General features: G+C 68.2%; 101 protein-coding genes. 48 read left to right on the plus strand and 53 right to left on the minus strand.

Annotation, left to right across the window (positions count from 1 at the left end):
- Positions 1-7: 7 nt before the first annotated feature.
- Together ACWFRB_RS01070 and ACWFRB_RS01075 are read left to right on the plus strand one after the other, a co-directional pair.
- Positions 8-661: a serine protease gene (locus tag ACWFRB_RS01070; protein ID WP_452638172.1), complete on the plus strand. Its 654-nt coding sequence runs from the start codon at positions 8-10 to the stop codon at positions 659-661.
- 6 nt (positions 662-667) lie between these two features.
- Positions 668-1,477 (plus strand): translation initiation factor, encoded by an 810-nt coding sequence (locus tag ACWFRB_RS01075; RefSeq protein WP_452638173.1) that lies wholly within the window; start codon positions 668-670, stop codon positions 1,475-1,477.
- Positions 1,478-1,569: 92 nt separating this feature from the next.
- Here ACWFRB_RS01075 and ACWFRB_RS01080 read toward each other — a convergent pair whose 3' ends face one another.
- Positions 1,570-3,279, minus strand: a complete 1,710-nt coding sequence (locus ACWFRB_RS01080; protein ID WP_452638174.1) for an AIPR family protein — start codon at positions 3,277-3,279, stop codon at positions 1,570-1,572.
- Between the two features lie 302 nt (positions 3,280-3,581).
- On the opposite strand from ACWFRB_RS01080, the gene ACWFRB_RS01085 reads away from it, so the two are divergent.
- A complete protein-coding gene (locus ACWFRB_RS01085; RefSeq protein ID WP_452638175.1) occupies positions 3,582-4,754 on the plus strand; it encodes an acyl-CoA dehydrogenase family protein in 1,173 nt (390 codons plus the stop codon).
- Positions 4,755-4,829: 75 nt separating this feature from the next.
- Positions 4,830-5,564 carry an MBL fold metallo-hydrolase gene (locus tag ACWFRB_RS01090; RefSeq protein WP_452638176.1) on the plus strand — a complete coding sequence of 245 codons (735 nt, stop codon included), beginning with the start codon at positions 4,830-4,832 and terminating at the stop codon, positions 5,562-5,564.
- A 25-nt stretch (positions 5,565-5,589) separates the two neighbouring features.
- Here ACWFRB_RS01090 and ACWFRB_RS01095 read toward each other — a convergent pair whose 3' ends face one another.
- The 10 genes from ACWFRB_RS01095 to ACWFRB_RS01140 form a co-directional block, all read right to left on the minus strand.
- Complete coding sequence (locus tag ACWFRB_RS01095; RefSeq protein ID WP_452638177.1) at positions 5,590-6,246, minus strand: GNAT family N-acetyltransferase; 657 nt, start codon at positions 6,244-6,246, stop codon at positions 5,590-5,592.
- A 65-nt stretch (positions 6,247-6,311) separates the two neighbouring features.
- Positions 6,312-7,352 carry an adenylate/guanylate cyclase domain-containing protein gene (locus ACWFRB_RS01100; RefSeq protein WP_452638179.1) on the minus strand — a complete coding sequence of 347 codons (1,041 nt, stop codon included), beginning with the start codon at positions 7,350-7,352 and terminating at the stop codon, positions 6,312-6,314.
- Complete coding sequence (gene ilvD / locus ACWFRB_RS01105; protein ID WP_452638181.1) at positions 7,345-9,057, minus strand: dihydroxy-acid dehydratase; 1,713 nt, start codon at positions 9,055-9,057, stop codon at positions 7,345-7,347. The genes ACWFRB_RS01100 and ilvD overlap by 8 nt, the downstream gene beginning before the upstream one ends.
- The gene (locus ACWFRB_RS01110) at positions 9,041-9,646 is read right to left on the minus strand and encodes a TIGR03086 family metal-binding protein (protein WP_452638182.1); all 606 of its coding nucleotides are present in this window, start codon (positions 9,644-9,646) and stop codon (positions 9,041-9,043) included. The genes ilvD and ACWFRB_RS01110 overlap by 17 nt, the downstream gene beginning before the upstream one ends.
- Before the next feature lie 18 nt (positions 9,647-9,664).
- Positions 9,665-10,444: a VOC family protein gene (locus ACWFRB_RS01115; protein ID WP_452638184.1), complete on the minus strand. Its 780-nt coding sequence runs from the start codon at positions 10,442-10,444 to the stop codon at positions 9,665-9,667.
- 84 nt (positions 10,445-10,528) lie between these two features.
- Positions 10,529-10,936, minus strand: a complete 408-nt coding sequence (locus tag ACWFRB_RS01120) for a hypothetical protein (RefSeq protein ID WP_452638186.1) — start codon at positions 10,934-10,936, stop codon at positions 10,529-10,531.
- 110 nt (positions 10,937-11,046) lie between these two features.
- Complete coding sequence (locus ACWFRB_RS01125) at positions 11,047-12,504, minus strand: MFS transporter (protein WP_452638188.1); 1,458 nt, start codon at positions 12,502-12,504, stop codon at positions 11,047-11,049.
- A 182-nt stretch (positions 12,505-12,686) separates the two neighbouring features.
- Complete coding sequence (locus tag ACWFRB_RS01130; RefSeq protein ID WP_452638190.1) at positions 12,687-13,361, minus strand: hypothetical protein; 675 nt, start codon at positions 13,359-13,361, stop codon at positions 12,687-12,689.
- A gap of 85 nt (positions 13,362-13,446) precedes the next feature.
- Positions 13,447-14,295: a 3-hydroxybutyryl-CoA dehydrogenase gene (locus tag ACWFRB_RS01135; RefSeq protein ID WP_452638191.1), complete on the minus strand. Its 849-nt coding sequence runs from the start codon at positions 14,293-14,295 to the stop codon at positions 13,447-13,449.
- Positions 14,296-14,343: 48 nt separating this feature from the next.
- Entirely contained in the window at positions 14,344-15,963 is a 1,620-nt protein-coding gene (locus ACWFRB_RS01140; protein ID WP_452638192.1) for a long-chain-fatty-acid--CoA ligase, read from the minus strand.
- A gap of 95 nt (positions 15,964-16,058) precedes the next feature.
- On the opposite strand from ACWFRB_RS01140, the gene ACWFRB_RS01145 reads away from it, so the two are divergent.
- The 3 genes from ACWFRB_RS01145 to kstD all read left to right on the plus strand — a co-directional run bounded on the left by ACWFRB_RS01145 (position 16,059) and on the right by kstD (position 19,470).
- On the plus strand, positions 16,059-16,907 hold the full coding sequence (locus ACWFRB_RS01145) for a response regulator transcription factor (RefSeq protein ID WP_452638193.1): 849 nt from the start codon (positions 16,059-16,061) through the stop codon (positions 16,905-16,907).
- A 182-nt stretch (positions 16,908-17,089) separates the two neighbouring features.
- On the plus strand, positions 17,090-17,710 hold the full coding sequence (locus ACWFRB_RS01150; RefSeq protein ID WP_452638195.1) for a TetR/AcrR family transcriptional regulator: 621 nt from the start codon (positions 17,090-17,092) through the stop codon (positions 17,708-17,710).
- Positions 17,711-17,754: 44 nt separating this feature from the next.
- On the plus strand, positions 17,755-19,470 hold the full coding sequence (kstD, locus tag ACWFRB_RS01155) for a 3-oxosteroid 1-dehydrogenase (protein ID WP_452638196.1): 1,716 nt from the start codon (positions 17,755-17,757) through the stop codon (positions 19,468-19,470).
- Positions 19,471-19,506: 36 nt separating this feature from the next.
- Here kstD and ACWFRB_RS01160 read toward each other — a convergent pair whose 3' ends face one another.
- The 3 genes from ACWFRB_RS01160 to ACWFRB_RS01170 form a co-directional block, all read right to left on the minus strand.
- Positions 19,507-19,848: a YciI family protein gene (locus ACWFRB_RS01160; RefSeq protein WP_452638197.1), complete on the minus strand. Its 342-nt coding sequence runs from the start codon at positions 19,846-19,848 to the stop codon at positions 19,507-19,509.
- 103 nt (positions 19,849-19,951) lie between these two features.
- The gene (locus ACWFRB_RS01165; protein ID WP_452638199.1) at positions 19,952-20,632 is read right to left on the minus strand and encodes a sterol desaturase family protein; all 681 of its coding nucleotides are present in this window, start codon (positions 20,630-20,632) and stop codon (positions 19,952-19,954) included.
- Positions 20,629-21,351: a FadR/GntR family transcriptional regulator gene (locus ACWFRB_RS01170; RefSeq protein ID WP_452638201.1), complete on the minus strand. Its 723-nt coding sequence runs from the start codon at positions 21,349-21,351 to the stop codon at positions 20,629-20,631. The genes ACWFRB_RS01165 and ACWFRB_RS01170 overlap by 4 nt, the downstream gene beginning before the upstream one ends.
- Positions 21,352-21,494: 143 nt before the next feature.
- Between ACWFRB_RS01170 and ACWFRB_RS01175 the strand changes: the two genes are divergently transcribed.
- The gene (locus ACWFRB_RS01175) at positions 21,495-22,256 is read left to right on the plus strand and encodes an SDR family NAD(P)-dependent oxidoreductase (RefSeq protein WP_452638203.1); all 762 of its coding nucleotides are present in this window, start codon (positions 21,495-21,497) and stop codon (positions 22,254-22,256) included.
- Positions 22,257-22,290: 34 nt separating this feature from the next.
- Here ACWFRB_RS01175 and ACWFRB_RS01180 read toward each other — a convergent pair whose 3' ends face one another.
- The 6 genes from ACWFRB_RS01180 to ACWFRB_RS01205 form a co-directional block, all read right to left on the minus strand.
- Positions 22,291-23,379, minus strand: coding sequence for a hypothetical protein (locus tag ACWFRB_RS01180; RefSeq protein ID WP_452638205.1), 1,089 nt, complete (start codon positions 23,377-23,379; stop codon positions 22,291-22,293).
- Complete coding sequence (locus ACWFRB_RS01185; protein ID WP_452638206.1) at positions 23,364-24,542, minus strand: sensor histidine kinase; 1,179 nt, start codon at positions 24,540-24,542, stop codon at positions 23,364-23,366. The genes ACWFRB_RS01180 and ACWFRB_RS01185 overlap by 16 nt, the downstream gene beginning before the upstream one ends.
- A gap of 46 nt (positions 24,543-24,588) precedes the next feature.
- Positions 24,589-24,888 carry a LuxR C-terminal-related transcriptional regulator gene (locus ACWFRB_RS01190; protein WP_452638208.1) on the minus strand — a complete coding sequence of 100 codons (300 nt, stop codon included), beginning with the start codon at positions 24,886-24,888 and terminating at the stop codon, positions 24,589-24,591.
- 135 nt (positions 24,889-25,023) lie between these two features.
- Positions 25,024-26,067, minus strand: coding sequence for a hypothetical protein (locus ACWFRB_RS01195; protein ID WP_452638209.1), 1,044 nt, complete (start codon positions 26,065-26,067; stop codon positions 25,024-25,026).
- Positions 26,064-27,251 carry an ATP-binding protein gene (locus tag ACWFRB_RS01200; protein WP_452638211.1) on the minus strand — a complete coding sequence of 396 codons (1,188 nt, stop codon included), beginning with the start codon at positions 27,249-27,251 and terminating at the stop codon, positions 26,064-26,066. The genes ACWFRB_RS01195 and ACWFRB_RS01200 overlap by 4 nt, the downstream gene beginning before the upstream one ends.
- A complete protein-coding gene (locus ACWFRB_RS01205) occupies positions 27,248-27,856 on the minus strand; it encodes a response regulator transcription factor (protein WP_452638327.1) in 609 nt (202 codons plus the stop codon). The genes ACWFRB_RS01200 and ACWFRB_RS01205 overlap by 4 nt, the downstream gene beginning before the upstream one ends.
- Positions 27,857-28,468: 612 nt before the next feature.
- Between ACWFRB_RS01205 and ACWFRB_RS01210 the strand changes: the two genes are divergently transcribed.
- The 8 genes from ACWFRB_RS01210 (at position 28,469) to ACWFRB_RS01245 (ending at position 35,060) form a co-directional block, all read left to right on the plus strand.
- The gene (locus tag ACWFRB_RS01210) at positions 28,469-28,999 is read left to right on the plus strand and encodes an alternate-type signal peptide domain-containing protein (RefSeq protein ID WP_452638212.1); all 531 of its coding nucleotides are present in this window, start codon (positions 28,469-28,471) and stop codon (positions 28,997-28,999) included.
- Between the two features lie 273 nt (positions 29,000-29,272).
- Positions 29,273-29,794: a SipW-dependent-type signal peptide-containing protein gene (locus ACWFRB_RS01215; protein WP_452638214.1), complete on the plus strand. Its 522-nt coding sequence runs from the start codon at positions 29,273-29,275 to the stop codon at positions 29,792-29,794.
- A gap of 28 nt (positions 29,795-29,822) precedes the next feature.
- Positions 29,823-31,544: a signal peptidase I gene (locus ACWFRB_RS01220; RefSeq protein ID WP_452638216.1), complete on the plus strand. Its 1,722-nt coding sequence runs from the start codon at positions 29,823-29,825 to the stop codon at positions 31,542-31,544.
- A 63-nt stretch (positions 31,545-31,607) separates the two neighbouring features.
- Complete coding sequence (locus tag ACWFRB_RS01225; RefSeq protein ID WP_452638218.1) at positions 31,608-32,135, plus strand: alternate-type signal peptide domain-containing protein; 528 nt, start codon at positions 31,608-31,610, stop codon at positions 32,133-32,135.
- A 4-nt stretch (positions 32,136-32,139) separates the two neighbouring features.
- A complete protein-coding gene (locus ACWFRB_RS01230) occupies positions 32,140-32,691 on the plus strand; it encodes a hypothetical protein (protein WP_452638219.1) in 552 nt (183 codons plus the stop codon).
- Positions 32,688-33,281, plus strand: coding sequence for a signal peptidase I (locus ACWFRB_RS01235; protein ID WP_452638221.1), 594 nt, complete (start codon positions 32,688-32,690; stop codon positions 33,279-33,281). Before ACWFRB_RS01230 ends, ACWFRB_RS01235 begins: the two co-directional genes overlap by 4 nt.
- Positions 33,282-33,439: 158 nt before the next feature.
- Positions 33,440-33,961 carry a SipW-dependent-type signal peptide-containing protein gene (locus ACWFRB_RS01240; RefSeq protein ID WP_452638222.1) on the plus strand — a complete coding sequence of 174 codons (522 nt, stop codon included), beginning with the start codon at positions 33,440-33,442 and terminating at the stop codon, positions 33,959-33,961.
- Between the two features lie 28 nt (positions 33,962-33,989).
- Positions 33,990-35,060: a hypothetical protein gene (locus ACWFRB_RS01245; RefSeq protein WP_452638223.1), complete on the plus strand. Its 1,071-nt coding sequence runs from the start codon at positions 33,990-33,992 to the stop codon at positions 35,058-35,060.
- 289 nt (positions 35,061-35,349) lie between these two features.
- On the opposite strand, the gene ACWFRB_RS01250 is transcribed toward ACWFRB_RS01245, so the two are convergent.
- Positions 35,350-36,243 (minus strand): Ig-like domain-containing protein, encoded by an 894-nt coding sequence (locus ACWFRB_RS01250; RefSeq protein ID WP_452638224.1) that lies wholly within the window; start codon positions 36,241-36,243, stop codon positions 35,350-35,352.
- 343 nt (positions 36,244-36,586) lie between these two features.
- Between ACWFRB_RS01250 and ACWFRB_RS01255 the strand changes: the two genes are divergently transcribed.
- Complete coding sequence (locus ACWFRB_RS01255; protein ID WP_452638225.1) at positions 36,587-37,735, plus strand: magnesium and cobalt transport protein CorA; 1,149 nt, start codon at positions 36,587-36,589, stop codon at positions 37,733-37,735.
- 7 nt (positions 37,736-37,742) lie between these two features.
- Here the strand turns inward: ACWFRB_RS01255 and lppU are convergent, their stop codons facing one another.
- Positions 37,743-38,315 carry an LppU family putative lipoprotein gene (lppU, locus tag ACWFRB_RS01260; RefSeq protein ID WP_452638227.1) on the minus strand — a complete coding sequence of 191 codons (573 nt, stop codon included), beginning with the start codon at positions 38,313-38,315 and terminating at the stop codon, positions 37,743-37,745.
- A 132-nt stretch (positions 38,316-38,447) separates the two neighbouring features.
- Between lppU and ACWFRB_RS01265 the strand changes: the two genes are divergently transcribed.
- The 7 genes from ACWFRB_RS01265 (at position 38,448) to ACWFRB_RS01295 (ending at position 44,740) form a co-directional block, all read left to right on the plus strand.
- Complete coding sequence (locus ACWFRB_RS01265) at positions 38,448-38,660, plus strand: dodecin (protein WP_452638228.1); 213 nt, start codon at positions 38,448-38,450, stop codon at positions 38,658-38,660.
- A 94-nt stretch (positions 38,661-38,754) separates the two neighbouring features.
- Positions 38,755-39,522, plus strand: a complete 768-nt coding sequence (locus tag ACWFRB_RS01270; RefSeq protein WP_452638230.1) for an alpha/beta fold hydrolase — start codon at positions 38,755-38,757, stop codon at positions 39,520-39,522.
- A 77-nt stretch (positions 39,523-39,599) separates the two neighbouring features.
- Complete coding sequence (locus ACWFRB_RS01275; protein ID WP_452638329.1) at positions 39,600-40,646, plus strand: ATP-dependent DNA ligase; 1,047 nt, start codon at positions 39,600-39,602, stop codon at positions 40,644-40,646.
- Positions 40,646-41,692 carry a non-homologous end-joining DNA ligase gene (gene ligD / locus ACWFRB_RS01280; RefSeq protein ID WP_452638231.1) on the plus strand — a complete coding sequence of 349 codons (1,047 nt, stop codon included), beginning with the start codon at positions 40,646-40,648 and terminating at the stop codon, positions 41,690-41,692. The genes ACWFRB_RS01275 and ligD overlap by 1 nt, the downstream gene beginning before the upstream one ends.
- 93 nt (positions 41,693-41,785) lie before the next feature.
- Complete coding sequence (locus ACWFRB_RS01285; RefSeq protein ID WP_077040151.1) at positions 41,786-42,373, plus strand: HdeD family acid-resistance protein; 588 nt, start codon at positions 41,786-41,788, stop codon at positions 42,371-42,373.
- Between the two features lie 5 nt (positions 42,374-42,378).
- On the plus strand, positions 42,379-43,590 hold the full coding sequence (locus ACWFRB_RS01290) for a serine hydrolase domain-containing protein (protein ID WP_452638233.1): 1,212 nt from the start codon (positions 42,379-42,381) through the stop codon (positions 43,588-43,590).
- Between the two features lie 217 nt (positions 43,591-43,807).
- A complete protein-coding gene (locus ACWFRB_RS01295) occupies positions 43,808-44,740 on the plus strand; it encodes a L,D-transpeptidase (RefSeq protein WP_452638234.1) in 933 nt (310 codons plus the stop codon).
- Between the two features lie 4 nt (positions 44,741-44,744).
- Here the strand turns inward: ACWFRB_RS01295 and ACWFRB_RS01300 are convergent, their stop codons facing one another.
- The gene (locus ACWFRB_RS01300; RefSeq protein WP_452638236.1) at positions 44,745-45,323 is read right to left on the minus strand and encodes a TetR/AcrR family transcriptional regulator; all 579 of its coding nucleotides are present in this window, start codon (positions 45,321-45,323) and stop codon (positions 44,745-44,747) included.
- Between the two features lie 79 nt (positions 45,324-45,402).
- On the opposite strand from ACWFRB_RS01300, the gene ACWFRB_RS01305 reads away from it, so the two are divergent.
- Both ACWFRB_RS01305 and ACWFRB_RS01310 read left to right on the plus strand, forming a co-directional pair.
- Complete coding sequence (locus tag ACWFRB_RS01305) at positions 45,403-47,166, plus strand: ABC transporter ATP-binding protein (protein ID WP_452638237.1); 1,764 nt, start codon at positions 45,403-45,405, stop codon at positions 47,164-47,166.
- Between the two features lie 20 nt (positions 47,167-47,186).
- Positions 47,187-48,566 carry a DUF2252 domain-containing protein gene (locus ACWFRB_RS01310; RefSeq protein ID WP_452638238.1) on the plus strand — a complete coding sequence of 460 codons (1,380 nt, stop codon included), beginning with the start codon at positions 47,187-47,189 and terminating at the stop codon, positions 48,564-48,566.
- A gap of 34 nt (positions 48,567-48,600) precedes the next feature.
- Here the strand turns inward: ACWFRB_RS01310 and ACWFRB_RS01315 are convergent, their stop codons facing one another.
- The 9 genes from ACWFRB_RS01315 to ACWFRB_RS01355 all read right to left on the minus strand — a co-directional run bounded on the left by ACWFRB_RS01315 (position 48,601) and on the right by ACWFRB_RS01355 (position 57,096).
- The gene (locus tag ACWFRB_RS01315; RefSeq protein WP_452638240.1) at positions 48,601-50,565 is read right to left on the minus strand and encodes a M13 family metallopeptidase; all 1,965 of its coding nucleotides are present in this window, start codon (positions 50,563-50,565) and stop codon (positions 48,601-48,603) included.
- An 84-nt stretch (positions 50,566-50,649) separates the two neighbouring features.
- A complete protein-coding gene (locus ACWFRB_RS01320; protein WP_452638242.1) occupies positions 50,650-51,594 on the minus strand; it encodes a protocatechuate dioxygenase in 945 nt (314 codons plus the stop codon).
- 99 nt (positions 51,595-51,693) lie between these two features.
- Complete coding sequence (locus tag ACWFRB_RS01325; RefSeq protein ID WP_452638244.1) at positions 51,694-52,362, minus strand: DUF4190 domain-containing protein; 669 nt, start codon at positions 52,360-52,362, stop codon at positions 51,694-51,696.
- A 97-nt stretch (positions 52,363-52,459) separates the two neighbouring features.
- Positions 52,460-53,365, minus strand: coding sequence for a hotdog fold thioesterase (locus ACWFRB_RS01330; protein WP_452638246.1), 906 nt, complete (start codon positions 53,363-53,365; stop codon positions 52,460-52,462).
- A 73-nt stretch (positions 53,366-53,438) separates the two neighbouring features.
- Positions 53,439-54,212 (minus strand): pirin family protein, encoded by a 774-nt coding sequence (locus ACWFRB_RS01335; RefSeq protein WP_097213798.1) that lies wholly within the window; start codon positions 54,210-54,212, stop codon positions 53,439-53,441.
- Positions 54,213-54,406: 194 nt separating this feature from the next.
- On the minus strand, positions 54,407-54,907 hold the full coding sequence (locus ACWFRB_RS01340; RefSeq protein WP_452638248.1) for a hypothetical protein: 501 nt from the start codon (positions 54,905-54,907) through the stop codon (positions 54,407-54,409).
- A 2-nt stretch (positions 54,908-54,909) separates the two neighbouring features.
- Complete coding sequence (locus tag ACWFRB_RS01345; RefSeq protein ID WP_452638250.1) at positions 54,910-55,875, minus strand: pirin family protein; 966 nt, start codon at positions 55,873-55,875, stop codon at positions 54,910-54,912.
- Positions 55,876-55,912: 37 nt separating this feature from the next.
- The gene (locus tag ACWFRB_RS01350) at positions 55,913-56,347 is read right to left on the minus strand and encodes a Zn-ribbon domain-containing OB-fold protein (RefSeq protein ID WP_452638252.1); all 435 of its coding nucleotides are present in this window, start codon (positions 56,345-56,347) and stop codon (positions 55,913-55,915) included.
- On the minus strand, positions 56,344-57,096 hold the full coding sequence (locus tag ACWFRB_RS01355; RefSeq protein WP_452638254.1) for an alpha/beta fold hydrolase: 753 nt from the start codon (positions 57,094-57,096) through the stop codon (positions 56,344-56,346). The genes ACWFRB_RS01350 and ACWFRB_RS01355 overlap by 4 nt, the downstream gene beginning before the upstream one ends.
- A gap of 163 nt (positions 57,097-57,259) precedes the next feature.
- Here ACWFRB_RS01355 and ACWFRB_RS01360 point away from each other — a divergent pair, with 163 nt between their 5' ends.
- Together ACWFRB_RS01360 and ACWFRB_RS01365 are read left to right on the plus strand one after the other, a co-directional pair.
- Positions 57,260-57,979 carry an SIMPL domain-containing protein gene (locus ACWFRB_RS01360; protein WP_452638255.1) on the plus strand — a complete coding sequence of 240 codons (720 nt, stop codon included), beginning with the start codon at positions 57,260-57,262 and terminating at the stop codon, positions 57,977-57,979.
- A 73-nt stretch (positions 57,980-58,052) separates the two neighbouring features.
- Positions 58,053-59,390, plus strand: a complete 1,338-nt coding sequence (locus ACWFRB_RS01365; RefSeq protein WP_452638257.1) for a YhgE/Pip domain-containing protein — start codon at positions 58,053-58,055, stop codon at positions 59,388-59,390.
- Between the two features lie 26 nt (positions 59,391-59,416).
- Here ACWFRB_RS01365 and ACWFRB_RS01370 read toward each other — a convergent pair whose 3' ends face one another.
- Positions 59,417-60,277, minus strand: coding sequence for a DUF6929 family protein (locus tag ACWFRB_RS01370; RefSeq protein WP_452638259.1), 861 nt, complete (start codon positions 60,275-60,277; stop codon positions 59,417-59,419).
- Positions 60,278-60,302: 25 nt separating this feature from the next.
- Positions 60,303-61,241, minus strand: coding sequence for a DUF5996 family protein (locus tag ACWFRB_RS01375; protein ID WP_452638260.1), 939 nt, complete (start codon positions 61,239-61,241; stop codon positions 60,303-60,305).
- Between the two features lie 71 nt (positions 61,242-61,312).
- On the opposite strand from ACWFRB_RS01375, the gene ACWFRB_RS01380 reads away from it, so the two are divergent.
- Positions 61,313-62,152, plus strand: coding sequence for an alpha/beta hydrolase (locus tag ACWFRB_RS01380; protein WP_452638261.1), 840 nt, complete (start codon positions 61,313-61,315; stop codon positions 62,150-62,152).
- A gap of 9 nt (positions 62,153-62,161) precedes the next feature.
- Here the strand turns inward: ACWFRB_RS01380 and ACWFRB_RS01385 are convergent, their stop codons facing one another.
- From ACWFRB_RS01385 to ACWFRB_RS01400, 4 genes are read right to left on the minus strand one after another with little or no spacing between them, the layout of a single operon-like run.
- On the minus strand, positions 62,162-64,021 hold the full coding sequence (locus ACWFRB_RS01385) for a putative nucleotidyltransferase substrate binding domain-containing protein (RefSeq protein WP_452638262.1): 1,860 nt from the start codon (positions 64,019-64,021) through the stop codon (positions 62,162-62,164).
- A gap of 4 nt (positions 64,022-64,025) precedes the next feature.
- On the minus strand, positions 64,026-65,588 hold the full coding sequence (locus tag ACWFRB_RS01390; RefSeq protein ID WP_452638264.1) for a GMC family oxidoreductase: 1,563 nt from the start codon (positions 65,586-65,588) through the stop codon (positions 64,026-64,028).
- Positions 65,585-67,132 carry an APC family permease gene (locus ACWFRB_RS01395; RefSeq protein WP_452638265.1) on the minus strand — a complete coding sequence of 516 codons (1,548 nt, stop codon included), beginning with the start codon at positions 67,130-67,132 and terminating at the stop codon, positions 65,585-65,587. Before ACWFRB_RS01395 ends, ACWFRB_RS01390 begins: the two co-directional genes overlap by 4 nt.
- Before the next feature lie 25 nt (positions 67,133-67,157).
- Complete coding sequence (locus tag ACWFRB_RS01400) at positions 67,158-68,660, minus strand: aldehyde dehydrogenase family protein (RefSeq protein WP_452638330.1); 1,503 nt, start codon at positions 68,658-68,660, stop codon at positions 67,158-67,160.
- 400 nt (positions 68,661-69,060) lie between these two features.
- On the opposite strand from ACWFRB_RS01400, the gene ACWFRB_RS01405 reads away from it, so the two are divergent.
- The 4 genes from ACWFRB_RS01405 (at position 69,061) to ACWFRB_RS01420 (ending at position 74,612) form a co-directional block, all read left to right on the plus strand.
- The gene (locus tag ACWFRB_RS01405) at positions 69,061-71,259 is read left to right on the plus strand and encodes a phosphocholine-specific phospholipase C (RefSeq protein ID WP_452638267.1); all 2,199 of its coding nucleotides are present in this window, start codon (positions 69,061-69,063) and stop codon (positions 71,257-71,259) included.
- A gap of 43 nt (positions 71,260-71,302) precedes the next feature.
- Entirely contained in the window at positions 71,303-71,947 is a 645-nt protein-coding gene (locus tag ACWFRB_RS01410) for a TetR/AcrR family transcriptional regulator (protein ID WP_452638269.1), read from the plus strand.
- A gap of 156 nt (positions 71,948-72,103) precedes the next feature.
- Positions 72,104-73,549 (plus strand): lipase family protein, encoded by a 1,446-nt coding sequence (locus ACWFRB_RS01415; RefSeq protein ID WP_452638271.1) that lies wholly within the window; start codon positions 72,104-72,106, stop codon positions 73,547-73,549.
- Positions 73,550-73,643: 94 nt separating this feature from the next.
- Positions 73,644-74,612, plus strand: a complete 969-nt coding sequence (locus ACWFRB_RS01420) for an alpha/beta fold hydrolase (RefSeq protein ID WP_452638272.1) — start codon at positions 73,644-73,646, stop codon at positions 74,610-74,612.
- On the opposite strand, the gene ACWFRB_RS01425 is transcribed toward ACWFRB_RS01420, so the two are convergent.
- Positions 74,605-75,042 (minus strand): 6,7-dimethyl-8-ribityllumazine synthase, encoded by a 438-nt coding sequence (locus ACWFRB_RS01425; RefSeq protein WP_077040166.1) that lies wholly within the window; start codon positions 75,040-75,042, stop codon positions 74,605-74,607. The two genes, ACWFRB_RS01420 and ACWFRB_RS01425, sit on opposite strands and share 8 nt — an antisense overlap.
- A gap of 146 nt (positions 75,043-75,188) precedes the next feature.
- On the opposite strand from ACWFRB_RS01425, the gene ACWFRB_RS01430 reads away from it, so the two are divergent.
- Positions 75,189-75,926 carry a lysophospholipid acyltransferase family protein gene (locus ACWFRB_RS01430; protein ID WP_452638274.1) on the plus strand — a complete coding sequence of 246 codons (738 nt, stop codon included), beginning with the start codon at positions 75,189-75,191 and terminating at the stop codon, positions 75,924-75,926.
- 58 nt (positions 75,927-75,984) lie between these two features.
- The gene (locus ACWFRB_RS01435) at positions 75,985-76,293 is read left to right on the plus strand and encodes a rhodanese-like domain-containing protein (RefSeq protein ID WP_077043398.1); all 309 of its coding nucleotides are present in this window, start codon (positions 75,985-75,987) and stop codon (positions 76,291-76,293) included.
- 12 nt (positions 76,294-76,305) lie between these two features.
- On the opposite strand, the gene ACWFRB_RS01440 is transcribed toward ACWFRB_RS01435, so the two are convergent.
- The 7 genes from ACWFRB_RS01440 to ACWFRB_RS01470 all read right to left on the minus strand — a co-directional run bounded on the left by ACWFRB_RS01440 (position 76,306) and on the right by ACWFRB_RS01470 (position 80,604).
- Positions 76,306-76,680, minus strand: a complete 375-nt coding sequence (locus ACWFRB_RS01440; protein WP_452638276.1) for a DUF5313 family protein — start codon at positions 76,678-76,680, stop codon at positions 76,306-76,308.
- Positions 76,677-77,153, minus strand: coding sequence for a MarR family winged helix-turn-helix transcriptional regulator (locus tag ACWFRB_RS01445; protein WP_452638278.1), 477 nt, complete (start codon positions 77,151-77,153; stop codon positions 76,677-76,679). The genes ACWFRB_RS01440 and ACWFRB_RS01445 overlap by 4 nt, the downstream gene beginning before the upstream one ends.
- A 120-nt stretch (positions 77,154-77,273) precedes the next feature.
- Entirely contained in the window at positions 77,274-78,017 is a 744-nt protein-coding gene (locus tag ACWFRB_RS01450) for an energy-coupling factor ABC transporter ATP-binding protein (RefSeq protein ID WP_452638280.1), read from the minus strand.
- Complete coding sequence (cbiQ, locus tag ACWFRB_RS01455) at positions 78,014-78,781, minus strand: cobalt ECF transporter T component CbiQ (protein ID WP_452638282.1); 768 nt, start codon at positions 78,779-78,781, stop codon at positions 78,014-78,016. The genes ACWFRB_RS01450 and cbiQ overlap by 4 nt, the downstream gene beginning before the upstream one ends.
- A 2-nt stretch (positions 78,782-78,783) precedes the next feature.
- Positions 78,784-79,131 carry a PDGLE domain-containing protein gene (locus ACWFRB_RS01460; RefSeq protein WP_452638284.1) on the minus strand — a complete coding sequence of 116 codons (348 nt, stop codon included), beginning with the start codon at positions 79,129-79,131 and terminating at the stop codon, positions 78,784-78,786.
- Entirely contained in the window at positions 79,128-79,805 is a 678-nt protein-coding gene (locus tag ACWFRB_RS01465; RefSeq protein ID WP_452638331.1) for an energy-coupling factor ABC transporter permease, read from the minus strand. The genes ACWFRB_RS01460 and ACWFRB_RS01465 overlap by 4 nt, the downstream gene beginning before the upstream one ends.
- Before the next feature lie 103 nt (positions 79,806-79,908).
- Positions 79,909-80,604 carry a TetR/AcrR family transcriptional regulator gene (locus tag ACWFRB_RS01470; RefSeq protein ID WP_452638285.1) on the minus strand — a complete coding sequence of 232 codons (696 nt, stop codon included), beginning with the start codon at positions 80,602-80,604 and terminating at the stop codon, positions 79,909-79,911.
- A 105-nt stretch (positions 80,605-80,709) separates the two neighbouring features.
- Here ACWFRB_RS01470 and ACWFRB_RS01475 point away from each other — a divergent pair, with 105 nt between their 5' ends.
- From ACWFRB_RS01475 to ACWFRB_RS01495, 5 genes are read left to right on the plus strand one after another with little or no spacing between them, the layout of a single operon-like run.
- The gene (locus ACWFRB_RS01475; RefSeq protein WP_452638286.1) at positions 80,710-81,912 is read left to right on the plus strand and encodes a lipid-transfer protein; all 1,203 of its coding nucleotides are present in this window, start codon (positions 80,710-80,712) and stop codon (positions 81,910-81,912) included.
- Positions 81,913-81,966: 54 nt separating this feature from the next.
- Entirely contained in the window at positions 81,967-82,410 is a 444-nt protein-coding gene (locus tag ACWFRB_RS01480) for a type II toxin-antitoxin system Rv0910 family toxin (RefSeq protein ID WP_452638287.1), read from the plus strand.
- 7 nt (positions 82,411-82,417) lie between these two features.
- Positions 82,418-83,317, plus strand: a complete 900-nt coding sequence (locus ACWFRB_RS01485) for a MaoC/PaaZ C-terminal domain-containing protein (RefSeq protein ID WP_452638289.1) — start codon at positions 82,418-82,420, stop codon at positions 83,315-83,317.
- 56 nt (positions 83,318-83,373) lie between these two features.
- Entirely contained in the window at positions 83,374-84,243 is an 870-nt protein-coding gene (locus ACWFRB_RS01490; RefSeq protein WP_452638332.1) for an SDR family oxidoreductase, read from the plus strand.
- Between the two features lie 13 nt (positions 84,244-84,256).
- Positions 84,257-86,488, plus strand: coding sequence for an acyl-CoA dehydrogenase (locus tag ACWFRB_RS01495; RefSeq protein ID WP_452638290.1), 2,232 nt, complete (start codon positions 84,257-84,259; stop codon positions 86,486-86,488).
- A gap of 4 nt (positions 86,489-86,492) precedes the next feature.
- Here the strand turns inward: ACWFRB_RS01495 and ACWFRB_RS01500 are convergent, their stop codons facing one another.
- Positions 86,493-87,062: a TIGR03086 family metal-binding protein gene (locus tag ACWFRB_RS01500; RefSeq protein ID WP_452638291.1), complete on the minus strand. Its 570-nt coding sequence runs from the start codon at positions 87,060-87,062 to the stop codon at positions 86,493-86,495.
- A 119-nt stretch (positions 87,063-87,181) separates the two neighbouring features.
- On the opposite strand from ACWFRB_RS01500, the gene ACWFRB_RS01505 reads away from it, so the two are divergent.
- On the plus strand, positions 87,182-88,687 hold the full coding sequence (locus tag ACWFRB_RS01505) for a flavin-containing monooxygenase (protein ID WP_452638293.1): 1,506 nt from the start codon (positions 87,182-87,184) through the stop codon (positions 88,685-88,687).
- A gap of 85 nt (positions 88,688-88,772) precedes the next feature.
- Here the strand turns inward: ACWFRB_RS01505 and ACWFRB_RS01510 are convergent, their stop codons facing one another.
- Entirely contained in the window at positions 88,773-90,203 is a 1,431-nt protein-coding gene (locus tag ACWFRB_RS01510; RefSeq protein WP_452638294.1) for a DUF222 domain-containing protein, read from the minus strand.
- A 185-nt stretch (positions 90,204-90,388) separates the two neighbouring features.
- On the opposite strand from ACWFRB_RS01510, the gene ACWFRB_RS01515 reads away from it, so the two are divergent.
- The 3 genes from ACWFRB_RS01515 to ACWFRB_RS01525 are packed head-to-tail and all read left to right on the plus strand — an operon-like array spanning position 90,389 to position 93,941.
- Entirely contained in the window at positions 90,389-91,933 is a 1,545-nt protein-coding gene (locus ACWFRB_RS01515) for a type I restriction-modification system subunit M (protein WP_452638296.1), read from the plus strand.
- Positions 91,930-93,105 carry a restriction endonuclease subunit S gene (locus tag ACWFRB_RS01520; RefSeq protein ID WP_452638297.1) on the plus strand — a complete coding sequence of 392 codons (1,176 nt, stop codon included), beginning with the start codon at positions 91,930-91,932 and terminating at the stop codon, positions 93,103-93,105. The genes ACWFRB_RS01515 and ACWFRB_RS01520 overlap by 4 nt, the downstream gene beginning before the upstream one ends.
- A gap of 29 nt (positions 93,106-93,134) precedes the next feature.
- The gene (locus ACWFRB_RS01525) at positions 93,135-93,941 is read left to right on the plus strand and encodes a hypothetical protein (protein ID WP_452638299.1); all 807 of its coding nucleotides are present in this window, start codon (positions 93,135-93,137) and stop codon (positions 93,939-93,941) included.
- 533 nt (positions 93,942-94,474) lie between these two features.
- On the opposite strand, the gene ACWFRB_RS01530 is transcribed toward ACWFRB_RS01525, so the two are convergent.
- Entirely contained in the window at positions 94,475-95,131 is a 657-nt protein-coding gene (locus tag ACWFRB_RS01530) for a M50 family metallopeptidase (RefSeq protein WP_452638300.1), read from the minus strand.
- Between the two features lie 126 nt (positions 95,132-95,257).
- On the opposite strand from ACWFRB_RS01530, the gene ACWFRB_RS01535 reads away from it, so the two are divergent.
- A complete protein-coding gene (locus tag ACWFRB_RS01535; RefSeq protein ID WP_452638301.1) occupies positions 95,258-96,217 on the plus strand; it encodes a dimethylarginine dimethylaminohydrolase family protein in 960 nt (319 codons plus the stop codon).
- Positions 96,218-96,238: 21 nt separating this feature from the next.
- On the opposite strand, the gene ACWFRB_RS01540 is transcribed toward ACWFRB_RS01535, so the two are convergent.
- From ACWFRB_RS01540 to ACWFRB_RS01550, 3 genes are all read right to left on the minus strand, one after another.
- Positions 96,239-97,651: an amidase gene (locus ACWFRB_RS01540; RefSeq protein WP_452638302.1), complete on the minus strand. Its 1,413-nt coding sequence runs from the start codon at positions 97,649-97,651 to the stop codon at positions 96,239-96,241.
- Positions 97,652-97,714: 63 nt separating this feature from the next.
- Entirely contained in the window at positions 97,715-99,310 is a 1,596-nt protein-coding gene (locus ACWFRB_RS01545) for an ABC-F family ATP-binding cassette domain-containing protein (RefSeq protein ID WP_452638303.1), read from the minus strand.
- A 166-nt stretch (positions 99,311-99,476) separates the two neighbouring features.
- On the minus strand, positions 99,477-100,031 hold the full coding sequence (locus ACWFRB_RS01550) for a hypothetical protein (protein WP_452638305.1): 555 nt from the start codon (positions 100,029-100,031) through the stop codon (positions 99,477-99,479).
- 478 nt (positions 100,032-100,509) lie between these two features.
- Here ACWFRB_RS01550 and ACWFRB_RS01555 point away from each other — a divergent pair, with 478 nt between their 5' ends.
- Positions 100,510-101,403 carry a hypothetical protein gene (locus tag ACWFRB_RS01555; protein ID WP_452638306.1) on the plus strand — a complete coding sequence of 298 codons (894 nt, stop codon included), beginning with the start codon at positions 100,510-100,512 and terminating at the stop codon, positions 101,401-101,403.
- A gap of 106 nt (positions 101,404-101,509) precedes the next feature.
- On the opposite strand, the gene ACWFRB_RS01560 is transcribed toward ACWFRB_RS01555, so the two are convergent.
- Positions 101,510-101,818 (minus strand): hypothetical protein, encoded by a 309-nt coding sequence (locus ACWFRB_RS01560; RefSeq protein WP_452638307.1) that lies wholly within the window; start codon positions 101,816-101,818, stop codon positions 101,510-101,512.
- A gap of 209 nt (positions 101,819-102,027) precedes the next feature.
- On the opposite strand from ACWFRB_RS01560, the gene ACWFRB_RS01565 reads away from it, so the two are divergent.
- Together ACWFRB_RS01565 and ACWFRB_RS01570 are read left to right on the plus strand one after the other, a co-directional pair.
- On the plus strand, positions 102,028-103,896 hold the full coding sequence (locus ACWFRB_RS01565; protein WP_452638334.1) for a penicillin-binding transpeptidase domain-containing protein: 1,869 nt from the start codon (positions 102,028-102,030) through the stop codon (positions 103,894-103,896).
- A 146-nt stretch (positions 103,897-104,042) separates the two neighbouring features.
- Positions 104,043-105,344, plus strand: a complete 1,302-nt coding sequence (locus ACWFRB_RS01570; protein ID WP_452638309.1) for a trypsin-like serine peptidase — start codon at positions 104,043-104,045, stop codon at positions 105,342-105,344.
- Positions 105,345-105,382: the final 38 nt, after the last annotated feature.

Genomic DNA, 105,382 nt, shown 5'->3' on the forward strand with positions numbered 1-105,382 from the left:
ACAGACGATGTTGAAAAGACTCGCAGTGCTATTCGCCATGGCGGCGGCCATGCTCGCCCTCGTCGGCGTCGGTCCAGCGGCAGCCGCCGGTCCAGCGGTGCTGGGAGGTGGATCCGGGATCATCGTCGGGGGTGAGGCCTTGTGCACGCTGACCACCATCGGGCACGACGGAGCGGGTCGACTGGTCGGTATCACGGCAGGGCACTGCGGTGAGCCGGGCATGGCAATCGCGTCCTCGCACAACGAAGATGCCGGCATCGTCGGCCACATGGTCAGCAAGAGCACCCAATGGGACTACGCGGTGATCGAGTTCAATCCGGCCAAGGTGACCCCGGTCAACCGGGTCGGTGGCGTCACCATCACCGGCATCGGCGCACCGGCCAACTTCCCGGACATCGTGTGCAAGGAAGGCCTCCGCACCGGCAACACCTGCGGTGTCACGTGGGGTGACCTGGTCCAGACCCACGAGACGTGGACCCAGATGTGCGTTATCGAGGGTGACTCCGGAAGCCCGGTTGTGCGAGGCACTACCCTGGTCGGCATGGTCAACGCCTACGTGGGATTCGCATGCATCGGACCGGAACTCGGCACAAATATCGATGTGATCATGGCCGACATCAACGCCCAGGGTGGCGTTGGCGCTGGCTATCGCCCGATCTAACCCGGAATGCCACCACGTAAGCGAAGCGGCGACGGCCTCACCGCACAGAACCTGATCGAGCTGACCGAGGCACTCGCCGCGGGGAAGCGTGCCACCGTTTATCTGATCGAACCCACACCGAGCCTGAACCTGGCTGCGGGCTGTTCCGCGCGGGTCCTCTCCGTGCAGGGCACCACGCTGATGCTGCGGCCGAAGGGCGTCAACGACGAGTTGCCGTTCGAGGCCGACGAGCTCCGGCTCACCCGGAGCCCAGCGGTACAGGCAAAGGCGAAGGGCGCCAAGGCTGTACCCGCGAAGGCTGCTCCCGCCAAGGCCGCACCGGCGAAGGCGGTACCCGTGAAGGCCGCGGTCCCGGCGAAGGCCGCGCCGCCGGCGGCCGCACCCGCGGCACCCGCACCCGCAACCACCCCGACCCGACCGAAGGCGCCAGTGACCGCACCGAAGACCCCCGCATCGATGACGCTGGTGCCGAAGCCGGAGACGGCTCACCCGGACGGACCGGCCGCCGCGCAGGCGAAACGTGCACGCCGGCCGAAGGATCCGGCGAGCGTGAGCGTCACCCTGCACGCTGAGGCGGGCAACGAGTGGACGGTGACCGTGACCCACGGTGAGCGTCGCCCCGGCCGCGCGGCCCCCGTGTCGGCCGATGCGGTGGAGCGCGCGGTGCGCGAGCTCGGTGATCCCGCCGCGGAACAGGCGGTCGCGTCCGTGCTCAGCGCGGCCCGCGATGCCGCCGCAAAGCGGGTCGAGGAACTGAGCAGGCAGCTCGCCGAGGCGCAGAGCACGCTGGCCGCGCTCGGCGCCGACGGCGCCTGATAGATCGGCGATCGACGTAATCTGATTGGATCGTCGCTCGCACACTGCGGGGTCAACTGCGATTCAATTCATCGAATAGCGTTGCTAGGGACCTAGTTCCTTGAGCTGGAGAGCAAGTACTTGCGCCCGCGTTCAAGGATCGACGTCGTGACCGCTTCATGTTTCGCGATCCTATCGAGCATTACTTCGCCGGTTCGACTACCGTGACGCTGATACTCGTTTTGCACGATCTTGAGCAGTGTGAATTGCAGGCTTCGGTCCAGTTTAGCATTCTCTAGCTGCGCGACGTCCGAGCCGCTTGGTTTGTTTTTCCGGGTTAGGGCGATGGTTGTGAGCATTGTCAAATGGTATACAAAATCCTGACTCTGAAACCGCGTGTCTCGATTCGCTTTCAGAAAGCCCTCGTTGGCTCTCAGCATCTTGATTGTTGCCGAGTACATCCGGATTGGATGATTGGGGTCGAAAAGAAGATCATAGAAATCCTCTTCAAAGATTTTTGACAGACTTCCCCGGGCGACGTGGGGTGCTTGCCCCAGCGCGGACAGAAGCGCTTGACCCATTTGGTCTATCGATACCAATCGATCCAACGGAGTTCCCTGGTTTTGATAGTGCCGTCGCCTGCGTTCGTAGTACAGGCCCTGTGTCGATAGGTGTTCCTCGATCTGGCGCTGGACCTTGTCGGTGGCACGCAGCGCACTGGGGCCCAAGGACGTCTGACTGTTTGTCGCTCGAATGATTCTGTCGCGGACTCGATCGTCTTGAGCCTGAATTACCTTAATTAGGACACTGCGGAATTCATCTTCCGAACCTGGGCTCTTGCTCCGTTTGTAGATTTCGTTGGAAGTTTGAAGTCCGTTCACAATCTGCGGTGAGTCGAGTTCCAGTAACTTGTTCGCTGGTTGTACGCGGGAAGCTACGATCGTCACTCCATTGTTCAGCCACCAGAAGTCGACTTCTCGGTCCTGCTGTTCGAGAGTTGACTGAATGCTCCTGTTGACGGAAGTGTCGCCTTCATAGTCGCGCACGTTGGCGTCGAACAGGGAGGCATCTAGTTCACCATTGTCGCCGGTGATGAATTTCTCGTAGTCGTTTAGTTTGACGACTGCAATGTATCCGCCGGCTGTATCCGTCGAGATAGGATTCTCGGCGAGTGACAGAGACCGTGTCGTGGTCGGCCGATCCCTGGCCATGTCGGCGAGTGAAGCGGCATCGACAAAGTCGATCTGTGAAATGCACCCACTGAAGCATGACTTTATGGTTTCTGTGAGAATTCTTGATTTCTCGATGGTGCCCGGATGGACATGATCGGCCTTGAGTGCTGCGAAGCTCACAAATATGCGAAGTGAAGGCATCTCAAGGTTTCGGTATGCGTCAAGGAATCGCCTCGTGGTTTCGATGACCCGGGGATTCAGTGTGCGCGCGAGGATGCTTTCGTCGCGGTTGAAGTCAAGCAATCGGGGTAGTGTAACGATTAATTTGTCGATGGCATCTTCGCCAAATCCTGATGCGTTCTTTACCTGGAATAAAAATAGATCAAGTTGGGCATTTCTTCCCAGGGCAGATAGTGGGACATCATCGCGAATACACAGGGTGTTTGCGAAAATGTAGATTCCATCCAGGCCCCCATCATGATGACCATCGACTACTCCTTCTAGAAGGTCGTCGTGGGTAGGCTTGTAGTGGCGCAGGTAGTGCTTCGCAGTGAAATAAGTTTCGTATTCAGCTCGCGGGCGGTGGGGGTCGATCCGCTGATGGTCCTGATCAATCATGTTCTGAAGTAGAACTACATCGTTGGCGCTCATCGTCCTCCGAACCTGGTGCTGTGCTGTCAGCCGATCACTCTATGGCAGTTTGCTCAGCCGGTCAGTCGACCACGCGAACGCGGCATGGGTTGGTTCGCATGGATGCCGATTTCTGCAGTGGAGTGAGGGTTGACCCTTGCCCGAGTTTGATCGCTGCGGAAAGCAGTCGAGATGGCGCAGACAACCTTTCCTTCGGGGACTACCGTGCAAGATTTCTGCCAGAATCATGGACAGAAGGTCGTCCTGTTCAAGATTGGTGAAGCAAGGTGGCCGGCAGACATGCAGCAATCGGAGGTAACTCGATGCCCGTGCCCCAGAGCGTCTCCCAGCTGTTCTCGCTCGACTCGCTGCTCGCCGAGGAGGAGCTGGCGATCCGGGACACCACCCGCCGGTTCGCCTCGGAACGGATCCGCCCGCACGTCGCGGGATGGTTCGAGGCAGGCACGCTGCCCGCGCGCGAGCTCGCGGTCGAGCTCGGCGGGATGGGGCTGCTCGGCATGCACCTCGAGGGCTACGGCTGTGCCGGGATGAGTGCGACGGCCTATGGGCTGGCCTGCCTGGAGCTCGAGGCGGTCGATTCGGGGATCCGGAGCCTGGTGTCCGTGCAGGGGTCGCTGGCGATGTTCGCCATCCACCGCTTCGGCTCGGAGGAGCAGAAGCGGCAGTGGCTGCCCGCGATGGCCGCAGGCGAGGCCCTCGGCTGCTTCGGGCTGACCGAATCCGACTTCGGCTCCAACCCCGCGGGAATGCGTACTTCCGCCCGGCGGGACCGCGGCGACTGGGTGCTCAGCGGCACCAAGATGTGGATCACGAACGGATCGGTCGCCGACGTCGCCGTGGTGTGGGCACGCACCGACGACGGCATCCGCGGGTTCCTGGTCCCCACCGACAGCCCCGGCTTCTCCGCGCCCGAGATCAAACACAAGCTGTCGCTGCGGGCCTCGGTCACTGCGGAGCTGGTACTCGAGGACGTGCGGCTGCCCGAATCGGCGATGCTGCCCGAGGCACGCGGGCTGTCGGGACCGTTGAGCTGCCTCGGCGAGGCACGGTTCGGCATCGTCTTCGGTGCGCTCGGCGCCGCTCGCGACTGCCTGGAGACCGCGATCGACTACGCGGGCAGCCGCGAGGTCTTCGACAAGCCGCTGGCCGCGTTCCAGCTGACCCAGGCGAAGCTCGCCGACATGGCGCTCGAGCTCGGGAAGGGGCAGCTGCTGGCGCTGCACCTGGGGCGGCTCAAGGACCGCCACGAGTTGCGGGCGGAGCAGGTGAGCCTCGGCAAGCTCAACAGCGTCCGCGAGGCCATCGCCATCGCCCGCGAATGCCGGACCATCCTCGGCGCCAACGGCATCACCCTCGAGTACCCGGTGCTGCGGCACGCCAACAACCTGGAGTCGGTGCTCACCTACGAGGGCACCGCCGAGATGCACCAACTGGTGATCGGTCAGGCCCTGACGGGCGAGTCGGCCTTCCGGTAGCCGCGGCGGGCCTTGTGCTCGCTCTCGCGGACGCGCACGCTGATTCAGGGGGCCGTGAGGCGAGCGGAGCCGGGCATGGACACTGAGACGAGCGAGATCGCACCGGATGTCTACCGATTCTCGACCTACGTCAGCGACGCCAACCTGGTCATGAACCAGTACCTGATCGACGGCGACGAACCCCTGCTGTTCCACATGGGCCAGCGCGCACTGTTCCCGTTCACCTCCGCTGCGGTCGGCCGGGTGCTCCCACTCGACCGGCTGCGGTGGATCGCGTTCGGCCACGTCGAGGCCGACGAGTGCGGGTCGATGAACTCGTGGCTGGCGGCCGCGCCCCACGCGGAGGTGGCACACGGCGCGCTGAGCTGTTTCGTCCAGGTCGACGACCTGGCGGACCGGCGGCCCCGACCGCTGCAGGACGGCGAGGTGATCGAGGTGGGCGCTCGGCGCGTGCGCCACATCGACACCCCGCACGTGCCGCACGGGTGGGACGCCTGCCTGGTGTACGAGGAGACGACGTCGACGCTGCTGTGCGGAGACCTGTTCACGGCGTTCGGCCGGCATCCCGCCGTCACCGAGAGCGAGATCGTCGGCCCCGCACTGGCGGGGGAGGAGATGGGTCACGCGACGGCGCTGACCCCCGCCCTCGGCCCGACCATCAGGGGACTGGCCGACCTCGCGCCCCTGACCCTCGGGCTCATGCACGGACCCGCGTTCACAGGGGATTGCGCCTGCGCGCTGCGCGAGCTGGCGGCGGCCTACGAGGAGCGCTTCGAGGCGGAGGGGGAGCGAGTGCGCGGGCAGGGGTGAACGCGGCAGCTCGCGGCCGGGTCGGTCAGGCGGTGAGCGCTTCGTCGACGGTCCGGTACCCGATGGGTTCGCCCCCGAGCAGATCGAGCCGCGCGTGCAGTCCGGACCGCACGGCGGGCCATTCCGCGTGGAGCACCGAGTAGATGGCGGTGTCGCGCCACGCGCCGTCCGCTCTTCGCTTGTCCCGCCTGTGTACTCCCTCGAGCACGGCGCCGAGCCGCTCGATGGCCGAGCGCGAGCGGACGTTCGCGGCATCTGCCTGGATCTTGACCCGGCCGAAGCCGCTCCCGAAGGCGAGGCCGAACAGCAGGAGCTTCGCCTCGGGATTGACCGCGCTGCCCCAGACCCGGGGGTCGTAGGCGGTCCAGCCGATGTGGGCGGATTCGGTGGCCTCGTCGAAGTCGCCGAGGGAGGTGGTGCCGACGAGGGCGCCGTCGTGCGCGCCACCGCGGATCCGGACGCCGTAGACGTTGCAGCGGTCGAACTGCAGGTACTCCCTCGCCCAGGCCAGGAAGTCGTCCCGGTCGGCCCGGTAGCCCGCGCTGCCGCCGCCGAAGCCTCCGGCGAACACCCGGGGGTCTGCGATCGCCGTGCAGAGTTCGGGAAGGTCTGCGGGAGAAAGGGGTTCGAGACAGATGTACCGGCCGCGGAGGGGCGCAACCGGGGGTCGTACTGCTGGCATGGGCCGCAGTGTGCAGGCCTGAGGTGACGGGCCGGTGAATACAGATTTGACGCTCGGCGTCGGTTTCAGATGTCGCGCGCCCGCCGCAGCGCGTACGCCCTGAGGCGGCTGAACCCACGCACACGCAGCGACCGCAGCGACCTGAGTTGGAGGTCGTCGTCGCCCTCCAACGCGGTGGCGAGCGTGGCGTCGACGAGCACGGCGCCGGGCCGAGCCGAACTCGTCAGGCGCGCAGCGATGTTCACAACGGATCCGTACACATCACCGAACCTCAGCAGCACCGGGCCCATGGCCAGGCCCACCCGCAGGGCGGGCAGGTCCACGGTGGCGAGGGCGGCATCCTGCAGCGCGAGCGCGATCCGCGCGGCGTCGGCGGGGTCCTCGACCGCGAACATCACCTCGTCGCCGAGGTTCTTGATGACCCAACCGCGGCCCTGATTGATCACCGTCATCGCGGTCGACTCGAAGTCCTCGAGCAGGCGGGTCAGTTCGTCGATGTCGATGCGCCGGGTCAGGCTGGTGTAGCCGACCATGTCCGCGAACCCGATCACCAGGGTGCGGCTGTCGGTGCCGTCGCCCGCGCTGTCGAGGAACCGGGCGGCGTTCGAGGCGAGGTGCCTGCGCCACACGTACGACTGCAGCTTCTCCAGCGCGGGCAGCATCTGCTCGGCAACCAGGGTCGCCTGCGCCGCGACGGCGAGCACATCGGCCTGATCGGATCCGCCCGCCTGCTTCACCCGGTCCAGGATGTGGCTGTTGAGCAGCCCGAGCTGCCACTCCGCCAGCCGCGCGAAGGACTGACCCAGCGCTCGGGTCACCGGCACCTCCAGCTCGGCGTCGATGATTCCCATGTCGACAAGTGAGGTGATGGTGCGCAGGGCGTCGACGTCCACATCGGTGAACATCGGCGTGTCCGGGTTCGAGTCCACCGCGAAGCCCATCGCCACCCACAGCCGTTGCGCGCGTTCGAGGGGCACTCCTGCGGCCGCGGTCGCCTGCGCGCGCGTGTACTTGACGTCGCCGCCGAGCAGGTTCCGCTCCACCTCGGCCTGGATCAGTGCGAATTCGGGCGGGGTGGGGCGGCCGCCCGCCGTGTCCTCAGCCACACACGGCTCCGCGCGACGCCGAGCCGACCAGCTTCGAGTACTTGGCCAGCACGCCCCTGGTGTAGCGGGGCGGCAGGGGCGCCCAGCCCTCCGCCCGCCGCGTCAGCTCGGTCTCCTCGACCATCACGTCCAGCCTGCCGGACGCGACGTCGAGCCGGATCGGGTCGCCGTCGCGCACGAACGCGATCGGGCCGCCGTCGACGGCCTCGGGCGCCACGTGCCCGACGCACAGGCCGGTGGTGCCGCCGGAGAAGCGGCCGTCGGTGAGCAGCAGTACGTCCTTGCCGAGGCCCGCGCCCTTGATGGCCGCGGTGATCGCGAGCATCTCGCGCATGCCGGGCCCGCCCTTGGGGCCCTCGTACCTGATCACGACGGCGTCGCCCGCGGTGATGGTGCCGTCCTCGAGGGCGTCGAGGGCGGCCCGCTCACGATCGAAAACTCTTGCCGTGCCGGTGAACACGTCGGACTCGAAGCCGGCCGACTTGACCACCGCACCGCCTGGGGCCAGCGACCCGCTCAGGATCGTGATGCCGCCGGTCGGGTGGATCGGCGCGCTCATGGCCCGAACCACCTTGCCGTCGGGGTCGGGCGGGGCGATGTCGGCGAGGTTCTGCGCCACGGTGCGCCCGGTCACGGTCAGGCAGTCGCCGTTCAGCAGACCCGCGTCGAGGAGGGCCTTCATCATCACCGGCACGCCGCCGATGCGGTCGATGTCCGTCATCACGTGCTTGCCAAAGGGTTTCACGTCGGCCAAGTGCGGGACGCGGGCGCCGACGCGGGCGAAATCGTCCAGGCTCAGCTCGACGTTCGCCTCGTGTGCGATCGCGAGCAGGTGCAGCACCGCGTTTGTGGACCCGCCGAAGGCCATCACCACCGCGATCGCGTTCTCCAGCGACTCCTTCGTGATGATGTCCGAGGTGGTGATCCCACGTCGGAGCAGTTCGACCACGGCCTCGCCGCTGCGCCGGGCGTAGCCGTCGCGACGCCGATCGGTGGCGGGGGGCGCCGCGCTGCCGGGCAGCGACATGCCCATCGCCTCGGCCGCGCTGGCCATCGTGTTGGCCGTGTACATCCCGCCGCAGGCGCCCTCGCCGGGACAGATGGCCCGCTCGATGGCGTCCACGTCCTCGCGGCTCATCAGTCCGCGCGAGCACGCGCCGACCGCCTCGAACGCGTCGATGATCGTCACCTCGCGCTCGCTGCCGTCGGACAGCTTCGCGATGCCGGGCAGGATCGTGCCGGCGTAGAGGAACACGCTGGCCAGGTCGAGGCGGGCCGCCGCCATCAGCATCCCGGGCAGCGACTTGTCGCAGCCTGCGAGCAGGACCGAGCCGTCGAGCCGCTCGGCCTGCATCACCGTCTCCACGCTGTCGGCGATGACCTCGCGGGAGACCAGCGAGAAGTGCATGCCCTCGTGACCCATCGAGATGCCGTCCGAGACCGAGATGGTGCCGAACTCGAGGGGATACCCACCGCCCGCGAACACACCGTCCTTGCAGGCCTTGGCAAGCCGGTCGAGCGAGAGGTTGCACGGGGTGATCTCGTTCCAGGAGGACGCCACCCCGATCTGCGACTTGCCCCAGTCGGCGTCGCCCATGCCGACCGCCCGCAGCATGCCGCGCGCGGCGGTCTTCTCGAGGCCGTCGGTGACGTCGCGGCTGCGGGGCTTGATGTCGGGGGCGTTCGGATCAGTGGGCACGGTCATCATCATCCTCCGGTCGGTCCGGTGTCGCCGCGGAACGGGCGTTGCGCCCCGTCAGGGCCAGCAGGCGCTCCTGCAGCGGGGCGTCGTCGGGCACGGAGACGGGAGGTGCGAACAGTCCACTGGCACTCAGCATCTCGCGCTGCGCCTCGGCCTCCTCCCAGACCGCGGCAACCAATTCCGGGTCGAGGCTCTCGTCGAGGCCTGCTGCCCTGGCCAGGTCCCAGCTGTGCACGGTCACGTCGAAGACCTGCTCTCGCAGGTACCGTTCGATCGGTACGGTGCCGTACGAGAGGTGCACCTGGGTGGCCGGCGGCGCCACGGTCCATGCCGCGGTCGCCAGTCCCGAGTACCGCCGCCACTCCGCGACGAGATCGTCCCCGAGCGGGTGCACGTGCGCCTGCGCCTTCGCGACGGTGAGCCCGCCGACCAGTGGCAGCACCCACTGCTGCTCGGTGATCACGTGGCGCACCAATTGCTCGGTGTCCCAATCGGTGTCGGGAGTGGGGGCGGACCAGTCGGTGACCGCCTCGATGCGGGTCCCGAACTCGACGTGGGAGCGGCGTTGGAGCTCCAGCCATCCCAGCGCCATATCAGGCTCCTCGAGTTCTCACTGTCCGGCCTGCGGCTGGATCACGCTGAAGACGGCGCCCTGCGGGTCCGAGACCACGGCCATCCGGCCGACCTCGGGCACGTCGAACGGCTCGGCCAGTATCTTGCCGCCGGTCGCCTTGATCGCCGCGGCGGTGTCGTCGGCGTTCTCGGTGGCGAAGTACACGTGCCAGTGGGCGGGGATGCCGGGCACTCGGGGCAGGGCACAGCCGCCGACCTGATCCTCGCCGACCTGGAGGACCGTGTACTGCCCGCCCTCCATGTCCGTGGTGGTCCCGGTGAGGCCGAGCACGGCCTCGTAGAACGGGAGGGCGTCTTCCGGTGCGGCGGTGATCAGCTCGTTCCAGATCAACGTGCCCGCCTCGTTCACCAGTCCCGCGCCGATGTGGGTGCCTGCCTGCCACAGGCCGACCGCGGCGCCGACCGGGTCGACGACGTACGACATCCGGCCCGACGGGTCGATGTCGAAGGGGCCGGCCAGCACCGTGCCGCCTGCGGTGGTCACCCGCGCGGTCGCCGCGTCGACGTCGTCGACCGCGAGGTAGGTGTTCCAGACCGGCGGCAGGTCCTCGGGGACATCGGGCGGCATCGCGGAGGCCGCGGCGACATACTCGCCGCGCAGCTTCGCCATCGAGTAGATGCCGCCGTCGGCGGTCGGCATGTCCTCGAACTCCCAGCCGAAGAGCCCGGCGTAGAACGCCTTCGCGGCCTCGGGGTCGGTGGTGGACAGGTCGACCCAGCTCGGTGTTCCCTGCTTGTAGCTCGAACGAGTCGGCATGTCTGCTCCTCTGGTCTCACAGATGGTTCGAAGCTCACCGACCACGCTTCCAGTCGTGGTGTCGTTTGGGAAGACCGAACGGTGTCAGAGTGCGCGGCACGACTCCTGCAGCCGGGCCACCAGCGCCTGGTTCGCGTCGACCCCGCCGTCGACGACGAGGGCGATCGTCAGCTGCACGACCGACGCCACCACCGGGTCGGAGTCGGTCGTGTACCGCTCGAGCTGGTCGGTGACCACCGGGGCGAGCGCGGACCGCACGTCGGCGTTCATGCCCTCCCATCCGGCGTACAGCTCGCAGGCCGCGGCTGCGGCCGCCATGCCGTTCTCGGCGCTCAACACATCGCGGGCGGCGACGGAGTCATCGACGGCTTGCTGTGCGCGCGCCGACAGCTGTGACGCGGCGTCCGTCACGTCGGCGGTGCTGCAGGCGGACAACGCGACCACGCACCCGGTGGTGATGGCGAGGGTCGGGATTCGGCGGTGACGAAGCATCGGGCGGGGACTCTTTTCTGGTCGGACCGGACTGGGGCGCGATCGTGCTCGCGATCACGGCGTCGCGAATCCTCCACGATCGGCGACCGCCCGGACGAACCGGGCATGGGTCAGGGCCGTTGGACCGGCTGGACGGCGGGGGCGGCGATGTCGCAGTGCGGCCGGCAGGCCACGGATTGCTCGTCGACCACCCCTGGGACCCCGGCCGGGATCATCGCCGCGGCCAGCACAGCGCCGAGCGCCAGCAGGCCCGCGCAGATCAGCATCGCGACGTCGAACCCGTGCGAGAAGACCTCCGGATCGGCGAAGCCCGAGCCTGCGATCCCCGCCAGCCCCGGCAACGCGGCGACGGCGAGCAGCTGGCTGCTGCGGGCGACCGCGTTGTTCACTCCCGATGCGATCCCGGCCCGATCGGTCGACACCGAGGTGAGCACCGCGGCGGTCAGCGGCGCCACCAGTGCCGAGAGCCCGAGCCCGAACACGATGACCCCGGGCAGCACGTCGGTCAGGTAGGAGGAGCCCGGGCCGATGCGCAGCATCAGCAGCAGGCCCGTCGCCGCGAGCAGCGGTCCGACCGTCATCAGCAGGCGAGGCCCGTGGTGCTGGGCGAAGCGTCCCGCCCGCGACGAGAGCACCAGCATCAGGGCGGTGATCGGCAGGGTGGCGAGGCCGGAGGCCAGCGGCGAATAGCCGGCCACCAGCTGGAGCTGCAGCACGAGGAGGAAGAACACCCCGCCGAGCGCGGCGTACACGGTCAGGGTCACCAGGTTCGCGGCGACGAACACCCGCGAGCGGAAGAGCGCAGGTGGGACCAGGGGATTGTCGGAGCGCCGCTCGACCACGACGAACGCCGCGAACAGCAGCAGCCCGAGGACGACGGGTGCCCACCGGCCGCCGATCAGCCCGTACGTCAGCGCGCCGAGGGCGAGCGCGGCGAGCGCGGCGCCGAGCACGTCGAGCCGGCCGTGGGCGTGGGGGTCGCGGCTCTCCGGGACGTGCCGCGCGGCCACCCACACCACCGCGACCGCGAGCGGGAGGTTGATCAGGAACACCACTCGCCAGCTCGACACCTCGACGATCCAGCCACCGAGCAGCGGACCGATCGCGCCCGCGACCCCGCCGAGGCCGGACCACAGCCCGATCGCCGCGCCGCGGTCGTCGGGGTCGATGGCGGCGGACAGCAACGCCAGGCTGCCGGGGGTCAGCAGGGCGGCCCCGACGCCCTGCAGGATCCGGGCCAGCACCAGCAGTTCGATGCTCGGTGCCAGCCCGCACAGCAGCGAGGAGGCGGCGAACCAGACGGTGCCCCAGATGAACACCTTGCGCCTGCCGAGGCGGTCGCCGAGCGCACCCGCCAGCAGGATCAGGGAGGCCAGGGTGAGGGTGTACCCGCTCAGCACCCACTGCAGGCCCGCGACATCGGTGTCGAGGTCCTCGCCGATCCGCGGCAACGCGATGTTGACCACGGTCGCGTCGAGCATGGCCAGCGCGGAGCCGAGGACCGTAGCGAGCACCACCCAGCGGCCCTTGGTCGAGCGCAGGCGGACCGTCGCACCCAGCGCGTCCATGCGCCGAACGCTACGCCGCCAGTGCCCCGCGCCCGAAGTCTTCTCGAGGTTGCCGCGGCCAACGCGGCGCCTCGCTGCGTTGTCGAAGTCCCAGGTAGAACCCCGCTACCTGGGACTCCTCCGCCTTCCGATGCATCCACGTGGATCCCCGGCAACCATCAATGGACTTCGAGCACGAGGCACTAGATCGTGATCCAGGTGGCGTGTGCGCGGCCGAGTTCGCGGCCGTCCGACCCGTACGCGGTGGTTGCGGTCCACACCTTGCGACGTTCGGTGCCGAGGAACTGGCCGAGGACGACGCAGTCCTCGTCGGGCTCGGGCAGCGCCGAGACCAGTCCGGTGATCGAGCCGAGCACCATCGGCATCTTGTCGTGCGCGGTCCACGCGCCGGGGCAGTCGAGGGCGGCCCACACGAACTCCGCCTGCCCGGCGACGTCGGGCTCGACGTGCCAGACGCACGCGGAGCGTCCGTCGTCGAGCGGCCCCGCGAACAACCGAAGGCCGTCGCCGCGGTCGCGGTCGCTGCCGCACACGAAGCAGCGCGGGAACGGGTGACCGACGTGGCCGGGGAACCGCTCGGCCGCCGCCCGCGCGGCGGGCAGGTCGACCGCGGGCACCCGCGGGAGCTCCTCCTCGGCGGCGGCGAGCCTGGCCTCGACGATGGCACCGTCGGCGTCCTGCGCGACGGATCGACCGTCCGCGGTGGCCACATCCATCGGGGTGTCGAGCGGTGGCGGACGGCGCAGCGAGACGGTGACCGGTCCCGGGTCGAGGGTGGCGGCGAGCAGACCGGCGACGTAGCCGCCGTTGCCGGAGTTGTCCGGGCCGTTGAATCGGCCGGGGATCAGCAGAGCCATCGTTGCCTCCCTCGTGCGGCTGCGCCGCCTGTGCGTGGTTGATGAGTCCAGGGACTCGTCAACCACGCACAGGCAGCGGAGCTGCCTAGCTGTACTCGTAGAAGCCGCGGCCCGACTTCTTTCCGAGGCGCCCGGCCTCGACCATCCGGCGCAGCAGCGCAGGCGGGGCGTAGTGCGGCTCGGCGAACTCGGCGTACAGCGACTCCGCCGCGGCCAGCGTGACGTCGAGGCCGACGGTGTCGAGCAGCGTGAGCGGGCCCATCGGGTAGCCGCAGCCGCCCTTCATGGCCGCGTCGATGTCCTCGGCCGTGGCGTAGCCGGACTCGAGCATCCGGATCGCCGACGTGAGGTACGGGATGAGCAGCGCGTTGACGATGAAGCCCGAGCGGTCGCCCGCCTGCACGGTGGTCTTGCGCAGGGTGTTCTTGGCGTAGTCGGTGACGGCCTTGGCGGCCTCGGGGGAGGTCACCAGGGTGGAGATGATCTCCACCAGCGGCATCACCGGCACCGGGTTGAAGAAGTGCACGCCCACGACCTGCTCGGGGCGCTGGGTGGCGCCCGCGACCTTGATGACGGGGATCGAGGAGGTGTTGGTCGCCAGGATGCCGGACGGCTTGACGATCTTGTCGAGCTTGCCGAAGATCTCGTACTTCAGCGACTCGATCTCCGGGGCGGCCTCGATGACCAGGTCGCGGTCCGCGAACTCCTCGATATCGAGGGTCACGCGCACCCGCGCGATCGCGGCGTCCGCCTCCTCCTGGGTGATCTTGCCCTTGGCGACGCCGCGGCCGATCGAGGTCGCGATCCTGGCCTTGGCGGCGTCCGCGAACTCCTGCTTGGTCTCCAGGACGAGAACCGAGCTCCCGGCCTTGGCGCACACCTCTGCGATGCCGGCACCCATGGTGCCGCCACCGATCACTCCGACTAGCTCCACTGTCATCTCCAAACGCGTGTCGGTCGTCTTGTCTCGGGAGTCATTCTGCTACCCGCGGGTAGCGGCCTCGGCGCCGGACCGCAGCTGGTACTTGAGGATCTTGCCGGTGGGGGTGCGCGGCAGGTCCGTGGCGAAGGCGATGTCCCTTGGCACCTTGTAGCCGGCGAGCAGGCCGCGGGTGTGCGCGACCAGCTGGTCCACCGTCGCCTCCGCGCCCGGCCTGAGCAGCACGTATGCCTTCGGTCGTTCGCCCCACTTCTCGTCGGGCACGCCCACGACCGCGACGTCGGCGACCGCCGGGTGCGAGACGATGGCCTGCTCCACCTCGACGGTCGAGATGTTCTCGCCGCCGGAGATGATGATGTCCTTCGCTCGGTCCTTGAGCTGGATGTAGCCGTCCGGGTGCATGACGCCGAGGTCGCCGGTGTGGAACCAGCCGCCCGCGAAGGCCTCCGCGGTGGCCTCGGGATCCCGGTAGTAGCCGAGCATCACGTTGTTGCCGCGCAGCACGATCTCGCCCATCGTCTCGCCGTCGGCTGGCACGTCGCGCATCTGCGGATCGACGATGCGCGCCGTCTCTGCCTGCAGCATGCCGACGCCCTGCCGGGAGATCAGCACGGCGCGCTCCTCGGCCGAGCATGCGTCCCAGGACTCCTGGTACTCGCAGATCGTGTACGGCCCGTACACCTCGGTGAGGCCGTAGACGTGCACGACGGTCGCGCCGAGCGTCTCGAGCTGCCCGATGACCGTCGGGGACGGGGGAGCCCCCGCGGTGGTGATCCGCAGCGGGGTCGAGAGGGGGTGCGCCTGCGGCGCGTCCGCGATCGTCGAGCACACGGTGGGTGCGCCGCACAGGTTGGTGATGCCGAGCGTGTCGATGGCGTCCCAGATGGCGTCGGCCCGGACCGCGCGCAGGCACACGTGGGTGCCGCCCGCGGCGGTGACTGCCCAGGGCGTGCACCAGCCGTTGCAGTGGAACATCGGCAGCGTCCACAGGTACTTGGTGTCCCCCGTGAACCCGTTGTGGAAGGTCTCGCCGAAGGAGTTCAGGTACGCCCCGCGGTGGGAGTACATGACGCCCTTGGGCTTTCCGGTGGTTCCCGAGGTGTAGTTGATCGCGATGGTCCGCTGCTCGTCGTCGACTCCCCACACAAGGGGCTCCGCCTGCGCCGCATCGACGGTGCGCAGGAAGTCGTCGTAGACGGCGGTCGCGATACCGGTCACCGGGTCGGCGATGGCGAAGGTCGAGTCGGGGATCTCGACGATCTCGTGCACCGACGGGACCCGGTCGCGGACGGTCGTGACCGAGCCGAGGAACTCCGAGTCGACGAACAGGATGCGGGTGCCGGAGTGCTCGAGGATGTATTCGAGCTCGGGACCCGCCAGCCGCGAGTTCAGCGCGATCAGCACGCCCCCGGCCAGCGGCACCGCGAAATGCGCCATCAACAGCTCCGGGGTGTTCGGCGAGAGGTAGGCGACCCGGTCGCCGGGATCGATCCGCCCACGCAGCGCGTGCGCGAGCTGCTCGACCTCCGCCGCGAACTCCCGGTAGGTGTAGTGCCGATGGCCGTGGATGATCGCGGTGCGGTCGGGGAAGACCGCCGCCGAGCGTTCCAGGAAGCGCAGCGGGCTGAGCTCGGAGTGGTGGGCGGTCGGGGTGGTGGGCATGCGGCTACCTCGTGTGACGGGGCTTACAGACGGTTGCCGACGACGCTATGGCCCACTCGGAGGCGGCCGCTACCCTACAAAGTGGGTAGGTGCTGATGAACGACGTGATGAGACCGAGCGATGAGGACGCGCTGCGCGGTGAGCTGAGGCTCCTGCGCGGTCGCACGCCCTTCTCCGTCCTGTTCGCCGGCGCCGTCGAGAACGGCCGGATGCGACTGTCCGGGTTCGCCGGCACCCGCAGCGCGGTGCTGCGTGGCCTGGTGATCGACGCCCGGTGCGGGCTCGGCGGTCGCGCCATGGCAGAGCGGCGTCCCGAGGCCGCAGCGGACTACTTCAACTCCAGTCACATCACCCACGACTACGACGTCCAGGTCGCCAGGGAGGGCATCGAGTCCCTGCTCGCGGTCCCGGTCGTGGTGCGCGGCTCCACGCGGGCGGCGATCTACGGCGGGCTGCGGTCGAGACAACCGATCGGCGACGTGATGGCAGGCGAGGTGATGCGCTCCGCGGCCCGGCTGGCGAGGGAGATCGAGATCCGCGACGAGGTGGACCGCCGCGTCGCGATGCTCGCCGATGCCGGCGGGCCTGGGACGCCCCGACGCGGCGCGGCGGTGTCCGAGCGGATCATCGAGAGCTATCTCGCGCTGCGGGCCCTCGCGGATGAGGTCGACGACGAGGCGGTCGTCGCGCAGTTGCGCGCGGTCGAGGCGACGCTGCGGTCACTGACCGGCGGTGATGCGGGGCTGTCGGTGAGGTTGTCCGCGCGCGAGTTCGACGTGCTCTCGTATGTCGCGCTCGGCTGCCGCAACGCCGAGATCGCCGATCGGCTCTCGCTCAGCGTGGAGACGGTGAAGACCTACATGCGCAACCTGATGGCCAAGCTCGAGGTGAGCAGCCGCCACGAGGCCGTGGTCGAGGCCAGGCGCCGGGGGCTGCTGCCCTGACGCGTGCCTCCCGATTCGGGAGGCGCATTCCGACGAACCCGTTCGAGCCCGGGCACACGGCCATTCTCGATCTTGACAGAAGCTGTCATCTTTAGAGATGCTGTCAATTAGCGATCTCATCGCAGATGGCATCGCTGGTGAGCTCGGTACCCGGGTTTCTTCGTGAGAGGAAGGCATAGACGATGTCGCTACGTGAGAGGCAGCGCCTCCAGGTTCGTGCGGACCTGCAGCGCGCCGCGTTCGAGTTGTTCGCCAGGGACGGCTTCGACGCCGTGACGACCGAACAGATCGCGGCGGCCGCGGGGGTGTCGCCGAGTACGTACTTCCGCCACGTGCGCAGCAAGGAGGACCTGCTGCTGGAGCCGGTGCACGAAGGTGGAGCCGGCATCGTGGCGCTCATGGAAGAGCGCCCGGAATCCGAGCCGGCCGACGAGGCGCTCGTGCGGGCGATCCTGGCCCGCTCGACCACCCTCACCGCAGCGGAGATCGATCCGTGGCGCGCCGCCTTCCTGACGGCGCCCCACCTGATGGATCGCGTCACGCTGATCGCGCCCGAGCATCGGGCCCGGTTGGTCGAGCTGGTCGCACAGCGAATGGGACGCGATCCCGAGATCGACAGTCGCCCCGGTCTTCTCGTGCACCTGATGCTCGCCGCCGCGGAGTTCGGCTACCGCCAGTGGATACGCAGCCCACAGAACAGGGGGGCGTCGCTTCCCGTCTGCGTCGAGGGGGCGCTCACCGCTGTCCTCCACCCCCGATGGGCGGCGGCGGATGTCGCCGAGAGTGAAGGGGTCGAAAGCTGATGATTCGCAAGTTGATTCCGGTGAATGGACACGGAGGTTCTGACATGACCGAAGCGACTGCTGCCGCGCGGGACAGCGCGGACAGCATCGTGGATCTGGTCGTGGTGGGGTCTGGCGCGGCGGGGATGGCCGCGGCCATCACCGCCGCGAGGCACGGACTCAGCACGGTGATCGTGGAGAAGTCGCGGTTCTGGGGCGGCTCGTCCGCCCGATCGGGTGGCGGGGTGTGGATCCCGGGCAACTCGGTGTTGCGCAGCCAAGCGCCCGCAGACGATCGCGAGGCGGCGAGCGACTACCTCACCAGCATTGTCGGGGAGGACGCCGACGCGGATCGCATTGCCGCGTATGTGGATCGCGGTCCCGAGGCGCTCGACTTCCTGATCGACAACTCGGCGCTGGAGCTCGAATGGGTGCCGGGCTACTCCGACTATTTCCCGGAAGCACCCGGCGGCAGGGCCACCGGGCGTTCGTGTGAACCGGCTCCGTTCGATGCGCGCGCCCTGGCGGACGAGGATCTGGCCACGCTGCATCCGCCCTACATGAAGGCGCCACTCAACGTCGTGGTCCAGCAGTCCGACTACCGGTGGCTCAGTACCGGGCTGCGGAGCTGGCGCGGCCCTGCGCGCATGCTGAAGGTCGGTGCTCGGTCGATGCTGGCCAAGGTGCGTCGACAGAAGCTGCTCGGGCTGGGCCCGGCACTGATGTCGCAGTTGATGATCGGCGTGCGCGCCGCGGGCGTGCCCGTGCGGCTCGACACGGCGATGACGGACCTGATCATCGACGGAGCCCGGGTGGCCGGTGTGGTCATCGAGAACGGTGGAACCCGATCGCGCCTGCTCGCTCGCCGCGGGGTGGTGCTCGCGTGCGGCGGGTTCGACAACAACGATGCGATGCGGGAGAGGTATCACCGCGCGCCCAGCAGTGCCGAATGGACTCTGGGCGCCCCCACCAACACCGGCGACGGGATCAATGCCGCGCTGCAGTCGGGTGCGGCGATCTCCTACATGGACGACGCCTGGTGGGCCCCGTCGATCCCGCTGCCGAAGGGGCCGTGGTTCGCCCTCGCGGAGCGGTCGCTGCCCCGCAGCCTGATGGTCAACGACCGGGGGCAGCGGTTCATGAACGAGTCCCTGCCGTATGTCGAAGCGACCCATGCGATGTTCGGCGGGCCGTACGGGCAGGGCGACGGCCCGGCCGAGAACCTCCCGGCGTGGCTGATCTTCGACCAGACCTATCGGAATCGGTACCTGTTCGCGGGTGTCCCCGCCCGTAGGCCGCTGCCGCGGTCCTGGCTGCGATCGGGAGCGATCGTCACCGCCCGGACGATCGCGGAGTTGGCTCTCGAGATCGGTGTGCCCGAGCAGTCCTTGACGGAGACGATCGAGCGGTTCAACGCTCACGCGCGGACGGGCGCCGATCCCGACTTCCACCGCGGGGAAAGCAAATACGACCACTACTACGGCGACATCACCAACAAGCCCAACCCCAGCCTCGGCGAGCTGACCAAGGCGCCGTTCTACGCCGCGAAGATGGTGCCGGGCGATCTGGGGACCAAGGGCGGCGTCAACACCGACAGTGCAGGCCGGGCGCTGCGCGAGGATGGGTCGATCATCGAGGGGCTCTACGCCGCCGGTAACACCAGCTCGCCCGTCATGGGCCACACCTACGCCGGTCCCGGCGCGACCATCGGTCCCGCGATCGTGTTCGGCTACCTCGCGGCACTCGACGCGGCAGGCCACTCGTCGGGAGGTGGGCCCTAGGCGAGCGGTGGACCTGGCCGGGGGAGGTCGAACCCGTCAGCTGGCGGGATCGTAATGGAACTCGCGCACCTCCTGCGCGCACCGGCAGGCAACCGCGAACTTCGCGGCCCATTCCAGTGCCGCCTCGCGGGAGGGCAACTCCAGGATCGTGTAGCCGCCCTCGAGCTGCTTCGTCTGCGGGTACGTGCCCTCGGTCACCGTGCCATCCCCATCGACGAGGACGGGCGGAACGCTCTCGTCGATTCCACCGCCGAACACCCAGACGCCTGCGTCCTTCGCCTCCTCCACCACCGCGTGCGACGCATCCGACACTGCCTGCAGGCCCTCGTCGGGAATGACCATGGCGCCACTCGGGAACGAGATCAGGTACTTCGTCATCGCGTCGACTCCTTCTTCTCGTTTCAGGGATCGGACTCATCCTCTCGGACGCGGGCGCGCCGCGCACAAGACTCGCTCGCCCACCCCTACCGGCGGAACAGGCTCAGGCGCTGCGCGTCGCGCCCGCGTGCAGGTTCTTCGCCGTCGGCGAGGTCGGCACCTGCTTGGCATCCGGGTACGTGTGCAGGACCCGGTCGGCGGTCCCTGCGGTGGTGACGGTGAACCAGTAGTGCTCATTCTTGTAGTGGTGCTGGCGGTGATTGAGCCAGATCGCGTGGTAAATACGGGATTTCGGACGGTAGTCGCTGTGGATCAGGTAGTGCGTCCACTCGTACACGAGCCCGATCGCGCCGATGACGGTGAGGAAGGTCAGGGCGAGGCCCGGCCGGGGGAAGGCGAGCGCCGCGAGCACGGCCAGGGTCGGGATCAGCCAGACCAGGGTCTGCCAGGGGATGAAGATCAGCGGCACGTCGCGCGGGTCCGCGTGGTGTTCGCGATGGCTCCTGGCGAGCAGGGAGTCGAGCGTCACGCCCGCGACGGTCTTCGGTCGCCAGTGCAGGATGCAGACGTGGATGGTCCACTCGACGAACGGGAACGCGGCCAGCATGACGACCGGAAGCACGGCGTCGCTCAGCTGCCAGTCACCGACGACGAGGCGGCCGACCAGGGCGGTCGCCAGGATCGCCGAGATCATCCACGGGGAGGGGTGCCGCCAGAATTCCGTTGCGGCAGTGCGCAGATCGAGGGGCTTCCTGCCGCGCGCGGGTCGTGTGGCGGTACTCATCTCGTTCCCTCCAAGCTGTCGATGATGGTGCTGATCGCGGTGGTGCCCAGTTCCAGGAGTTCGACGGCCAGGCGCTCGGCGGCGTCCTCGTCCCGCGCGGCGATGGCGTCGGCGAGGCGGAGGTACGCGTCCGTTCGGCCCACTTCGGCCTTCATCACCTCGCCGAGGGCGGTCATCGTGGGTTCGTAGGCCTGGCGCAGGCTGTTGAAGATCAGGCGGAAGGCGATGGAGTCGGCGCCGTCGACGACGCACTCCCAGAAGGCCAGTGCGTGCCGCTGCAGGGCGACGGGGTCGTCGTCCGTGTCGAGCGCGTGCACCGCGTCCCGCAGTTGTGTGGCGAGTTCGGTCCCCGACCGGGCGGCCGCCAACCGGGCGACCTGGGACCCGATCATGGTGCGGGCCTCGAGGACGCTGCGCACCACGGCCCAGTCGGGCTGCCCGCCACGGATGAGGAGTCTCGGGAGCAGTTCGGGGCCCCCGTGGCGCCGGAAGTCCTTGACCGACGTCGAATCTCCCTGCCGCACCTCGACGAGGCCGGAGTGCGCCAGCTTCTGCAGCGCCTCCCGGACGGCGGGCCGCGAGACCCCGAGCGCTTCCGCCAGGTGGCGCTCGCTCGGGAGCGAATCGCCTGCGGCGAGCTCGCCGCCGAGGACGCGGGCGGTGATCTGCTCGAACACCGCGCCTGACGCGGACTGCCGCACGATCGGCTCAAAGGTCATGTGACCGACGCTAGGCCCCAGGTGGTCAGTGGTCAAGTGGTAAGACCAATTTGCCTGCACGGATTCGTGCCCCGAGCGCCGCGGCACGCCCGTCGATGCCCTAAACTAAGCGCTCGCTTAGAACTATCCAGAAGGAGAACGTGATGGGGATCCTGGACAGGTTCCGGCTGGACAACAAGGTGGTCGTCGTGACCGGCGCCTCCTCGGGTCTCGGGGTGGCCTTCGCGGTCGCCTGTGCGGAGGCGGGTGCCGACGTCGTGCTCGCGGCTCGTCGTGTCGACAAGCTCGAGAGGACGGCCGAACTGGTGCGCAACACCGGCCGGGAGGCGCTGTGCGTGTCGACCGACATCGCCGATCCCGATCAGGCCCAGCACATGATCGACGCCGCCATGGAGCGCTTCGGTCGGGTGGACGTGCTGGTGAACAACGCCGGGATCGGTACGGCGCACCCCGCGACGCGGGAGACCCCGGAGCAGTTCCGGCAGGTGATCGACATCAACCTCAACGGTGCCTACTGGGCCGCGCAGGCCTGTGGCCGGGTGATGGCGCCGGGTTCGGCGATCGTCAACATCTCCAGCGTCCTCGGCCTGACCACCGCGGGGTTGCCGCAGGCCGCCTATGCCGCCAGCAAGGCCGGGCTGATCGGACTGACCCGCGACCTGGCCCAGCAGTGGGGCACCAGAAGGGGCATTCGGGTGAACGCGATCGCGCCCGGCTTCTTCAAGTCGGAGATGACCGACTCCTACCAGGACGGCTACCTCGACAGCATGGCACCGCGATTGGTCCTGGGCCGGATCGGCGACCCGGAGGAACTCGCCGCCACCCTCGTCTGGCTCGCCTCGGACGCGGCCGCCTACGTCACCGGGCAGACCATTCCGGTCGACGGCGGACTCACGATCACCTGATCGGACCGGGGCGCGGTGCCAGGGACACGCCGCATCACAGCCGAGGAACGACTTCGCGCATGCCGCAGTGGCGTACCTCGACCTCTACCCGGCCGTCGTGACCGAGCTCGACGCGACCGACCCGCGCGCCGTTCTCGGACAGGATGGTGGCCACGGTCGCCCGCCCCGCGGGCAAGACGCGGGCGGTCAATGTCCCGCCCTCGATCTCGTGCAGGGCGTCGATCAGCGCGGAATGTAGTTGTGACACCAGGTCTTCCGGTCCGTCGCGCAGTCCGCCGTCGTCGAGGAGGATCACCTTTGCACCGCGCCTCCTGGCCGATTCCACGGCTCGGCTGACCCCCTCGTCGGACGCGAGCACGGGAGCGCGGAGGGTGTCGCGCAACCGCTCTTCCACGAGTCCGCATTCCACGCGGGATCCGGCACCGAACTCGTCCCCGGTGGCGGACCGTTCGAGGAGAGGCCGGGCCAGCAGGTCCAACCGGGTGAGCTGGGTGTCGCGTTCGCGCAGCACGGCCTGGGTCGCCGCCTCGTCCGCGGCTCGTTCGGACTCCTGCTCGCGCAGCCTGAACACCGCGGGGCCAACCGGCCGGATGCTGAACGCGAAGAACACCGACATCAGTACGGGTGCGAGATTGATTGAAGCCAAACGAATTCCGGTGCCCCATCCCTGGCCGGTCGCGTCGGACCAGGCTCCGCTGGTGAGGGCCATCAGCGCGGCGCCGGCAAAGGCGTACGGTGCACGGCCGCGCACCGAAATGTAGACCAGCACAGCGGTCACCGCGCGAATCTGCCAGGCGGAGTCCAGAGTCCAGCCCGGCACGGGCAGCTGCCACAGGACCAGTGCGCATGCGACCGGTCCGAGAGCGGTGAGTGCGAGCGTGTAGGCCATCGGCAGCGGGTCCCCGGGGACGGCGATGATCACCACCGCCGCGGCGGTGACCAGCACGGCTGCCAGGACGATCGGCCAGACATGCTGCACCCCGTCGAGATTGGCGAGTGCCGCCACGGTAAAGCTCAGGCAGAACAGTGCGGTGAGCACCTTCGCCGCCGGACGGTCCATGCCCAGCAGCACGCGCACGTCGCGCACGTCGCGCGGCGGGACCCCGCTCACGGTGCCGCCCATCGGAGCGTGACCTGGGTACCGCGGTCCGGGGCCGAGCGGATCTCCGAGGTGCAGCCGGCCGCTGTCATGCGCGCACTGATGCTCACGCTGATCCCCAAGCGGTACTGCGGGACCCGGGTTGGATCGAAGCCGCGGCCGTTGTCGGCGACAAGCATCCGCAGGCCCTCGGTGTCCACGTCGATGATCACCAGTCGGTCGGCCTCCGCCTCCGGGTGGTCGGCGTGCCGCAGGCTGTTCCGTAGCGCCTCGGCAGCGGCGGAGGCCATCGCGCGCGCGACCTCCCTGGGAACGGTCAGCGCCGCGTCCCGGACCTCTAGGTCGACGGACGCGTTCTCGTCGACCTCGACCAGGGCGGTGCGGATCAGCGCAACCGCGGCGTCCACGTCGAGGTCCTCGGTGGCGACGTCGCTGGCGCGTAGCCGATCGAGTTCGGCCAGCGCGACGGCAGACTGCCCGCTGAGATGATCGGTGTTGCCGTGCCGGGAGATGCCGAGCAGCGTCGACATGATGCGGTCGTGGATGAGCCCGTCGAACCGCTTGCGTTCCACGTTCCGCGCGGAGGCGGCGGCGGTCGCCGCGGACTGGCGCTTGGCTGCGGCGAGGGTGCGGTCGAGGGTGCGTCCGGACTGGACTGCGGCGATGGTCGCGACGACGAACAGGCTGTTGGTCATCACAACGTTGAAGGTCTCCGCCAGGAGTGGACTCTGTGAGTCACCGCGGGTGACGTGACGGATCACCTCTGCAGTGCTGGCGCTGACCACGAGGAACAGCACGCTCGGCGCCGGACGCCAGCCCAACGCCGCCGCCATCGCCACCAGACCAGGGATCGCGGACATCCACACCTCGCGGGTCGGCGAGATCTGTCCCTGTAGCGCGACCAGCCAGCCGGCTGCGGCGAGGAGGTAGGTCGCGGCGCAGAGCGAGCCGAGACCACGAACCCAACGGAGGTCCTTGGCGAAGCTTGCGGGCCACAGGGCCAGTAGGGGAACGAAGACGACAACCGCGGCAACAGGGGTGTACCACGGTGCGAGTTCACGGGACTGGATGATGAGGATGGGAATCAGCACCACGCAAAAGACCAGCGCTCCGGCGCCGATCACGCGGGCAAAGGTGCGGATGATCTTCTCTTCGGCGGTGCCGATCCTATTGACGCGTCTCGTCATCCGCGTCGGCGGTCCGCCATTCACGCGGGCACTGCTGAAGGCCGATTCACAGCTCGTCGAGCGAGATCAACTCGTCCTGCACGGCGCGGGCGACGAGCGCGGCCTTCGTCGGGGCCGAGCGGCCGACCTGGTTGTACTTGGCGCGGATGCGTGCGAGATGGGTGTTCACGGTGCCGACGGACAGGTACAGGTCGGTGGCGACGGTGTTCTTGGAATCGCAGCGCAGCCACTGGAGCAGCACCTCGACTTCGCGCGGCGACAGCGCCGGACGGCGCAGGCTGCGCGGTTCCTGTCGCGCCGCGGGGGCGTGCGCATGGTGGTGCTGTTCGTCGACTGCGGTTCTCATGTCACGACCCCCGGATGTACGCGGTTGGCCGAGGGCTCGACCCCTCGTCTCGGGCCCTCCTTGCGGATCGAGGCTATGGGGTGGGAGGCGATCTGCCGAGACGGCAGTTTCCTGCCCGTGAAACCAGGGGCAAGGTTAGCTGAGCGAAGCTTCGGCGTCTGCGGGGTGGCCGTCGTGGTCGAACTCGGTGCGTCGAACCCGGACCGCGCTGCTGGCGAGCACCGTTGCCATCGTGGCGCGGCCGGGAGGCAGGACGCGCACCGTGACCGCCCCGTCGGTGGCCGCGGCGAGCTCGGCCGCCACCGTGCCGAGGAATCGGTCGGGCGCCCCGTCCACCGCGTCATCCACGGCACGGTCGTCGAGCAGGACGACCTCGACGCCCCTGCCCCTTGCTGCGCGTGCGGCGGCGGCCACGACGGGTCCGGAAAGGCCAGGGGCACGCAGGATGTCGCGCAGGTGCGCCTCGAGCAGTCGACAGGCGATCCGCTCGTCCTCGTCGAGGTCGACCCCGGTGGCGATCCGGTCGAGCAGGGGCCTGGCCAGCTCGTCGAGGCGCCGCAGCTGCCGGTCGCGTTCCTCGAGCACCGCGGAGTCGGCGGCCTCGGCGGCGACGCGCCGCACGGTCTGCTCGCGGAGCTCGAAGATCTCCTTCGCGGACGGTCGGACGGTATACGCGACGAAGGTGGCCATCAGCAGCGGCGCCATGTTGATCGCCGACATGCCGAGGCCGTAGCCGGCGCCCTGCCCGGTACGCATCGCCCACAGCACGCAGCTGCCGAGCATCGCTGCCATGCCGAGCCAGCCGAGCGCGATCCGCCCACGCACGCACATGTACGCCAGGATCGCGGTGCCCGCGCCGAGCGGCCAGGTCTGCAGCAACCCGTCGACCGGAACCGGAACCACGGACAACACCAGGTTGAGCGCGATCGGACCGGCGAGGGCCAATGCCACCGCTGGACGGAACGGCAACGGGTCTCCCGGGATCCGGACGAGGGTGATCGCGCCTGCACTGACGACGAGCCAGGCAGCGAGCTCCGCCCACACCGCGCAGGGTCCCGGGCTCGAGCTGAGGGAGACCAGCAGGAAGGTCAGCACATAGGCGGCGACGAGTGCCTTCGCCCCGCGCGTGTGCAGCCCGAGCAGCTCGCGGACGTCCCGGGTTCCGCCCGCGTCGGTCACGACGAGCTCCACGCCAGGTGGACCCGGGCGCCTGCCCCCGGCGCGGTCTCGATCCGGGCTGACCCGCCGTCGAGCTGACGCATCCGCCCGTGGATGCTCACGGACACCCCGAGTCGGTGGGCGGGGATCGCGGTGGGGTCGAAACCCCGGCCGTCGTCCGCGACCAGGACGGCGATCCCGTCCGCTGCCACCGTGACCGCCACCGAGCGGGTGGCGGTCTCGCCCGCGTGGCGCCTGCTGTTGCGCAGCGCCTCGGACAGGGCCGCGGCCAGGGCGCGGGCCGTCTCGGCAGGGATGGTGAGAGCCAGTGCGCCATTGCGCCTTTCGACCCGCAGCGCGACCCCCTCATCCACGTCGGTCGCCGCGGACCGGAGGAGGGAGAGTGCCTCCTCGCAGCCGAAATGCTCCTGTGTGCCCTGGCCGTCGCGCAGGGCGTCGAGCTGACGGAGCGTCGTGGTCGCGAGGCGGCTGACAGCGGGCGTCGCGCCCTGCCGGGACGCGGCCAGCAGGGTGGACATCACGCCGTCGTGGATGAGTGCGTCGAACCGTTCCCGTTCGACGGTGCGGGCGCGACGCGCGGCTGCGGCGGCCGCCGCGGCGTGGGTGGCGTCCGTGGTGGCATCGAGGACCCGGCCGGTGCGCAGCGCCATCACCGCCGCGCCGACGAAGAGCGTGCAGAACATGATCGCGAACGTGATCTCCGGAAGCAACAGCTCCCTTGGGGCGTCGTCGTGTGCGGCGAAGTTGACGACCTGAACGGCGACGCACCCGATCACCAAGTGCGCGAACATCACCCAGGTCGGCCACGTCGACACGACCGCGAGGCTCGCCAGACCGGGGAAGGTGGCCAACCACAGGCTCTCGCCGCTCGGTAGGGCTGGGCCGTTCCAGGCGAGGGGCCAGCTGAACACCGCGAGCAGGAAGACCGACGCCGCCACCCCGGAGGCGATCCGCATCGGTCGGATGTCGCGGCGGAACGACAGCGCACCGGGCAGCAGCCCCGACCCGTACACGGCGGCCACGATCACCGGGGTCCACCAGGCGTCCATTCGCGTCGCCATGGATGTCACGGACGGCAACAGCAGGATCAGATAGACGGCGTAGCCGGCGCTGATCAGCCGCGCGACCATCCGCGAGATGTGATCGGTGGACTGGTGGCGCCGACTGTTCGCCGGTGTGGTCATCGGCGTCCGGGGTGCAGCAACGGTGGCGGCAGCCACCCGTCCTCGACCGCCCGCTTGTACAGATCGGTCTTGGTGCGGGCGGGCCTGCCTGCCTCGGCGTACTTGGCCCGGATCCTGGCCAGGTAGTCGTTGACGGTGTGCGGTGCGAGGCCGGTCAGGCTGGCGACGCGGGCGGCTTTCTCGCCAGAGGCATAGAGCGCGAGCACATCTCGTTGGCGTGGACTGAGTCCGACGTCCTGCAGGCCGGGATCTCCGTCGATGGCGGCTGCCCACTCGGTGGTCACCACCTGCTCGCCGTTCGCGGCCGCGGTGATCGCGGCGACAACGGTGGCGGTGGGCTCGGATTTGCGCAGCACGCCGAGAACACCGGCCTTGGCGGCGAGCCGCACCAGGTAGGGATTCTCCGCTCCTGTGAACACGAGCGTCTCGAGTCCGGCGGCCCGTAGTTGCTCGACGTTCGATTTGGGGGAGGAGCCGTCGGAGAGTCGGAGGTCGAGGATCACGAGATCCAGATCGGCGCCGAGTGCGAGCAGTTCGGGCACGGTGGGTGCCGAAGCCGCGATGACCAGGTCCGGCTGGTCGGCCAACATGGCCTCGAGGCCCATCACGACGGATTCGTGGTCCTCGACGATGCCGACGTGTCGTGGGCCCGGTTCGGCGACTGGGAGATGGTCTGCGTTCGACGAATTCTCGGTCAATCTGCTCCTCGCACCGGGGGTTCTCGGCACCGCGCCCATCGCGATATCGGGCGGGCCGCGGATGACGTTAACAGCCGGCCTCGATGCTCGGGGGCGCGACTGGCATTCACCATTCCATGCGAAGGGAAATTACGTTACGTATTCGATTTGAGATGCGGTATCCGTCGAATGAGGGACAACAGACTTGGGGGTCTGTGTAACGGATAGTCACTGGTAGGCGATGCATCTGTCTCGTTCATTGGGTTAATGGAATGGTATCTGGACAACTGTTCAAGATCATTTGGACAGATGACCTGAAAGCGCACAAATCCCGTGCGGCGTTGTGATAAACACGTTGAATCGTGAACCGGTTACCGGAGTCAGGCAGGCCTCACCGGCGACCCGATCACGATGTCGAGACCCTCTGAACGAGCACGGATGTCCGAAACCGAGCCCACTCGACTGGGCGCACGTAACCAAATCCGAACACCACTCTCCCTGACCCCCCCGACGGGGGTCCGACGAAAGCTGAGCTCTTACATGAACAAGCAGACCAAGGGCGCCATCGCCGCCGGCGCGGCCGCACTCCTCCTCGCTGGTGGCGCGGGCACCATGGCCGCCTGGAACTCCTCGCAGACCGTCGGTGGCGGCGCGGTCAACTCCGGTACCTTGTCGCTCTCGCAGGGCACCCCGGCCGGCTGGACGGATAGCACCGGCCCCATCGACATCACCACCTTCAAGGCCGTGCCCGGCGATGTCGTCACCTACAACGCGAGCTTCGTGGTGGGAGCCAAGGGCAAGAACCTGGCCGCGACCCTGAAGGCCGATCCCAGCTCGATCACCGGTGATGTCGACCTCAAGACGGCGCTCAACCCGACCGTCACCGCGACCGTCGATGGCGCCGCACTGCCCTCGAACGGTTCGGGTGCCGCCATCACCCAGGCGCAGGACGGCAAGACCGTTGCCGTCCAGGTGAAGTTCACCTTCGATTCGGCGACCGCCGGCACCACGGCTCAGGGACAGGCCGTCAACCTGGCCAACTTCAACGTCACCCTGACGCAGAACGCCTAGCCGGAATCGCCCACCCGGTTCCGGGTGGACAACCCCAGGCGTGTCGGTCGCCGGCCTCTTCCCGGCCGGCGACCGGCCTCCTGCTGGTCGCATCGTGCTGCACAGCTAAGCCGCAGCCGCACAAGGGTATTGATTCCGCCGCACCGGCGCCCCGATAAGCCGATCAAGAAAGGCACAGCAATGTCTCGTCATGAGGTTTCGAGTTCACCGTCAGGGTTCGGTGCCCGGGCGCGGTCGTTGATGTCGGGGAGTAAGCCGCGGGCGGTTGCGTCGTTGGGGATCGTGCTCGGTCTGGGTGCGATCGGGACGTTGGCGGCGTGGAGTGACACGGCGACGGCGACGTCGGGTGTGTTTTCGACGGGGTCGATCGATCTGCAGCTCAATGGGGAGCAGGGCAATCCGGGTGCGTATGCGTTTGCGACGTTGACGAAGACGGGGATGATGCCGGGTAACAGTGTGGCGGCGACGTTGCCGGTGCAGAACACGGGTTCGACGGCGTTCAGTTACACGATGTCGGCGGCGGCGACGTCGTCGGCGTTGGCGCCTCTCCTGAAGGTGACGGTGTCGACGGGCACATCGAATGGGACCGTGTGCAGTGGTGGCACGGTGATCGCGAACAACGTTGCTCTTGTGTCCGGTGGGAACGCGAACCTGATTACCGCTCCGCGTCCGTTGGCTGCGACGACGGGTGCGGAGACGTTGTGCTTCCAGGTGACGTTGGACCCGGCGGCGACGACGGCGGCGCAGAACCAGACGGTGAACACCTCGTTCAACTTCAACGCGACCACGGCCTGAGCGCGCCATGACCACTCAAGGAACTCCGATGAAATCGGATCGCGGACGGACCGGTCGTGAGATCGCACTGAATGTCGGCGCCATCGCCGGCCTGATCTGCGTACTCGCCGCCGCTGCGTCGTTCTTCTTCGGCATCAAGCCACTGATCTTCCGTTCCGGCTCGATGTCCCCGGACATCACCACCGGCTCGCTCGCCCTCTCGCACAACGTGCCTGCCTCGGACCTGGAGGTCGGCGACGTAGTCAGTGTCCTCAACGAGCAGGGCACTCGAATCACCCACCGCGTCAAGGAGATCGTCTCGTCCAACGCGGACACCTCCGTACTGATCCTGAAGGGCGACGCCAACCAGGATGCGGACATCTCGCCGTACACCGTCACCGAGGCCGATCGGGTGTTCTTCAGCCTCCCGGGCCTGGGATACGCGGTGGCATGGCTCTCCTCTCCGCTCGCGATCTTCCTCGGTGGGGCCTTCGTCGGAGGCCTGATGGTGATCGCGTTCCGGCCGGCCGGACGCACGGATGATGACGACCCCGGCAACGGCAGCGGCACCCCGAACTCGGCGGAGTCCATGAACTCCGAGCCGAACCCCGTGGCGCATGGCGACTTCGACGATGCCCCGACGCAGCAGTTCGAGATGCCCGCGCGGCACGGGACGGCGATCCGGGCGCTGCTGCCCGCGCGGACCCTGATGGTGCTCGGGGCGGCCGGGTTGACGGCGTTCGGTGGCACCGCGGTCGGGACGACGGCCGCCTTCAGCGACAGCGCCATCGCGACCAGCTCGTTCTCCTCAGCGGCGAACTTGATTCCGACCGTGGGATCGAGTGGCTGCGGAGACGTCACCGTATCCGGCATCCACTACGGCGCCAGAGTGAACTGGCCTCATATCGGCTCGCCCTACAGGTACCGGGTCCTCGTCCGGCAGGACAACGGCGTGGTCAGCCACACCTCGAACATCATCGATCCCGGTGCCATGGCTGCGGGTGGAAACCTGACCTACACGATCGGTGACGCTCAGGTCGGATCGCACACCGGCTGGGCATACACGGCTGAGATCCACACGGTGAATCTTGCCGGCGAGCAATCGACCGGATGGCGCGGCAGTAGGCTCTGGCAACCGACAATCTGGAATGTCAAGTGCGATGGCCAGACTCAATCATCGAGCCTTGCCGCTTCTGACTCGGGCACCATGGCCGCCCGGATGGCAGCGCCTGAGACCACGACAACCACAGTGACTGCGCCGCCGTCGACGACCCCGCCGTCGACCACCACGACGACCGCGCCGCCGACCACCACGGCCGAGCAGCCGAAGGCCACGACCACTGTGCCGTCGACGACCACGTCGACCACGTCGCCGACCACCACGACCGAGGTGCCGAAGCTCACGACCACCGCGCCGACGACAACCACAACGGTTCCGCCTGCCCCGACCACCAACGAGGCCGAGGCGGCAGAGGCCCCGGCCCCTGCACCGTCGGGCGGGTTGACCCTCGCCAACAGGTCGGACTCGGGAACCTATGCGGCACAGGTATCCCCGTCGCAGATCGTGATCACCGACAAGGCCGGATCGACGGTGTCCACCATCCAGGTCGGCACGACGGCGATCGTGAAATGGGCCGACGGCTCCGACGTGCTCTGGATCGCCGATGGTGGCGCGCTGTACCGCGTCGATTCTTCCGGGGGTTGGACGAAGACGAAGGTCGACCCCGAGACCGGTGACCTACCCGCAGAGATTGCGGCTCTCGTCAAGTAGCAGCCGCGCTCCGAGGCCGAATCTTCCTACCCCCGATGGGGTCCTACGAAAGCTGACCATGACATGAACAACAAGATGAAGGGCGCGATCGCGGCGGGTGCCGCGACCGTCCTGCTGGCCGGGGGCGCGGGCACCATGGCCGCATGGAATTCCGGCGTCAGCATCGGTGGCGGCGGGGTCGGCGCGGGCGCGCTGGCACTCACCCAGAGTGGAGCGCCGAGCTGGGTGGACCAGCACGGCGCCCTGACGATCACGGACTTCCGTGCAGTGCCGGGTGACACCGTCACCTACACAGCGAGTTTCGTGGTGACGGCTCAGGGAACCAACCTGCGGGCGAATCTGACGGTCGACAATGCCACCATCACCGGCGACCCGGCGCTGAAGGCCGCGATGGCCACCTCGGTGACCGCGACTTCCGGTGGGCTCTCGCTCCCGTCGAATGCCGGCGGTGTGGTGATCACGCCGGCGCAGAACGGCAAGGTCGTCGACGTGAAGGTGGTTCTCACCTTCAAGCCGGCAACCGCGGGCGCAACTGCACAGTCCGCCCGGATCGACCTGTCCAACTTCAACGTCACTCTGAAGCAGGTGTAGACCCATGTCGAACAAGACCCGTTGGCTGGCAATTGGCGGAGCGGCGATCGTCGGTGTGGCGCTGATGTCGGCTCAGCAGACCGGCGCGCTGTGGAGCCAGACCCAGACCGTGGACGGTGGGACCATCCACTCAGGCATCCTGGACCTCTCGGTGGGCGGCAGTGGAATGAGCAACTACCCGTTCTCCGCGCTGGCAAAGGCGAACGGGGGGCCGGGAGACTACGCACAGGCGCCGGTCACCATCTACAACTCCGGCAACGTGCTCATGAAATACCGGCTGCAGAACGCGGCTCAGTCCAATTCTGCTGTGCCGCTGAACTTGACGATCTCCGCGGTCGCGAACGAGGCGGCCTGCCCGGCGCAGGGCGCTCCGGTCGGGGCGACCCAGGTCTACGACGGTCCGATGATCGGCGCGCAGGCGCCGACCGCCCCCCAATGGCGCTCCGTCCAACCTGGCGCCAGTGAGGTGCTGTGCCTGCGCGGGACGGTCGGTGCGGCCGCGCAACCGAGCGCGAGTACCACCGCGACGTTCACGTTCGCGGCCGAATCTCGATGAGCCATGCGGTGCAGGTCGAGGAGCAGGACACCAGTGTGTGGGGGTGGGTCAAGAGCATCGTCTCGTGGCTGCTGCTCCTGGTGCTGGTAGCGATCCTCGCGCTGACGATCGTCATCCCCCGGCTCACCGGGTCGACGCCATACACCGTGCTCACCGGCTCGATGGTGCCGACTTATCCCCCCGGAACCCTGATCGTGGTGAAGCCGCAGGACCCGGCGGCGCTGACGGCAGGCGACGCGATCACCTTCCAGAAGGAATCGGGGAACCCCGAGGTGGTCACCCACCGCATCACCATGGTGCGGCAGAACTCGCAGGGCGAGATCACCTACGTCACCCAGGGCGATGCCAATCCCTCGCCAGATACCAATCCCGTTGTCCCGGAGCAGGTCAGGGGCAAGGTCTGGTACAGCGTGCCCTACATGGGCTACGTCAACAGCCTGATCACCGGTAAGCAGCGTGCGCTGATGATCGCCGTCGTCGTCGGCGGCCTCTTCGTCTACGCCGGATTCATGTTCATCGGGGCGATCCGGGACCGCTCGCGCAAGAACGGCCGGCCGGACGAGGGCGCCAACACCGGTACGGACTCTTAAAGCCAACTACACCGCAACATCGGGCGCCGCGGCGCCTAGTGCGACCAAGCAAGAAGGGCACAGCAATGTCTCGTCATGAGGTTTCGAGTTCACCGTCAGGGTTCGGTGCCCGGGCGCGGTCGTTGATGTCGGGGAGTAAGCCGCGGGCGGTTGCGTCGTTGGGGATCGTGCTCGGTCTGGGTGCGATCGGGACGTTGGCGGCGTGGAGTGACACGGCGACGGCGACGTCGGGTGTGTTTTCGACGGGGTCGATCGATCTGCAGCTCAATGGGGAGCAGGGCAATCCGGGTGCGTATGCGTTTGCGACGTTGACGAAGACGGGGATGATGCCGGGTAACAGTGTGGCGGCGACGTTGCCGGTGCAGAACACGGGTTCGACGGCGTTCAGTTACACGATGTCGGCGGCGGCGACGTCGTCGGCATTGGCGCCTCTCCTGAAGGTGACGGTGTCGACGGGCACATCGAACGGGACCGTGTGCAGTGGTGGCACGGTGATCGCGAACAACGTTGGTCTTGTGTCCGGTGGGAACGCGAATCTGATTGCCACTCCGCGTCCGTTGGCTGCGACGACGGGTGCGGAGACGTTGTGCTTCCAGGTGACGTTGGATCCGGCGGCGACGACGGCGGCGCAGAACCAGACGGTGAACACTTCGTTCAACTTCAACGCGACCACCGCGTGATCCGGGAATGACGGTTAGGGAAAATCTAATGCAGTTCAAGGGTTTTCGTCCCGATGTCCGGCGGTCGATGATCGTGCTCGGCGCGGTGGGGTTGACGGCACTCGGTGCGACCGCGGTGGGGACATCTGCCGCATTCACCGATACGGCGGTCGCCGCGAGTTCATTCGGTTCGTCGGCGGACTTTTTGCCCGCTCCCAAGTATTTGGGCTGCAGCGGCGGCGGTGGCTCGGTCACATTGAGGTGGGAGCACCTCGGGCCGGGCTATACGTATGACATCAAACTGTTCAATGCATGGGGCGGCACCTGGAACCCCACGATTCCCCCAAACAAGGGTGACGTGATTTCCATTGATGTGAGTGCCTACAACAACATCTATGAGACAGCCTCATCGTCCCGTATCGAGGTACATTCAGTGCGGAACGGGCAGGTCGGCACCAGTTGGGTCGGCGAGAACCTGTGGGCCTTCACGCTCTGGAACATCAAATGCGACGGTAAGGTCTCCAGCGGTACGCAGTCCCTGATGGCTCCTGCACCCGGTGATGCACTGTCGCGCAATGCTGCACGGCAAGATGCGCCGAGTACGTCAGCCGCGCCCACGTCGGTGACCGGCACAGCGGCGGCGGCCTCCACGTCGACTGCGGCGTCGTCGACCCCGTCAGCGGCGTCGTCGAGTACCACCACGACCACCACGTCGGCTCCGTCCAGCACTACGACGACTGCGCCGTCGTCGACCACCACGACTGCGCCGTCGACCACGACAGCCGCGCAGACGACCACGACGACGGCGGCTCCCGCAGCCGAGGAGGCAGTGGTTGCCCCGTCCGGAGACCTGGCCATCGCGAACAAGTCATCCTCGGGAACCTATGCGGCGCAAGTGAGTTCCGGCCAGGCCGTGGTGTCCGACGCCTCCGGGGCGACTGTGTTCAGCACCCCGGTCGGCAAGAAGGCCATGGTGCAGTGGGCATCCGGTTCGGACGAGCTGTGGATCATCGAGTCCGACGCGCTGTACCGCGCAGGCGGGGCAGTGGGCTGGACGAAGACCACGGTCGACCCGAAGTCGGCGGAGGTTCCCGCTGAGATCGCGGCACTGATCGGCTAGCACGCACACACGAAGGCCGTCGACGGGAACATCCCGTCGGCGGCCTTCTGCGTTCCCTGGCCGGTGTGGGCGAACCGCGCGAGCCGGGTCTGGCACACACTCTTTGATGCCATCACACAGCCGTTGGGCTCCGAATGGGTGTGTGACGGTGGGAGAAGGTGTGTGCTGCAGGGTTTGGACGAGGCCCCGCGCGGCCGACGACGTCGAGGCGCCGTACCCCCGGGGTAGCGCGCGCACGAAAAGGCCCCCCACCGTTGCGGTGGGGGGCCTTTCGGTGGTGCTCCGGGTATTACGAGCCGAAGATGCTGCCCAGGTCGCCGAGCGAGCCGGAGGAGGATCCGGCGGAGCCGGTGCCCGGCTCGACCGGGGTGGTGGTGACGGTGACCGTGAGGACCTCGGAGGTGGAGGCGATGAAGCCGTCGGCGCCGTTGTAGACGGCGGTGATGCTGTGCGCGCCTGCGGTGGTGAGGATCTGCGTACGCTTCGCGACACCGTTGGTCAGCGGCACCGGGTTACCGATGATGGCGCCGTTGTCCTTGAACTGGACGGTGCCCGTGGCGCCGGCCGGGGCCACGGTCGCGGTCAGCTCGAACGCGGTGGTGGTGTTGGCAGTTGCCGGTCCGGTCAGCGTGGTGGTGGTCGCGACCGCGGCGGCGTCGAGCTCGAAGTCGAGGGCGAAGTCCGGGTTGACCGACTGGTTCTGGGACTCGTTGCCTGCGTTGGCGGGCATGCCGACCACCAGCATCACCTTGGCGGTCTGCCCGGCGCCGAGGTGGGTCGACTGGAGTTCGGTGCCCGGCGCGGCCAGGTTGTTGGTGAGGTCCACGATGGCGCCGGTGGCGTCGTTGACCTCCACGCGCACGTACGCCTGCATGTCCGGGGAGGTCTTCGTCCAGTTCCCGAGGTACACCTGCAGGGTGCCGCCCTGGCTGGTCGGGTTCTTGGCGTAGAACGTGGTGGTGAGTTCCCCGCCGGGGATCAGCTCGCCCTGGAAGTCGGGGATCTGGGACATGTCGCCCCATGTCGAGTTGTCCGCGGAGTACTGAAGGGAAGCGGGGTCGGCGTGCGAGGCGGCGGGCATCACCAGTGCACCGAACGCTGCCAAGAACAGTGCAAGAATCGCGCCGCCAAAGGCAGTGGTCAGCCGCTTGAGGCCGCCGGGTGCGCTGATGGTTGTCGTCATGGCGCGGAGCCTAATAGGGCGAGTGACCCAAGCGTTCAGTTTCGGTTAAACAATCTTGTCCGCCGAACGCAGGACATTATGCACGCTGTGCCGCCTCCGTCCGGGTGAAATGCGCACGTGTGCCGAGGGTGTATTCGGGGGAGTAAGGTATCGGGGTCCGAAAGAGTCGAGGGAAGAGGAGGTGTGGCTTGCCGTGAAGAGCCAACCTCCGAGTACCTACCGAAGTCGCCGCTAGCCCCGTCGGGCACCCCTGCCCCACGCCAGGCGACTTCTCCGATCACACCCGCGCCGCTCCCGTCCGCGGCACGCGCCAGTGCATCCGACTCATGCGAAAGCCGCCCTCATGCGTGAAAAGCGACCCTTCCGTCCGCTGCTTCCCAGCCGATCCGCCAACCCCTCGAGCGATCTGATCGTCCCCGAGCATTCGATGGCTCCGCACCCGACGCCGCCCACCCCCGCGGTGATGCCGGTGGAGGCGAGCGTGGTCAACAGCGCGGTATACCGCGACGGCGCCCGGATCGAGACGCCCGCCAGCCTGGCCGAGGCACTGCGCAGCCTGCCGGACGAGTCGTCGATGGCGTGGATCGGGATGTACCGGCCGGACGAGGAGCAGCTGCAGGCCGCCGCCAAGCAGTTCGGGCTGCACGAGCTGGCGGTCGAGGACGCCATTGTCGCGCATCAGCGACCCAAGCTCGAGCGCTACGGTGACACCCTGTTCGTGGTGCTGCGCGCCGCCCGCTACCTGGACGAGACCGAGCGGGTCGACTTCGGTGAGCTGCATGTCTTCTGCGGTCCGACCTTCGTGATCACGGTGCGGCACAGCGAATCACCGGATCTGTCCGCGGTGCGCAGGCGAATGGAGAACGACCCGGAGCTGCTCAAGCTCGGTCCGGAGGCGGTGCTCTACGCGATCCTGGACGCAGTGGTCGACGGGTACGCCCCGGTCGTCGCCGGACTGCAGAACGACATCGACGAGATCGAGACCGAGGTCTTCAGCGGCGACCCGAAGGTGTCGCGGCGCATCTACGAGCTCTCCCGCGAGGTCATCGAGTTCCAGCGTGCCACCAAGCCTTTGCTCGACATGCTGCGTGGGCTGTCCGCGGGCTTCGAGAAGTACAACACCGACGAGGAACTGCAGAAGTACCTGCGCGACGTCACCGACCACGCCACCACGGTGGTCGAGCGAGCGGACGGGTTCCGCCAGCTGCTCGGCAACATCCTCACAGTGAACGCAACCCTGGTGTCGCAGACCCAGAACGAGGAGATGTCGGCGCTCACCCAGGCCAGTTACGCGCAGAACGAGGAGATCAAGAAGGTCTCCGCCTGGGCGGCAATCCTGTTCGCTCCCACCCTGATCGGCACCGTCTACGGCATGAACTTCGACAGCATGCCGGAACTGCACTGGGTGGGCGGTTACCCGATGGCGCTGCTGATGATGGCGCTCACCTGTATCACCCTGTACACGATCTTCAAACGCCGCGGCTGGCTGTAGGGAGCGGCTACAGGTCGTCCGTGCAGACCGCGAACCTGCGCTCGTCGTAAACGAATCCGCTAGGGGTGGAGCACTTCTCGACGTCGGTGACGTCGGTGACGATCTCCGCCACCCGGACACCCTCACGGGCGCGGGTCGAGCAGTCGATGTGGCTGGGCTGATCGTCGGCCAGTTCCATGCACCCGCCGACCACCCAGTCGATGTCGAGGCAGAGCGCGCCCTGCTCGTCGCCCATCAGGGTCTCGTAGTAGTAGGAGTCGGCGTCGCTCACGCACTGTGCGTTGGTCGGTGCCTTCCCGATCACCTTGTAATTCGCCGGGGCGCTCCCGCAGGGGGCCTTCACCACGTTCGCGTCGGCGACCGTGCCGGTCAGCTCGACGCACTCGCCGATCTCGACGTCGATGTCGACGGTCCCCCCGGCGTCCGCCTCGGGTACCTCCGGCAACAGGGTGTCGGACGCGGCGCCGCGTGCCTCGGGCACCGCCCGGCCGGTGATCTCGCCACCGCAGGCGCCGAGCGCGAGGGCGGCGAGCATCAGGCTCGCGGCGGCGAGTCCACGCTGGAGGCGGTTGAGCGTCATAGAGCAATTAGAGCACCCGGCGCCGGTCCGGCCGAAGGTCGTCCCGCCGGGCACCGGGAAACCCTCCCGCCGCCGGTGGGGCCGCCATACGCTGGTCGGGGAGTTTCCGTCACCGACGAGTGAGGAAGACCGATGAGCGATCACGTCTACAGCGTCACCGAGGTAGTGGGTTCCTCGAGCAAGGGGATCGACGACGCCATCGCGCAGGCCGTGGGCCGAGCGAGTTCGACCGTCCGCAATCTCGAGTGGTTCGAAGTGGTGGGTACCAGGGGGCACATCGTGGACGGCGCCATCGGGCACGTCCAGGTGACCCTCAAACTCGGGTTCCGGCTCGACGCCGAATGAGCGGGTGCCCGCGCGCCGACCGATGAGTTCCGGCTCCCCGCGGGGTCCATAGTTACGGCAATGCCGTTGACGAGGACGCAGAGGGAGGCCGGCGGTGGCGGGCTATGTGCGACTGGGGGACCTGAACACCTGGTACGACGAGCACGGCGAGGGCGAGCCGCTCGTGCTGCTCCACCCGGGTGGCGTCGATGCGCGCGCCTTCGGGCCGAACATCGACGGGTTGGCCGGCCGGTTCCGGCTGTTCACGCCCGAGCGTCGCGGCCACGGACACACGCCCGACGCGCCCGGCCCCATCACGTACGACCTGATGGCCGAGGACACCATCGCGTTCCTCGAATCGGTCCCGCGCGCGCCTGTCCGGCTGCTCGGCTGCAGTGACGGCGCCACCGTGGCCCTGCTGGTCGCCCTGCGCAGGCCCGACCTGGTCAGGCGGCTGGTCTGCGTCGCGGGCGTCTTTCACCGGGACGGCTGGGAACCGGGGGTGGTGGGCGCGGACCAGCCGTCGCCGACCTTCCTCGCGGACATGTACGCGGAGGTGTCGCCGGACGGCGCCGGGCACCACCCGGTCGTGGCCGGGAAGCTGAACCGGATGCACGTCGAGGAACCGACGCTGACCTCGCACGACCTGCGGCGGGCCACCTGCCGGACGCTGGTGATGGTCGGTGACGACGACGAGGTGAGCCTCGAGCATGCGCTCGCGCTGTACCGCGGCCTGCCCGATGCCGAGCTGGCGGTGGTGCCGGGCACCTCGCACGGACTGCTGGTGGAGAAGCCCGAGCTCTGCAACCGGATCATCCTGGACTTCCTGACCACCGAACCGGTGCCGACGATGGCGCCGATCCGACGGGCGCTCGGCGCGTGACCTCGGCTCAGGGAGGTTCGGCGGCGGCCGTGGCGCGTTCCCTCGCCAATGCCGGCCCGGTGCGCAAGTATGGGTGCGTGGAGCTGCCGCTGACCCCGCCCCTGCAACCGATGCTGGCGAAGGCCGCGCCTGCGGTCCCGGCCCAGCCCGACGGCGAGGAGCCGATGTGGTCGTATGAGCCGAAATGGGACGGATTCCGCGCCATCGTCTTTCGTGACGGTGACGAGGTGGTCCTGAGCTCCAGGAGCGGAAAGGACCTGGGCCGCTACTTTCCCGAGATGATCGCGGCGGTGCGGGCCGAGCTGCCCGTCCGGTGTGTGCTCGACGGTGAGCTGGTGGTGCCGCGCGAGATCGATGGCCGCACCCGGCTGGACTGGGAGGCGTTGTCGGAGCGGATCCACCCGGCCGAGAGTCGGATCACCCTGCTGGCCGAGCAGACTCCGTCGCAGCTGATCGGATTCGACATGCTCGCGTTGGGGGACGAGGACCTGATGAAGCGACCGTTCGGCGAGCGTCGCGACATCCTGCTGGACCAGGTCGGCGGCGGCCCGTCCTGTCACGTCACCACCGCCACCACCGACGCCGGGCTCGCCCAGGAGTGGTTCCACGCCTTCGAGGGTGCCGGGCTCGACGGTGTCGTCGCGAAGAAGCTTGCGGGGCACTATCTTCCGAACAAGCGCGAGATGATCAAGGTCAAGCACGCGCGGACCGCGGACTGCGTGGTGATCGGATACCGGCCGCACAAGAGCCAGCCGGGTATCGGCTCCATGCTGCTGGGCCTCTACGAGGGCGACGAGCTGCACATGATCGGTGGGGCCTCCGCGTTCACCGCGGCCAAGCGGATCGAGATGCTCGAGCTGCTGCAGCCCTACCGCGAGGGTGAGGACGTGGTCCACGACGGCGAGGCCAGCCGGTGGTCGGCGGGCAAGGATCGCCAGTGGGTGCCGCTGCGTCCCGAGCTGGTGGTGGAGGTGGCCTACGACCAGATGGAGGGCGACCGCCTGCGGCACGCCGCGCGGTTCCTGCGCTGGCGCCCCGACCGTGAGGCGGGTGAATGCACCTACGAGCAACTGGAGGTCCCGGTGCGCTACGACCTGAGCGATGTGCTGGCGGGGGAGGACTGATGGCGGCGAAGGCTCCGGCCATGGAACTGGACGTGGACGGTATCGCGGTCCGGCTCTCGAGTCCCGACAAGATCTACTTCCCGCAGCTCGGCGCCGAGGGCGGCAGCAAGCGTGATCTGGTCGAGTACTACCGGACCATCGCCCTCTTCGACGGTGGGAAGTCCGGGATCATGACCGCCCTCCGGGACCGGCCCACCCACCTGCAGCGCTTCCCGGACGGCATCGAGGGCGAGGAGATCTACCAGAAGCGACTGCCCGCCAAGCGGCCCGAATACCTGGACACCTGCACGGTCACCAACCCCAACGGCCGCACGGCGGACGCGCTGCGGGTGCGGCACGCCGCCGACATCGTCTGGGCGGCACAGATGGGCAACGTCACCTTCCATCCGTGGCCGGTGCGGTGCACCGACCCGGACCGGCCCGACGAGCTGCGTATCGACCTGGATCCGCAGCCGGGCACCGGGTTCGAGGAGGCCAGGGCGGTCGCGGTGGACATCGTGGCCCCGCTGCTCGACGAACTGGGGCTGGTCGGGTTCCCGAAGACCTCCGGCGGCCGCGGGATCCACGTCTATGTCCGGATCGAACCGCGCTGGGACTTCATCGAGGTGCGCCGCGCGGCCATCGCGGTGGCCAGGGAGATCGAGCGCCGCGACCCGACGCGGGTGACCACCGCGTGGTGGAAAGAGGAACGCGGCGAACGGATCTTCATCGATTTCAACCAGACGGCCAGGGACAAGACGGTGGCGTCGGCATACTCGGTCCGCAAGACCCCGCGGGCGACGGTGTCGACACCGGTCACCTGGGCGGAACTGCCGGACGTCGAGCCGGACGACTTCACCATCGCGACCGTGCCCGAGCTGGTGGCCAGGCGCGGCGACCCGGCCGCCCGGATCGACGACGCCGCGTACTCGCTGGACGCGCTGCTGGAGATGGCGGAGCGGGACGCGGCGAACGGGTTGGGCGACATGCCGTATCCGCCGCAGTACCCGAAGATGCCCGGCGAACCGAAGCGAGTGCAGCCGAGCAAGGACAGGGACCGGAAGTAGCGTCACACCTGCGTGAATCGACGAGAGACTTCGCGCTCGAGGTACTAGGCTCCGAATCAGCTGTTCAGGCAATCACGAGCGTCGGAGGATGCGATGACGGAGAACCCTATCGTTGACAGCAACGAGGCAATGCTGCAGATCGGCAAGGACATCTGGTGGCTGCTGCTGATCCGCGGCATATTCGCCGTCATCTTCGGCATCGTTGCGCTTGTCTGGCCGGGCGTCACCGTGTGGGCCATGGTGGTCGTGTTCGGCGTGTACGCGATCGTCGACGGCCTCGTCGAGGTGGTCCGATCGATCCAGGCGCGCAAGATCGTCACCGGCTGGGTGTGGTGGTTGATCGGCGGCATCGTGTCCGTTCTCGCCGGTATCGTGGCTTTCGCGTGGCCCGAGGTCACGGTGCTGGTGGCCGTGTACGTGATCGGATTCTGGGCGATCCTGGTCGGCATCCTCGAGATCATGGGCTCGTTCAAGGTGAAATCCGTGGGCGGACAGTGGGTGTGGCTCCTGATCGCGGGCATCCTCGCGGTCCTGTTCGGGCTGCTGCTGGTCATCTTCCCGGTCGAAGGCGTCAGTAGCCTCGTCTGGCTGGTCGGCTTCTTCGCCATCATCTTCGGAATCGTGTTCGTGGCCGGGGCATTCCAGCTCCGCTCCGCCGCCAAGCGCGCGGGAGTGGTCTGACCGGCATGAGTAGGCGTGGCGGTCGCTCCCGCCTGCCGGCGGGCGGCGGGAGCGCACCGACCGAGATGCACGTCGACCCACAATTTCTGCCGTTGGCCGATCGGTTCTTCACGATGTACCGCCAGCCGAACAACGGTGGCGGAGCCCTGACCGCCTACGTGAACGGCGAACTGGTGCTCGACATCTGGGCGGGGTGGGCGGACCGCGACCGACGCTGGCGGCGCGACACCGTCGCCTTGTCCTTCTCCACGGGCAAGGGCGTGGCCAGCACGGTGCTGCACCGGCTGGCCGACCGAGGTGTCGTCGACTACGACGAACCGGTGGCAACCTACTGGCCGGAGTTCGCCTCGGCGGGTAAGGAGCGGATCACGATCCGGGACATGCTCATCCACCGAGCGGGTCTGCACCGGATCCGGGGGCTGGTCCCTGGCAAGACCGGGCTCCTCGACTACGACCGTGTGGTCGCCGCCCTCGCCGCGGCGCGGCCGGACCCCCGCCGGCTCAGCGGTCCCGGGTACCACGCGGTCACGTTCGGATGGATCGTCGCGGAGACTGTGGCGCGGGCGACCGGACGCAGCTTCACCGATGTGGTGCGCACCGAGATCGCGGAGCCGCTCGGCGTCGAGGAGTTCTGGTACCGGGTACCGCCAGAGCATCGGCATCGGATAGCAAAGCTGTTCCCGCACCTCAGCCCCGGCGCCGTGTCCTGGGGTGTGGCCTCCTCGGTGATGACGCGGCTGCGCCCGTTCAACGGTCTCGCGGAGGCCGGCATGCCGGACGGCTTCGACGAGCTGGTCCGCGACCCGAGAGTGCACGACGCGGTGATGCCGGGCTGGAACGGCGTGTTCACCTCGCGTGCACTGGCGAAGATGTACGCGGCGATCGCGAACGACGGTGTCATCGACGGCAGGCGCTTCCTCTCCTCCGACACCATCGAGAGGATGGGCGAGGTGCAGACCTTCGGACGCGACTATGTCCTCGGGGCGCGGGTGAACTGGCGGCTCGGCTATCACCCCGTGTTCGTCGCGAACCGGTCCCAGCCCAGGGCCGCGTTCGGTCATTACGGGGTCGGGGGGTCGGGGGCGTACGCGGACCCGGAGACCGGCCTCGCCCTCGGTTTCGTCACCAATCGGATGGGCAACGCGCTGACCGCGCTTGGCGACCTGCGCTTGGCCCGGCTCGGCGCGGTGGCGCAGAAAACGGTGCGTGGGCGCTAGCGCCCCGCCGCGGCCGCAGGTGCGGTGATCCGCAGGCTGAGAGGCGGATCACCTACCGGGGTCGGCACCCGCGCGACCTGGGCCGGAGCCGTTCGACCAGGGCGTCTGGGCGGAGTGTCTCCTGGCCAACGGCGAACCTGTTGTGTCTACTGGAATCGGCGACGCCCACGAATGCGGGAGTCGCCGGGCTCTTCTGTAGTCGGATGATGGGACTTGAATGCGCAAGATCGAGACCGGGACCACAAGTCGTCGGCGCTGGACGAATCGGGTCGCGACGGCCCTGATCGGTGCCGCGGCCGCAGGCACGGCGCTGGTCGTTCCCGCGCAGGCGGTGCCGTTGTTTCCCGGTGGTCCCGACATCGCGCTGCCCACCCTGCCTGGCCTGCCTGCTCCCTCGGCGCCCCTCGCGCCGCCGCCGCCCCCGGTGGAGCCGCAGGTCGGGCCTGCCAATTTCTCCGCGCCGAGCCTGAACCCGTCCGAGGGTGAGGTGGTCGGCGTCGCGCAGCCCGTCATCATCCGGTTCGACGAGGCCATCGACGACCGCGCCACCGCGGAGCGGGCCATCAAGGTCAGCAGCAACCCGAAGGTCGACGGTTCCTTCTATTGGATCAACGACAGCCAGGTGCGCTGGCGACCGACCGAGTTCTGGCCTGCGGGTACCGACGTCGTGGTCGAGGCGGGTGGGGCGCGTTCCGCCTTCCACATCGGCGATGCGCTGGTGGCCACCGCCGACGACAACACCAAGGAGATCACCATCACCCGCAACGGTGAGGTGGTCAAGACCATGCCGACCTCGATGGGCAAGACCGGCCACGAGACCCCGAACGGCACCTACATCGTCGGCGAGCAGCTGCGTGACATGTACATGGACTCGTCGACCTACGGTGTCCCGATCGACGCGCCGGAGGGCTACCGCACCTACGTCGAATACGCGACCCGCATCTCCAACAGCGGCATCTTCGTACACGCCGCGCCGTGGTCGGTGAACCAGCAGGGCAGCACCAACACGAGCCACGGCTGCCTGAACGTGAGCACCGAGGACGGCAAGTGGTTCTTCGAGAACGCGAAGAAGGGCGACCCGGTGATCGTGACGAACACCAGTGGCGGAACGCTCAATGGCTCCGACGGACTCGGGGACTGGAACCGCTGACCGGCTAGCGGTCGGGATCGGTGATACGGGCGACCGTCATGTCGATGGACTCGATCGCGTCGGTACGCGAGTAGCCCTCGCTGTTGAAGCTCTCCCACCCGGTCAGCAGGCACCACCACAGCATCCGGCGGATCCACCGGACCTTGAGCTCCGACGAGAAGGTGCCGTCGGCCTGGCCGCGTTCGATTACGGCGAGCAGCGGCGCGTCGACCGCGCCGAGTCCCTCCCAGAATGCCGCGTTGGACAGCGCCTGCGGGTCGCCGAAGATGAGCGAGAGCAGCGGCCCGAGGTCGAAGCACTCGTGGCTCATCCTGCGCAGCGCTGCGTCCGCGGGGCCCTCGGTGGGCCGGGACCGTTCGAGCGCCGCGCCGAGCTTGTCGAGGGCGTCCTCGCCGAGGGCGCGGACCAGGTCGATGCGCTCCGGGTAGTAACGGTGCAGGGTGCTGCGACCCACCTCCGCCTCCGCCGCGATCTCGCTGAGGGGGGCGGCCGCATTCTTGCCGAGCACGTCGACTGCCGCGTCGAGGATGGCGCGGCGGGTGCGTGCTTTGGTGCCCGATTCGGGGACTGTCACGGTCGACATGTCCTCACGGTAGCAGTGGATTGTTCCCAAATGGAACTTCCATTGACAGAAATGGGACGCGAATGTTCCACTGGTGGACATGAGTGATTCCCCGGCGTCTGTGAGCTGGCCGAACGTGCGGCTGTTGTGGTCCTTCATTCGCCCGCACCGGAAGGTGCTCGGCTTCGGTTTGGTCCTGGGGCTGATCGTCACCGGCTCTGGGCTGGCGACGCCGATGATCATCAAGCAGATCCTGGACACGCTCAGTAGTGGTGGCTCGATGCTCACGCCCGTTCTCACGCTCCTCGGCGTGCTCGTGGTCACCGGTATCGTCGGATACTTCCAGTGGATCCTGCTCGGCACGCTGGCCGCGCGCGTGGTCTACGACGCTCGGGAATCCATCGTGCGCAGGTACTTCCGGTCCACGGTGGGCAGCTTGACGGCGCGGCCGTCGGGCGAGCTCGTCACCCGGGTCACCTCGGACACCGTTCTGCTCCGTGAGGCGACCTCCTCGAGCCTGGTCGAACTGTTCAACGGCGCCGTCAGCGTCATCGGCACCCTCGTCCTGATGGCGATGCTCGACCTCGTCTTGTTCGGGGCGACCGTGGCCTCGCTCCTGATCGTCGGTGTCCTCGCACTCCTTCTCATGCCGCAGGTCGCGAAGTCGCAGCGGCAGGCGCAGGAATCGGTTGGGCGGCTCGGCGGTGTGCTCGAGGGGGCGCTGCGCGCGATCCGGACGGTGAAGTCCAGCCGCGCGGAGGCCCGTGAGGCGGAGCGGATCATCATCGACGCGAAGGACTCACAGCTGCACAGCGTCCGAGCGGTTCGGGTCACCGCACTCGTCTGGATCATCGCGGGCGGCGGAATGCAGCTCGCGATCATCGGGATCCTCGCCTTCGGTGCGTACCGGGTGAGCACGGGTGCGCTGGCGGTCTCCGGGCTCGTCGCGTTCCTGCTGTACGCGTTCCTGCTGACCGCCCCGGTCACCGCGATGGCGCAGAACGTCTCGCTCGTCCAGTCCGGCATCGCCGCGGCGAGCCGGATTCGCGAGGTGCAGGACATGGAGATCGAGGAGCACGCCGCGGTCGACGTTCAGCCGCTGCGGCCGGCCGCCGACGTGCCGGTCCTCGAGTTGGTCGATGTCGTAGCCCGGTATGCCCCCGGTACCGAGCCGTCCGTGCGCGGGGTCAGCGCCCAGATCCCGGCACGCGGACACACCGCGATCGTCGGGCCGTCCGGGGCGGGCAAGACCACCCTGTTCTCGCTGTTGCTGCGGTTCCTGCACCCGGAGAGCGGCGAGATTCTGCTCGACGGCGTGCCCTACTCGGAGCTGCCGTTCGACCAGGTTCGCTCCCGGCTGGCGTATGTGGAGCAGGAGACGCCCATCGTGCCGGGCACGATTCGGTCGAACCTGCTGTTCACCCACCCCGAGGCGACCGAGGAGGAGGTGTGGGACGCGCTGCGTGCGGTGCACCTCGACGAGACCGTCCGTGCGCTCGAGGACGGACTCGACAGCGACCTGTCCGCCACCAACGTCTCGGGTGGGCAGCGTCAGCGAATCGCTCTGGCCCGGGCCATCGTTCACCGCCCGGACGTGTTGCTCCTCGACGAGGCCACGGCGCAGGTGGACGGCCGGACCGAGGCCGCGATCCACGACATGATCCGGGAGCTGTCGCAGACGGGTTCCGTGGTGACCATCGCGCACCGGCTCTCGACCGTGATCGACGCGGACACCATTCTGGTGATGGAGCACGGTCGGGTGCGGGCACGCGGCACCCACGACGAGCTGATGGAGTCGGACCAGCTCTACCGGGAACTGGTCACCGCGTTGCGAATCGGGGTCGACCTCCGGGTCGCCGTGTAGGGCGGCGGTAGGCTCGGACGGTGGCCGTCGCAGCCTTCGATACGTCTGAGCCCGCCGCCGAACGCCGGCGGCGAGGCAAGCATCTGCGTGCCCGGATCCCGCGCGGGGCGCATGGTTCGTGGGAGCCGTCCTCGCGTCGGCCCGATCCGGTGTCGATCCTCGACCGGCAGAACGCGAATCGGATTCCCGAACTGGTTCCGCTCAGGTTCGAGCGAATGTTGCTCTCGCCGTTCACCTTCCTGCGTGGATCGGCCGCCATCATGGCGTGGGATCTGGCGCACAGCGCGCGAACGGATCTGACGGTGATGGCGAGCGGGGATGCCCACCTCGCGAACTTCGGGCTGTTCGCCGGCCCGGACCGGCGGCTCGTGTTCGACCTCAACGATTTCGACGAGGTGCATCGCGGGCCCTTCGAATGGGACCTCAAGCGGCTCGCGACCTCGGTGCTGGTGGCGGCGACCACGAACGGTCACAGTGCGTCGGACGCGCGTGCCGCGGCGCTGATCGTGGGCGCCGCATATCGGGAGACGATCCGTCACGCGGCGGAGATGCCCGCGCTGGACGTCTGGTATCTCCGGATCGAGGCGGACGCGATGCTGGCCGGGCTGCGGGATCAGATCACCGCTCGACAGGTCGGGGTGACCGAGGCGGTGATGGCCAAGGCGGAGAGGCGAACTCAGCTCGGCTCGCTCAAGCGATTCGCCAGGTACGAGAACGGCCGGTTTCTCATCAAGGACGAACCGCCCCTGATCACCCGGCTCCCGCACGAGCGGCATGCGGAGGTGACGGATCTGCTCCGGGCCTCCTTCGAGCGCTATCTCGGGACCCTGGCGGGGGACCGGCGGGAACTGGTGGAGCGCTACCGATTCCAGGACATCGCCAGCAAGGTCGTCGGCGTCGGATCAGTGGGCATGCTCGGCTTCATGGCGCTGTTCGTGGGAGAGAGCGCCCAGGACCCGCTGTTCCTGCAGATCAAGGAGGCGCAGCCGTCCGTGCTTGCGCCGTACGTTGCCGGTTCGCCGCATCGTGACCAGGGCAGGCGGGTGGTCGAGGGGCAGCGGCTGATCCAGAGCGCGAGTGATCCGTTCCTCGGATGGTTCAGCGGCCCCGGTCCGTTCGGCCGCGACTTCTATGTCCGGCAGTTGCGGGACAAGAAGGGCTCCTTCAGCATCTCCGCGATGGACCCGTCCGGGTTGCGGGCATACGCGCGGCTGTGTGCGATCGCGCTGGCCAGAGCCCACGCCCGCACCGGTGATCCGGCCGCGATTGCCGGATACCTGGGCAACGGAACCGTTTTCGATGAAGCCATCGCGGAGTTCGCGGTGGTCTACGGCGAGCAGAACCGGCTGGATTACGAGGAAGTGCGGCGTTGCCGCAGTGGCGCGGTCACGGAGTCATGAGGCTCCGTCACCGCACCACTGCGCCGCAGGCGCATCACCAGATGCGAACGCGCTGCTCGGGTTCGAGGTAGAGCGCGTCGCCGGGCGTGACGTCGAACGCCTCGTGGAAGCTGTCGAGGTTACGCACCACACCGTTGCAACGGAACTCCGGCGGCGAATGCGGGTCGACGGCGAGGCGGCGGATGGCCTCTTCGTTCCTGGCCTTGGTCCGCCACACCTGCGCCCAGCCGAAGAAGACGCGCTGTAGGCCGGTCAGCCCATCGAGGGTGGGAGAGTCCTTGCCGTCCATCGCGATCCGGTACGCCTCGACCGCGATTGACAGGCCGCCGAGGTCGCCGATGTTCTCGCCGATGGTGAATTCGCCGTTGACCTTGTGGCCCGGCAACGCCTTCGGCTCGAACTCGTTGTACTGCTCGATCAGTGCCTTGGTGCGCTTGCCGAACTCGGTGCGGTCGCTGTCCGTCCACCAATCGATCATGTTGCCGTCGCCGTCGTACTTGGCACCCTGGTCGTCGAAACCGTGCCCGATCTCGTGTCCGATGACCGCGCCGATTCCGCCGTAGTTCGCCGCGTCGTCCGCAGCGGCGTCGAAGAAGGGCGGTTGCAGAATCGCTGCGGGGAAGACGATCTCGTTCATCCCCGGGTTGTAGTAGGCGTTGACGGTCTGCGGGGTCATGAACCACTCGTCCCGATCCACCGGACCGCCGAGCTTCGCCAGGTCGCGGTCGTGATCGGCGGCATAGCCGCGACGGTAGTTGCCGACCAGATCGTCCGCGGTGATGACCAACCCGGTGTAGTCCCGCCACTTGTCGGGGTAGCCGATCTTCGGGGTGAACTTCTCCAGCTTGGCCAGCGCCGCGCTCCTGGTGTCGGGGCTCATCCACTCCAGGTCGGAGATGTTGCGGCGGTACGCCTCCTGCAGGTTCGCGACCAGCTCCTGCATCCGGGCCTTGGCCTCGGCGGGGAAATGCCGCTCGACGTAGAGCTTGCCGACGGACTCGCCGAGCAGGTCCTGCACCAGGGAGACGCCGCGCTTCCAGCGTTCACGGTTCTCCTCGGTGCCCGACAGAGTGGTGCCGTAGAACGCGAAGTCCTCCGCGACCAGGTCGGCGGTCAGGTGCTCGGCCCGCGAGTGGATCACCTTCCAGGCCGCCCACGCCTTCCAGTCGGAGAGGGGGCGCTGCGTCCAGAGTGAGGTCAGCGCGGTCAGGAAACTGGGCTGGCGGACCACCAGTTCCGCGAAGGTCTCCGCCGTGCCGCCGAGGCCGGACACCCAAGCGGCCCAATCGAACCCGTCATTCTCGGTGGACAGGTCGGCCAGTGTGACCAGGTTGTAGCTGAGTTCGGCGTCGCGCCTGCGCACCACGTCCCAGTGGCCTGCGGCGATCTGGGTCTCCAGGTCGAGGACCGTCTGCGCGTCGGTTGCCGGGTCGGGCCTGCCTGCGAGGGTGAGCATCTTTTGCACGTGCTCGAGGTAGGCCGCGCGGGTCTCGGCGTAGGAATCCTCGCGGTAGTAGGACTCATCGGGCAGCCCGATCCCGGACTGGGTCAGGTGCACGAGGTAGCGCGAGGAGTCCTTGGCGTCGGTGTCGACGTAGTTTCCGATCGCCCCGGAGACGCCGGTGCGCTGCAGCTCACCGAGCAGCCCCGCCAGCGCGGACAGATCGCTCACCGCGTCGACCGCGGCGAGCTCGCCCGCGATCGGCTCCAGCCCGGCCCGCTCGACGGCGTCGGCGTCCATGAACGAGCTGTAGAGGTCGCCGATCCGCTGCGAGTCGGTGCCGTCCTCGCCGCGGGCCTCCGCGGACTCGGTGATGATCGCCTGCACGTCGAGCTCGGCCTGGTCGTAAAGCGTGCGGAAAGCGCCGTCCACCGCTCGGTCGGCGGGGATCACGTAGTCGTCCAGCCATTTGCCGTTGACGTGGAAGAACAGGTCGTCCTGCGCGCGGATGCCCTGGTCGAGGTGGGTGAGGTCGATTCCGGAAGCAGGCGTCGTCATGCCTCTATTTCTACCGCGACGCGGTCGACCGTGCGTGAGTTGTACCCCGGTGGGGGTGAAACGCGCACGGGCGGCGAAGCCGCGTCACACCCCGATGTTGATGGCGCCGAGGTATCCGTCGCCGGCCCGGACGGCCGTCACCATCCCGGACGCGTCGAAGATGCCGTCGGCGGCGTTGTCGACGTTGTTCTCCCGCCCGGTGTGCTCGTCGTAGGGCGCCGACGCGTACACCTCGTCGATGAGCGCCTCCTCGAAGTAGAGCTGCGAGGTGAGCACGGTGGCCTTGTCCATGTGCACCTTGAGGTGGATGTGCGTGGTGCGGCCCTGGTACCAGCCGGGGAAGATCGTGGTGAACCTCGCGATGCCGTCGGCGTCGGTGGTCTGCGCCCCGCGCAGGTAGGTGCCGTCGTCGGTGGTGGCCGACTCGCTGTCGCCCTTGCTGTACGAGCCGTCGGAGTAGTCGGTCGTGTTGCCGCCGGGGCCGCCGGGAACACGACCGCCCGCACCGCCGGGGCCGCCCTCGGGAGGCCTGCCCTGACCACCTTCGGGAGGCCCGCCGGGGCCGCCCTCGGGGGGAGTGCCGTTTGCGCCCTGCGAACCGGACTCGAAGCCGGAGTAGACGCCGCCCGCGTCGCAGTGCCAGATCTCGACGACGGCGTTGGCGACCCCGCCGCCCGAGCCGTCGAGGGTGCATTTCTGCAGTTCCTGCACCCGGATGGCCAGGTCGAGGGTGGCGCCGGGCCGGTCCTCACGCAGGTCGTTGCGGATCGAGTCGACGTCGAACCAGTACGGGCCCTGCGTCTCCTCGGTCGTCATGACGCACTGTGGGGCCCGGGCGAGCAGGGCGGTCACATCGCTGCTCGCGGCGACCGCGGTGCCGGTGGCGGACGCGGAGGCGCTCGTCGCGGTCCCGCCGGAGCCGTTGCCCGCGCAGGCCGCGATCAGCCCGCTGAGTCCGACTGTCCCGCCAAGGGCCAGCGCTCGCCGTCGGCTGACGCGGGCGCGGCTGCGCTCGATGTCCTCGTTCACGTTGATCTCCGCTCGGTGTAGATGGTGTTCACCATCGTCGACCGGGCGGCTGTGAGCATCCTGGCAACGGGCTGCGAGGTGCCTGGGCGCCGGGTGCGGTCAGCGCGTCGGGACCGCGGGCGGGGCCTCGAACGTCACCGAGAACTGGTCCTCGATGTTGCTCTCGAACTCGTCCTCGCACCGCTGCTGGGCGGCCCGGTTGTTGCCCGCCTCCCGGAGGCAGTCGACGAAGTCCTGGCCGCCGACCTTGTGGAACAGGCCGATCCCGACCACGACGAGCACGATCGAGATGATCAGCCCGGCGAGGCCGAGCAGGATGCCCGCGAGGGACACCCCACCGTTGGTGGCCTGTCTCTTCTTGTACAGCGATCGGCCAACGAGGCCGACGATGATCGCGACGGCCCCGAGCAGGATGCCGCCGACGATGGTCCACACGGTCAGCACCGACAAGATGCCGAGGATGAGCGCGGTGATCCCCGCGCCGTTGCGGGGCTGCGCGGGCGGCTGTGGATATGGCTGTGCCGCATACGGCTGGCCGGGATAGGGCTGACCGGGATAGGGCTGACCTGGGTACTGGGGGCCGCCGCCCTGCGGCTGACCGGGGTAGGGCTGACCGGGGTAGGGCTGACCCGGGTACTGGGGGCTGCCGCCCTGCGGCTGACCCGGGTACGGGGGCTGCTGGCCTTCCGGCGGCGGGGTTCCCTCCGGGGGGTTCGGCGGCTGCTGGCCTTCCGGCGGCGGAGTTCCGTTCGGCGGCTGATTCGTCATCGTCTCTCCTCGGATTCACCCATGGGCACCGGAAAGCCAAGTCACCCGCAGACTAGTCGCGTTGGAGGTCCGATAGACCGTATTGGCGCGACCCCGCTCAGCGCAGCTGGACGCTGGCTGCCGCCCGCGCGAGCAGGCGCCCGGCGGGATCGACGAGCCGCGACTCGATCAGGGCCAGTCGCCGCCCGGCGCGCAGCACCTCGGCTTCGGCGCGGATCGGGGGCCCGTCGGCCGCGGGGGAACGGACGAAGTCGATCCTCAGGTCGAGTGCCTCGTAGCCCTGACCGGGGGCGGTGAGGGTCTGTGCGGCCAGACCCGTGATCAGGTCGGCCGCGGAGATCAGCACCCCGCCCTGGATGGATCCGAGCGGGTTGCTCATCCAGCCCCGCGGCGCGAACTCGCCGATCACCCGCCCGCGGGCGACCTCGGTCAGCCCCATGCCCAGCAGCCCGGCGAGCGGGCCCCGTGCCAGCGCGCCGCGCTCGATGCTCTCCACGATCTCCAGCCCGGGGCGGTCGGCGAGCTCGGCGGCATCCGCGACCGGTTCGGCGGCCTCGACGGGCAGGCGTGCGCCCCAGAGCACCGCCTCGGCGTTGGCGGCCTCCCGGGTGACCACCATCCCGCGGGTCTGCAATGCGACGAGCACCTCGCCGTCCGGTCCGCGCATGTCGCCGGTGGCCAGTCCGGTGCCCGCCGCACCATCGATCCGGACCGCGTTGCCCTGCGCCTCGATGGTGCCGGTCGCGGGCAGTGGGCCGGCGAGCGCGGCCACCACCTGCGACAACACGACCTGGGTCCCCTCGGGGACCGAGTTACCGATCGCGCGGCCGGGCACGTTGTCGGCCAGCACCCCGATCGATCCGAGGACCGTCCGCCCGCGATGGTCGTGGAACCGAGGGCCGACCTCCTGACGGAGCCGGATCACGCCGGGGGCTTGTTCGACGGCCTCCACGCCCATCAGCTCGTTGAGCCGGTCGATCCGCTGGTTCTCCGTGGTGGTCATCGCTCTTCTCTATCACCGGGACCGCGACGGTCGGTCGCGCGGTCCCGGTGATCGGCCGAGACCCCGGGTCCGATCAGCCGCCGAGGCGGCCGTGCATCTCCCAGACCAGCACCTCGGCCGGGGCGTCGGCGGACAATCGCTGTCCCCCGGACGCGGTGAGCCGGACGGCGTCACCCTCGGACAGGATTCCGGCGCCCTCCAGCGACACCTCGCCCTGGGCGACGAAAAGATGCAGGTAGGGGGCCTCGGGGAGCTGTACCGAGCCGCCCGGCTGCAGTCGCGCGACATGCAGTGCCGCGCCCCGGTTCGCGATCGTGATGGCCGACTGGTTCCGGTGTGCGGGCATGCCGGAGGCGACCGGCACGAGCCCGCCGCGCATCAGCTCGTCGTCGATCTCGAGCTGCTCGTAGCCGGGGCTGATGCCCGGCTCGTCGGGCAGCACCCACATCTGGATGAATCGAACCGGCTCGGCATGCTCGTCGTGCTGGGATCCGGCCAGCCGCCACGAGTCGTTCTTCTCCGAGTGCAGGATGCCGGTGCCCGCGCTCATCCGCTGGGCCAGGCCCGGGTAGATGACGCCGGAATGCCCGATCGAGTCCTGATGCACCAGCGATCCCCGCAGCACCCAGGTGACGATCTCCATGTCCCGGTGTGGATGGGTGTCGAAGCCCTGGCCCGGCATCACGATGTCGTCGTTGTTGACCATCAGTACGCCGTGATGGGTGTTGTCCGGGTCGTAGTGCTGCCCGAACGAGAAGGAGTGCTTCGAATCGAGCCAGGAGATCCGGGTCTTCATCCGATCGCCCGCGCGGTGGATGTCGACGTGCGGTGTGGTGGGTGCCGTCATGGGCGTCCTCCTTTGTGGTGCTTAGAGATTCCAGAGTACGAGGGCGTCAAGAACTCGGTGCACAGTTGTCGGCTCCGATGCGGGACCGTTGCACGTCGGACCCGGTTCGGTGGGGGTGCCCCAGGTCGTCGATCATGCGCTGCCTCCTCGAAAAGGGTTGCTGTCAAACCGGATCCGCGCGATTCATCGCGGACTCATCCGAGCGCGGCATGCATCTCCCAGATCAGCAGCTCCGTGGGTTCGGCCGCCGTGTACTGCTGGCCGCCGATCCCGGTGAGCCGCAATGAATCCCCCTGGTCGAGGCGTCCGAACCCCTCGATCTCGCCGGATCCGCGCGCGACGAACACGTGGACGTAGGGCGCGTCCGGGATTGTTACCGACTGTCCAGTTTGCAATCTGGCGGGGTGCAGCCCCGCGTGCCGGTTGTTCAGGCCGATCGCGGCGTGATCGCGGTGCCGGGGCAGTCCCGACGCCACCGTGACCAACCGGCCGCTGTCGAGCTCCGCGTCCCGGTGCTGGTGCATGTCGAATCCGGATCCGGCGTCGACGATGTCCTCGTTGTTGACCACCAGCAGCCCGTGCGCGTTCGCCGCCAGGTCGAAGTTTCCCGCGAACGGGAAGCTCTGCCAGGACTCGAGCCAGCCGTAGCGCTGGTGCGCGCGGTCGCCCGCGCGCTGGACCGCCATCGACGGCATCGCTACGCCATCGTCTCGTGGGCGGCGGGGATCGAGCCGAGCCGCCCGGCCTGGAAGTCCTCGAACGCCTGGATGACCTCCGCCTTGGTGTTCATCACGAACGGCCCGGCCATCGCGACGGGTTCGCGGATCGGCTTGCCGCCGAGGATGAAGACCTCGAGGGACTCGGTCCGGGAGTCCTGGGTGTCCGCGGCGGCGACGGTCAGCGTGTCGCCGCGTCCGAACACTGTGGTCTGGCCCATCCGGACCGGCCTGCGCTCGGCGCCGACCGTGCCCTCGCCCGCGAGGACGTACGCGAGCGCGTTGAACTCGGGGTTCCATGGCAGGGTCAGGCGGGCCCCCGGTGCGATGGTCGCGTGCACCAGGCTGATCGGGGTGTACGTGGAGCCGGGGCCGTCGTGGCCGTCGACCTCGCCCGCGATGACGCGGACCAGGGCGCCGCCGTCCGGCGAGGACAGCAGCGCGACCTTGTTGCCGGTGATGTCCTGGTAGCGGGGCGCCGCCATCTTGTTGTCGCGGGGCAGGTTCACCCACAGCTGCACGCCGTGGAACAGGCCCCCGCTGACCACGAGGTGTTCGGGTGGGGTCTCGATGTGCAGGATGCCGCCGCCCGCGGTCATCCACTGGGTGTCGCCGCCGCCGATCGTGCCGCCGCCACCGTTGGAGTCCTGGTGTTCCATGATCCCGTCGATCATGTAGGTGACGGTCTCGAAGCCGCGGTGCGGATGCCACGGGGTGCCCTTGGGCTCGCCCGGCGCGTAGTTCACCTCGCCCATCTGGTCCATGTGGATGAACGGGTCGAGGTGCTTCATGTCGACGCCCGCGAACGCCCGGCGCACCGGGAAGCCCTCGCCCTCGTAGCCAACGGGGGCTGTGGTCACGGCCAGGACCGGCCGCGGCGAGGATTCGGGCGCGGTCTCGGTGATGCGCGGCAGGGCGAGGATGTTGTCGACGGTCACGGCAGGCATTGGGGCGCTCCTCCGACTCAGTTAGTTGATTGTTCAACTAGTGCATCTGACTCAACACCGGCGGGGCGGAGGTATTCCCGGCGCGACGGTCCGCCACCGCGAGCCGGTCACGAGGCCTGGCGAACACCGGGAACCGGCCGTCCTCCGCGGTGGGCAGGAACTCGACGCGGACGTCGCGGTCGGTCTCCACCGGGACCTCGCCGTCGATCCACGTGTAGATCCGCGGGCCGTCGTCGAGCTCGACGATCCCGACGGCCGAGGGCGCGGAGTCCCCGCACGGCTCGTCCGGCCGATGATCGGCCACCTTCCAAGACACGATCGACCCGGCGCCGGTGGACGGCACCGAGCGGAGTTCGGAGCCCTGGCAGGAGGGGCAGGATGCCGTCAGCGGCGCGAGGAGTGCGGCGCAGCGCACGCAGCGATTGATCATCAGCGACGACGGGTGGACCCGCGTCGCGTCCCGCGCGGTCATGCGGCGACCCTCGACGGCCACCCGAGCACGGTCCTCATGGCGTGCCCGAAGCCGTGTGGGTCGCCGACCGGCCATTCATGCGAGCCCGCGACCGTGAACACCGGCGGACGACGAAGCGCTGTGCGCAGCGACTCGAGGCCTGCTCTCGGGATCACCTGGTCGCCGCGAGCCCAGAGCAGCGTCACCGGGAGACCGCGGTCCGCCAGGCGGTTCAGTTGGCGTGTCTGGTCGCCGCCGCCGGTCGTGGCACGCCATTCGTGCGGCAGTCCCGCCCGGACCGGGTGCCCGTTCTCCGCGGCGCGAGGGCCGATGCCGCCGCCGATCGAGTTGACGAGGACGAGCCGGGCTACGTGGTCGGGGAGGTCGTGGGCGGTCTGGATGGCGACGCCCCCGCCGAAGGAGTGTCCGACCAGGGTGACCGGTTCGGTCACGCCGACGGAGTCGATGAATCGCCCCAACCACCGTGCGTAGCCTGCTGGATGCCGCTCGCCGCGAGGTAGCTCGGCCGTCCCGCCGAACCCGGGGAGCGAGGGCGCGAGCACCCGCGCGCCGTTGCGGGCGAGCCGCACCAGCGATCGTCGATACGTGCGATGGCTCGAGCCCCACCCGTGCAGGAAGACCAGCGGCGGACCCTCGCCCGCGATGCCGTAGGCGATGGAACGCCCGTCGAGCTCGGACTCCAGCGAGGTCAGCGCGGGGCGCGGATCGGGATGGAGGAGGCGCGGGGGCGGGGGCTGGTGGTGCGTCATCGGAACCTCGACATGCTCGGCAGTGGTGTGGATCACACTGTTCTCTCGGGCGGCCCGTGGGACCACGGTGGAAACACGGGGGCACGTACCTGCTTTCGTGCACGGCACGGCGCGGCGGCGCGAAAACCGACGGCGCCCCGCGGTGATCGGCCATAGTGGGAACGTGGCCGCCAACCGAACACGCACCGCCGCCGCAGCACTGGCGGTGTCCGCCGTCGGACTGCTCGCCGCGGGCTGCACCGACGGGTCTGACGCGCAGGCGGGGACCGGTGCTCCCCCCGGGATCAGCACCCAGGCCACCGGGAAGGTCAGCGCGACGCCGGACACCCTGACGGTGGTGCTCGGCGTGCAGACGCAGGCGCCGGCCGCGGCAGGCGCCCTCGAGGACAACGCGAACAAGGCGAACGCCCTCATCGACACCCTCAAGGAGAAGGGGGTGCGGGCGGAGGACATCCAGACCAGCGGGTTGTCCGTGCAGCCGACGTATGACCCGAACTCCTCGGCGATCACCGGCTATCAGGTGACGAACCAGGTCACGGCGACCGTGCACGATGTCGGCGCGGCGGGCGCGCTGATCGACGCCGCCGCGGCAGCGGCGGGCGATGCCGTCCGGGTCCAGCAGACGTCCTTCTCCATCGCCGACGACAGCGACCTGCGCGCGCAGGCCAGGGCGGACGCGGTGCGGCAGGCGCAGGCCCAGGCGAGGCAGATCGCGGAGGCCGCCGGGGTCGGTCTCGGCGAGGTCCGCTCGATCACCGAGGTACCCGTCACCGGGCCGACCCCGTACCCCGGCGGCGCGCTCGACCGGGCTCCCTCGACGCCGATCGAGCCGGGCAGCCAGGAGCTGACCGTGTCGGTCGCGGTCGTCTACGACATCGACTGAGCGCGTCCTTTCCTCACAGTCTTCTCATACTCGCGCCACCCGGGTGCCAGAGATTTCCCGTACGGTCCGCCCTATGGTTGCCGCACATGCGAGTTGGAGACGTGGGCCGTGGGTGATCGCCGCGGTGACGGCGCTCCTCGCCGCCGCCGTCGGGGTCTATTTCCTGGTCTCACCGGAGGGGGAGTCGACGAGAACCGTCGCGATCGTCAACGAGGACGCGGGCGCGGTGGTCGACGGCAAGCCGATGAATGCGGGGGACCAGGTCGTCGCGGCATTGCAGGAATCGGGTGACTTCGAGTGGGCGACCGTCTCGGCCGACGAGGGGTCGGCCGATGCGTACCTGGCGTCCGTCACTATTCCGGCGGACTTCTCCGATTCGGTGAACTCGCTCTCCACCAACGCGCCGCGGCAGGCGGAACTCGCGGTGCACTACAACGGTGACGGCTCGCCAACGGATACCGAGTTGATGTCGGCGTTGATGGCGACCGTCTCGGATCAGACCGGGGCGCAGGGCATCAAGGACGTCCTGGCCGGGATCGCCTCGGCGAGGGCGCAGCTGCAGCAGACGCTCTTGCCGTCCCAGCTGCTGACGGCCGCGACGACCGCCGCGGACAAGCAGGTCCAGGAGCTGCTCGGTCAGGCCGACCAGGTGTTGCCGCTCCTGGCCACGGCGAACGACGGCGCCAACCAGCTCGTCGACGTCGCCGGACAGGTCTCGTCGATGGTGGACGGCGCGGTTGGCCCCGCGACCGAGGTGTCCGGTCGGTTGACCGAGCTCGGCGTCACCCTCGGCGACGTCACCCGCTCCACCGAGCAGCTGCAAGGCGGTCTCGACGCCGCGGCCGCGGCCCTTCGCGCCACCGGGCTCCAGCCCGAGATGGTGCGGACGCTGGAGCAGACCAAGACCGATCTCACGCTGGTGTCCGGTCAGCTCGCGGCGATCACCGGGCTGCTGAGCGCCGACGCGGGGCCCGACACCGACCTGGGCGGCGCGCTGCGCAGCGGGCTCGGCCAGCTGCAGGACGTGTCCGCGCAGCTCACCGATGCCGGCAACCAGCTCCAGGCCGGGATCGGCCCCATCGCGGAGCAGGCGCCCGCGCTGCTCGGCACCACCAAGGACCAGATACTCACCGGCGTCAGCCAGCTCAAGTCCGTTTCGACGCAGATCGGGGAGCAGCTGACGAAGGGGGTCAACGCGATTCCCGCCCGCAATGCCGCGCAGCAGGATCGGATCTCGACCGTGCTCAGCGCGCCGGTCGCAGTGGTGCAGACCGGCGGATCCGACGGCGGGGTCGAGCTGTTCACCGCCAGGAACCTCGCGATCGTGTTCGCCGCGACCACCGCTGCGCTCGCGGGCGCGCTGGTCTGGTCGCTGCGGCGGCGCCCGTCGGGTCCCCCGGCGACCCCCTGACGCCGGAGGCGGGATCGTGTCGACCTTCAGGCGATCCCGCCGAGCTCCACTCGGCACAGCTCGGCGGACCGGGTCGGATCATCCGGGTCGGTGATCAGCCAGCCGCCGCGCAGGTCGTCGTCCACGGTCAGGCCCTCCACCTTGCGCACGCTTGGCCTGCCATCGGACTCGAGCAGCCGGGTCCAGCGCACCGAGAGCGAGTCCGCAGGACCGTCGATCAGGCCGACCGCCGCACCCGCGACCGGGCCGTCGGCGATGGCATCGTCCGTTTGCTCGGCAGCGGCGAGGAACACCGTGCGGTGGGGGGAGAGGACGGCTGCGTCGGTGACGCCGAGGCCGACCCCGTCCAGCGTGCCGAGCCGGAACCAGTTGACCCCGATCACCTCAGGACCGTCGCCGTCGAGGACGCCCAGCGGCAGATCCACGCTCGCGCTCGGCGCGGAACCGGCGCCGCGATGGAACACCCGGAGCCGTGACCCGTCCACCGCGGCCCCCTCGATGTTGGGCCGATCGTCGAGACCGAGCGCGAGTCGGACGCTGTCGTAGATGGCCGGGGACTCGCGCAGGGTGACGGAGCCGTTGTCGGGGTCGATGCGCGCGAGCGTGCAGCGGTTCTGCAGCGATCCGGAGCCCAGCAGGTGGACGCTGCCGTCCGGGGCGCGCAGCGCCGACTCGAAGTCGGGCTTGTCCCTCTTGGCGAGTTCCGCGCCGTCACCCTTGAGAGGTAGCGGGGTGACGCCGAGCCCGGGCAGGTCGATCCAGGCGGCGCAGAAGGCATCGTCCTGAACCGCCAGCAAGCGGTCACCGACACGCACCAGCGCCGAGCCCGCGCGCACACCGGGCAGGGGATGCACCGCGACGAGGCGGGCGCTGAGTTCCGATCGCACCGTCAACACAGTAGGGGGACGCGGTTCAGCCGTTCCGATCCCAGCGGGCCGGGTCGGATTCGAGGGCGGACCGGTCCCAGCTCCCCAGCGAGGCGGCGGCGTCGTAGGTGCTCTGCAGGAACTCCATCAGCGCGGCGTCCGGGTCGGCGGCGGTACGCACGGCCTCGTACGGCAGCACGAATTCGCCGAGCTCGGCGCTGTAGTGCGCCTGAGCGGGGCCGACCGGGTGGTCGGCGAAGCCGTCCGGCGCCGGGTAGGCGTAGGAGTAGAAGCCGCCCTCCTCGCCGCCGCCTGGCCAGAACCCGCAGCTGCTCAGCTCGCGGGAATAGCCCTCGACCATCACCCAGTCCGCGCAGTTCGGGGCCCCGCCAGGGTGGACGGGCGCGCCCCGCCCGGAGAACCGGGTGCAGGCCAGGTCCATCGCGCCCCAGAAGAAATGCACCGGCGAGCACTTGCCGACGAAGTGCGAACGGAACCGGGTCAGCACCCGGTCGGCCTGGACCAGCTGACGCCAGAACAGGTTCGCGGCCGCGGCGTCGTAGGAGGCGTGGACCTCGTCCTCCGCGAAGGGGATCGCCGTCACGACTTCGTTGGGGGCTGCCTGGATCCGCACCTCGACGCCCAGTTCCCGGAGCGCCGCCACGGTCTGGGCGTAGAACTCGGCCACCGACTTCGGCTCGAGGGCGATCCGGCGCGCGCCACCGTCACTGGTGCGCATGCGCAGCTCGTGGTCGCAGAAGTCGAACTCGATCTCGAGGAGCCGCGAGCCGACCGGGATGGCCGAGGTGGTCAGCCCCCTGGCGGTGACGTACAGCGTCACCTGCCACCAGTGGTTGAGCAGTGGCGCGTGCTGTAGCCGGATCTTCCCGACGATCTGCATCCACATGTGCAGGGTTTCGCGGGTGTCGGTCCAGTCGTCGAGGCGCAGCGCGGGCCACGCGTCGGTCGCCGTCGTCTCGGTCATCGTGGCTCCCTCGGTGAATGCTCCCCGGAATCGTCGATGCCCATCCGAGTCTGCCACCTAGACTCGGAAACGTGGCACACACCGAGTCCTCGTTCACCGGCAAATACGGCACCCGGATCGACTACGACGTCTGGACGCCGGACGGCGAGCCGAGCGCGGTCCTGGTTCTCGCGCACGGCTTCGGCGAGCACGCCCGCCGCTACGACCATGTCATCGAGCGCCTGCTGGGACTGGGTCTGGTGGTGTACGCGCCCGACCATCGCGGTCACGGTCGCTCGGGTGGCAAGCGCGTCGAGCTCAAGGACTGGTCGGATTTCACCGACGACCTGCGGCGGCTGTTCGGGATCGCGGCCGCCGAGCATCCCGGACTCGACCGGTACCTTCTCGGCCACAGCATGGGTGGCGCCATTGCGCTGTCCTACGCACTCGATCACCCCGGAGACCTGTCCGGGCTGATCCTGTCCGCCCCGGCGGTGGACGTGACGACCGGGGTGCCCCGGGTGGTGGTCGAGGTCGGCAAGGTCCTCGGCCGATTCGCGCCGCGGGTGCCCGTCGAGTCGTTGGACGCCAATCTGGTCTCCCGCGATCCGGCGGTGGTCGCCGCCTACAACTCCGACCCGCTGGTGCACCACGGCAAGGTTCCCGCCGGTATCGCCCGCGGGATGATCGTCAACGCCGAGTCCCTGCCCAACCGGCTACCGACGCTGCAGGTTCCGTTGCTGTTGCTGCACGGCAGCGAGGACGGGCTGGCGAACGTGAACGGCAGCCGGATGATCGCCGACATCGCGGGTTCCCAGGATCTGACGTACACCGAGTACGACGGTCTCTTCCACGAGGTGTTCAACGAGCCGGAGCGCGAGCAGGTGCTCGACGACGTGGTCGAGTGGCTGGAGCCGCGCCTCAAGGGATGAGAGCCGTGGTCACCGGCGCAGGGGCACTCCCGAGTCGGATGCCAGGTACCCGACCCTGCGCTGCACGGCCGCGATCTCGCGTACGCCGTCGCCCAGCAGGCTGCGGTTCAGGGGCGACAGCTCCGGCATGGTGACGACGTCGCCAGGTGCGACACCTGCGGTGATCTGATCCACCTGGTGGGTCAACCGCAGCCGCTGGAGCAGCGTGAACACCTCGGTGAGGATCGTCGTATCCCGTTCTGTGAGTAGGCCGTTCCCCGCCGCCGCCCGCAACCGAGCCGGCGTCGAGGCGACGGTGGCCCCCACCGTCATGCCACCCCACCTGGCGAGGTTGACGATCGGCGTCAGCGCGTGTGTCTTGAGGTCGAAGGTGCCCCCGCGTCGCGAGAGCACGTCCCGTAGCGAGCGGGTGCGTGCGCGCCCGGCCAACGCATCACGCAGCTGCAGTCGCAGGGCGTCGGGATGGTCGGTCCGCATGTTCCGGTAGGCCGTCGGGATGGTGTGCAGCGACCGTTCACCCCACACCACGCGCCCGTCCAGGAGCAGCGACGACATGACGAGCCCGCGGTCCTGCAACGGATCGTCCAACCACTGTGCCGCGGTGCGGCGCCAGCCCGCGACCGACCGCGCGAACCTCGGTGTGCTCGCGACCGCGCCGTTCGTGTCGGCGGGAAGCCCGCAGTCGTCGAGGGTGGCGTGCACGGTCGCCGCCATCCTCATGAGACGTCCCGACTCGGGGGACAACTCGGGCACCCAGGACAGTGCGCTCTCGATATCGGATGACGGCATCGCCTCGCGGCGCGCGATGCTGCCGAGCGAGAGCCAGGCGAATCCCGTGCGCGGTAGGTCGTCGTCCTCCGCCAACGCGAACTCCACGGCGCGACGGACGACGCTGTCGATGACCACCGAGAGGATCCCGCTTGTCGCCGATGCCTCCGTGCCGCCGCGGAACAGGTCCACCACCAGATCGGGGATTCCGGAGCAGACTTCCTGCAGCGCAGCGGGGGTCGGTGAAAGCGCGATCGATCGGCGCAGCACAAAACTCTTGCGGGTGGCGGCGGCGAGCAGATCCGCCTCCTCGAGGACACCCAACACCGCGCCACGGATGGTGAGTACGGGCATGTGCCGCAGGCCGCTCTCGAGCATGTCCATCAACACGGTGGCGGCCAACCTGTCCTCCGTGACGGTCTGGGCAGGCGCACTCATCACCTCCGCCACCGGGGTGCTCAGGTCCACCCCGGCCGCCACCACCCTGGTTCTCAGGTCCCGGTCCGTGAAGATCCCGAGCTCGCCACCTGGCAACGGGATCAGGATGTAGGAACTGTGGCGTTCGCTCATGTGCCCGACGGCGTCGCGCACGGAGGTCCCCGGCGTGGTGAGGACCGGTTCGCCCCGCACCAGGTCGCCGACGGCGCGCCGGGACGGGATCTGTTCGACCGGTACGGGAGTCGCGCCGGTGGCCCTCGCCGCGGCCTCCGCGAGAAAGGCAAGGCCGGCGGGCCTGGCGAACAGCGGCCGCACGAGTTCCCCTGGCAAGCGGTACACCGTGGTGGGTTGGCTCGCCCTGGCGGTGAAGCCGACGTCGGAGCCGGTCAGCAGCGCCGAGTAGCCGAACACGCCACCCGGATAGACCGTGTCCACGGGGACGCCGGTGATCCCGTCGTCGTGCGGGTGTAGGAGCGTGACCTGCCCGCTCCGCACCACCCAGATCACATCGGCGGTCCGCTGCATGGAATCGAGAATTACAGCGCCCGTCGGGTATTCATCCACGCCCGCCGCGCCTGCCAACTCGGTGAGCTCACCCGGCGTCAGGTACTGGAACGGTGGGTGCTTCGAGAGGAAGGCCGCGGTGTCGAGCTCGAGGTCCACGCCGTCACCTTGGGGGGTTGCGAATGAGATCCGCGCACTTCTCCGCCATGGTCATGACCGTGATGTTCGGGTTGACGGCAGGGAGTTTCGGCATCGCCGACGCGTCGACCACCCGCAGGCGCTGTGTTCCCTTCACCCGTAGCTGCGGATCCAGCACGGCGAGCGGGTCCTCGATCGACCCCATCCGCGCGGTTCCCGCGGGGTGGTAGACGGTGTTGTGCGTCTTGTGGACGTAGTCGAGCAGTTCCTCGTCACTCACCGCCGTCGGCCCGGGCGCCAGTTCCCGTGCCACCCAGCTTTGCAAGGGATCCTGCTCGGCGATCTTGCGCGCCAACCGGATACCCGCCAGCATCACGGTCTCGTCGTGGCCCTCGGGATCGGTGAAGTACCGCGGATCCACCCTCGGCCGGTCCCGGAAGTCGCGTGAACGGAGGCGCACCGTGCCGCGGGATCGTCCTTGCGTCACGTTCGGCGTGAGACAGAATCCGTTGTCGGTGGTGGGATATCCCCACCGCAGGGTGTTCATGTCGAAGGGCACGCTGCCGTAGTGCATCATCAGGTCCGGCTGCCTCAGTCCGGGGGCCGTGGTGGCGAAGAGGCCGATCTCCCACCACTGCGACGACGTCGTCACCATGGGCCTCGACGCCTCCCAGAACACCAGGCCCTCGACGTGGTCATCGAGGTTGCCGCCCACTCCGGGCGAGTCGACCCGCACGTCGATCCCTATCTCCCGTAGATGCACGGAGGGCCCGATTCCCGAGAGCATCAGCAGCTTCGGCGTGTCGATCGCACCGGCGGTGACGATCACCTCGCGGCGCGCGGTGGCGGTGTCATAGCCCGTGAGGTCCGGACGTTGGTAGCGCACCCCGGTGGCCGTCAGGGTGTCGTCGATCAGCAGTTCACTGACCCAGCAGTTGGTTCTGACCTCGAGATTGTTCCGCGTCCCCAGGATGGGATGGAGATAGGCATGCGAGCTCGACATGCGATTGCCGTTCTCGGCGGCGTTGATCTGGAACCAGCCAGCGCCATTGAGGACCGTTGCACCCCTGTTGAATTGGACGGTTGGCAGACCAGCCTTGGCCGCCGACTCCAGCACGGCGGCACCGCACGGATCGTTCGGCGGGACATCGCGTAGCCGCACCGGGCCGCTGTGACCGTGCTGCCCACCGGGGACATCGCTGTTCTCCACCCGGGCCACGAACGGCAACGTGCTCTCGGCGCCCCATCCGGTGGCACCCATCGCCTCCCATTCGTCGAGACCCTCTGCAGGCGGCCAGAACGCGATGCACGAATTGTGTGACGAACATCCGCCGAGGACACGAGCCCTGGCGTGCCGCATGAAGCTGTTGCCCTTCTCCTGCGGCTCGACCGGGTAGTCCCAGTCGTACCCGGAGTCGAGGAGGTGCATCCACTGCGAGAGTTCGAGGATGTTGCGGTCGTCCACGTCCGAGGGGCCTGCCTCGAGAAGGCAGACCGTCACGGACGGGTCCTCGCTGAGCCTGGCGGCGAGCACGCATCCCGCGGTGCCGCCACCCGCGATCACATAGTCGAAGACGGTGTCCGTCATGATGGTTCGCCCTCCGGTGCCGCGGTGCGCGAGGTTGCCGCGTGTGAGGCAAGGGTGCCGAGGTGGTGTCGTCCCTTGATGGCGTACCAGAGCAGTCCGAGACACAGGATTGCGCCGATGTAGACGAAGGCGCCCCAGGTGTTGTACCAGGGCGTCCCGTACACCTCGGGGCGCGGCCAGGCGAGGTTCAGCGCCATTCCCACGCCCCAGACCACGGCGAGGATGTTCACGGGCAGGCCCCACCTGCCCATGGTGAAGTAGCCGCCCTCCTGCAGATCCGGCGGCGGCCACTCGCCCTTCAGCCGCTTCTTCAGCAGCGGTCCGGTGACCATCAGATAGGCGAGGTAGATCATGATGATGGCGATCGAGGTCAGCACGGTGAAGATCTGTGGTTGACCGATGTTCACCACGAGGATCAGGGCCGCGAGCACGCCGATCGCGATCGCGGGGACCACGGGCGTCTGGTGCTTGGGATGCACCCGGGCCAGCTTCTCCCCGAACGGCAGCGCGTTGTCGCGGGCCATGGCGAAGGTGAGGCGGATCGCGGCGGCGTGCACGGCGAGGGAGCACACGGTTATCGCGATCACGATGCAGATGAGGAATATCGTGCCGAGCGGCCCCCACATCACCTGCTCGACGATGTACTGGAGGCTGCCCTCGGGGCTGCCGAGCAGCGGATCGTCGAGATCGGGCGCCGCCATGACGGCGAACACCAGGATCGCTCCACCGATCACGAACGAAGCGAGGATCGCGCGGAAGATCGCCTTTGGCGCGGTCCGGCGCGGTTCGACGGTCTCCTCGCCGAGGGAACTCGCGGTGTCGAAGCCGTACATCACGTAGCCGGACGCCAGGGAGGCGACGAGGAAGGCCCCGAGATATCCGCCGCTCTCGCCCGCGCCGTACCCGTGGGTGGAGAAGAACACCTCCGGGCCCCTGGTGATGTTCGCCGCCAGGATCACTGCGATGAGGACGGCGGCGATCAGCTCGATGAAGACGCCCGCGCTGTTGATCATCGCCATCAACCTGACGCCGTATGCGTTCACGAAGGTGGTGAACGCGATCATGACGGTGCCGAGAATGACCGCGTTCGTGGCGAAGTCGTATTCACCGGTGCCGTCGCCGACGATCTGGAAGCCGCTCCAAATCCTCGGCAGGTTGAGCTGCAACGCGAGGACCACGGCCGAGAGCGTCACGATCGAGGCGGTGAGCATCAGCCAGCCGGACGTCCATCCCACGATCCGGCTGCCCAAGATCTTCGCCCAGTTGTACACGGAACCAGCCACCGGGTACTTGGCCGCCAGTTCCATGAAGCACAGTGCGACGGCCAGCTGGCCGATGAAGACCATCGGCCACGACCAGAGATAAGCGGGTCCCGCGTTTCCGAACCCGAAATAGAACAGCTGGAAGGTGCCGGTGAGGATGGAGATGTAGCTGACCCCGGCGGCGAAGCTGGCGAACTTGCCGAGGCTTCGGTCCAGGGACTCCTTGTATCCGAAGTCGCCGAGGCCGCTGTCTCCTGCCGCGATGTCGCGCTGAGTGGTCATGTCCGTGCGCCCTCCCCGGGTTCGGTCAGTCGTTGTCGAACCAACCCGCAGCAGTCGGCGCGGTGTTGTGCCAGATGTGTTTGATCTCCTGGTACTCGGACAGTCCGGCGGGGCCCAGTTCGCGCCCGTTTCCCGATCTCTTGTAGCCGCCCCATTCGGCGGCGGCGGTGTAGTAGCCGAAGTCGTTGAGCCACACCGTGCCGTGGCGCAGGCCGCGAACCATGCGTTCGCCCCGTGCGCTGTCGGCGGTCCTGACCCCCGCGGCCAGTCCGTACTCGGTGTCGTTGCCGAGCCGGAGGGCCTCCTCCTCCGTGGTGAACCGCTCGACGGTGAGGATGGGGCCGAAGGTCTCCTCCCGCACGATGCGCATGTTCCGGTCGCAGCGGTCGAAGATGGTGGGCAGGTAGAAGCTGCCGCTCTCCAGGTCCGGGTTCGGAGGGCGGGATCCGCCGGTCACCAGCTCGGCGCCTTCGGAGATGCCGAGGGCCACATAGCCTTCGATCTTCTCCCGATGCGCCATGGACACCAGCGGCCCGGTTCGGCTGGCGGGATCGAGGCCGTCGCCCATCCGGATCTTCTCGGCGCGCGCGGCGAGAGCGGCTACGAAGCGGTCGGCAATCGAGTCCTCGATGATGAGGCGGGTACCCGCGGAGCAGACCTGTCCGGAGTGCAGGAAGACCCCGGTGAGCACCTGGTCGACGGAGTCGTCACCATCGGCGTCGGCGAAGACGATGTGCGGGTTCTTTCCGCCGAGTTCCACCGCGACCTTGGTGACATGCTTGGCGGCCGTCTCGAGGATGACGCGTCCGGTGACCAGCCCGCCCGTGAACGAGATGAAATCGACGTCCGGGGTGTCGGTGAGCGCGCTGCCGAGGACGGCGCCGCTGCCCTGCACCAGGTTCACCACGCCCCTTGGCACCCCGGCCTCCTCGATGAGTTTTACGAAGGCAATGGTGCTGAGCGGGGTGACCTCGCTCGGTTTGACGACCATCGTGCAGCCGGCCGCCAGCGCGGGCGCGATCTTCCACGAGATCTGCAGCAGCGGGTAGTTCCACGGTGCGATCAGGACACAGACGCCGATCGGCTCGTGTACCACCCGGCTGATCACATCGGGCCGGCCGACATCTACCAACCGATCCGATTCGATTGCGGCGAGTCGCGCGTAGTACCGGCAGACCGACACCACGTCGTCGATGTCGATCCTGCTCTCCGCCAGTGTCTTCCCGGTGTCGAGGGTTTCGATCCGTGCCAGCTTCTCCTTGTCGCGCTCGAGCAGGTCGGCGATGGCGGCGAGCAACGCGGTGCGCTCGGCGACGGGCGTCCGGGGCCAGGTTCCCTCGTCGAAGGCCCCGCGCGCCGCCGCGATGGCGCGGGTGGCGTCTTCTGGGGCGGCCTCGTCGACCGTGGCCACCACCGAACCGTCCGCCGGATTGAGGCAGTCGCGGGTGTCGCCCGAACTGGAGCGGACCCAGGTCCCGTCGATGAACAAGCCCGTATCGAACAGGTCGCCGATCGACTCGTCCTGCAACTTCAGGCTCAACTCTGGGCCTCGCTTCCTCTCCCGGTTGCGGAGCAACCGGTCATGGAACTCATCGATGTGACGCTCTGCCGGGCCTAGCACGCCCTTCTACCGTAGGCCGGTGGACGCGGTGTTGGCCGAGTTCACGGGATTTCTTTCTCTGGACGCCCCGCGTACGAGCAACGTTACGGAAGAAGTTATGGACAACTGTCCAGCTGGATGGCACGCTACGGGTGGCCCGGGCACCGCACGCGGTCGGGTGCGCAGGATCGGATTCCGCGTGCGATTTCGGGTGTCGAGGCAGTATCCGTGTCGGACATGCGGATTGGTGTGCGATAGCAGCCGATCCGGATGCTCGGCGGCACGTTGTCCGAACCTCTGTACGGAAAGGCGTTCCTTGACTCGCGACATGCCCCGGCGGCGCTTCCTGACTCTCGGCGCGGGGGCATTCGGTGCCGCGGCCGCGGGCTCGCTGCTTCCCCCGTCGCTGCAGGCTGCCCTCGCCAGCCCGGTCCCGCCCGGCGGGCTCGACTCCGTCGAACACGTGGTGCTCCTGATGCAGGAGAACCGTTCTTTCGACCACTACTTCGGCGCACTCCGCGGTGTCAGGGGGTTCGGCGACCCCAGTGCGTTGACGCTGAAGACCGGCCGCACCGTGTTCGAACAGCCCGCTGCCGGGGGAGTGGTGGTGCCGTACCCGATCCGCGCGTCCGCGGAGGCGCAGCGGATGGACACCCAGAACATCACCGGCCTCGATCACTCATGGGAGGGCGGCCACGAGTCGCTTGCGGGCGGCTGGCACGACGGGTGGATCCCCGCCAAGACCCCCGCGACGATGGCGCACTACGACCGCCAGGACATCCCGTTCCACTACGAGCTGGCGGATGTGTTCACGATCTGCGACGCGTACCACTGCTCGGTGCCGACCTCGACCAGTCCCAACCGCAACTACTGGGTCAGCGCGTACACCGGATTCGAGGCCGATGGGACTCGCGCGGTGACCAATGCGGCCTACGACCCCTGGCACGAGGGGTACCACTGGAGGACGGTGGCGGAGCGGTTGGAGGCGGCCGGGGTCTCCTGGAAGACGTATCAGGAGTGGGATAACTTCTCCGACAACAATTTCGACTATTTCGCCAGCTTCAAGAAGGTGGTCGCGCAGCTCTTCGGTCACCCCGGACTGGTCCCGTATCAGCTCGCGACCCTGTCGGGGTTCTACCTCGCGCTGGAAAAGATGCCGCCGCCCGCCCAGGACGCACTGCTCCGCATCCTCGATGATGCGGTGAGTCGGCTCTCGCCCGCGGACCGGCGGTTGTTCGACCGGGGCCTGCGTCGTGGGCGGCCCGGCACCCTGGCGTCGGCCTTCCGTGCGGATGTCGAGGCGGGGACGCTGCCGCAGGTTTCGTACCTGGTGCCGAACACCATCGATTCGGAGCATCCCTCGGGATCCTCGCCCGCCGCGAGCGCGACGCTGCTCTACCAGGTGCTCGACGCGATCGCCTCCGATCCCGAAACCTGGTCGAAGACTGCGGTGTTCGTCAACTTCGACGAGAACGACGGCTACTTTGACCACGTGCCGCCGCCGATGCCGCCGCGGGAGGTGGGTGACGAGTACGTCGGTGACCTGCCGCTCGGGCTCGGGCCGCGGGTCCCGATGACCATCGTCTCCCCGTGGACCGTCGGCGGGTTCGTGTGCTCGCAGGTGTTCGATCACACGTCGATCACCCAGTTCCTCGAGAAGCGCTTCGGGTTCACGCAGCCCGAGATCAGCGCCTGGCGCCGGACCGTCAGCGGCGATCTGACCTCCGCCTTCGACTTCGGGACGCCGCGGACGCGACCCACGCTCACCCGGCCCCCTGCCACCCCGCCGCTGGACCCCCGGTGGACACCCGCGCCGCCGCCGACCCAGCGGATGCCGGTCCAGGAGCCGGGCGCCAGGCCGGCCCGGGCGTTGCCGTACCAGCCCGACGCGAACGCCGTCCTTGATCCGGGTGCGCGGACGCTGACCGTCGACTTCGCCAACAAGGGAGCGGAGAGCGCGCACTTCGCGCTGTATCCCTACGCGGAGGAGTTCGCGCTTCCGCGGCACTTCGACGTCGCCGAGTCGGCCTCCGTCAACGTCGCCCTGCCCGGCGACCGCTACTCGCTGATCGCGCTCGGCCCCAACGGGTTCCGCCGCGAGTTCGGAGGTAGCCTGGCGGGAGCCGCCGCGGCACTCGCGGTGCGCACCAGCATCGATTCCGGTGCTCGCGGCCTGCGCGTGACCGTACGCAACCCCGGCTCCTCGGCGGTGACCGTGCGGTTGTCGACGGGTGGCGGCGATCGCGGCGGCGTGGTCGCCGTCGGCGCCGAGTCCTCCTGGTCGGTGCCGTCGAGTGAGGGGTGGTACGAGGCGGAACTGACCGTCGTCGAGGACGGCTCCTTCCGCAGGCGGTGGCTCGGACACATCGAGAACGGCAAGGCGAGCGTCAGCCAGGGTGCGGTCGTCGTGGCCGCGACAGGGGACCTCACCTGGACGCCCCCGCCCCCGCCCCCGCCTGCGGCGCCGGAGGCGGGGTCAGGGTCGCTCGCCGGGGTGTCCTCGATGCTCGGCACCGGTTCCGCGTAGTTCGGGAATCGGGACCGGCGCCTACTGGTCCTAGGCTGGTGGGGTGGAAGCGGTGAGTGACGTGGAGCGACAGTACGGCGGGAGACCGGTGACGGCCCGCAGGGCGGAACGGCGATCTCAGTTCATCGCTGCGGCGCTCGCCGTGTTCACCGAAAAGGGCTACGCGCGAAGCTCAGTCGCCGATGTCTGCGCCGCCGCGGGGCTCGCCCGGAGCCAGTTCTACGCGGAGTTCGCCAGCCGCGAGGATCTCCTTCTCGCGCTCTACGACCAGATCCAGTCCGACGCAAGGGAGGCGATGGTCGCGGCGCTCGCCGAGGTGGCCTCCTCGGAGCTGCGTGATCTCGTCGCGGCCGCGATGGAGGCCTTCGTCGAGTCGATCGGCGCTGACCCGCGGCGGGCGCAGATCTCGTACGTCGACATCGTCGGTGTCAGCCCCCGCGTCGAGCAGCATCGACTCGACCAGCGGGTGGTCTGGGCCGGATTCTTCGAGTCGACGCTGAGGGGGGTCGTCGGCGAGGGTTTCGAACCGCCGGGCGGGTACCCGTTGGCCGCGACGGCCTTCATCGGCGCGCTCACTGCGCTGGTGCACCAGTGGAGCACCACCGACCCGCGGCCCCCCGTCGCCGGCCTCGTCGAGGTGATGACGACGTTGCTGAGCGCGCTGGCGCGCGACGCCGCTGAGACCTAGGTCATTTCACTCCGACCGTTGTCATCCGGCACACAGCGCTCTACAGTCGTGCGGACAAAGTTAGACACAGGTATCTAACTTTCGGTGGTTTGCTCGCGAGACCCGGGCCGGGGCGCTGACCACGATCACGGACACCGGCACGGGGAGGGCGCGGTCATGGCAGGGGACAGGATGTTCGGGCGAGGGCTGCGCCGGGTGTGCGTGGTGGCCGCGGTGGCGGCGATGGGGCAGGTCGCGTTCTCCGGGCCGGCGCTCGGTGCGCCCGCGGGCGCAGATGCGCCCGGGGCATCGGCGGAGGTGGCCGTGCAGCCGCCCCTGCCCTTTCCGGTCCCGCCGAAGATCCCCGAGTTCGACGCGGAGTTCTACAGCCCGCCCGCCGAGGTGGTGGCGTCGAAGGCGCCCGGCGAGATCATCGCCGCCCGGCAGGTCCATCTGGCGAACTTCAGTGTGATTCCGCTGAACGTCGATGCATGGCAGGTCTCGTACCGGTCGAACAACGGCCGGGACGAGGCGATCCCCGCGGTGGCCACGGTGATCAAGCCCCGCGGCGGAACCAAGGACGGCGCGCCGCGCCCGCTGCTGTCGTTCCAGATGGCGGAGGACTCGCTCGGGCGTTACTGCGCTCCGTCGTATGTCATGCAGCAGGCGTCGGTGCCGTGGATGCTCACCGGTGCCGTCACCTCGGGCGCGCAGTTCCTCGAGGTGCAGGCCGCGCTGGCGCAGGGCTGGGCCGTGGTGGTCCCGGACCATCAGGGACCGAACTCGTCCTTCGCCGCCGGTCCCGTGGCGGGGCGGATCACGCTCGACGGCATCCGGGCCGCGGAGAACTTCGCGCCGATGCAGCTGAACGGCCGGTCGACGAAGGTGGGGATGGTCGGCTACTCCGGCGGATCGATCCCGACCGGGCACGCGGCCGAGCTCCGCAGGTCCTATGCACCCGAACTCGACATCGTCGGCGCCGCCGCCGGTGGCGTCGCCGCGGACCTCGGCGCGCTGGTCGAGAACGCGAACAACGCGCTCGGCGCGGGCATCGTGGCCTCGGGCGTGATCGGTGTCAGCCGCGAGGATCCCGAGCTCGCGGCGTTCGTCGACGAGCGCATCAACCCGGTCGGCCGCGCGCTCTTCGCGGCGAAGGACAACCTCTGCGTGGCGTGGAACTCGTCGCTGGCGCCGTTCCTGAACCTGAAGGGATTCTTCGACGGCGGCGATCCGTTGCAGGATCCGGTCGCGAAGAAGGCCCTCGCGCGGACGGCGATGGGGACGTCGGTGCCCGACATGCCCATGTACATCTATCAGTCGAACCCGGATTGGCTCGTTCCGGTCGGCCCGGTGAACAAGCTGGTCGGGACCTACTGCCAGGACCCGTCGGCGAGCGTGACCTACACACGCGATCATTTCAGCGAGCACCTGAGCCTGGAGGTGGCCGCCGTCCCGAGCGTCATCCTGTGGATGCGGGACCGGTTCGCCGGAGTGCAGGCCCAGAAGGGGTGCAGCACCACCGACGTCGGATCGATCGCGCTGGACTCGAAGACGTGGCCGGTGTGGGTGCAGGTCGTCGGTGAGGAGGTCGCCGGCCTGTTCGGAAAGCCGATCGGGGCCTGAGGAGTTCGGCCCGCTAGTAGGGTGCGAACTGCCGAGAACGGCGACGGCCCGACGCAGCGGCCCGCTGCCCGTCGCCTGCTGGGGAGGAACGAGAATGGGGCAGCTGACGCACCGGACCGTCGCGGTCAACGGGATCGACCTGCATTTCGCCGAGCAGGGCGAGGGCGAGCCGGTGGTGCTCTGCCACGGATTCCCTGGACTCTGGTTCAGCTGGCGTCACCAGCTCGAGGCGCTGTCCGCTGCGGGCTACCGCGTCATCGCCCCGGACATGCGCGGGTACGGACGGACGAGCGCGCCCGCCCAGGTTTCCGAGTACGACCGGCCGCACACGGTCGGTGACCTGGTCGGCCTTCTGGACGCGCTCGGCATCGAGCGCGCGGTGTTCGCAGGCCACGATTTCGGCGCCCACCTGACCTGGGATCTGCCGGCCTGGGCGCCCGACCGGGTGTCCGCGCTGATGCAGCTGAGCGTCCCCCGTGCGCCTCGACTGCCGGTGCAGCCGAGTGTCGGGTTCGAGTACCTCGCGTCCAAGCACTTTGCGCACGTGCACTACTTCCAGGCGCCGGGCGTCGCGGACCGGGAGCTCGGCGACAACACAAGGGCGTTCCTGGCCAAGATCTTCCACGCGCTCAGCGGTGCGAACCGCTACCTCGACTGCTGGGAGTTCCCGTCCGAGGGCAACGGCTACCTCGATGTGCTCCCGGAGCCGCCCGCCTTGCCGTGGAGCTGGCTCGATGAGGGCGAATTCGACTATTACGTAACGGAATTCGAGCGGACCGGATTCACCGGCGGCCTCAACTGGTACCGCGCCGAGGACGCCGTCTGGGTGCAGAACGAGTCGCTGCACGCGAAGCCGGTGGAGGTGCCGGTCACCTTCATCGCCGGCGCCAAGGACCCGGTGCTCGAGATGATGGGCAGCGACCCGTTCGCGACCATGGGTCGGTTGGTGCCGGGGCTGGTCTCCACCCACGTGATCCCGGACGCCGGGCACTTCGTGCAGATGGAAAAGCCCGCCGAGGTGAACTCGGCGATGCTCGAGTTCCTCGGCGGACTGACTACTTGATCGTGTCCAGCGAGGCGAGGGTGAGGGAGCAGGCCTGAGCGACCTCCGCGCCCTTCTTGTCGAAGTGGTTGGCGAAGAAGACGGCGTGATCCTCGTGCTCGTGGAAGTGGTGCGGGGTGAGCACGGCGGAGAAGACCGGGACATCGGTGTCGAGCTGGACCCGCATCAGTCCGTCGATGACCGCGGAGGCCACGAACTCGTGCCGGTAGATGCCGCCGTCGACGACCAGCCCGGCGGCGACGATGGCCTGGAACCGGCCCGTACGGGCGAGCCGCAGCGCGTGCAGGGGGATCTCGAAGGCGCCGGGGGTCTCGAAGAACTCGATCTCGCCGGAGGTGTGGCCCAGTGTCCGCCACTGCGCGACGAAGGCGTCTCGTGCTCGGTCGACGATGGGTCGGTGCCACGTGGACTGAACGAAGGCGATGCTCATTCCATGATGCTAGTTCGGCGCACCCCGGCGTGGCCATCCGGACATGCGTTCAGTTCGATTCTCCTCAAGTCATCGCTGAATTCTCTTGTCATGCAAGGGAATCGCTGTAGTGGGCGCGGTACGCGTTATCTCCGTACAGTGTGGACATGGACAAGCCCGAGGTTGCCCTGGACAACTGCGACGAGGTCTACGACTTCTACCTGCGTCACCAGCAGAACCGCCTGGCCGCGCAGGCCGCCTACGGGTTCCTCGCGCTGAAGTTCCGGCCGAGGGTGACCTACGCGGATGGGGCGAAGGAGCAGGTCCGGGCGCTGGTGCGGTCGGATTCCCGGCTGGTTCTCGCCGTCAACCACCTGAGCCAGCGCGACCCGTACACGGTGGCCGCGGCGGCGTCGGCCAGCGCGCTGCGCCCGGCGATCGGCCGGACCCGGGTGCTGGCGAAGGACGAGCTGTTCCTCGAGCCGAAGCGGCGCGAGCGGGTGGACCTGATGGGCGGGATCCCCGTCTTCCGTGGCAAGAACCACGGGATGCGCGCGGTCAACGCGGCCGGGCAGCGGATGATGGACGTCTGCGCCGAGCGGATGCGGCGGGGCGATGACCTGGCCATCTTCCCGGAGGGGACCTGCAACCTGGAGGATCCGACCCGGCTGCAGAAGATCGGCAGCGGGATCGGCCACATCATGAGCAGGGCGGTGAAGCTCGGGGTCCGGCCGGTCCTGGTCTACATGGGGATCAGCTACGGTCCGGTGCCAGGCAAGGAGGCGCGGGCGAGCGTGTACCTCGACACCCCGGTCACCGAGATCCCGGAGAAGCCGGCCGACATCGCGCGGCTGGTGGCGGCAGGCCTGCAGCGCGCGGTGGACGGGGCGGTCGCGCGTTACTGAGCCCTCCCTCGATACCCCCTTGGGTATGATCTGGGTATTCGACGAGGAGAGGAACCTCATGCAGGAAGTGGATCTGGTGGCGCTCGACGCCGCACTGGCCGCAGGCGCGCCGGTGATCGACGTGCGCGAAGCCGATGAGTACGCCCGCGGGCACGTGCCTGGCGTCCGGCTGATCCCGCTCGGCGAGCTGGTGTCCCGCATCGACGAGGTGCCCGCTGCGCCGACCGTCTACGTGATCTGCGCGATGGGTGGCCGCAGCGCGCACGGCGCCTCCCTGCTGGGCGCCGCGGGCATCAACGCGGTGAACGTCGCGGGTGGCACGGACGCGTGGATCAGCTCCGGTCGATCGGTGGAGTCGGGCGCGTAACCCGTCGGGCGCCTACCGAGCCCACAGGCGGCGGTAGGCGTCTTCCTCCGCCTCGCGGGCGGCCTTGCGTCGGGGGTTGTCCAGGTCCATGGGCAGGCCGTTCTTCTGCAAACGTCGCGCGCGGTTCTGGTGGATGTAGACCACCGAGTAGAACAGGGCCAGCAGGATCCCGAGCAGGACCATCGACCCCCGCAGCCACAGCGGCCCCGGGAAGAGCATGAAGATCACGAACAGCGGGATGAACGGCACCATCGCGCGGACGAGGTGCCGGGCGACGTAGTGATCGCCAGTGATGTCGTTGAGCACCCACTCGTTCATGGATGCGGGCAGCTTCGCGCCGCAGGCATAGGCGATCCACTGAATCGGGTTCGGTCGGGTGGTGCTCATTGATTCAGTGCTCCTGCCGTGAGTGCGGCCCGGTTGATCCGGGTGAGAACGTCGTGCAGTTCCTCGAGCTCGGGTAGCCCGACGCCGAGGCGCTCGACCACCGCGGGCGGAATCAGCTCGGCCTTGGCGCGCATGGCCCGCCCGGTCTCGGTCAGGTCGACGACCAGCTGCCGCTCGTCCTCGCTGCTGCGGGACCTGGTGATCAGGCCCGACGCCTCGAGCCGCTTGAGCAGCGGCGAGAGGGTCGGGGAATCGAGCTGCAGGGCGCTGCCGATCGCCTTCACCGACATCGGCGCCTCGCCCCAGAGCGCGAGCATCACCAGGTACTGCGGGTGCGTCAGGCCCATCGGCTCGAGCAGTGGGCGGTACACAGAGAGCACCGCGCGATTGGCGACGGCCAGCGCGAAGCAGACCTGGCGGTCGAGGGCGAGCGGGTCGACCCCGGTCTCCGGTGACTGTTCGACGGTGGACATGCAGTAGAGCGTACACGAATAGATCGCGCACTAACTAACTTCGCCGAGTGTGCACTTGCCGGCACGCCCTCTCGGGCGATGCCCCGGCAGGTGCACAATCGGCAATCCGGGGGCGGGCCGTCAGCCGCGTGGGACCGCGAACCCCCATGGCAGTTCCAACCGGTGCCGGCCCAGCAGCTCCGCGTCCGCGAGCAGTTCGAGCACCGGGCCGTCCGCGACCAGCCTGCCGCCGTCGATGATCACCGCGCGGTCGCACAGTTGCGCGGCGTAGGGCAGGTCGTGGGTGACCAGCATCAGGGTGGTGTCCAGCCCGAGCAGCACCTCGGCCAGCTCGCGGCGGGCCACCGGGTCGAGGTTCGCGGACGGCTCGTCGAGGACCAGCACGTCCGGCCTGCACGCCAGCACCGTGGCCAGCGCGACCCGCCGACGCTGCCCGCCGGACAGGTGCGACGGCGACCGTTCGGCGTGCTCGCTCATGCCGACCGCCGCCAGCGCATCGGACACCCGTGCGCGTAGCTCGTCGCCGGTGACGCCGAAGTTCGCCGGGCCGAACGCGACGTCCTGGGCGACGGTCGGCATGAACAGCTGATCGTCCGGGTCCTGGAAGACGATCCCGACCCGGCGCCTGGCCTCGCGCAGCGTGTCCCGCTCGACCCGGGTGCCGCCGATCTCGACGTGGCCCGCGGTGGGGGAGAGCACCCCGTTCAGCTGCAGCATGAGGGTGGTCTTGCCGGCACCGTTGGGGCCGAGCAGCGCAATCCGCTCACCGACACCGACTTCCAGGTCGATTCCGCGCAGCGCAACCCGGCCGTCGGGGTAGGTGAAGCCCAGGTCGTGCACCCGCACCGCGGCGGCCGGGCTCATCCGGCCACCGCCAGCGCCGTCAGGCAGACGGCCACCGCGCCGAGGGTCGGGGTGAGGCCGAGCAGCCAGCCGCGCGCAGTGGCCACAGGCGCGCCGAGATCGGGCATGGCGCCGGTGAACCCGCGCGATGCCATGGCCAGGTGGACCCGCTCGCCGCGCTCGTAGGTCCGGAGGAACAGTCCGCCGACCCCGCGTGCGGTGGCGCCGATCTGGCGCAGGGTGCGGGCGTCGTCTCCGCGGGATATCCGCGCGATCCGCATCCGGTTCGCTTCCGCGGCAAGCAGATCCACGTAACGCAGCATCAGGACTACGACGGTGGTGACGAGGGCGGGCATCCGCAGTCGGGTCAGCCCGAGCGGCAGGTCCGCGGTCCGGGTGGTGGCCGCGAGCGTCAGCGAGATGAGGACCCCGAGGGTGCCCTTGGCCAGGATGCCCCAGGCGGCGTACAGGCCGGCGACGGACAGCGAAAGCCCAGCCCACCGCACGCGCTCGCCGCCCTCGCCGAACGGGAGCAGCGCCGCGAGCACGACGAACGGCGCCTCGATCAGCATCCGTGGCGCGATCCAGTGCAGCGGTATCCGGGCCATCTGCCACACCGCCAGCAGGACAATGGCATACAGGCCGAAGGCCCACATCTGTTCGCGCGGCGTCGCGACCACCGCGAAGACCCCCGCCGTCGCCGCGACGATCTTCACCTCCACCGGCAACCGGTGCACAGGGGAGTCGTCCTCGCGGTACAGAGGGTGGGCGTGACCGGCGCCCACCGTCAGGTCCTGCGGGTGCGGCCCGAGCGGGCGATCAGCCAGAACAGGCCGCCCGCAACTGCGAACGTCGCTGTAACGCCAAGGATCCCGGCGATTCCGGACAGGTTGTCGTTGCCCGCGACGGTGTAGTCCGCGAGCGGGCCACCGGCGAGGTGGTGCTCCCCGGCGCTCTGCGCGATGCAGTTGCCGGTCAACTCCTCGCCCGCCGCCGTCTCGATGACGGTGCAGCCGCGCAGGGTGGTGGAGTCGAGGCCGTCGGGACTCGAGCTGGCGAGGTAGCTGACGACGCCGGCGACGAACAGGGCGACGACGGCGAAACCTAGGAGGAACCAAGACCTTCGGGATGTCATGCCGGTACCTCCGTGGCCGGTCGGGGCGCGGTACGCAGCAGGTAGACCAGGTCGGGCCGGGCCCTGGCCACGGCGACCACGGTGAGCGCGGTGATCAGCCCTTCGCCGATCCCGATCAGGGTGTGGGTGCCGAGCATGTACCAGGCGACGGTGTTGAGCGACGTCTCTCCGGCGCCGCCGAGCGCAAACTCGAGCAGGAATCCGGACGCGGCCGCCAGCGTGTTCGCCAGCGCGGCAACGAAAGCCAGCGCGGCGAGGCCCGCATCGCCGAACCGGCGGCGCAGCGGTCGCAGGGCGACGGCCACCGCGTAGCCGACCCCGACCCCGATCAGCGCCATGTTCGTGATGTTGGTGCCGAGCGCGGTGATGCCGCCGTCCGCGAAGAGCAGCGCCTGCACCACGAGCACGATGGCCACGCACAACGCACCGCTGTAGGGGCCGACCAGGATGGCCGCGAGGGCGCCGCCGAGCAGGTGGCCGCTGGCGCCGGGCAGGATCGGGAAGTTCACCATCTGCACCGCGAAGATGAACGCGGCCACCAGGCCGGCCATCGGCGCGGTCCGCTCGTCGAGTTCGGTTCGGGCCTTCCATGCGGCCACGGCGATGCCCGCGACCGCGACGACCCCGAACAGCAGCGAGGTCGTCGCGTCCACCAGGCCATCGCTCATGTGCATCGCGAGGACGGCGTCGTTCGGGCTGTTCACGAGCGGAGCATATCCAGTCATCTCAACAATTGCTCAGTTGTTCAAATGAACGTAACAAGAGCTCGAGGCCTGCTCACTGCAGGTCGACCACCGGCGTGGAGGGCTCGATCTCGATGCCGAGCCGACGGAGATTGCCATCGAGCACCTGCCAGATGGACACCTCGAGGAAGTCGGCGAGTTGCTCCGCGGTCAACGCGTGTTGCGGGTTGCTCAGCCACCGGTTGACGCTGACATCGACCAGGCCGATCAGGCCGAAGGCGAGTGTCTCGGACAACTCCGTCCCCTTGCCCAGCTTGGTGAGGATCGCCTCGAGCAGCGCGGTGAGCCGCAGGGCGATGGCGGTCTTGGTGCCGGTGACCACCCGGGAGCCGGTGGTGCGGTGGCTGGGGGACCCGGTGCCGAGGAACTGGTGCAGCCGCGGGAAGTCGACGATCCAGCGGAGGTAGGTCTCGACGGCGTGCGAGATGGTCTCGCCGACGGTGCCCTCGGGCAGCAGCGCGGGTGCCACGTACTGCATGAGTCGCTCGATGATCCGCGCCCGCAGCTGTTCGTCGAGGTCGCCGCGGTCCTTGAAGATCCGGTACACCACCGAGCGCGGTACCCCGGCTCGCTCGGCGATCTGCTTGACCCCGATGTCGGTGCCGCCCTCGTTGATGGCGTCCATGGCGGCCTCGAGGATCCGATCGCGGCGATCCGCCTTGTGGTCGTCCCACCGGGTGGCGCGACCATCCGGCCCTTGGCGCGTGACGGCGTCGACTCGTTCTGGCATCGGCCTCACGATACCCACCGAGTGATTGACGGGACAGCATGTCTCACTTACTTTAGTGAGACATCGTGTCGCAGACAGATTTGTCACTCTCACTCAGGAGTTCAGATGGGCAGCAGGGTTTTCGTCGTCGGAGTCGGCATGACGAAGTTCGAGAAGCCGGGCGCGCGCGAGTGGGACTACCCCGACATGGCGCGCGAGGCCGGGACCAAGGCGCTCGAGGACGCGGGCATCGACTACCGCCACGTCGAGCAGGCCTACGTCGGTTACGTCTACGGAGAGTCCACCTCCGGCCAACGCGCCGTGTACGAGCTGGGCCTGACCGGCATCCCGATCGTCAACGTCAACAACAACTGTTCGACGGGCTCGACGGCGCTGTACCTGGCGACCCAGGCCGTCAGGAGTGGGCAGGCCGACTGCACCCTCGCGCTCGGCTTCGAGAAGATGCAGGCAGGCTCGCTCGGCACCACCTACGACGACCGCGAGCAGCCGATGATGCGGCACCTGCTCGCGCTGGCCGAGCTGCAGGAGTTTGCGATGCCGCCCGCGCCGTACATGTTCGGGGCCGCGGGCAAGGAGCACATGGAGCGCTACGGCACCACCGAGGAGCACTTCGCCAAGATCGGCGTCAAGAATCACAGGCACTCGATGAACAACCCGTACGCCCAGTTCCAGGACGAGTACACGCTCGAGGAGATCCTCGCCTCGAAGCGGATCTACGGCCCGCTGACCAAGCTGCAGTGCTCGCCGACCTCGGACGGCTCCGGCGCGGTGATCGTGGCCAGTGAGGCGTTCGTGGACGAGCACGGTCTCGCGGGCCAGGCCGTCGAGATCGTCGGCCAGGCGATGGTGACCGACATGGAGTCCACCTTCGCGGACAGGAGCGCGATCAGTCTCGTCGGCGCGGACATGACCCGGGTCGCAGCCCGAAAGGTGTACGAGCAGGCCGGCATCGACGCAACGGATGTGGATGTCATCGAGCTGCACGACTGCTTCTCGGCCAACGAACTGCTCACCTACGAGGCGCTCGGTCTGTGCCAAGAGGGCGACGGCGGCAAGCTCGTCGATGCAGGCGCCACGACCTACGGCGGCCAGTGGGTCGTGAACCCTTCCGGCGGTCTGATCTCCAAGGGTCACCCGCTCGGCGCCACCGGCCTTGCCCAGTGCAGCGAGCTCACCTGGCAGCTGCGTGGCACCGCGGACAAGCGTCAGGTATCGGCCGCTGCCACCAAGTCCGGGGTCGCGCTGCAGCACAACATCGGTCTCGGCGGTGCTGTCGTCGTCACCGCGTACAGGCCTGCCGACCGCTGACGCCTTCGTTTCCCCCCTCAGGAACAAACCCACTCACCCGCAAGGAGTTTCACCATGGCTTCCGTTTCCGTCTCCGCCGATCTGCCAGCAGCGCCCGAGAAGACCTGGGTGGCGCTCTCCGACCTGTCCCGCTGGGAAGAGTGGCTCACCATCCACCAGGGCTGGAAGAGTGAGCTGCCCACCGAGGTCGAGCTCGGCGCCACCTTCACCGAGGTCGTTTCCGTGATGGGCATGGCCAACAAGATCGAGTGGACCGTCACCGAGGTCGACGCGCCGAACCTGGTCAGGATCGCAGGCACCGGCATGGCCGGCGTGACCGTCGAGTTCACTCTCAAGGTCGAGGACACCTCGGACGCGGGTGTGGTGTCCTCCAAGGCCATTGTCGACGCGAGCTTCAAGGGGGCCATGATCGTCGGCCCGATCGGCAAGGCCGTCGCCAAGAACGCCGCAGCGGACCTCGAGGCCTCCCTGGCGAAGTTCGCCGAGCTGGTCGGGTGAGACGCCGATGACGAAGCCGGTCGACAGAGACAACGCAGTCCGATTCGACAGGTCGGGCCTCGGCGTCTGGACCGACGAGGAGCGGTTCGAGGTGACCGCCGAGCGGATCGCCGAGTACGCGGCGGCCACCAACGACCCGATCGAGCGGCACCTGCGCGGCGAGATCGCCCCACCGGTGTTCGCGGTGGTGCCCGCCTTCTTCTCGATGGCCCCTGCGGCGCTGTCGGTGGCACCGGTGGAGCTGCTGATGAAGCTGGTGCACGGCGAGCAGGACTTCCATTTCCACCGCCCGATCTACCCCGGCGACACCCTTGCGGTCCGCGCCAAGCCGATCGGGTTCGAGGGCATGGAGAACGGATCGACCGTGGTCGTGTACGTCGAGACCCGCACGGAAACCGGCGAATTGGTGAACGAGCAGTGGATGACCGCTTTCTTCCGGAAGGTCGATGCTGGGCCCGGACTCGGAGACAAGGCGCCCGGCCACCGATTCGACGAGTCGCTGCGCGAGCGGACCCCGGCGGCCCAGGTGTTCCAGCACGTCGACAAGGACCAGACGTTCCGGTACTCGCCTGCCTCGGGCGACCCGATGCCGATCCACCTGGACGACGAGATCGCCAAGATGTCCGGTCTGCCCGGGATCATCAACCACGGCCTGTGCACGATGGCCTTCACCTCGTGGGGCGCGCTGACGGGGCTGGCGGACGGCAGGACCGAGCGGCTCAAGCGGCTCGCGGTCCGGTTTGCCAAGCCGGTGCTGCCCGAGCAGGACATCGCCACCAGGTACTGGGCCGTGCGTCCTTCTGGCCCTGTGGCGGGCCACAAGGACGCACGGGCGTACGCCTACGAGACCACCGTCGGCGACGACCTGGTGATCAAGGACGGCCTGGCCGTCATCTCCGACAACTGATTCGGGACAACGACTTTCATCGACCAAGGAGTGAGTAGCTGATGGGAACTGGTTCGATTAGAAGCCTGGACGGACGGGTGGCGATCGTCACCGGCGCGGGACGCGGGATCGGCAGGGAGCATGCCCTGCTCTTCGCTGCCGAGGGGGCGAGTGTCGTGGTGAACGACCTCGGCGGCGCCAACGACGGATCCGGGTCGGACGCCGGACCGGCGCAGCAGGTCGTCGAGGAGATCGTCGCGGCAGGCGGCAAGGCCGTCGCGAACACCGACAACGTGGCGAGCTGGGAGGGTGCCAAGGCGGTGGTCGATCAGGCCGTGAGCGAGTTCGGCGGTCTCGATGTCCTGGTGAACAACGCGGGCATCCTGCGCGACGCCTTCATCGCGGGCATGGAGGAGAGCCAGTGGGACGCGGTGATCGCCGTGCACCTAAAGGGTCATGCCGCGACGCTGCACCATGCCGCGGCGTACTGGAAGGCGCGGACCAAGGCGGGTGAGGCCGTCAACGCCTCCGTCGTCAACACGTCGTCGGCCTCAGGGACATTCATGCCGAACGCCGGTCAGGGCAACTATGGCGCGGCCAAGGCAGGCATCGCCGCACTGACATTGGTCGCAGCGGATGAGCTCGAGCGCTACGGCGTGCGGGTCAACGCGATCGCGCCGATCGCGCGCACCCGGCTGACCTTGGCGACCCCGGGAATGGGTGCATTGTTCGCCGCCGAGGTCCCCGAGGGCGAGTTCGACGCGTTCGCCCCGGCGAACATCTCCCCGCTGGTGGCCCGCCTCGCCTCGGCCGAGTGCAAGACCACGGGCAAGGTGTACGCGGTCCAGGGCGGCGGCATCACCGAGCTCGGTGGCTGGCACGACGTGAGCACCATCGAGTCCGAGGGCCCCTGGACCATTGCGGATCTCGCGAACCGACTCGGCTGAGGGCGGGAACATCATGGTGCGCAACAGTTATGAGCTGGGTCTCGGGCTGAGCGAGGAGCATGGGGCGCTGGCCGATTCGGTGAGTGCGTTCGCCGAGCGGACCATCACCGCCGAGCAGGTCCGCGCCGCGGTCGATGCGAAGTCCGAGGCCAAGTTCCCGGAGTTCTGGCAGGCGCTGGTCGGCCAGGACCTGTTGGGGCTGCACGTGCCGGAGGACCGGGGCGGGCAGGAAGCCGGCCTGCTCACCCTGGCGGTGGCACTGGAGGCGTTGGGCCGCAACATTTCCCCCGGCCCGTTCGTGCCCACCGCGCTCGCCTGCGCGGTACTCGCGGCCGCGGATTCGAAGATCGGCATCGAGGTGCTGCCCGGCCTGATCGATGGCTCCCGCACCGCGGCGCTCGCACTCGGCGCTCCCTTTCACGTGGAACTCGAGCACGTGGAACCCGAGCACGTGGAACCGGGCCCGGGCGGCTACCGACTGACCGGCAGCACCGATGCGGTGCTCGGTGGGCAGCACGCCGATGTGCTCCTGCTGCCTGCCGTGATGGGCGACGAGATCCGTTGGTTGGTGGTCGATTCAGCGGAACTGACCGTCGCCGGGCAGGACAGCATCGACGTGCTCCGAGGATCGGCGCGGGTCGAGGCGGATGGCGTGCTGATCGCGGCCGAGCGGGTGCTCGACGGGCTGAGCGAGCAGGGGGTGCGCGCCATCGCGGCGGTGGTGCTCGGTGCGGAGGCCGTCGGGATCATGTCCTGGTGTGTGTCGACCGCGGCCGAATATGCCAAGACCCGGGTGCAGTTCGGCAGGCCGATCGGTCAGTTCCAGGGCGTCAAGCACAAGTGCGCGCACATGGGTATCGCCCTGGAGAAGGCCCGCGCGGTGGTGTGGGATGCGGCGTCGGCGCTCGACAAGGGTGACGACACAGCGGACTTCGCGGCCGACGTCGCGGCGCTGATCGTGGCGGACTCCGCCGTGCAGGTGGCGCAGGACTGCATCCAGGTGCACGGCGGCATCGGGTTCACCTGGGAGCACGACGCGCACCTGTACTACCGGCGCGCGTTGGCTCTGCGGGGCGTGCTCGGCACTCGTGAGGAGCGGGCGATCCGGGTGGCGGAGCAGTCGCTGGCCGGGGTGTCCCGGACGTCGGTGCTCGAGCTGCCTGAGGAAGCCGAGACCATCAGGGCCGCGGTGCGGGCCGAACTGGCCCCCATCGCGGCGATCGAGGACGAGGACGATCAGCTGATCGCGCTCGGCGACGGCGGCTGGGTGCAGCCGCACCTGCTCAGGCCGTACGGCCGCGGGGCCGGACCGCTGGAGCAGATCGTCATCTCGCAGGAGGTCAAGGCCGCCGGGATCGCGATGCCGCAGCTGCTGATGGGCGGCTGGGCGGTGTCCGCCGTGGTCGGGCACGGGTCCGAGCAGCAGAAGCGGGACCTGGTGGTCCCGACGCTGCGCGGCGACCTGGTGTGGTGCCAGCTGTTCTCCGAGCCGGGCGCAGGCTCGGACCTCGCCTCGCTGTCGACCAAGGCGGAGAAGGTGGACGGCGGCTGGAAGGTCACTGGCCAGAAGATCTGGACCACGGTGGCGCAGTTCGCGGACTGGGCGATGCTGATCGCCAGGACCGACCCGTCCAGGCCGAAGCACGAGGGCATCACGTACTTCGTGCTGGACATGTCGACCCCGGGCGTGACGGTGCGACCGCTGCGCGAGATGACCGGCTCGGCACTGTTCAACGAGGTGTTCCTGGACGACGTCTTCATCCCGGACGCGAACGTGATCGGCGAGGTGAACGACGGCTGGCACGTCGCGCGCACCACCCTCGCGGGCGAGCGGGTGGCACTGAGCCAGAAGATGGAGGCCTACGCCAGCGACTCCGACCTGATGCAGTTCGTGCGCGGTCGTGAGCTGGGCCCGGTCGGGAAGCACCACTTCGGGGAGCTGATCGCCGAGAGCCAGGCCATCGACCTGATCGGCTCGCGCGTGGTGCTGGGGCAGTTGTCGGGCGCGGACGTGAGCACCACCTCGTCGGTCGGGAAGCTGCTTGGCATGGGGCTCGGTCAGGCGATCTCGGAGTTCGTGGTCGCCGAGTTGGGTGCCGCGGGCACGGTCGCGGTGCCGGGGGAGCCGAGCGACAAGGCGATGGAGCAGCTCATCGCCGGCCGTGCGACGACCATCTACGGCGGGACCACCGAGGTGCAGCTGAACGTGATCGGCGAGCGGATGCTCGGGCTGCCGAGGGACTGACGGGTCAGGGAGTCCGGCCGAGGAGCGCGGCCAGTCGGTCGAGGGGCGGAGCGTCCTCGGGCACCGGTCGTGGCGGGGCGAAGGGGGTGCGTCCCGCCGGGAGGTTCTGCAGCAGCGCTCGGCTGAAGGCGATCTGGTCCTCGACCACCGCGTCTTGGTAGCGCGGGGTCTGCCCCGACGCACGGGCGAGATCCCAGCCGTGGGCGAGCATCTCGGTGATGCGCATGTTCAGGGCCTGCACGGCCGGAACCCGACCCATCGGCAGGGTGATCTCCTGGTCCAGCGCGCCCGGCAGGGCGAATGCCTGCACCAGTGCGTCGGCCGAGGCGTGAAAGGAGCCCGCGGGGTCGGGGCCGAGCAGGTCGGGCGGCGCGCCAACGGTGGTGACGGGCAGTGGGTGCCCCCGCAGGGACGCGGCGAACAGGTGGTTGCCTGCCGTCACGTGGTTGACGAGGTCGCGGACCGACCACCCGGTGCAGGGGGTGGGTCCGGACCACTGGTCGTCGGCGATGCCGGCTACCAGCGTGCCCGTCGCGTCGAGTGCCCGGTCGAGGTCGTCGATCGTCGCGGTCATGGTTCCGGCATACCACCGCGAGGACGGTTGGCACCCGCTTTCGGCCCAAGAGGGGGCTGTCGCCGCGACGGAAAGTGCGTGATACTGCATGTAACGCACATCGGCGAAGGGGTGGACCTGTGGACCAGAACGTGCAGTACGACGCGGTGATAGTCGGTGCCGGATTCGGCGGCATCGGTGCCGCTATCCAGCTCAAGCGGCTCGGCCTGACCAACCTCGCGATCCTCGAACGCGAGGACGACCTCGGCGGCACCTGGCACGTCAACCGCTATCCCGGTCTCGCCGTCGACATCGCCTCCGTGACCTACTCCTACTCCTTCGAGCCGAATCCGTACTGGTCGCGGCTGTTCGCGCCGGGCGCCGAGCTCAAGCGGTACGCCGACCACGTCGCGGACAAGTACGACCTGCGCCGCCACATGCGCTTCGGCGCGGTCGTCGAGGGTGCCCGCTGGGACGAGGACGCGCAGAGGTGGGAGGTCGCGATCGAGGGCGGCGAGCTCGTCACCGCGAAGTACCTGCTCACCGCGACCGGGTTCCTGTCGCAGCCGCACAAGCCCGACATCCCTGGGATCGATTCGTTCGAGGGCAAGGTCATCCACACGACGGCCTGGGACGACACCTACGACCTGAGGGGGACACGCACCGCGATCATCGGCACAGGGGCGACCGCGGTCCAGCTCATCCCCGAGGTGGCCCGCAAGGCCGCCGCACTGACGGTGTACCAGCGGACCCCGATCTGGGTGCTGCCGAAGGTGGACACCCCCATCCCGGGTCCGGTGCAGCGGCTGTTCGCCCGGGTGCCCGCGGTCCAGCGCGCGGCCCGCGGGGTGAGCTCGGGGATCCTCGAGGCCGTGATGGTGAGCGCCGTGCTGCACTACCGGCAGACCAAGCTGCTGAACAAGGGCGCCGCCGCCCTCTCGCGAGTCTTCCTTCGCACGAAGGTCCGTGACCCGAAGCTGCGTCGTCAGCTGACCCCGGACTACGACTTCGGCTGCAAGCGGCCGACCTTCTCCAACAGCTACTACAGCACCTTCACCAAGCCGCACGTGCACCTCGAGACGAACTCGATCGAGCGCATCGAGCCCGACGGCATCGTCACCGCGGACGGACGCAAGACCGGGATCGACACGCTGGTCCTGGCGACCGGCTTCAACCTGTGGGACGTGAACTTCCCGGCCATCGAGGTGATCGGTCGGGAGGGCCGCAATCTCGGTAAGTGGTGGCGGGACAACCGGTTCCAGGCGTACGAAGGTGTGGCGGTGCCACACTTCCCGAACTTCCTGACCCTGGCGAGCCCGTACTCGTACAGCGGGCTGTCGTACTTCACCACCATCGAGTCGCAGATGGCGCACATGAACCGGCTGTTCGGGGAGTTGCGGCGGCGCGGCGCGGACGTCTTCGAGGTGACCGAGCAGGCGAATGCCGGCTTCCTGGACCGGATGACCGAGAAGCTGGACGACTCCGTGTTCTACGGCGGCAGCTGCCAGACCGCGCGCAGCTACTACTTCAACCAGCACGGAGAGGCGGCGATCCTGCGGCCGACCTCGACGGTCAACGCGTTCCGGGAGGCGAAACGCTTCCCGCTGGACGACTACACGATGCGGCCGTACGTGGCGGCGGAGTGATGTCGGGCGAGTGACGCAGACCGCCCCGGATCGCGGCCCCTTTGTGGGGGTCGTGGTCCGGGGCGGTGCTTGTTTGGGAGTGGGGTCAGCAGGCGAGTACCAGCTGACTTCGGTTGTGGGCGGGGATGGGTTTTCGCTTGTTGTCGATCCAGTTCGGGGGTGTGAACCATGGGTGTTGGTCGTTGCCGATGTGGACCTGCCAGTCGCCTTTGTGGATGAGTGTGTGGTGGAACCTGCAGAGCAGTACCAGGTTCGAGAGTTTGGTCTCGCCGCCGTCCGACCAGTGGTGGACGTGGTGGCCGTCGGTCCAGGCGGCGGGGCGGCCGCATCCGGGGAAGGCGCATCCGCAGTCGCGGGCGTCGAGTGCGCGGCGGAGTCGGCGGGGGATGGTGCGGGTGGTGCGGCCTACGTCGAGTGGGTTGCCGTCGTCGTCCATGACGATCGGGGTGATCGAGGCGTCGCAGGAGAGGGTGACGGCGAGGCGCAGGCCGATCGGTCCGAGCCAGGGCATCCATGCGGGGCCTCGGCGGATGAAGGACGAGCCGGGTTGCCCTGAGTGGTCGTGCTGTTGGACTCGGCGCTGCTGGCCTTGATGCGGGTTGTCCGTGTCAAGGCGCGCTCCGCCCGGCGGCATCTTGTCGGGTTCGGCGTCTGCGCCGCGGGTCGCGTTGGCGAGGTCGCCCAGGCCGACGAAGACGGTCATGTGGGGCCGCTCGCCGCCCTCGCCGGGGGTGGCGCCGGAATCGAGGTAGTGGCGGACGATGTCTGCGAAGGCGTCGGCGCGTCGCTGGGGTGCGGAACGGGAGTCGGGTTCACGATCGCCGCTGGTGGTGTTGCGGCCGGGCTGTGGCTTGGACAGTGCGGACAGGGCGGTCATCAGTTGCTCGCCGGTGGCCTTGTCGAAGTGTCCTTTGACGCGTAGTCGGCCACCGGCGGTGCGGGAGGCGAAGAACTCGTTGAGTCTCTCGTTCTCGTCGTCGGGCGGATTCGTGTCGTCGGGTTGGAGCATCGAGGCCAGTCCGGCGACCCGCCTGCGGGTGTCCTCGGCGTTCTCCCGGGTGCCGTTGGTGAGGAGGTACTTGGTGCACTGGTCGGAGCATTCGGCGGCGGGGTCGTCGAATGTGCCGCCGTTGGCGGAGTTCTTGATGTCGGAGGTGTAGTCGGGGATCTTGTGGAGTAGTCCGATGATCGATCGGGCCTGCTCGGTGTCGATGTCGCCGTTCTCGAACGAGGCTTTGACGTCGGGGAAGTGATCGAGGTCGGCGCCGAGCGACATCACGCGCTTGGCGTGGCCGGGGGTGAGTTTCGACGACTCGGCGAGCCAGCCCACGGCGGATGACGCGCCCGTCAGCGTGACCACTCCGCGGAACGCGGCCTCCTGCGCCAGTCGCACCCGAAGCGCCTCGAGCTGGAGAATTCGCTTCGACAGTTCCGGCACCAAGGTTACGAGTTCGCGCTCGTCGATCCGCCACGCGACCACGTCCTGTGGTCGGTTGAGCAGATCGCTGAGGTCCATATGTCGATTTTACCCGAACACTTGTTCGAGTATGGCGATTTGGCTGGATTGGATCGCTGACTCGGGGGACTGTATCGATCGGTGCCGCAGCCTGCTCGTATGTCGCGGTTTGCGGAGGTGTCGGTGGGGCGGTCTATACAGTTTTGTTGGTCTTCGTCGAGCGGTAGAGGCAGGTAGCGGTAGCTGTGATCACAGGTGACACCAAGAGCAAGGTCGACGCGGTTTGGGACGCGTTCTGGACCGGCGGCATCTCCAACCCGCTCGAGGTGATGGAGCAGATCACCTACCTGCTGTTCATCCGCCGCCTCGACGACGAGCAGACGAATGCGCTGAACAAGGCGAACCTGCTGGGCACCCTGATCGAGGGCAATCCCTTCCCTCTCGGGAAGGACGAGGAAGGCCGCGACTACGACGACCTGCGCTGGTCGCGGATCAAGGACATGCATGCCGACGAGGCGTTCGCGGTGGTCGAGCAGCGGGTGTTCCCGTTCATCAAGTCGATGCGCGGCGACGACTCCACGTACGCGCATTTCATGAAGGACGCGCGTCTGACCATCCCGAATGCGGGGATGCTGCAGCGGGTGATCGACCGCCTCGACAAGGTGCAGATGGGTGATCTCGACACCAAGCGCGACATCTACGAGTACCTGCTCGCCAAGATCGCCAGCGCCGGGCAGAACGGGCAGTTCCGCACGCCGCGGCACATCATCCAGCTGATGGTGGAGATGATGGAGCCCAAGCCAGGCGACCGGATCGTCGACCCCGCGTCCGGCACCTGCGGCTTCCTCGTCGGCGCGACGGAGTACATGCGGGCCAACCATGCCGAGTCGATCAACTCCGGCGCCGGCCGCGAGCAGTACCACCACGACATGTTCCACGGCTTCGACTTCGACAACACGATGCTGCGGATCGGCTCGATGAACATGCTGCTGCACGGCGTGGACCAGCCGGACATCCGGTACCGGGACTCGCTGGCGGAGACCAACACCGGAGACGCCGAGGCGTACTCTCTGATCCTCGCGAACCCGCCGTTCGCAGGGTCGCTGGACTATGAGAACACCGCGAAAGACCTGCAGCAGGTAGTCAAGACCAAGAAGACAGAACTGCTGTTCCTTGCACTGTACTTACGTCTGCTCAAGCCGGGCGGACGGGCGGCAGTGATCGTGCCGGACGGTGTGCTGTTCGGAAGTTCGAAGGCGCACAAGGAGCTTCGTCGAATCCTGGTGGAGGAACAGAAGTTGGACGCGGTGGTGAAGCTGCCTTCCGGGGTGTTCAAGCCGTACGCCGGGGTATCGACGGCGATCCTGTTCTTTACCAGGACCGATTCAGGCGGCACCGACACCGTTTGGTTCTACGACCTGCAGGCGGACGGGTGGTCGTTGGATGACAAGCGGATTGCACTGCTGGATGAGGAGAAGCGAGGGCCCTTGGCCTCGTTGACCGACGAAGAGCACGCAAAGAACAACCTGCCGGATGTGCTGCGTCGCTGGCGATTACGAAGCGGCTCAGAATTGGAGCGAGCTCGGACCGAGCAGTCATTTAACGTGCGGAGTACGGAAATTGCGGCGCAGGGTTACGACCTTTCGCCTAATCGATACAAGGAATTTGTGCACGAGGAGGCCGAGCATCGTGCTCCAGCAATCATTCTCGATGAGCTGGACCAGTTGGAAAAGGAGATCTGCGACGGCACTGTGCAACTTCGGGCGATGCTGGCCGGGGGTGCGCAGTGACGGTGTGGCCGATGGTGGCGCTAGGGGAGATTTGTGAGACGGTGTCGACTTGGGACCCTTCCGTCGCCGCGCCGAGTTCTGAATTTCTTTATGTCGCCCTGAGCTCAGTTGATCAGTCCTGCAAAGCAATTACTGCCCACCAGGCACTGACTGGTTTAGACGCACCCAGCCGGGCCAGGCAACGATTGGCGGCCGGTGATGTACTGGTCGCAACCGTCCGGCCAAGTCTCAACGCTGTCGCTCACGTGCAAGATGAGCTTGATGGCGCAACTGGCTCGACGGATTTTAGCGTTCTGAGAGCATCGCCCGCGATAGACAGTCGGTATCTGTATCAGTGGGTCAGGAACCCAGCTTTTGTTGCTGACATGGTGAGCAAAGCGACGGATTCGAGGTATCCTGCGGTGTCGGATCAGATTGTGAAGGCATCGACTATCCCGCTCCCGCCTCTCTCTGAGCAGCGCCGGATTGCAGCGATCCTCGACCAAATCGACGCCCTGCGTACTAAGCGCCATGAAGCCATGGGTCGATTAGATGAGCTAACGCAGTCGATCTTCATTGATATGTTTGATCATCCGATGGCTGGGGCCGCGCGCTGGTCGAAGATGAAGCTCGCAGAATGCACGACAATGTTCGGCGGTTCAGCCCTTCCAGACGGTGTTCCGTTTCATCGGCAAGAAGGCGGGTACCTACTGATCAGAGTATCCGATATGAATTCGCCCTACAATCAGGAGGTAGTCGTTTCCAGCGCTCAATGGTCCCCAAGCCCGGGATCTATTGCGTCAACTGTGCCAGCAGGTGCGATCCTTCTTCCGAAGAGGGGGGGTGCGATCGGCGCAAATGAGAAGCGAATAATCTTCCGTCCTGCCATTTTGGACCCGAATATGATGGGTATAGTGCCAAATTATGGGCAGCTGACTACTGGGTACATGTACTGCTGGTTATCCTTTTTGGATTTGGGTAGCTTATCTAGCGGTAGTTTGATGCCTAGGATCAGCAAGGAGGATCTAGCGCGTTTGGACGTCTACGTCCCCCCGCTCGATGAACAGGTTAGGTTTGATGCGAAGGCTTCGGCTGTTCGGATAATGAGAGGCCTCATGGATAAATCGCGTAGAGAGTTGGATGCTCTATTTCAAAGCATTCAAGCCCGCGCTTTTGCTGGGATAATGCCGTGAGGGGCGGCTTCTTGCCGGTTTGGAACCACATGATTCAAGAAGTGTGGTTGCCTTTGTCGTCGTCCGACGACTCTCCAGATGACCTCTATTGCGAACTCTATCGTGAAGTCTCGGGATACCTTGTCCACCATGTGGACGAAGGGGATTTTGCTAGTGTGGTGGCGGATCGACTCCTAAGTCAAGATGCGTTCATTTCCACTAGTAGTGGCGATTTCTCCGGCGAAGAATCCGCAGCACGGTTCCTGAGCGCAGTTTGGGGAGTGCTCGATGATAGCTTCGAAACGGATGTGGCACGCACCTACTGCGGTCTTCTCAACTCCTTCATTGATCGTCACAACCTCAGGTACTCAGTCGATGAATTCGGAAGACTCTATCCTTCGCTTGAGGGTCTATTTGTAGGGGCGCTGGGTGATCTTCGTTCGACTGCACGGCTAGATTCGCATCTCGAATCGCTGATGGTAGACCTGGAGCAGTCGCTCTTCGACCTATCGACTGGAGAATCTGACGGCAGGATCCGGACTTGCATTCAGAAGCAAATGAACCTGCTCGAAGCGCTTGGTCAAACACATCCGAAATCAAAGGGATCGACCCTTGGAAAAATCTGCGATGAACTGGACTCTTGGCCGCATGCCAAGGTGCGTGACGCAATGAAGAATCTATACGGCTTCGCCTCGGACTATCCTGGAATACGCCACGGTGGCACGCCTGGGAATGCGCTGAGACGCATGGATATGCGAGATCTTATCTCTTTGTCAATCTGCATACTTGGCTTCACGCCATATCTGAGTTCAAACTTTGACGCGGCGGTTGCGTATAGGGGGCACTCCGGCGATTAGGGAACGCTGTAGCGAAGATGTGACAAGAGTGGCATTGAAGGGTGAATTGGTTCGGTAATGAAGGAGTTGCCGAGGTGTTGTTCTAATGCATTCTAATGCGCTAGGCGTTGGGCCGCGTATTTCAGGCGTGCCGTTGTGGTACGAATGAGGGTTCATGTCCTCCTCGCGGTCGATTATTCACTGACGAAGTGTCAAGATAACTGGCCTCTTGGTGCGGCTGAAGTTCCCTGAGTTCGGGCAGAGAATTCCGTGCTGTGCCAAGATCAGCAAACTGTAGACATCACAAGGGGAGGGCCCGTGGGTGTTGGCAACTTAGACTTCCTGCAGGCCTCGTGTCGATCTGCTGATGCGCGCCAACCCCAACCAGGCACGGGCGATGGATCCGAAGCTGCTGTTAGTGGCGACCCTTCACATACGCCGCGCGACTGGGGCTGACGCGGCTGGTCGGTCAGGTCCAAACGATGAACTGGTCACGGTGATCCGGGAGATCAACGGGTCGGTGGAGGCAGGCAGTGCATAGTGCTGGCGGACTCCTACCCGAGGTACTGCGCCTGCCAGGCCAGCACCCCGGTTCCGACCGCGACGGCCACCAGCAGGATCACCCAGATGAACCGCGGTAGGTGGCTCAGCGACCGCAGCTGGTCGAGATCCGAACGGCCGGAGCGGGTGCGGGCGGCCTCGACGATGGTGTGCAGGTTGCCGAACAGCAGCAGCCAGATCGCGGTGTACGCGAAATGTAATTGCAGCGTGGGGGATCCGTAGTAGGCGACGACGCCGATCGCCGACCCGCAGACCACCAGCACCAGCAGCCCGAAGATGTTGCGGATGAACGGCACCATCGCGACGATCAGCGCGACCGCGCCCCACAGCAGCACCGGGAGTTGGCCTGCCGCGATCAGGAGCGCGCCTGCGAGGCCGAGCAGCGAGGGCGCCAGGAAGCCTGCCGCCGCGGTGAGCACCATGCCGGGGCCGCGGGGCTTGCCGCGTGAGAGCGTGAGGCCCGAGGTGTCCGAGTGCAGCCGGATCCCGGTGAGCCGACGGCCCGTCACGACCGCGGCGATCGCGTGCCCGGCCTCGTGCACGAGCGTTACCGCGTGCCGGGTCAGAGACCACAGTGGGCCGAACAGGACCATTGCGGCGGCGATGGCGATGGGGAGGTAAGCCGACCACTGCGCCCAGTACGAGTTCACCTGACCAGCGTGCCAGGCCGCAGCGGCCAACTAGCATCGGTACCGGGTCACGATGTCTGAGGGTGGAGGGACTCGATGGAAGCCGTCACGGATTCGACCGGAGCAGAACCCGACCATGGCCGAGTCATGGTGCGCAGTGAGTTCGCGCCCCTACGGACTGTCGCCGTTGCCCGGTCACAGTTCTGCGCTCCCGACGAGGTGTCGGCCGGCGAGGTGTCGTTCCTCCCGCCCGAGGCGCGCCCGCTCCTCGAGCGCATGCTCGGACGCGATCACGGCGATGTCTATCCCGACCGCCAGCGGCTCTGGGAATCCGAACGCGAGAACCTGTGCTCGGTGTTCGAACGCCATGGCGTGGAGGTCCTGCGCCCGCGCTTGCTGACCGATGCGGAGAAGGCGGCAGGCGGCTCGAACGGCTACGCGAACTTCTTCGTCCGCGACCCCTGGTTCACCATCGGCGACATCGTCGTCGAGGGGAATCTGAGGCTGCCCCACCGCAGGCGGGAGGTGCTGCCAAGCCGCGACATCCTCACCGCCAGGGCGCTCGAGGGGCGCTGTTCATACCTGGCGCTGCCGCAGCCCGCGGTGCCAGACGGGGCGCCGGGTGATCTGGGCGCCGGGCCCTTCCTCGAGGGCGGTGACGTGCTCGTGCACGAGAAGCGGGTCTTCGTCGGCAACTCCGGGCTGGCGTCCAACGCCCTCGGGATCCACTGGCTGGAGAAGCTGCTCACCCCACTGGGCTACACCGTGGAGACCGTCCGCCTCGCGCCGAACTTCCTGCACCTCGACTGTGCCCTCGGCCTGATTCGGGAGGGGCTGTTGGTCGCGTGCCCGGACGCGCTCCTCGACGGCCTGCCCGCCGCGCTACGCGGCTGGGAGCGGATCGAGATCAGCGAGAGCGACGGAATCGACCTCGGTACCAACGGCCTGCCCATCAGCCCGGAGGTCTACGTCACCGATCCGGCCTTCCGTCACATCGGTGACCGGATCGCCGCGCACGGCGTGACCGTCGAATACGTGGACTTCGCGATCACCCGCGGCTTCGGCGGGTCGTTCCGGTGCACCACCCAACCGCTGCGGCGGGAGTGAGCCGCGACCCGTCGGTCGCCGTCAGTCCTGGATCCGCCGCCACGGGCGGGCCTCCTCCAGCTCGAACGCGAGCTCGAGCAGGGTGCGCTCGTCGCCGTGGTCGGCCGAGAAATGCGAGGCCAGCGGCAGCCCCCCGGCGGTCTCGTGCAGCGGCAGCGAGATGGCGGGTCCGCCGGACGCGTTGTTCAGCGGGGTGAACGCGGTGTAGTTGACCAGCTTGGTGAACAGTTCCTCGAAACTCTGTGCAGGAGAGAGATATCCGAGACTCGGGGTGGTGTGCGCGAGGACGGGTGAGAGCAGTACGTCGTACTTCTGGAACACCTCCGCGTACTGCCGGTGGGTGCGCCGCAGCCGATACAGCACCTGCGGAGTCTTCGCGATGTTCTTGCGGTACATCGCATCCAGCCCGCGGGTCAGGTTGTCGGTCTTGGCCTTGTCGAAGTCCGGGCCGAGCATTCGCTTTCCGCCCGCACAGATCGCGAACGACAGGAACCCCCAGTAGTTCGAGAAGTCCTCGACGAACGACCGATCGACCGGCAGCGGCGCCTCCTCGACATGGTGGCCGAGCCCGTCGAGCAGGTCCGCGGTCGCCGTGACGGAGGCACGGGTCTCGTCGTCGGTGGGGATGCCGGTGATCGAGTCGATGATCACGCCGATCCGCAGGCGGGTGCGTCCCGGGCCCTCGACCAGCCGGATGGGCGGGAGTTTCGGGTTGCGGTAGTAGGTTTCGGCCGCGGCATAGAACCGAGCGGTGTCCCGGACCGATCGCGACAGCATGCCCTGAGCGACGATGCGGATCGGCATCGCGCGGTCCGCGGGGTCCGCGACCGTGCGCCCCCTGGTGGGCTTGAGGCCGACGAGACCGCACGCGGCCGCGGGGATCCGGATCGATCCGCCGCCGTCGTTGGCGTGCGCGAACGGGAGTACCCCGGACGCGACCAACGCCGCGGATCCCCCGGAGGAGGCTCCGGAGGAGTACGCCGGATTCCACGGGTTGTGCACGGGCTCGGCCGTCGCGTACTCGTTCGAGGCGCTGAAGCCGAACTCGGGCAGCCGGCTCTTGCCGATCGGCACCGCGCCGGTGGACAGGAACTGCCTGGCGAAGTCGCTGTCCGCGCGGGCGGGCCGCCCAACGAACGCCGCGCTGCCGTGATTGGTCGGCAGGCCCGCGACGTCGACGTTGTCCTTGACGATCGTCGGGACGCCCGCGAAGACGCCCGTGTGCGGCCCCGCGGCTCTGCTCAGTGCCCGATCGAAGTCGGTGAAGGCGATCGCGTTGAGCGAGTCCCGGACCGTCTCGGCGCGTTCGACCGACGCCAGCACCGCCTCATGGGAGGACAACTGCCCGGAGGCGATCAGCTCGGCGATGCCGGTGGCGTCGAGGTCGCCGAGGGCGTCGTCGCGGAAGGCGTGGATGCGTACGTCGTCGGTCATCGGTGTCCTCGGATCGGGTTGCAGGCACAGCCGGCCGGCGGTGTGGCCGGCCCGACTCCGAGATTAACGCGGATCCACCTCCCGCAGCCCGTCCTCGGTGAGTTCGAGCCACCGGGTCGCCCCGATCTCCCGGAGGAAGGGCAGGTCGTGGCTGGCGACCACGAGCGCGCCGCGGAACTCGGACAGCGCCGACGTGAGGTGCGCGAGGCTGGGCAGGTCCAGGTTGTTGGTCGGCTCGTCGAGCATCAGCAGCCTGGGTGCGGGCTCGGCCAGCAAGATCATCGCCAGCGCCGCGCGCAGCTGTTCACCGCCGGACAGTGCCGAGGCCTGAGCGTCGGCCGCGTTGCCGCGAAACAGGAACCGGGCCAGCCGCGCCCGGATCTGCTCCGGGGTCGCGTGCGGTGCGGCGTCGGCGACGTTCTGCGCAACCGTGCGGTCGCCGTCGAAGATGTCGAGCCGCTGCGGAAGGGACCGCCATGGCACCCGCGGGCCCGCATCGGTGATCGCGCGAAGCAGGGTGGTCTTGCCGATACCGTTGCGCCCGACCAGCGCGATGCGCTCCGGCCCGGACACGGTCAGCGACACCGTCGGACCGCAGGCCAGGGTGACGTCCTCGAGTTCGATGACCTGCTGGCCCGGGTGGACGGCGGTCTCCGGCAGGTCGATTCGGATCTCGCGGTCGTCGCGGATCAGATCCTCGACCTCGGTGAGGGTCTGCCTGGCCTCCTCCAGCTTGTCGATGTGGCTGCCGCGGAGTTTGCCCGCCGACACCTGGGCCTGACGCTTGCGCTCGTGGGAGATGATCTTCGGCACCCGCTTGTTCGTCTCCATCTTCTTGCCGAAACGCAGCCGACGATCCAGCTTGGTCTGCGCCTCGACCAGCTCGCGGCCCTGCTTGCGCACGTCGCTGCGGGCGTCGCGGACCGCCGCGCGGGCCGCCTCCTGCTCGGCGTCGATGGTGGCTCGGTAGGCACTGAAGTTGCCGCCGAACATCCGCACCTCCCCGCGGCGTAGCTCGGCGATGGACCCCATCCGCTCGAGCATCTCGCGGTCGTGGCTGACCACGATCGCGGTGCCGGGGAACTGTCCGACCGCCGCATACAACCTGGCCTTCGCGGCCAGGTCGAGGTTGTTGGTCGGCTCGTCCAGCAGCAGCACCTGCGGGTCGCCGAGCAGCGCGGCGGTGAGGCCGAGCAGCATCGTCTCTCCGCCGGACAGCGTGCCGACGGTCCGGTCGAGCGCGTCCGTCGAGGGGGCGATATGCGCGAGCCCCAGCCGGTCGAGCGTGGCGACAGCGCGTTCCTCGATGTCCCAGTGTCCGGCGGCGACGGCGAAGTCCTCGTCCGTTCCCGCACCGGATTCGATGCGGTGCAGTGCCTTTCGCGCCGACTCGATGCCGAGAATGGCGTCCACCCGTCGGCCCGGGTCGAGGGCGAGGTCCTGGCGCAGGTACGCCAGCGACCCGTGCACGGTCACCGAACCGCGGTCGGGGGTCAGCTCGCCGGCGATCAGCCGGAGCAGCGTGGATTTGCCTGCGCCGTTGAGGCCGACGAGTCCGGTTGTGCCGCTGCCGAACACGGCGTCGAGGCCGTCGAAGACGGGGTCGCCGTCCGGCCAACTGAAGGCGAGATCGGAAAGGGCGAGATAGGGCTGGGCCATGGGTGCTCCTAGAGGTGGGTTGCTGTGCGACGGCGTGCACGAGCACGCGACGCGATGCGTTCACTACCTCTGAATGAGCAAGGGCCCTTCTCCGATCGTCGACGACAAGACGTCCACCACGATAGGACGACCCCGGCGGTTCGACAAGGGATTTATGAGCGGCGCCTCAGATGTTCGGTCCCTCGGACCGCAGTTCGTCGACCCGGCCCATCGCCTCGCGCAGTTCGGCGAGCCACTGTTCGCTGTGCTCGCCCGCGAGCTTGACCGCCCAGGTCAGCGCGTCGGCCCTGGATCGGGCAACCCCGGCGTCGACAAGGGTGTCGAGCACCCGCCGCTCGGGCTGGCGCAGCCGGGTCATCACCGGCACCGCCAGATGGGTGAACAGCACGTGCCGCTCGCCCACGGTGACGCCCCACGCGACCTTGCGCCCGTAGCGGGCCTCGGCCTCGTCGGCGATCCGCATCCGGTCCGCCCTGGTTGTCTCCCGGAACCGGGAGATCCGGCCGTCGACGGCGGCCTGGGAGGTCTCTTCCGGTGCGGGCAACTCGCCGGTGACGACGATCTCCTCGCGGTCGACCACCACCGTGGCCGGACCGGTGAACCAGTCCTCGGGTAGTCGTCCGGCGAACCACTCGCTCGCGTCGCTCGCGTCGGGGGTGTCCGCCTGCTGCCAGCCGCCGGGCCGTCCGAACCTGCGGCCGCCGTGTCCCGTGTATCCCATCGAGCTCACCTCTAAGGTTGCGCTGATTACTTGATTACAGTCATACGCTCCTTTCGGCGATAGCGCTACGCGGGTGCTGCCGGGAGGGTGCCCCGGTCTAGGCCGCATCGGCGAAGCCTGGCGATCCCGGCGAACGACTTTGCCCACGGCGGCCAGGATCAGGATCGCCGCGGCGCCCGAAGTTCCAAATATTCTCCGCGCCATCTTCTGGTTATTGGTGCGCAACAATTTGGTTGAAATTGGTCGGATTAATTCCACTTTTGGGCGCCAGATAATCAACGTCGACGGGCATGTTGGGCGTGCGCCCGCCAAGTCGGAAGAGTCATCAAAATCGGTCCGGTTCAGCAACTCTGGAGGGTTATGTTTGACATCCGCTGATTGGCATGCCAGCCTCGATTCGACGCGCGTCCCGCCATTTCAATCCCAATTCAGTTCTCCTGCCGAGCCCATGTTTGGTTACTGACCAGCGGAGGTTGCCGTGGAAAATCTGAACAGCACCGTCAAGTTCTCGCCACTCTCAACGTCTTTTGTTGATGAAGGTGTCGATGCACTGTTGAATCGGATTTGTGTTCGGGCGCCATATTTTGCGTTACAGGACCTCGCTATCCTCTCCGAGGGGACGGTGACCTGCACCTTCCCGACGGAAGTCGACCCGGGCGATGACGGGCCGATCACGGTGGCTGAACTCGCCCGGCATTCGGCCATTGCGGGTTTGTGCGCCGTCGCGAGTTCATTTGACGATGGCGGTCGACGCTACTACCTCGCGCGAACCGGAACCATGACGCCCCTGAGCGACACAGGGTACGTACCAGGGGCGATCATCTCGGCCGAGGCAACCGGCGCACTCACTTCCCAGCGAACCGCGAAAGCGCAGTGCACGGTGACCATTGGCGGGGGCTCCGCGATTCACATGGAGATCGGCTACAGCGTCTTCACCGAGTCGGCGTTCGGCAAGTTCTTTGGGTATCTCAGACGTGACACAGATGATGATCTGCCTTCGAACCCGTACACGGCCCCGATGCCGATACACGACGTGCGTGTCGAAACAGGTTCAGCGACAGCCTTTTCGAGTGTGTCCCCTGAGCAGTGCATCGGCCACTTCTCGGGTTACCCAGCGATGCCGATCGCTTACCTGTTGAGCGCGAAGTTCGAGCTCGGGGCGATCCTGGCGTCCGAAATTCTGGCTGGACGGAAGGCAATCCTGACATCGTCCGAACTGATTGACTCGCTCGCACTGATCCCGTCGAACACTCGAGTGGATCTGTCCGCGGTCGTCGAACAGGTTGCCGAAGACTCCTGCACGATCAATCTTTCAGCAGCGGTCGCAGGAGAAGTTGCAGTGCTTGCACGCGCGAGCTACCGGTCCGCCTGACCGCTTGGCCTCGACGGGATCGGGAGGCAACGCGGCCCCCGGCGACAGTGCCCCGCATCGGTATCGATGCGGGGCACTCGCCATTCGGGCAAGAGGAACCCGGCTCCTAGCCCTGCGACAGCCCCGGCTGCGTCTGGATCTTCCCGGGACCGCTGGCGCCGCCGGCCTTCGCAGGCATGTGCCATTCGCCGTCCGCGCCGCACACCAGGCCGTGGCTGACATCGCCGGGCTTCTTGTTAATCACCGTTTCATTGCCCTGGTCGTCGGTGTTCACGATCGGGCACGGCCCCGTCGGACCGTTTGGGCCGATGGGGGTGCTGGGCTCGGCGTTGGCGACGGACGCCGCCCCGAAGGCACTCAGGATCGGAAGGGCTGCGATGGCGACGACGGCAAAGGTGCGACGGGCGTTGAACATTCAGTATCTCCTGGGGTGATGGGGGTGAGGTGCGTTGGTGACAGGGACAACTCTGCCCAGTCCGGGCACCGCTCAGAAGCAACCCAAGGGTGCGGCTCGGCCACCCAGGGAATGGATCCTCGCCACCCCGGGATCGGCGCCACCTTGGTGGCGCGAGGTGCGGAAACTGCGCGCCGGCGGCCGGGCCGCCTAACCTCGAGGCCATGCGGATGAAGCTGAGTGTGGCGGGGATCGCGGTGTCGGCACTGGTGCTGGGCGGATGCACCATCGGGCAGACCGAGTCGGAAACGGAGATCGCAGCGCAGCAGTTCGCCGACGCGCTCACCCAGCGGAACGCGCAGGCGGCCGCTGACCTCACCAGCGACCCGGCGGCAGCGGCGGCTGCGATCACCCAGATGTTCGACGGCCTCGCCGCCAGGGACGCGACCTTCGTAGTCGCGGGCACCGACAGCGATGCGGGCACCTTCACCCTCGACGCGGACTGGATCCTCGGCGCCGAGCCCGAACCCGAGGCGGAGTCCACCACGACGCCGACGGCCGGGACGACGAGCGCCACCCCGACCGCCGAGACCGACTCGGCACAGACCTGGAGCTACACCACGACCGGCGGCGGCCAGGCCGTCGCCGACGGCGGCAAGATCCCATGGGACCCGCAGCTGCTGGCCCCGGGGCTGACGGCGGACAGCACGCTGCGCTACACCACCCTCGCCGGTGGCTCCCCGCAGGTGCTCGACGCGGCCGGTCGCCCGCTGATGACCGAGCAGACCGTCACCCTGGTCAATCTCGACCCGGCGACCATCGCCGATCCGGCAGGCACCGCCGCCGCGGTCGCGCAGTTGGTCGGCCCGGTGGCCCCCACGGTCACCGCGGCCTCGCTGCAGGCAGACCTGGCCGGCTCCCAGGGCAAGACCGTCACTGCGATCACACTGCGGGACGTGGACTTCCAGCCGATCGCCGATCGGCTCGCAGCGGTCCCCGGCGTGCAGTTGGTCAAGCAGGCCCGGCTGCTCACCGCGGACAAGGCCATGACCTCACCGACCCTCGACGGACTCCGGGGGCTGTGGCAGCAGGGCCAGGACGCCTCCGCGGGCTGGGCGGTACAGCTGGTGTCCGCCAACGGATCCGCGCAGCGGCTGGCCGGTGAGGACGGCACGATTCAGCCCGACATCGCCACCACCCTCGACCCCGCGATCCAGGGCGCCGCCCAGGCGGCCATCGCCGATCTCCCGCAGCAGTCCGCGATCGTGGCACTACGGCCGTCCACAGGGGCGGTGCTCGCGGTGGCGCAGAACCCGGCCGCCACCGCGCAGGGCCCGATCGCGCTGACCGGCCTGTACCCGCCCGGGTCGACCTTCAAGACGGTCACCACTTCCGCAGCGCTGCAATCGGGTTCGGTTACCCCCGACACCGTGCTGCCGTGCCCGGGCAGCGCGAACATCGAGGGCCGCACCATTCCCAACGATGACAACTTCGACCTCGGTTCGGTGCCGTTGCACACCGCGTTCGCGCGTTCCTGCAACACCACCATGGGCGCGCTCGCGGTCGCCCTGCCGCCGTCCGCACTGCCTGATGCCGCCCTGCAGTTCGGTCTCGGGGTGGACTACGTGACGCCGGGGCTGACCACGGTGACCGGCAGCGTGCCGCCCGCGGACACCCCGGCGCAGCGCGTCGAATCCGCGATCGGGCAGGGGCAGGTGACGGCGACGCCGTTCGGGATGGCGCTCGTGGCGGCCTCTATCGCCAAGGGCTCCACGCCGGCTCCGACACTGGTCGCGGGGATGCCGGGCGTCGCGAACGCGACACCGGCCCCGGCGCCCCCGCAGGTCACCGAGCAGCTGCGGACCATGATGCGCGAGACGATCACGTCGGGCACCGCCACCCAGCTCGCGGACATCGCCGACCTGCGCGGCAAGACCGGCACCGCCGAGGTGGGCGACGCCCCCGCGCACGGCTGGTTCGTCGGCATCGACGGCGACGTGACCTTCGCGGTGTTCGTCGCGGGGGCGGACAGCTCGGCCCCAGCGGTGGACGCGGCCGGACGGTTCCTGCGACCGATCCAGGCCCAACTCCCGCGGTGACCCCTCGGGCGGTACCTCTTAGTGCTCGCTCATCTGTGAATCCGGAGTTGGCAGGGCTGGGCCTGTCCTGTCCGATTTCCGAGACCGCATGACACCGAGTGCCGTATCTTCACCAGTTCATTCACGTTTTGGGGGGTTCGGGAAAGATGCGCACATTGACAGGCGTCAGCTGGGCTGTCGCGGCGGTCACCGCGGCGGCGCTGCTCGCCACCTCTGCGCCGGCAAGCGCAGGGTCCACAGACGCCCTTCTCGGCGTCACCGGGTCCGCGAGCACCGGGTCATCGGACACCGGGTCCGGGGGCGCACAGTCCACGACGCCCCTCGAGCTGCCGCCCATGGTCGCCGCCGGTAGTGGCTACGCCGCGGAGTTGAAGGCCGCAGTCGACTATTGGACCGTCGACCGGCTCGCGCAGGGCGGTCTCAACGATGACAACCTCGCCAACGGGCTCGACGGCCAGGGCAGCGACGTCATCGTCGAGCCGACGGCAGGAGGCGACGCCCTCGGCGCCACCTTCACGGGCCAAGGCCAGATCCGCAAGACCGCCGGGAAGTTGTTCCTCAAGCGCACCAAGCCGAGAAGCGACGACTTTGTTCTGACCAGTTGCTCGGCGAACGTCGTCAGCAGTGCCAACCAGAGCGTCGTGCTCACCGCTGCCCACTGCCTCCTGATGGACTCCTCCAACTGGGACTTCGGCACGGGGATCGAGACCACGCAGACGGTCGGTGCGGTCTTCATCCCGGGCTTCGACGGCGCCGCTCTTGCCCGCCACGTCCCTGGCAGCGATGGCGGGACCACGATGCCCGGCACCGACATCGCGCCCTACGGCGTGTGGGGGGTGACCCGTGCGTGGATCACCAACGGATGGGCTGCCGACGCCAGCCAGTTCGGCGAAGGCCCCGGGCACGACATGGGGGCGTTCCTGGTCGACAGCCCCACCGACAGCCGGCCGATCCAGCAGGTCACCGGCGGTCAGCAGGTCGGCTTCAACCTGCCCCAGGGCAAGGTCCTGACCGGCTTCGGATACCCCTCCGACAACATCAAGAGCTGGTACGCGCCGCCGATGGTCGACGGCGTCCCGACCCGCACGGGCGCGGCCAACCGTAACGGGGTGCCGTCCGAACTCCAGCGCTCCTTCGACGGCCGCACCCTCAAGGTCAGCTCCGGGCAGACAACGGGCATCGCCGAGAGGTACCTCGACGTGCTGCCGGCGGCCATCAGCCCCGGCGCGAGCGGCGGGCCGTGGTTCGAGCAGTACGACCCGGCCACCGGTACCGGCATCCAGGTCGCCGTCACCTCCCACTTCGTCAATGCCGATGGTGGCCTCCCGGTCCTGGAGACCGTCCTCGCCAACATGAACAGCGCCCGTCCCTACATGTCGGCCACCCACTTCGTGGATCAGGAGAAGGCCGTCTACGACCTCGCGCAGGCGCAGGTCGCACCGAACTGACACGGTGACGGGTCTCGGGCGCGGACGAGGTCCGCGCC

The organism is Rhodococcus sp. NPDC055112 (assembly GCF_053607505.1).

Bases quoted from the DNA above. Each gene is read 5' to 3' on its own strand.
- ACWFRB_RS01255 (WP_452638225.1), top strand. From the start codon at position 36,587: ATGCGTGAAAAGCGACCCTTCCGTCCGCTGCTTCCCAGCCGATCCGCC.
- ACWFRB_RS01110 (WP_452638182.1), bottom strand. From the start codon at position 9,646: ATGGCGCTGGGATGGCTGGAGCTCCAACGCCGCTCCCACGTCGAGTTC.
- ACWFRB_RS01335 (WP_097213798.1), bottom strand. From the start codon at position 54,212: ATGACGGCACCCACCACACCGCACGTCGACATCCACCGCGCGGGCGAT.
- ACWFRB_RS01075 (WP_452638173.1), top strand. From the start codon at position 668: ATGCCACCACGTAAGCGAAGCGGCGACGGCCTCACCGCACAGAACCTG.
- ACWFRB_RS01210 (WP_452638212.1), top strand. From the start codon at position 28,469: ATGAACAAGCAGACCAAGGGCGCCATCGCCGCCGGCGCGGCCGCACTC.
- lppU (WP_452638227.1), bottom strand. From the start codon at position 38,315: ATGACGCTCAACCGCCTCCAGCGTGGACTCGCCGCCGCGAGCCTGATG.
- ACWFRB_RS01130 (WP_452638190.1), bottom strand. From the start codon at position 13,361: ATGGCTCTGCTGATCCCCGGCCGATTCAACGGCCCGGACAACTCCGGC.
- kstD (WP_452638196.1), top strand. From the start codon at position 17,755: ATGACCGAAGCGACTGCTGCCGCGCGGGACAGCGCGGACAGCATCGTG.
- ACWFRB_RS01485 (WP_452638289.1), top strand. From the start codon at position 82,418: ATGACGAAGCCGGTCGACAGAGACAACGCAGTCCGATTCGACAGGTCG.
- ACWFRB_RS01145 (WP_452638193.1), top strand. From the start codon at position 16,059: ATGAACGACGTGATGAGACCGAGCGATGAGGACGCGCTGCGCGGTGAG.
- ACWFRB_RS01250 (WP_452638224.1), bottom strand. From the start codon at position 36,243: ATGACGACAACCATCAGCGCACCCGGCGGCCTCAAGCGGCTGACCACT.
- ACWFRB_RS01170 (WP_452638201.1), bottom strand. From the start codon at position 21,351: ATGACCTTTGAGCCGATCGTGCGGCAGTCCGCGTCAGGCGCGGTGTTC.
- ACWFRB_RS01345 (WP_452638250.1), bottom strand. From the start codon at position 55,875: ATGCCTGCCGTGACCGTCGACAACATCCTCGCCCTGCCGCGCATCACC.
- ACWFRB_RS01500 (WP_452638291.1), bottom strand. From the start codon at position 87,062: ATGACCGCGACGATCGACGACCTCGACCGGGCACTCGACGCGACGGGC.
- ACWFRB_RS01495 (WP_452638290.1), top strand. From the start codon at position 84,257: ATGGTGCGCAACAGTTATGAGCTGGGTCTCGGGCTGAGCGAGGAGCAT.
- ACWFRB_RS01570 (WP_452638309.1), top strand. From the start codon at position 104,043: ATGCGCACATTGACAGGCGTCAGCTGGGCTGTCGCGGCGGTCACCGCG.
- ACWFRB_RS01405 (WP_452638267.1), top strand. From the start codon at position 69,061: ATGCCCCGGCGGCGCTTCCTGACTCTCGGCGCGGGGGCATTCGGTGCC.
- ACWFRB_RS01475 (WP_452638286.1), top strand. From the start codon at position 80,710: ATGGGCAGCAGGGTTTTCGTCGTCGGAGTCGGCATGACGAAGTTCGAG.
- ACWFRB_RS01550 (WP_452638305.1), bottom strand. From the start codon at position 100,031: ATGGGATACACGGGACACGGCGGCCGCAGGTTCGGACGGCCCGGCGGC.
- ACWFRB_RS01375 (WP_452638260.1), bottom strand. From the start codon at position 61,241: ATGACCGAGACGACGGCGACCGACGCGTGGCCCGCGCTGCGCCTCGAC.
- ACWFRB_RS01295 (WP_452638234.1), top strand. From the start codon at position 43,808: ATGCGCAAGATCGAGACCGGGACCACAAGTCGTCGGCGCTGGACGAAT.
- ACWFRB_RS01545 (WP_452638303.1), bottom strand. From the start codon at position 99,310: ATGGCCCAGCCCTATCTCGCCCTTTCCGATCTCGCCTTCAGTTGGCCG.
- ACWFRB_RS01355 (WP_452638254.1), bottom strand. From the start codon at position 57,096: ATGACGCACCACCAGCCCCCGCCCCCGCGCCTCCTCCATCCCGATCCG.
- ACWFRB_RS01185 (WP_452638206.1), bottom strand. From the start codon at position 24,542: ATGACGAGACGCGTCAATAGGATCGGCACCGCCGAAGAGAAGATCATC.
- ACWFRB_RS01095 (WP_452638177.1), bottom strand. From the start codon at position 6,246: ATGCCAGCAGTACGACCCCCGGTTGCGCCCCTCCGCGGCCGGTACATC.
- ACWFRB_RS01175 (WP_452638203.1), top strand. From the start codon at position 21,495: ATGGGGATCCTGGACAGGTTCCGGCTGGACAACAAGGTGGTCGTCGTG.
- ACWFRB_RS01070 (WP_452638172.1), top strand. From the start codon at position 8: ATGTTGAAAAGACTCGCAGTGCTATTCGCCATGGCGGCGGCCATGCTC.
- ACWFRB_RS01115 (WP_452638184.1), bottom strand. From the start codon at position 10,444: ATGCCGACTCGTTCGAGCTACAAGCAGGGAACACCGAGCTGGGTCGAC.
- ACWFRB_RS01305 (WP_452638237.1), top strand. From the start codon at position 45,403: ATGAGTGATTCCCCGGCGTCTGTGAGCTGGCCGAACGTGCGGCTGTTG.
- ACWFRB_RS01425 (WP_077040166.1), bottom strand. From the start codon at position 75,042: ATGAGCATCGCCTTCGTTCAGTCCACGTGGCACCGACCCATCGTCGAC.
- ACWFRB_RS01365 (WP_452638257.1), top strand. From the start codon at position 58,053: ATGGTTGCCGCACATGCGAGTTGGAGACGTGGGCCGTGGGTGATCGCC.
- ACWFRB_RS01300 (WP_452638236.1), bottom strand. From the start codon at position 45,323: ATGTCGACCGTGACAGTCCCCGAATCGGGCACCAAAGCACGCACCCGC.
- ACWFRB_RS01460 (WP_452638284.1), bottom strand. From the start codon at position 79,131: ATGACATCCCGAAGGTCTTGGTTCCTCCTAGGTTTCGCCGTCGTCGCC.
- ACWFRB_RS01565 (WP_452638334.1), top strand. From the start codon at position 102,028: ATGAAGCTGAGTGTGGCGGGGATCGCGGTGTCGGCACTGGTGCTGGGC.
- ilvD (WP_452638181.1), bottom strand. From the start codon at position 9,057: ATGACCGTGCCCACTGATCCGAACGCCCCCGACATCAAGCCCCGCAGC.
- ACWFRB_RS01445 (WP_452638278.1), bottom strand. From the start codon at position 77,153: ATGTCCACCGTCGAACAGTCACCGGAGACCGGGGTCGACCCGCTCGCC.
- ACWFRB_RS01390 (WP_452638264.1), bottom strand. From the start codon at position 65,588: ATGACGGACACCGTCTTCGACTATGTGATCGCGGGTGGCGGCACCGCG.
- ACWFRB_RS01525 (WP_452638299.1), top strand. From the start codon at position 93,135: ATGATTCAAGAAGTGTGGTTGCCTTTGTCGTCGTCCGACGACTCTCCA.
- ACWFRB_RS01465 (WP_452638331.1), bottom strand. From the start codon at position 79,805: ATGCACATGAGCGATGGCCTGGTGGACGCGACGACCTCGCTGCTGTTC.
- ACWFRB_RS01220 (WP_452638216.1), top strand. From the start codon at position 29,823: ATGAAATCGGATCGCGGACGGACCGGTCGTGAGATCGCACTGAATGTC.
- ACWFRB_RS01430 (WP_452638274.1), top strand. From the start codon at position 75,189: ATGGACAAGCCCGAGGTTGCCCTGGACAACTGCGACGAGGTCTACGAC.
- ACWFRB_RS01435 (WP_077043398.1), top strand. From the start codon at position 75,985: ATGCAGGAAGTGGATCTGGTGGCGCTCGACGCCGCACTGGCCGCAGGC.
- ACWFRB_RS01480 (WP_452638287.1), top strand. From the start codon at position 81,967: ATGGCTTCCGTTTCCGTCTCCGCCGATCTGCCAGCAGCGCCCGAGAAG.
- ACWFRB_RS01540 (WP_452638302.1), bottom strand. From the start codon at position 97,651: ATGACCGACGACGTACGCATCCACGCCTTCCGCGACGACGCCCTCGGC.
- ACWFRB_RS01200 (WP_452638211.1), bottom strand. From the start codon at position 27,251: ATGACCACACCGGCGAACAGTCGGCGCCACCAGTCCACCGATCACATC.
- ACWFRB_RS01350 (WP_452638252.1), bottom strand. From the start codon at position 56,347: ATGACCGCGCGGGACGCGACGCGGGTCCACCCGTCGTCGCTGATGATC.
- ACWFRB_RS01085 (WP_452638175.1), top strand. From the start codon at position 3,582: ATGCCCGTGCCCCAGAGCGTCTCCCAGCTGTTCTCGCTCGACTCGCTG.
- ACWFRB_RS01165 (WP_452638199.1), bottom strand. From the start codon at position 20,632: ATGAGTACCGCCACACGACCCGCGCGCGGCAGGAAGCCCCTCGATCTG.
- ACWFRB_RS01090 (WP_452638176.1), top strand. From the start codon at position 4,830: ATGGACACTGAGACGAGCGAGATCGCACCGGATGTCTACCGATTCTCG.
- ACWFRB_RS01535 (WP_452638301.1), top strand. From the start codon at position 95,258: ATGGTGCGCAGTGAGTTCGCGCCCCTACGGACTGTCGCCGTTGCCCGG.
- ACWFRB_RS01470 (WP_452638285.1), bottom strand. From the start codon at position 80,604: ATGCCAGAACGAGTCGACGCCGTCACGCGCCAAGGGCCGGATGGTCGC.
- ACWFRB_RS01325 (WP_452638244.1), bottom strand. From the start codon at position 52,362: ATGACGAATCAGCCGCCGAACGGAACTCCGCCGCCGGAAGGCCAGCAG.
- ACWFRB_RS01290 (WP_452638233.1), top strand. From the start codon at position 42,379: ATGAGTAGGCGTGGCGGTCGCTCCCGCCTGCCGGCGGGCGGCGGGAGC.
- ACWFRB_RS01120 (WP_452638186.1), bottom strand. From the start codon at position 10,936: ATGCTTCGTCACCGCCGAATCCCGACCCTCGCCATCACCACCGGGTGC.
- ACWFRB_RS01285 (WP_077040151.1), top strand. From the start codon at position 41,786: ATGACGGAGAACCCTATCGTTGACAGCAACGAGGCAATGCTGCAGATC.
- ligD (WP_452638231.1), top strand. From the start codon at position 40,646: ATGGCGGCGAAGGCTCCGGCCATGGAACTGGACGTGGACGGTATCGCG.
- ACWFRB_RS01160 (WP_452638197.1), bottom strand. From the start codon at position 19,848: ATGACGAAGTACCTGATCTCGTTCCCGAGTGGCGCCATGGTCATTCCC.
- ACWFRB_RS01225 (WP_452638218.1), top strand. From the start codon at position 31,608: ATGAACAACAAGATGAAGGGCGCGATCGCGGCGGGTGCCGCGACCGTC.
- ACWFRB_RS01420 (WP_452638272.1), top strand. From the start codon at position 73,644: ATGGGGCAGCTGACGCACCGGACCGTCGCGGTCAACGGGATCGACCTG.
- ACWFRB_RS01150 (WP_452638195.1), top strand. From the start codon at position 17,090: ATGTCGCTACGTGAGAGGCAGCGCCTCCAGGTTCGTGCGGACCTGCAG.
- ACWFRB_RS01140 (WP_452638192.1), bottom strand. From the start codon at position 15,963: ATGCCCACCACCCCGACCGCCCACCACTCCGAGCTCAGCCCGCTGCGC.
- ACWFRB_RS01180 (WP_452638205.1), bottom strand. From the start codon at position 23,379: ATGGGCGGCACCGTGAGCGGGGTCCCGCCGCGCGACGTGCGCGACGTG.
- ACWFRB_RS01235 (WP_452638221.1), top strand. From the start codon at position 32,688: ATGAGCCATGCGGTGCAGGTCGAGGAGCAGGACACCAGTGTGTGGGGG.
- ACWFRB_RS01510 (WP_452638294.1), bottom strand. From the start codon at position 90,203: ATGGACCTCAGCGATCTGCTCAACCGACCACAGGACGTGGTCGCGTGG.
- ACWFRB_RS01315 (WP_452638240.1), bottom strand. From the start codon at position 50,565: ATGACGACGCCTGCTTCCGGAATCGACCTCACCCACCTCGACCAGGGC.
- ACWFRB_RS01440 (WP_452638276.1), bottom strand. From the start codon at position 76,680: ATGAGCACCACCCGACCGAACCCGATTCAGTGGATCGCCTATGCCTGC.
- ACWFRB_RS01190 (WP_452638208.1), bottom strand. From the start codon at position 24,888: ATGAGAACCGCAGTCGACGAACAGCACCACCATGCGCACGCCCCCGCG.
- ACWFRB_RS01415 (WP_452638271.1), top strand. From the start codon at position 72,104: ATGGCAGGGGACAGGATGTTCGGGCGAGGGCTGCGCCGGGTGTGCGTG.
- ACWFRB_RS01265 (WP_452638228.1), top strand. From the start codon at position 38,448: ATGAGCGATCACGTCTACAGCGTCACCGAGGTAGTGGGTTCCTCGAGC.
- ACWFRB_RS01245 (WP_452638223.1), top strand. From the start codon at position 33,990: ATGCAGTTCAAGGGTTTTCGTCCCGATGTCCGGCGGTCGATGATCGTG.
- ACWFRB_RS01395 (WP_452638265.1), bottom strand. From the start codon at position 67,132: ATGACCACTCAGCGCGACATCGCGGCAGGAGACAGCGGCCTCGGCGAC.
- ACWFRB_RS01340 (WP_452638248.1), bottom strand. From the start codon at position 54,907: ATGCCGTCGATGGCGGTCCAGCGCGCGGGCGACCGCGCGCACCAGCGC.
- ACWFRB_RS01560 (WP_452638307.1), bottom strand. From the start codon at position 101,818: ATGTTCAACGCCCGTCGCACCTTTGCCGTCGTCGCCATCGCAGCCCTT.
- ACWFRB_RS01080 (WP_452638174.1), bottom strand. From the start codon at position 3,279: ATGAGCGCCAACGATGTAGTTCTACTTCAGAACATGATTGATCAGGAC.
- ACWFRB_RS01125 (WP_452638188.1), bottom strand. From the start codon at position 12,504: ATGGACGCGCTGGGTGCGACGGTCCGCCTGCGCTCGACCAAGGGCCGC.
- ACWFRB_RS01330 (WP_452638246.1), bottom strand. From the start codon at position 53,365: ATGACCACCACGGAGAACCAGCGGATCGACCGGCTCAACGAGCTGATG.
- ACWFRB_RS01230 (WP_452638219.1), top strand. From the start codon at position 32,140: ATGTCGAACAAGACCCGTTGGCTGGCAATTGGCGGAGCGGCGATCGTC.
- ACWFRB_RS01450 (WP_452638280.1), bottom strand. From the start codon at position 78,017: ATGAGCCCGGCCGCCGCGGTGCGGGTGCACGACCTGGGCTTCACCTAC.
- ACWFRB_RS01205 (WP_452638327.1), bottom strand. From the start codon at position 27,856: ATGGGCCTCGAGGCCATGTTGGCCGACCAGCCGGACCTGGTCATCGCG.